Here is an 81,053-nt window from a genome sequence, read left to right as displayed (position 1 = left end):
GCTCGCGTTGGCCGGTAGAGGAACCACAGAAGCCCGTGCCTGTTTTCTATTGCGTAGTCGGGGCCGAGCTGGGCGATGAGCTCGTCGTCTCCCACTCCACGGAGGCTGGGGAAGAGGTAATCGATCGTGACCCGGAGGTAGCCTCCGTGGTCCGTCTGGAGGCGGTTCCGCAGCCTTTGCAGGTCCGATCCGTATTCATTGCCCGTCGGCTGTTGCGTCTGCGCCCCCGCCGGCCGGTGGATGTACCAGGGAGTCCGGCCTTCATCGTTTCCTATTTCGTAGTCGCGGCCGAATTGGAGAATGGGCGCGTTGTCTCCCATCTCGACATAGAAGCCGCTGGTGCGCCACTGCAGGTCTTCTCGTGCTGTCAGTGCATCCTCATCGATTGAGAGAGGTTCCCCTTCGTGTTCGGCCGGAACCTCACCGCTGCGGGCAGCGTCCCGCAACTCCTGCTCAGAAGGCCCTGCCCGCCCGGTCCCCGCCGTCGGCCGCTGCGTCTGTGCTCGCGTTGGCCGGTAGAGGAACCACAGAAGCCCGTACCTGTTTTCTATTGCGTAGTCGGGGCCGAGCTGGGCGATGAGCTCGTCGTCTCCCACTCCACGGAGGCTGGGGAAGAGGTAATCGATCGCGACCCGGAGGTAGCCTCCGTCGTCCGCCTGGAGGTCGTTCCGCAGCCTATGCAGGTCCGGTTCGTGTTCATTGCCCGCCGGCTGTTGCGTCTGCGCCCCCGCCGGCCGGTAGAGGAACCACGTATTCCCGTTCCTGTTTTCTATTGCGTAGTCGGGGCCGAGCTGGGCGATGAGCTCGTCGTCTCCCACTCCACGGAGGCTGCGGAAGAGTGCATCGATCGCGACCCGGAGGTAGCCTCTGTCGTCCGCCTGGAGGTAGCCTCTGTCGTCCGCCTGGAGGTCGTTCCGCAGCCTTTGCAGGTCCGATTCGTATTCGGTGCGAGCCTCACTAGCGCTGGGCCGGGCTGGCTGTTGACGCCTGGCTGGTGAGGCGGGGGCGCTGGGCGGCTGGAGGTTGGCCGCTTGCGTCCACCCCGACTGATTCTCTCCTCCTGCCAGCGCGTCCTCGTCGATTGCGAGGGTGAGGCCCTCCCAGTGGGTGCCGTTGCGCCATAGGTCGATGGGGGTGCCGTTGGGGTCCCCGATCTGGTAGCGGGTGTTGTGCGGGCCGTGGACGGTGATGGCGAGATGGAACACCCCGGCGGCCAGGAGCGGGGCGATGTCTCCGGCCGCGTTGTTCCATGAGCCGGGGGTCCGCAGATCGGTGATGAGGCGTCCCCAGTCCGGTTGTGGGTGGTCGGCCCGGTGGGTGTTGACCGCCTGAGTCCAGGCCCGGGTGCCCTGCTGGTGGCCCAGGCCTCTGGCGTGGTCTTCGGCGAGGGATTGCCGGGCTTGATCCCAAACGGCGGCCTGGTAGGTGGGTTCGAACAAGGCGTCGGCGAGTCGGTTGCGCATTCCTCGGACCGTGTGCGCCTCGGGGGGCAGCACGTGAAAGGCCGTGTCGTGCAGGGCGTACATCAGGCAGTCACCGGGACTGCGCTCACTGTAGTCCGGTAGTTGTTCAGGCGCGTAGTCCGGCGCTGGGGAGGCCGGCGGCTGGTAGGCCGGCGGGGGAGTTCGGCGTCCTCCGCGGTCAGCAGGGCCGGTTCGGTTGCCGGTGCGAGGTGTCCGGGTGGTCCGGTCACGGCGTCGGCGGAAGGGGTACATCCCGGTGTAGGGGTCGGTGGGGTCGGTCAGGGCCTGAACGAGTTTCGACGGTGGCGTGGCCTGGCCGAGTGGCGGGTGGATCACCTGGCCGTTGGGGTCTTGGAAGAGTACGTGGGCGTCGATCAGCGGCAGGTCGTCTCGTGTACCGAGGCGAGCTGGTGTACCGCGAAGGTTCGGTGTATCGAGGCGGTCTGGTGTGCCGTACTTACCGGTGAGCCAGTCGGTCACTTTCTGGGTGCCGACAATGATGGTGTAACCGTCTTCTGGCCGTTGAGCGGGTTGTTCGGGATTGATCACCACTAGACCCTGGTCGTGGGTGTGGTACAGGGCGATGGCGTGACCTATCCGGTTGGGGCGGCCGAGCCGGATGTAGGCGCGCGCCCCGGACCCGGTGTTCTCCAGGAATTCGATCACGTCTGCCCAGGCGGTGACCGGTGGCCACTGCTGGGCCGCGGTCATATCCGGGAGCGGTCGTGTGGGTGACCAGCGACGCGATAGGTCGGTGAGCAGCAGCCAGCAGTACTGGCTGCGCTCCGGTCCGGGCACCGGGCCCGGGCCGTCAAGCCGGTCGTTCTCGTCGTTCTTGGCTGATTCGGTGGCCGCGGTGGCATCGTTTGTGACCTGCTCCGCCGACAGCGCGCTGCCGGCCCCGGGCAGGTGAGCCACCGCGCCACCGAATGCAGCACGCGATCGACCGGATGCCGGCCCGTGAACCGCCCGACCCGCGGAAATCCCGGCCGGTACGCCGCCGGTGTGCGTGGCGGCGCGTGGCCGGCCATGGCGGCCCGCACCCGCTTCACCTCGCCAGACGTCTGATGCAGGTACCGATTCAACGGCGGTCGTGGGACCACCGGTATCGACGCCAGCGGCCGTGCCGCTGGTGGCCTGTTCCCTGGCCGGACGAGTGGCGTCCTGGGCCGGGCCGGCGGCCGCCGAGCCGGTCGCGGACCACAGAACCTTCGCTCCCGCGCGTTCGCCGGTACCCTGCGTGATCGCCCCATCCGACTTCCACCGGATCGCCGGGCTGGCCTGCACACACGCCCCCGTACTACTACTCGATGTGCGCCACCGGGCTTGCCGCATACCCAACCCCTCAAGCATCAACACCGTTCGGCGGCACCAGCACACGCCGGGCCAAGCCGTTTACGTCCCACGCCGACGCTACATGGGCCGACCGTCGCGTTCCCGAGGACGCCTCAATTGAACGAGACGTCTTGCGAGGCGCCCGGGTGCATGCACCCGTTCAGCGGCCCGCGACCGGACGCCGGGCCATCGGTTGCTCCGCTACGGCCCTTCGCTCCCGAACGTGTCCTGCCGGGACCGCCGACCGACCGTGATCATTATCAAGGCGACCTACGCGCCGCAGTGGACCAGCGTGTGGTGAGCCAGAGCCGGTTGCCTGGCGGGAGCGCGGAGAGCCGGAAATACTGCAGTGCGGCATACCGGGCGAAGGCGTATCGGGCTCGGCGCCGCGAAGCCGAACTGGGTGCCTTACCACGACCGCTGCTCGTTCCGACCGGAACGAGCAGCGGTCGGCAAGCTTCGCCAAACTCGGTGCTCATTCGCCAAACTCGGTGTTAATTCTCATTGGGGCCGCTTCGGTCACATCCGCCAGATCTTGAACTCCCTCCGGAGCGACGGGAACTCCCGGATGACCACCACGACGACACCGGCGACGGCCGCGCCGATCAGCACCTTCTTGATCATTCGTTCTTCCCTTCTCATGTCAGCCCGGCGGCAGGTTCGGCATGATCTTGAGGATCGCGTCGTGCTTCTTCGGCCGGATCCCCGTCGAGCGGCGCGCGTCGGCGGTGTGGTCCTTGTGATGGCCGATCTGCCGGCTCATGCTCCGCTTGGCGTTGCCCTCGCGGATCCCCCGTACGTGCGCGGGAGCGTCGATCTTCACGTGCGGCTTACCGACCCGGATACGGCCCATGACGCCTCCTCAGTTCGTCGAAGAATCGCTCGATCTCGGTCCACACCACCTCGCCGCCCGACATCCCCCGCCAGTGCCGGCGGACGATCGCGACCAGCCGGTGGCAGTCGTCGATGGGGACGATCCACGCCTCCGAACGCCCCCGTACGGTGTTGACGAGCAGCGCCTCCACGTCGGTCGTCAGGTCCGACAGCCCGTCGGTGTCCCGGACGGCGGCCTCCCACGTCTCCGGATCGACCTCCCACCGGGTGGCGCCCGCCGGGCTCGGGTAGTGGGCGAGGACGCGGCCGTCCGGTCGCCGTACGAAGAACGCCAGCCCGACGGGGACGCCCACCGACGCCGGGGAGAACGCCCTCAGGCGGACCCGGCGGTCGGGGATCAGCCGGTAGTGCCCCTGCCCGGCCCCGTCATGCTGGAACAGGACCGAGCAGGCGTAACAGACGCACCGCGGTTCCTGCGTCCGCAGGTCCAGCAGGTGGCGGTGGTCCGGCGGGGCCGGGCGCGCGCACAGCTCACAGAGATCCTCGGACCGCCCGTCCGCCGCCGCCCGGTGGATGGCCCGCCGCAGAGCGCCCGAGCCCTCTACGGCGTGTCCCTCCGCACCTGCGGCCCCTACGGCACGTCTCTCCTCGCCCGAGGCCTGCACCGCGCGTTCCCTCTCGCCCGAGGTCTCCACGGCGCGTCCCTCCTCGCCCGAGCCGATCATGGGGTCCGGCTCCGCGGGTGGGCGGACGCGGCCGGCCCGCGCAGCAGGGACTCGGCCGGGATCAGCGCCGGGGGCGCCGGGGCCGGGCGGACCTCGACCCGGCTCAGCTCGGGCGCCACGGTGAGCACGGACTCCACGACCGCGCGCTCGACGGCGGCCGCCGACGACGCGCAGCCACCGCCGCCCGACCAGCGCAGGTGGGCGACGCCGTCCGTGATCCCGGTCAGCTCGACCGTGCCGCCGCGCGGGCGCAGCGCCTCCCGTACGTCGTCGAGCGCCCGCGCCACGCGCTCCTCGACCGGCTGCGGGTGGAGGCCGTGCAGGACGAGCAGGTGGTGCAGCAACTCGTCGCGGATCAGCGCCGGGGCCAGTTCCGGCACTCCGCCGACCAGGCGCATCAGGCGGGCGAGGGCGGTGCCGTACACCTCGGTGAGGGCCTCGACCGCGTGGCGCGCGACCTCGGCGTCGGCCCCGCCGGCCTGTTCCAGGCGTTCGAGGAGGGCGTCGAGGCGTACGAGCCGGTCCGCGATCTCCTCCTCCGGCAGGCCGGCGGCGGGCCCGTCAGCCATGGGACGCTCCGAACGTCGGGGAGTGCAGCTTCTTCAGCACGTTCCCGTTGCCGAGGTACATGTGGACGCCGCACGGCAGGCACGGGTCGAAGCTGCGGACGGCCCGCATGATGTCCACGCCCTTGAAGTCGTCCGGGCCGTTCTCCTCGAAGATCGGCATGTCCTGGACGGCGTCCTCGTACGGGCCGGGGACGCCGTGAATGTCGCGGGGGCTGGCGTTCCAGGGCGTCGGCGGGTACGGGTGGTAGTTCGCGATCTTCTTGTCCTTGATGACGAGGTGGTGGGACAGGACGCCGCGCACCGCCTCGTGGAACCCGCAGCCGATGCCCTCGTCCGGGACCTGGAAGTCCTGGAACACCTTCATGTCCCCGGCGCGCATCCGCCCCATCGCGCGTTCGAGGAAGAACAGCGACATCGCGGCGGAGTAGGCGATGAAGTACGCGCGGGCGCGGTCCCGCTCGATGGCGTTGGACCACTTCGGGATCCGCCACTCCAGCGTCATCTCCGGGAGCTTCTCGCTGCGCGGCAGGCTGATCCGCACACTGGACCCGGTCGCCTTGACGTACGGGGTGTCGACCAGGCCGGCGAGCGCCGTGACGTACAGGCGGGCGAACGGCCCGCCTCCGGTGTCGAGCGCCAGGTGCTCACCGCTGCGCCTGTCGAACCAGCGGGGGCTCATCACCCAGCTGTACTTGTCCTCGAAGTCCCGCTTCTGCGGAACCGGGATGGTCGTCTGGTTCCACGGGTGGCGGATGTCGACGGGGTTGCCGAGCGGGTCGTGGGTGACGAACGGCTCCTCGTTCACCCAGTCCTCGTAGTAGGAGCTGCCGAGCAGGATGCGGATGCCGAGGTTGATGTCGACGAGGTCGGTCGTGACCAGCTGACCGTCCACGACGACGCCCGGCGTGACGTGCATGGCACGCCCCCAGCGCGTCATGTTCTCGTACCGGTAGTCGCAGATGTCGGGGTTCTGCCAGGCGCCCCAGCAGCCGAGGAGGACGCGCCTGCGCCCGACCTCCTCGTAGCCGGGCAGGGCCTCGTAGAAGAAGTCGAAGACGTCGTCGTTCATCGCGACGGCCCGCTTGACGAAGTCGAGGATCGAGATGAGCCGGCTCAGGTAGTCGGTGAACAGCGTCGGCTCGGGCATCGTCCCGACGCCGCCCGGATAGAGGGTCGAGGGGTGGACGTGCCGCCCCTCCATCTTGCAGAACATCTCCCGCGTGACGCGGCTGACCTGCAGGGCGTTCTTGTAGACCTCGCCCTCGAAGGGGTTGTAGGCCTCCATGATCTCGGCGATCGTGCGGTACCCGTGGATCTCCGCGTTCGGCGCCTCGGTCCGCCGCGCCCGCTGCAGCACGCTCGGGTTGGTGGCCTTGACCATCGCCTCGCAGAAGTCGACGAAGCAGAGGTTGTCCTGGTAGATCGTGTGGTCGAACATGTACTCGGCGGCCTCGCCGAGGTTGATGATGTCCTCGCCGAGCGGCGGCGTCTTGATCCCGTACGCCATGTTCTGCGCGTAGATCGAGCAGGTGGTGTGGTTGTCACCGCAGATGCCGCAGATCCGGCTCGTGATGAAACCGGCGTCCCGCGGGTCCTTGCCCTTCATGAACACCGAGTAGCCGCGGAACAGGGACGACGTGGCATGGCATTCGGCCACCCGCCGGTTCGCGAAATCGATCTTCGTGTAGATGCCGAGGTTGCCGATGATCCGGGTGATCGGATCCCACGCCATCTCGACGAGTTGCTCGCCGGCGGCCTGCCGCTCCCGCGTCCGTTCGGTCAGTGCCATGGGTCGTCGGTCTCCTTCGCTGTACGGGCCGGTCCGGTCACGGACGCCAGCGCGGGTTGTAGCCGCTGGTCAGCTCGCGTTCGTTGTGGCGCCACTTCGGTTCGGTGTTGAGCGTCTGGTTCGTGAAGCCCCGCATCCGGCGGATGAACATCCCGTACGGCTTGGCCAGCGCGGACGACAGCGACCCGCCCGGCGGCTCGTCCATGAACGGCATGAACTTGTCCGGGAAGCCGGGCATCGTGCAGCCGATGCAGATGCCGCCGACGTTGGGGCAGCCGCCGACGCCGCCCATCCAGCCGCGCTTGGGCACGTCGCAGTTGACGACCGGCCCCCAGCAGCCGATCTTCACCTGGCACTTCGGCGAGTTGTAGTCCTTGGCGAAGTCCGCCTGCTCGTAGTAGCCGGCCCGGTCACAGCCCTCGTGGACGGTCTTGCCGAACAGCCACTGCGGGCGCAGCAGCTCGTCCAGCGGAGGCGGGGGCGCGCCGCCGGCGGCGTGGTACAGCACCCAGGTGAGCGTCTCCATGAAGTTGTCGGGCTGGATCGGGCAGCCGGGGACGTTGACGATCGGCAGCCCGGCGGTCGACTTGAAATCCCAGCCGAGGTAGTCGGCCAGGCCCATGCAGCCCGTCGGGTTGCCGGCCATCGCGTGGATGCCGCCGTACGTCGCGCAGGTCCCCGCCGCGACCACCGCCCAGGCCTTCGGCGCGAGGCGGTCGATCCACCAGTTCAGCGTGAGGGGCTCACCGGTCTCCGGGTCGTTGCCGAACGACGTCCAGTACCCGTCGCCCTCGATGATGTTCTGGTTGGGGATGGAGCCCTCGATCACGAGGATGAACGGCTCCAGCTCCCCGGCGGCCGCCGCACGGAACGGCGCCAGGAACTGCTCGCCGCCCTGCGCGGGCGACAGCACCTTGTTGTGCAGGGTCACCCGTGGCAGCCCGGGGATGAGACCGAGCACCACGTCCTCGATCGGCGGCTGCCCGGCGGCGGTCATCGCGACGGTGTCGCCGTCGCAGCTCATGCCCTCGGAGATCCACAGGATGTCGATGTGCTCGAAGCCCTTCCGCTCCCCGCGGGTCGTGGGCTCCTCGGCGGCGTGCGGGAATCCGGTCTCGATGCTCATGTGCGGGGTCTCCTTTGCAGCCGGTCGCGGACGCGGTCGTACATCGCGGCGACCGGAGCGGCCATCGCGAGCGCGGGCGGCTCGTTCGGCGCGTGCGGATGAGGCCGGGTGGGCGCCGCGCGCTTGCCCTCCCGCAGCTGCTCGCCGAGGTCCTCCAGGGCCTCCCGGCCGAGGGTCTCGCGCAGCGTCGGGAAGAACCGGCCCTCCTCCTCCTGGACGTGGTGGTCGACCTCGCGTTTCAGCTCGGCGACCAGGTCGCGCTCCAGCCGGTCGCCGGCCGACAGCCGGTCCAGGGTGGCGAGGATCTTCTTCAGCCCCATGTGCTCGCCGAGGTGCTCGTCGACCTCGTCCGCCATCTCGGGGATCAGCCGTTTGGCCAGCGGGTAGACGAGCAGCTCCTCCAGCGCCGCGTGCTTGGACAGCTCGCGGATGAGGATCTCCACAACCCCTCGCCGTTGCGCGGCCGAGGCCGCCGTCTCGTAGTCGCGGAACATCTGCTCGACGATCCGGTGATCGTGTTCGAGCAGTTCGGTCGCGTCCATCATCACGAGCTCCTCTCCTGCACCGGGTCGAACGCGATGGCCTCCAGCACGACCTCCTCGGCGCCGGAGGCGTCGACGTCGACGCCGCCGCAGCGCGGGCACGCGGCGAGCAGGCGCGGGTCGACGGCCTCGAAGCGGCCGCCGCAGTCGCGGCACCGCACCGACGGCGGCCGGGCGATCACCTCGACGGTCGCCCCTTCGACGACCGTCCCGGCCGCGGCCAGCCGGAGGCCCTGTTCGAGGACGCCGGCGTCGACCGGGTGCCCGGTGATCCGGACCCGCACGCTCGACACCGGATGCCGGCCGGCCCGCCGTACGGCCGCCTCGACGATCGCGTCGCACAGTCCCATCTCATGCATCGGCGGGCCGCCTCTCCGTTCGCAGGGTCTTCGCGGCCTCTTCACGGGCCAGCGTGGTCACCAGGGACACCGCGTCGTCCACCGCGGCGCGCACCGGTTCGGACAGGTCCATCCGCTCGTCGAGGACGGCCGGGCGGCAGCCCACGACGAGGACGCGGTCGATCCGGCCGCCGAGCCCGCGGAGCAGCGCCAGAACGGCCTGCGGGGTCATGCCGTGACCGTCGAGCGCCGGCGGCGCCGTCGGCTCCTGCTCCGGATCGACCTCCAGGACGGCGAGCGTGCCCGGCGGGCCGTCGAGGGGCACCGCGTCGACCATGATCAAGGTCTCGTGGCGGCCGTCGAGGAGGTCGTACGCGAGGTGGACGCCCCGGATGCCGTAGTCGGCGACGTCCACCGTCGAAGGCAGCGCCGACGCGTCGACCCGGCGGACGACCTCGATGCCGAAGCCGTCGTCGCCCAGGAAGATGTTCCCGATGCCCGCCACGAGCACCCGGCCGCCCGGGGCGCTCACCGGGGGTCCCCGGTCTCGGTCTCGTCGAGCGGTTCGACCTCGGTGGGGGAGAAGTACCGGAACCGCCCGTACCAGCGGTCGAGCCCGGCCCCGGGATCGTCCTCCAGGGTGACGGCCAGGTGATGGGAGCCGTCGACGTCGAGGAGCACGGCCTCCACCCGGCCGGTCCTGCCCGCCAGGAACATGTCCTGCGGGTCACCGCCCCGCGCACGTGGCAGGAGGCGCACCCGCGAGCCCTTGGCGACGCGGCGGCCGGCGACGATGACGGCGTCGGCCCCGGGCGGCAGGCCGGCCTCGTCCGGCGGGCTCCACCGGGACGGCGGCGGGGCGCCCTCAGCGGCGACGGCCTCGGCGGCGGCGGCCTCGGCGGCGGCGGCTTCGGCGGCGGCGTTCTCAGCGGCGGTGGCCTCGGCGGCGGCGGCCTCGGCGGCGGCGTTCTCAGCGGCGGTGGCCTCGGCGGCGGCGGCGTTCTCGGCGGCGCCGCCCGTGTCCGTGTGCGCCTCGCCGGCGTCGGCTGCAGCGGCGGACGCCGAGGGAAGCGGCGCGAGGGAGCGGATGGCGCCGTGCAGGCGGGACAGCACCTCCGGCGGCATCGCGTCGACCCGGTCGATGATGGCGGCGGCGCGGGGATCGGTCGCGCGGGCCTCCCGTTTCTCCGCGTCCGTCAGCGTGAGCGTCCGCAGCGAGAGGATCTCGTCGATCTCGGTGGCGTCGTTCAGGTCGCCGGGGCTCTCCGGAGCGATCCGCGGGTGGTCGTAGAGGAGGATCGGCGACGACAGGAGCAGGTCCCGCTCGCCGGGCGACCCCGCGAGCACGGGGAAGGTACGGACGTTCGCGCACGCCCGGGCCTCCGCCCCGGCCCACTCCGGCGGGTCGATCAGGGAGACGAACGCCGCGTCCCGCCCCGCGGAGGACGCGTCATACCCCGCGTAGATCGTGTGGACGGCGATCAGCGATCGCCGCAGCGCCTCGGCGCGGGGGACGCCCGGCGGGGTCGTACGGTCGGCGTTCTCGACGCGGACGCGCAGCCGGACCAGCCGGGAACGGGAGGGGCAGCGGGCCGCCGAGACCGTCACCGACGCCTCCACCGGCCAGGACCGGAACACGACCCGCGCAGCCGGGCGTCCGTCCTCGTCCCGGAGCGTCTCGACGTCCGTGCCGCCCGGCGCGCGGAACGCGAACCGCCGTTCGCCGGACAGCGCATCGCCGACCACGAACCGCAGGTCGAACTCCCTGGGGATCGCCTCGTCGAAGTCGACGGGCTCCGGCCGGGTGCCGGGCCGGAGCCCGTCGACCGGGCGGTGGGCGCCCTCCGCGGCGCGTTCCTCGACGGACCTGCGCCGTAGCTGCAGGAACCGGACACGGCACCGGACGACGGACTCCTCATCCGCTTCGAGCAGGCACTCGGTCCGCTGCCACCAGCCTTCGGCGGACCCGGCCAGACCCTCGTCGTCCACGCCGCGCGCCTCGGTCCAGGCGCGCGGGGTCAGCACGCCGAACTGCCAGCGGACCTGGTTCTTCGGTGAGGAGCGGCGGTACGGGTACAGCAGGTAGCCCTCGTAGAGGATCGCGTCGGCGACCGCCAGGGCCCGATCGAAGGCGGTGCCGGCGGTGACCGGCTCAGCTGCCATGATCGCTATCCCTCCTGCGCCGGAGCGCGACCCGGAACTCACCCGCCGGAAAGGCGGGCCTTACCGGTATAAGCCACGGTCGTCACGTTCGGTAAGTGACCTGCTCCCCTAGGTGGCGCGGCCACTTAGCGGGTCCAGACCCGGCCCCGGCAGGGGTGCGACGGTGATCGCATGGGTACACGAATTGACAGGTCGTTACCCGCGGTGGTCAGGGCGAGCGGAGGTGAGGCATGCCGTCTCCACGGACGGACCCTCCCGGTCCGCGGCCCGTCGGGGAGCCGCGCAACTTCCTGCAGTGCTGCCTGCTCCTCCTGCTGCGGGAACGACCCGCGCACGGCTACGAGCTGTTCGAGCGGCTCAAGCCCTTCGGTCTCGCGGAGGGCGACCCGGGGACCCTCTACCGCAGGCTGCGCGCCCTCGAACGCCAGGGGATGCTGTGCTCGCGCTGGGAGCCGTCGGAGGCGGGGCCGCGGCGGCGTACGTACCACCTCACCGATCGCGGGGAGGAGCTCCTCGGTGCCTGGGCCGGCGTGCTGGCCGAGACCCGCTCGCTCCTCGACTACTACCTCGGGCGCCATGCGTCGGTCTCGGCACGGGAGACGGACGCGATGACGGAGCGCCGCCCGTAAGTCCGCGGCCGAGGGCGTCTCAGCAGATCCGGGGGAGCGGGTCGCCGACGAGGAGGTCGACGATCCGGGTCCCGCCGAACGCCGTGTTGAGCAGCACGAGACCCTGCGGATCCGCGGCGACCCGCCCGATCAACGCCGCCCCGGCGCCCAGGGGATGACCGCGCAGCGCGGCGAGAGCGGCCTCGGCGTCGGCGCCGTCCACGATCGCGACCATCCGTCCCTCGCAGGCGACGTAGAGCGGGTCGATGCCGAGGAGCTCGCCGGCACCGGCGACCTCCGGCCGGACCGGCACGGCCGCCTCGTCGACGACGATCGCGACCTCGGACGCCGTGGCGATCTCGGCCAGCACCGTCGCGACGCCGCCGCGTGTCGCGTCCCGCATCACCCGCGTGCCGGGGGCCGCCTCCAGCAGGAGCGCGCAGAGCTGGTGGAGAGGGGCGGTGTCGGACGTCAGATCCGCGTCGATGTCGAGCTCGCCGCGAGCGAGCATCACGGTCACGCCGTGGTCGCCGATCGGCCCGGACACCAGGACCGCGTCACCGGGGCGGGCGGCCTCCGGGGACAGGCGGACGTCCTCGGCGAGGACTCCGATACCGGCCGTGGTGATGTAGCAGCCGTCGGCCCGTCCCCGCTGCACGACCTTCGTGTCGCCGGTGACGATCTGGACGCCGGCCCGTGCCGCGGCCCGTGCCATCGACCCGGTGACGCGCCGGAGGTCCTCGACGGGCATGCCCTCCTCGAGGACGAATCCGGCGGACAGGAACAGCGGCCGCGCGCCGCAGACCGCCAGGTCGTTCACCGTGCCGTTCACCGCGAGATGTCCGATGTCGCCGCCGGGGAAGAACAACGGGGAGACCACGAAGGAGTCGGTGGTGAAGACCAGGCGGGTGCCGCCGACGGTGACGGCCGCGCCGTCCGTCAGGGCTTCGAGGAGGGGATTGCGGAACGCCTCCAGGAACACCGCGTCGATCAGCGTGCTCGTCGCCTTGCCGCCCGCCCCGTGCGCCAGCGTGACGCGCTCCTCCCGGAGCCGGGGCCTGCGGCGGCGCGCCCGCTCGATGCGGTCCAGCACCTGCCGCTCCCGGTCCGGGGCGTCCCCGTCGGACGGCGCCGTACGGACGTCCTCCGCGGCGGCCGTACGGAGGTCTTCGGCGGTGGCCGCCGTACGGACGGCCTCCTCGGCCCAGGCGGCGTACGCCTCGGGGCCGGTGTCGTCGTCGCGGCTCACGTGCGGCTCGCCTCCCGTACGCGCTCCCGGCTGAACCGGCCGAAGGCGTAGTACGCCGCGCACGCGCCCTCCGACGAGACCATGCAGGTGCCGATGGGGGTCTCCGGAGTGCAGGCGGTGCCGAACACCTTGCACTCCCACGGCCGCAGCACGCCCTTCAGCACCTCGCCGCACTGGCACGCCTTCGGGTCGGCGACGCGGACGCCCGGCAGCTCGAAGATCCGCTCGGCGTCGAACCGGGCGTACGCCTCCTTCATCCGGAGCGCGGAGTGGGAGATGAACCCCAGGCCGCGCCACTCGAAGTACGGGCGGGGCTCCATCACCTCGCCGATGACCCGCAGCGCCTTCGGGTTGCCCTCCCACGGCACGACCCGCGCGTACTGGTTCTCGACCTGCGTCCGGCCCTCGGCGAGCTGACGCAGCAGCATGTGGACCGAGCTCAGGATGTCCAGCGGCTCGAACCCCGCGCACACGAGCGGCTTTCCGTGGTCGCGGGCGATGAACTCGTACGGCCGGCAGCCGATCACCGCCGACACGTGCCCGGGACCGAGGAAGCCGTCGAGGCGCAGGTCGGGAGAGTCGAGGATCGCCTTGATGGCCGGGATGATCATCACGTGGTTGCAGAACACCGCGAAGTTGTCCACGCCCTCCTCGGCGGCGCGCAGCACGGTCATCGCGGTGGACGGCGCGGTGGTCTCGAACCCGATGGCCATGAACACCACCCGCTTGCCGGGCTCCGCACGCGCGATCTTCAGGGCGTCCAGCGGGGAGTAGACCATCCGGATGTCCGCCCCGGCCGCCTTCGCGTCGAAGAACGACCCCTGCCCGCCGGGGACGCGCATCATGTCACCGAACGACGTCATGATCACGTCAGGTTGCCGGGCGATCGTGATCGCGTCGTCGACCCGGCCCATCGGGATGACGCACACGGGGCAGCCCGGTCCGTGGACGAGCCGGATCGACTCGGGCAGGAAGTCCTCGATGCCGTGCTTGTAGATCGTGTGGGTGTGGCCCCCACAGACCTCCATGAACCGGTAGGACCGCCCGGGCTCGCACAGCGCGGCGATGCGCGCGGCCAGCGCCCGCGCCTTGCCCGCGTCCCGGAACTCGTCGACGAAGCGCATCGGATCCCCCCTACGGGTTCGACTCTCGGAAGGCGGCGATCTCGTCGTCGTACGCCTGCCCCATGTCCTCGAGGAACTCCAGGAGGGCCTGGGCCTCCGACTCGGAGATCTTGGAGAGTGCGAAGCCCACGTGGACGAGGACCCAGTCCCCGGGCCGCAGGTCCTCCCCTTCCAGCAGGCCGATGTTGACGCGCCGCCGGACTCCGCTCACGTCGACCGTCGCCAGGTCCGGAGGGTCGTCGTCGAACGCGACGAGTTCTCCAGGGATACCCAGGCACATCCGCGTACTCCCGCCCCCACCGTCGGCCCGGCGGCCCCAGGCGTGACTCGGCTTCTCCGCGCTACCTACCCGGGGTCGTCTCTCGCGCCGTCATGGGAGCCGTCATCTCCGCGGAAAGGCGGCACCCGCCGCCGGTATGGCGGACATTTGACCGTCGCGCCGGTGTCCGCCCGGGTCTCGCGGAAACAGGGGGCCTATGCCGGCCTCGGCAGGTCATCGGTTCACCGTTCCACTGCGTCAGGCCGTCGGCTGGGCGAGACGGCGGCTGCTGGAGCTCGTCGGAGGCCCGGCGCGTTTCCAGGTGATCGCGATCCTCGCCGGCGTGATGGCGCTGGACGCCGCCGACAAGGGAACGATCGGAGCGGTTGCCCCGGAGCTGAAGCAGAGCCTGGGCATCACGAACACCCAGTTGGGCGCGCTCACCTCGGTCTCATCGGGGGTCGGCGCGCTGGCCGCCGTTCCCGTCGGCGCGCTGACCGACCGGGTGAACCGCTCCCGGCTGCTGGCGGTGAGCATCGTCCTGTGGGGCGCGGCCATGGTGGTCGGCGCGCTCGCCGGTTCGTTCCTGTGGCTGCTGCTGTCGCGGCTCGCGCTCGGCGCCGTCACCGCCACCTCCGGGCCGCCGGTCGCCTCGCTGATCGGTGACTACTTCCCGCCCGGAGAGCGCGGCCGGATCTACGGGTTCGTGCTCAGCGGCGAGTTGCTCGGCGCCGGTCTCGGCCTGCTCGTCGGCGGGAACCTGGCGCCCCTGCTGACGTGGCGGGCGGCCTTCGCGTTCCTCGCCGTGCTCGGGCTGGGACTGGTGTACGTGATCGCGCGCCGGCTTCCCGAGCCGGCGCGCGGCGGCCAGAGCCGGCTACGGCCCGGTGATGTGCGCCTGGACGAGCGGGCGGGCGGGGCACAGGGAAGCGGAGAGGAGGACGCGGAGCGCGGGCCGGACCAGGACGACGTGGCGCGGTCCGCGGTGCGGGAACACGGCGTCCGCCCCGACCCCGCCCTGGTGCTGCGGCGTGATCCGGCGGGGATGTCGCTGTGGGCGGCGGCGCGCTACGTGCTGCGGATCCGCACGAACGTCGTGCTGATCGTCGCGTCCGCGCTCGGGTACTTCTTCTTCGCGGCCCTGCGGACGTTCGGCGTCGACTTCGTCATGCGGCGCTACGGTCTCGGCCACGCGGCGGTCAGCGGCCTGGCGATCCTCATCGGCGCCGGCGCGCTGGCGGGGGTGCTGACCGGGGGACGGGTCGCCGACCGGCTCACCCGCCGCGGGCTCCTCGGCGCCCGCGTGGTCGTCCCCGCGGTGGCCTACCTGCTGGCGGCCGGGCTGTTCCTTCCCGGCCTCCTGACCACGGCGGTGGTCGTCGCGCTGCCGGCCTTCCTGCTCGCTGCCGCGTCGCTGACCGCGGCGAACCCTCCGCTGGACGCCGCGCGACTGGACGTCATCCACTTCCGCCTGTGGGGGCGCGCCGAGGCCGTCCGCACCGTCCTGCGGATGGGAGCCGAGGCCGCCGCGCCCGTGACGTTCGGTCTCCTGGCCGACGTGTTCGGCGCCCGGGCCGGTAACCGCGCCCAGGGACTGATGTACGCCTTCCTGGTGATGCTCGTGCCGCTCGTGGCGAACGCCGTGATCCTCCTTCGGGCCCTGCCCGCCTATCCCCGGGACGTCGCGACGGCCGCCGAGTCCGAGCACCGGGCGACACGGTGCCGATGATCGTCCGCGTTCTTTGCGCACCGCCTTGTTTCCGCTGGTGGTCCGCTGGCAACGCGTAGCCCTATGGGCCCGGTGGAGCCGACGGCGGACGACGGGTACGGCGGGTTCGACCGTGCTCACCGCGTCCTGGCGCACGTGCGCGTCGGCATGGGGCCCGAGGCGATCGCGGTCGACGTGCGGCGGCGGCGGGCGTTCGTGGCCTGCTCGCGCAGCGACGCCGTGACCGCCGTCGACCTCGTCCGGATGACGCCCCTCTGGCGGGCGCGCGTCGGCCGGGAGCCCATACCGCTCATCTTCGACGCTCCGACCGGGCGGTTGTTCACCGCCGACGCCCGGTCGGACACCATCAGCGTCCTGGACGCCGCGACCGGAGAGCCGATCACACGGATCGCCGTCGGAGCGTACCCGGCGGGGCTGGGGTACCATCCGCGGCTGCGGCGGATCTTCAGCGGCGACACCGCCGGGTCCACGGTCACCGTGGTCGACGTCGACCGCCTCGAACCGATCGCGGCGATCCCCGCCGGGCTCGGCGCCGGCAGCATCGCGATCGACCTGCGGCGCGACCGCGGGTACTGCGCGAACTTCATGGCCGCGTCGCTCACCGTCTTCGACGCGGCCACGCTGCGCCCGCTGGACCGCATCGCCGTGGGGCGTGGGCCGTGCAAGACCGTCGCCGACCCGGCGACCGACCGGCTGTACGTCGCGAACTCGCTGGAGAACACGGTCCTGTGGCTCTCGCTCGCCGACGGGCGGATCGGCGGGCGGTTCACGGTGGAACGGGCTCCCGTGGGCGTGGCCGTCTCGCGCGACGGCCACCACGTGTACGTGTGCAACCGGGGAGCCGGCACGGTCAGCGTGCTCGACGCGCGCGCCGGCGCCGAGAGCCACCGGATCCGGGTCGGGTACGGGCCGGGGGACTGCGTCGTCGATCCTGCGACGGGCCGCCTGCTGGTGTCGAACGCGGGCAGCGGCAGCCTCACGGTCGTGGACCGGCCGTGGCTGCCCGGCCCCGAGCCGCCCGCGCGGCACCCGGCCGTCGGGCGGCCGTTGCCCGGTTTCGCGCTGCCGGACCTGCACACCGGGCGGATCCGCACCACGCGGGAGTGGGCGGAGAAGAAATACGTGATCAACTTCTTCGCCAGCTGGTGAGGCCCGTGCAACGCGGAGGCGCCGGTCCTGGAGGAGCTGCGCCGCCGTACGGCCCGGTCGGGGCTGGAGATCATTTCAATCAACGTGTGGGAGAGCCGGGACGCCGGCCGCGAGGCACGCCACTTCGCGGAGGTGTGGAACATCCGGGGGACGATCCTGCTGGACGAGACCGGCGCGTACGCGGCTCGCCTCGGCATCCGCGGGGTCCCGACGAACGTGCTCGTCGACGAGCACGGCGTCGTCCGCGCGGTGGGCGTCACCGCCCCCGCCGACCTCGACGCCGCCGTGGACCGGCTCCTCGCGGGACCACGCGGATTCGGTACCGCGCCATGACAGAGCCCGAGTACGCGAGGGCCGGGGGTCACAGCGTGATGACGACTTTGCCGAAATTCGCACGGGTGTCGAGGCGGTGCCATGCGTCGAGGGTCTGCTCGAAGGGGTAGACGCCGTCGATGACCGGTTCGAGGTTGTGCCGGGCCAGGAAGCGGAGGAGGCTTTGGGTGTCCTGGCGGCTGCCGACACGGATCCTGCGGATGGTCTCGAAGCCGCCGTTGAACAGGTCCATGAATTCCACGCCCCAGTCCTTGGGGCCGAGGAAGCCGATGGCGTCGATCTCGGCGCGGTCGCTGCCGGCGATCAGGGTCTGAGCGAAGGTGGCGGCCCCTCCGACCTCGATGATGCGGTCCACGCCGCGGCCCCCGGTCAGTTCTCGCGCGAGCCGGCCCCACTGGGGATTGCTTGTGTAGTCGATGACCTCGTCGGCCCCGAGCGCCGTGAGCCGTTCGGCTTTGGCGGGGCTGGAGGTGGTGGCGATGACACGGGCGCCGATGAGTTTTGCCAGTTGCAGGGCGAACAGCGACACCCCGCCGGTTCCCTGGGTGAGCACGGTGTCGCCAGCGGTGACCGGCAGCGGCCCGGTCAGCGCGGTCCATGCGGTGACGGCCGCGCAGGGCAGCGTGGCCGCCTGCTCGAAGGACATCCCGTGGGGCATGGCGACCAGGCTCTCTTCCGAGACGGTCTTGTACTGCGTCAGCCAGCCGTCCTGGGCCGTGCCGTACTCGTAGGCGGCGGTTCCGGGGTATGGTCCGCCGAACCAGCGGGGGTTGAAGACGTTGATGACCCGGTCGCCGATGGCGAAGCCGGTCACCCCTTCGCCGACGTCGGCGACCTCCCCGGCCGCGTCCGAGACCGGGATCAGACCGTCGGGAGCGTCGGGGAAATAGTGGCCGTAGACCATGGCCAGGTCGCGGTAGTTCAGGGAAACGGCCCGGACGCGGACCAGGACCTCTCCGCGCTGCGGCCGCGGCACGGGCTCCTCGTGAAGGCCGAGGCTGTGGATGCTGCCGCGTCGGCCGAGGCGGTAGACCTTCATGATCAAACCCTTCGTTGGAGGCAATGGACGAGAGAAAGGAGCAGATGGCGCCACTGGGGGCTGGCGCCCGGTCGCTCAGGGTGCGGTGCTGTCTGCTGCTGCCCCTGGGCGGAACGCCCGTTCTGGGCCCGGCGGTCGGATGCGAAGGCGTGTCGTTGCGGTAACCCGGTCGGGCCGCCGGGTCCGGGCGGATCAGGAGCGGCCGACCGCCAGGACGGTCTTGCCGGTAGTTGCGCCTGACTCGACCCGCCGGTGCGCCTCGACCGTCTGGTCCAGCGGCAGCACAGTGTTCACATCGACTCGGACCTCGCCGGAGACGACCAAGTGGACCGCGTGCCGCAGCGCGTCCCCCGCCGGCTCGGGATGGGCTGCACTGATCGCGCCGAGACTGAACCCGGCGACTGTCCGGCTGGTGAAGAACAAGTCGTTGGTACCGACGCTGAACTCGGCGCTGTCGGAGGCGTTGCCGATGACGACCAGGCGGCCGTCCGGGCCGAGCGCGTCCAGGCCGGCGGCACGGGCAGGTCCGCCGACGGGATCGATGACAAGGTCAGGCCGCGGCGCAGCGGCGGGATCCTGCAGCCATTGGTCGCGCAGCAGAATGGTGTCGTAGCCGAAGGCGCGGGCCGCGTCGGTCTTGTCCGGATGGCCCACCGTGCCGATGACCTGCCGCGGTTTGAGGGCGGCGGCGACCTGGCCGATCTGGCTGCCCAGGCCGCTGGCCGCGGCGTGCACGAGAATGACCTCGCCGGGGACGAGGCGTCCGGCGCGGGTGAGGGCCATCACTGCCGTGGTGGTGTTCGACGGTGTACCCGCAGCGGTCATGAGCAGGTCGTCATCCTCGCTGGGAAGAGGAGCGACGAGGCGGGCGTCGACCGCGACGACCTCGGCGTACCCGCCGGCATCGACGATCGTCAACGCTGCGACGGGCTGCCCCGGAGCGAGGTGATCCACTCCCTCGCCCACCGCACGGATCCGGCCGGAGACCTCGATCCCCGGCGTCAGCGGCAGGGCAAGCGGAACCGTTCCCCTCCGGTACATGACATCGGCGAAGTTCACGCCGGCATACGCGACATCGATCGTGACCTGCCCCGCTGCCGGACGCGGAATGTCGACATCGTCCATGATCAGGACCTCGGGTCCCCGTAACGGGGAATCGACACCACTCTCACGATCCGCCACTCCTTCCATATTTCCAAATCTTTGGAAGTATCGGAATGACGGTACCATGGGGTCATGTCTTCCTCACGCCGGCCCAAGCCGACCCCGCCAGCGCCCGAGCTGCACCTGGCGACGGTCATGCGGACCCTGGGAGATCCGGTGCGGCTGGAGATCGTGCGGCTGCTCGCGGACGGGAAGCTCCGCAGCACCGGCCAGGTCGCCGAGCACGTCGGCCTGCCCCCCTCGACCTGCTCGTACCACCTCAAGCAGCTTCTCGGCGCCGGGGTCAACGAGTGCCGCGCAGAGGGAACCTCCCGCTACCCGGTCCTGCGCAGGGAGGCACTCGACCAGCGGTTCCCCGGGCTGATCGATGCCATACTCGCCGACGGCCCCGCTCAAGCGTCTGAGGTCTAGTCGGGATCACCTCCCGGGTGGCCGAGCTTGCGGCCGGACATGTATGCCTGCGGGAACGTGGTCATTCGTTCGGTCGCGCCGTCTGCTCGCCGAAGCGGAGGGCGAGCTGCTTGGCTCCGGCGGCTTGCCGCCGCTGCGCGAGGCGGCCACCGGCGCGAGCTCTGCATCCACCAGCGCCCGCCGCGATCCGGCACGCCGGCCGGCGACGGAGACCGGGACCCGCGCGAGGAGCCAGGCCGGAGCCAGGCCGGAGCCCGGCCTGAGGACCGCCTTCCGGTGGGACGATCGGCTCGCTGGGGATAAGAGCCGGCATGTCGTGGCTCATTGGCAACTGGATGCACCTGGGGGCGACTGCGGGCAAGGCCGCGCTCATGTACGGGACGGCGCTGATCGCACTGCGCCTGGGCGAGAGGCGCACGCTGGCCCAGTGGACGATCACCGACTTCATCGCCGCGGTGGCCGTCGGCGCGATCGTGGGCCGGACGGCGATCGCTTCGACGCAGTCGTTCATCACCGGGGCCGTGGCCCTGGTCACCCTGATCGTCATGCACCGTGTGGTCGCCGCGCTGCGGTTCCACCCGCTCTTCCGCCGGCTCACCGACCACCGGATCCGGGTGCTCGTCGCGCACGGAGCCATTCGCCGGGACCAGTTGGCGATCTGCGGCCTGACGGAGGGCGATCTGCTGGCGCAGCTCCGGCAGCGAGGAGTGTTCGACCTGTCCGGCGTGCGGTTCGTCCTGTACGAGGCGAAAGGCGGCCTCACGATCGTTCCGGAGAGCCGGTCGAGCGTCGAGCGCCCCGATCTCGTCGATCAGGGGCTGCGCGAGGCGGCCGGCTTCCCGGCACGGCCGCCGACCGACGACTGACGGCGGGACTCCCCCCGTGGCGAGAAGCGGGGTGGCGATGCCGTCATGGCGCCGTCCTGCCCGGGTAGGGCCTCGTCTGACTGCTTCCTGGTGGAGATCGGGATGATCGATGTGAGCGGGCAGCGGAGCCGCCGGCGGGCCTACCTGGCCATGATGTCCGTCTGCCTGGTGCTGTTCCTGCTGTCCTGGACGGTCGTCGTACGGTTCTCGGCGACGGCGGCCGCGGCGCTCACGATCGTCGCGTTCGCGATACCGCCGGTCGCGGTGATCGTCGCCAACCGCGGGAACGATCGCGACGAACGTCGGTGACCGGTTGCCGGGGCCCGGCGCCGCCCCCGGGGCGGAGGGCGGACAGGACGGTCTGGTGGGTGATCCAGCCGACGAGGGTGGTCCGGGAGTCGTCCAGCACGGGCAGGCCCGTCCCGGGAGCGCCGACGAGGATGTGCAGGGCGTCGGCCAGGGACAGGTCGGAGGTCACGGGGGCGGGCAGTTCGGTGAGCTCGCCGATGGTCGGCGGGGCCTGGTCGCCCTCGGTGAGGGCCTCGGCGGCCGCCCGTGCGCTGACCGTGCCGCGGTAGGTCCCGTCGGGCCCGGTGACGGGCAGGACTCCGTGCTCGGACAGGACGAGCCGGCGGGCGGCCTCCGGAAGCGGCGTGTCCTGGGGCAGCGGCGCGGGCACGGGCTCGATGACGTCCGCCACCGGCTTGGCGGCCAGGGGGTTCGCGCGGGTGTGGTCGTCGATGTCGATGCCGCGCCGGCGGAGCTTGAGGGTGTAGATGGTGTCGGCGGACAGCAGCTTGCCGACGAGCGTGGCGAGGACGATCGCCAGCATGAGCGGCAGGATGATCGAGTACTCGCCGGTGAGCTCGAACATGATGACCACCGCGGTGATCGGGGCCCGGGCCGCGCCCGCGAAGACCGCGCCCATGCCGACCAGGCCGTAGGCGCCCGCCGGGCCCACCGTCCCCGGCAGGAGGTGGTGGACGACCAGTCCGAACGCGCTGCCGAACATCGCGCCCATGAACAGGCTCGGGGCGAACACGCCGCCCGACCCGCCGATCCCGATCGTGAGGCTGGTCGCCACCATCTTGCCGACGAGGAGCAGGAGCAGCATGCCGATGAGGTAGCGGCCGCCGATGGCGTTCTCCAGGACCGGATAGCCGACGCCGTACATCTGCGGCAGCGCCAGCAGCAGCCCGCCCAGGAGCAGCCCGCCGGCGGCCGGGCGCAGCCACTCGGGGCCGCGCCACGCCCAGTCGCAGAAGTCCTCGATCAGGTAAAGGATCCGGGTGAAGCCGACGCCGACGGCGCCGGCGACCACGCCGAGGAGGGCGTACAGCAGGTACTCGGCCGGGTGCCGCACGTGGAAGGACGGAAGCTGCAGGAAGGCCACGTCGCCCATCGCGGCGCGGCCGACGACGGAGGCGGTGACGCCGGACAGCACGACCGCGCCGAACGATTCGGCGGTGAAGTCGCGCAGGATCAGCTCCATCGCGAAGAAGACCCCGGCCAGGGGGGCGTTGAAGGTCGCCGCGATCCCGCCCGCCGCGCCGCAGGCGACCAGCACCCGCAGGCGGTTCTCCGAGAGCCGCATCAGCCGTCCGATGGACGAGCCGAGCGCGGAGCCGATCTGCACGATGGGGCCTTCGCGGCCGACGGAGCCGCCGGATCCGATGCAGAGCGCCGATGCCAGCGACTTGACCACCGCGACCTGGGCGCCGATCCGTCCGCCGCGCTGGGCGACGGCCAGCATCACCTCGGGCACGCCGTGGCCGCGCGCCTCGCGGGCGAAGCGCTGCACCAGCGGGCCGTACACCAGGCCGCCGATCACGGGGGCAAGGAGGAGGAACCAGGGCCCCAGCCAGGGGACGTGCGGGTTGGCGACCCGTCCGGCGGCGGAGTAGTCCGCGTGCCCGGAGAACAGGTGCGTGAACGTCTTGATCAGCCAGCGGAAGACGATGGCGCCCAGACCCGCTCCGGCGCCGACGAGGAGAGAGAGGGCGATGATGCCCCAGGGGGCCTCCCGCAGGCCCGTGAGCGCGCCACCGCGGCCTCGCTGCACACGGATGGAGTCGTCCGACCTGCCGGTTCCAGGGAGCAGCTTAGCGTCAACCACTATTGCATTATGCAATAGAGTTCGGGATGGTTCGGCATCCGGCATCCGGCGCGCGGGGCCGGCGGTGGCCGTGGTGGTGTGCCGGGCTAGCTCACGAGCGCCTGGTAGACGAGCCGGCGCAGCGCCAGCCACGTGTCATCCGGGGGCGGCATGACCTGCGTCATGAACAGCACCGTCAGGTCCTCCTCGGGATCGACCCAGAAGTTGGTGCCCGCGGCGCCTCCCCAGCCGTACTCGCCGGCGCTCGACAGCGAGTCGACCGAGCGCGGATCGAGGAGCGGTGCGACGCCGAGCCCGAAACCGCGCCCCGCGTGGATGCCGGTGGTCCGCGCCGGCGGATGGCTGAACGCCGACATGGTCGAGTCGCCGGGGAGGTGATTGGCCGCCATGAGGTCGACGGTGCGCGGCGCGAGCAATCGCTCGCCGTCCAGTTCGCCTCCGCGCGCGAGCAACTGGACGAAGCGCTGGTAGTCGCGCGCGGTCGACAGGAGACCGTGCCCGCCCGCGACGAGCGTCGGGAGATCGCCCGCGGCGACACCCGGGTCCGGCATGAGCTCAGGCCGTCCGGTGCGGGGATTGAGCCGGTACAGGGCGGCCGGCCGATCGTCGGCCGGCAGCCGGTAACCGGTGTCGGTCATCGCGAGCGGCTCGAAGATGCGCTTCGCCATGAACTCGTCGAGCCGCATTCCACTGGCGATCTCGATGATCCGGCCGAGCACGTCGGTCGCGTGCGAGTAGTTCCACGCGGAGCCCGGCTCGAACAGCAGGGGCAGCGAGGCGAGCCGCTCGCACAGCTCGTCGAGCGTATAGGGCTCCGGCTCGCCGAGAGCGGCGATCCCCGCCGCCCGGTACGCGTCGTTCACGGCGTTGTCGGCCAGCCCGGTGACGGTCAGGCCCGCCGTGTGCGTGAGCAGGTGCCGGATTCGGACGGGTTCGACCGCCGGCACCGTCGCCCCATCCGCGCCGGGCCGGGCAACGCGCATTCGCGCGAACGAGGGAAGGAACCGCTCGACCGGGTCGGAGAGCGAGAGCACCCCTTCTTCCCAGAGCATGAGGGCGGCGACCGACGTCACCGGTTTGGTCATCGAGTAGAGCCGCCAGATCGTGTCCGGCTCGACGGGGAGCCGCCCCTCGGCGTCTCTCGTGCCGTGCGACGAGACGTGTACCAGTTCCCCTCGCCGCGCGACCAGGACGATCGAGCCCCGATTGAGGCCTCTCGCGACGCACTCGTCCAGGTAGGCGGCGAGCCGCCCGAGGCGTCGCTCGTCGAAGCCGGCCGCCGCGGGTTCGAGTGTCACGCCCGGATTCGTCCCGGTCGTTCGCGGCTTGACGGCGACGGATTCTCCCATGGTGACGGCGCTTTCCGTGGTCATGTTCAACCTCCTCGAGGAACGGTCAGCCGAACCGCAGGACGAACCGCCCGCGAACGCCGCGCCGTTCGAGCGAGCGGTGCGCGTCGGCGGCCCGGGATGCGGGCAGCTCGCCGGCCACGCGGACGGTGAGCCGTCCTTCGCCGGCGAGTTCGGCGAGCCGGTCGAGCTCGGCCGCGGCCTCGACGTAGTCGCGGACGAAGATCGGGGCGACGCGGACCCGGTCGGTCCCGTCGCCCTGGTAGCCGCGGACGGTGACGACGGTGCCGCCGTCCTTGACGGCAGGGAGCACGGCGGCCTCCAGCGCGGCGGCGTCGAGAAGCCCGTCGACGCCGCCGGGGTGGTGGCGGCGTACCGCTGCGACGAAGTCGTCGCCCCGCGGCACGACCTCGTCGGCTCCGCAGTCGCGGACGAACGCCTCGTCCTGCGGGGCGGCGTCGGCGACGACGACCAGCCCGGCCTGCTTGGCGAGCTGGACGAAGTACCCGCCGACGGTGCCGGCGGCGCCGGTGACGGCGACCGTCGCGCCGGCCGGGAGCGCCAGCGTGTCGAGTGCGAGCCGGGCGGTGAGGCCGTTCATCGGGATGGTGGCGGCCTGGACGTCGGAGAGCCCGGTCGGGATCTTCGCGACCGAACGCGCCGGCACGACGAGGTCCGCGCGGTAGCCGCCGTGCTCGCCCGAGGGCACCACGATGGCCATGACGGCGTCCCCGATCGCGAACGGCCGGTCGACGGCGGGGCCGATCTCGGTGATCACACCGGCGACCTCCATGCCCGGCACCCGCACCGTGTCCGCGTCGTTCTGCCGCGGGCGCGAACGGATCATCGCGTCGGTCGGGTTCACCGTGGCGCTGCTCACCCGGATCCTGACCTGACCGGGACCGATCGCCTCGGCCGTCAGGTCGAGCTCGCCGAGAGCGTCCGGTCCGCCTGGCCGCGTCACTCCGATCGCTCGAACCATGGTCATCGGTCACTCCTCATTCGTTGCCGCGCGGGTGGTGATGGGCGCGAAGGCCCTCGGGCAGCCGAGTGTTCGCTGCTCCATACGGGGACACTAAGCGGGCGAGTAACAGATGTCAAAATTTGTCAGTTGACATGGACTGCCGGATCGGACGGACGGTGATAGCGAGGCATCAATTGGGGGAAGAGGCCAGATAACGGGGCAGATCAGGGCGCTGATGCGGCGAAGCCGGGCCGTCAAGAGCGTGCGCGGACCGGAGACCGGGGAGGCCGGCCGGGGCGCGCGGCGGCCGTCGGCGGGGCGATGACACGTTCCCTACAGGGGGCTGAATGATCTTCATCATCGGGCTGGCGGCCGCCGGCCTTCTGGGGCTGGGCTTCGTGGCCCAGCAGCACGCGGCGTACCGGGAGCCGCTCGGCCGGATGCTGCACCCGTCCTTGTTGCTGGATCTTCTCCACAAACCGCTCTGGCTCGCGGGGCTCGCCGCGATGGTGGGCGGCCAGATCCTCGGGGCGGTGGCACTGTCCGGAGCGGACGTGTCCAAGGTCGAGCCGTTGCTGGCGACCAACCTCGTGTTCGCCCTCGTCATCGGGCGCATCGTCTGCAAGGAGAACCTGAAGTGGAACGAGTGGCTCGGCGGCCTCATGGCGTCCGGAGGGATCGCGCTGTTCCTGTTGCTCGGCCGGCCGCACGGTGAGCACCCCACCGGCCCGGAGTCCGGTCGCTGGCTGGCGGCCGCCGGAATCGTGTTCATCGTGCTGATCCTCGTAGGGATCGGACGGCGCTCCTCGCTGCAGATCCGGGCGATGCTGCTGGCCGCGGCGGCCGGCATCCTGTTCGGCCTGCAGGACGCCGTCACCCGGGGAGTGCTGATCAGGATCGGGCACGGGCTCGGCGCGATCTTCACCAGCTGGCAGCCGTACGCGCTGGTCATCGTCGCGATCTGCGGGCTCCTGCTGGCCCAGTCGGCCTTCGACGCCGCGCCGCTCCGCGTCTCTCTGCCCGCGGCGACCGCGGCGGAGCCGATCACGGGAATCCTGCTGGGAGTCGTGGTCTTCACCGAGCGGCTGCGGCTGAGCACCGGACCGCTGGCCGGACAGATCGTCGGCCTGGCCATGATGGTCGCCGGGATCGTCATCCTCGGGCGGTCGCCGTACATGGCGAAACGGGACGACGACGTCGCCGGGTGCGCGGAGGCGAGACTGCCGTGATCGCCGTCCTGTTCGCATTGCTCGCCGCGGCGAGCAATGCCCTGGCCTCGGTGCTGCAGCGCCGCGCCGCACGCTCGGAGCCCGACGAGTTCGCCTTCCGCCCGGCCCTGCTCTGGGCGCTGGTCCGCCGGCCGGTGTGGCTCGGAGGCATCGGCGCCCTCATCGCGGGCTTCCTCCTGCAGGCGCTGGCGCTGTCGAACGGCGGGCTGGCACTGGTGCAGCCGCTCCTCATCGCGGAGCTGCCGCTGACCATGATCTTCCTCGCCCGGCTGTCGGGCGTTCACCTCGAACGGGGCGTCTGGGTGGCGGTCGGCGCGATGACGGCGGGGCTGGCCGCGTTCCTCGGAGCGGCGTCACCCGCACCCGGGCGGCGCGCCCCGAGCGTGCTGATCTGGGTGATCGCCGCGATCGTCACGGTCGGGGCGATCGTCGGGATCGCGCTGCTGTCGAGGTCGGCCTCCGGCGCGGCACGGGCGGCGCTGCTGGGCGTGACCGCCGGGGTCGGGTTCGCCTTCACCGCGACCTTCATGAAGGCGACCACCAACCTGGTGGACAAGGGCATGCTCGTCCTGCTGACCTCCTGGGAGCCGTACGCGATGATCGCGGCCGGCTTCGGCAGCCTGTTCCTCCTGCAGAACGCCCTGCAGAGCGGCACCCTGGTCGCCGCCCAACCGGCGCTGACGATCTCCGACCCGGTGGCCAGCATCCTGTACGGGGTCACGATGTTCGGAGAGAGGGTCCGATCGGGACCCTGGGTGATCGCCGAGGTGGCGGGTTTCGCGCTGATCTTTTACGGCACCCTCCGGCTCAGCCAGTCCCACCTCATCCAGACCCAGGCCGAGACCGCCTGAGAGCGGATCGATAGCCGGCGTGGAAATGAGATCAGTACCCCACGTAGGAGTACTGCCAGATCCGGCAGCGGCGATGTCTCTTGCAGATCGCGTTGTTCCTGCTGATCCGTGTCAGAGCGTTGGCGTCCGCGACGATCTGCACGCCGGATACGTTGGCCGGGCTCCGGATGGAGGTCGTGTTGACGTTCGCTCTTCCGTTGCCGATCCGGTTGTTGTCGTAGGCCAGGGCGTTCCGGAGGGTCGGCGCGGCCTTCGCGGCGGTGTTCATCGACGACGCGATCGCTCCGCACAGCGCGAGGCCGAGGACGGCGATGAGGCGGCCGTGGACGGTTCCTCTCATCCGAAGGCTCCTTTCTCGGGAAGAGCGTCGCGGCGCCCCGGTCGAATCCCCGCTCGATGAGCGGCGGGCTCGACGTCCGCGACACCCGGTGCCTCGACGTCCATGGCGCCCGGTGCGTCGGCTTGCATACCCGGTGGCCGTCCGCGGATCGCGTCCCTGCGCGGTACTGGTGCAGATCATTACCCGGGCTTTGGCCCGCATCCCCTGGGCGGCGTCCGCCCGCCGTCCGGATCGACGAGGTGGGTCACTCACGGGCGGGCACCGGCGCACGGGCGATCGCGATCACGGCGGTGTCGTCGTCCAATCGGCCGCCCACATGGTCGAACAGATCCCGGCGGAGCCGCTCGACGAGGGTGTCGACGTCCTCTCCGGCCCGCAGGCTCAGACGCGCCGGCAGGTCGAAGAACGCGCCGGTACGGTCCCGGGCCTCGATCACGCCGTCGGTGTACAGCAGGAGAACGTCGCCGGGCTCGAACGAGAACGTGGCCGGCTGGGGTTCGCCGGCCGTGAGAAGCCCGAGTCCCAGCGGAGGGGCGACCTGGTCCGGCTGCAGGGTCAGGACCTGGTCGCCGCGAAGGATGAGCGGCGGTGGATGACCGCAGGAGATCACCTCCGCCTTCGGCTCGGCGTCGGGGAGGTCGACGACGCACGCGGTGACGAAGGACTCCTCCGCGTACGGCTCGGTCTCCGCGTACTCCACGACGTCCTGGCAGACGCCGGCATCCAGCCGCAGCGCGAGTTTGCAGAGGTCCATGGGGTGGTGTGACGCCTCACGGAAGGCACAGAGCACGGCGGCGGCCTCACTGATCGAGGCCAGCCCCTTCCCCCGCACGTCTCCGATGAGCAGACGGGTGCCGTCGGCCGTGCGGGTGGCCCCGTACAGATCACCGCCGATCCGCGCCTCCGCGGCCGCGGCGAGGTACATCGAGGCGATGCGCAGCGGGCCCGCCTCGCGGGGCAGGGGCCGGAGCAGGACCCGCTGGGTGATCTCGGACACCGAACGGACCCGATGCAGGACTCTCTCGTGCCGCTCCCGGAGCGCGCAGAACACCACCACGAACGCGGATACGGCGAGTATCGCCAGCATCTCGAGCCACTGCTCGGGGTTGTTCAGATTGTGTTGTTCGAGACCTTCCGCGACGCCGGACACCAGGGCGAGCGCTCCGATCGCGGCGGTCCACCGCGAACCCGCGAACGACGCCGTCAGCGCGGGGGCGACCACGAGCAGCGGCCTCAGGTGGATGCTCTCGGGCGTCACGACGTCGACGACCGTGATGATGACAATGAGCGCAAGCGGGACCACCACCAGGACGTGACCGAGGTGGGCCTCCCGGCGGAGATCCCTAAGGCGTCGCCGGACGCGCACATCTTCCTGGGTATCACGCCGCGGTCACCCGGCTACGCGCGGCCTCACTGCACGCGCCTCCTGCCGCGCGCGGTGCCCTGCCGCACACGGCCTCCTGCCGCGCGGCCCTCTGCCGCGTGCGGCCTTGCTCCGTGCGGCCTCACGGCGCGCCGGCGTCACTGCGCGCGGTCTCCTGCCGCGTGCGACCTCACTGCGCCCCGGCGACGCCGATCGGCATGGACGGGTCGTCGTGGTCCTGCTGCGTGGTCTCCACGTCCTCGCTCTCCGGCGGCGGGACCGGCTCGGCCTCCACCCAGCCGTCGCGGTGCAGCGCGGTGAGGAAGGCGTCGACCAGCACGGGGTCGAACTGTGTGCCGGCATTGCGCCGGAGCGCATCGATGGCGGTCTCGGCGGGCAGGCCGGGACGGTAGGACCGGCTGGAGGTCATCGCGTCGAAGGTGTCGGCCACCGCGATGATGCGGGCGAACTCGGGGATCTCCTCACCGGCCAGGCCCATCGGATATCCCTTGCCGTCCACCCGCTCGTGGTGGTGCATGATGCCGCCCAGCGCCTCGTCGAGGAAGTCGATGTCGCGCACGATCTCCTCTCCGCGCATCGGGTGCAGCTGGATCGCGGCGAACTCCTCCTCGGTCAGGTCGCCGGGCTTCTGCAGGACCTTCGTCGGCACGCCGAGCTTGCCGACGTCGTGGAGCATGCCGGCGTACCGGAGCCGGTTGATCCGGTCGACGCGCATGCCGATCTCCCGGGCGATCATCACCGAGCCGTACGCCACGCGCTCGCTGTGGCCGCGGGTGTAGTAGTCCTTGGTCTCGACGGCCTGGCACAGTGCGGCGACGGTGGCCGCGTGCGCGCGCTGCTGGGCGACGATCTGGGTGAACGCCCAGCGGGCGATGAACACCGGCATCAGCACCAGCACGGCGGACAGGGGCCCGGCCGCCGGCCAGATGCCGGCGATGAGCAGCCCGATCATCCCGAAGCCGAGGCAACCGGGGACGACCAGGCGCCCGGTGGCCAGGACCTCTCGCCAGGTCGCCTGCCGGCTGACGAGCAGGACGACGGTCATCAGCGCGAGGTTGACGGTGACGAAGGTGACGAGGGCGCCGATGAAGGGGCCGATGACGTGGCCGGTCCAGTTGGCGTCACCCCAGCGGTACGGATGGCCGCCGAGCGTCTGGAAGACCGCCCCCGCCGCGTATCCGCTCAGGGCGTACTGCGCGGCGTTGAACAGGCGTTTGATCAGGTCGAGGTCGCGCCGGCCGGTGAGGATCGCCGTCACGCCGATCAGCGTGGCGCCGACCGGGCCGGCCAGCACCACGGCGGCCAGACCGGCCGCGAAGCTCATGGAGACGCGGGCGCGTTTGATCGTGAGGGTGGCCGCCGACGACTCGGTGACCACGAACAGGCCGGCGAGGACGGCGAGTCTCGGCCAGCACAGACCCGTTAACGAGGACGTCGCGATGACGCCGATGGCCAGTGCGATGACGCCGCCGGCATAGGCCCGTGCGGCGAGAGGCAGTCCGCGCATAACGCTCTCCCCGGGGGAACGTGAACGTAGTCACTCTGTCACAGCTGGTGATCGTTGGCGAGGCCCGCGCGGACACGATTCCCTCGACCCCGGGTCACGCGGGTACGGCGCCGGAGCCCGTACCGGCCCGCCGCCGTGCCCCTTGACCTGCCTGGAGACGAGGGGCGGCGCGGGCGCCTGAGGAGGCTGTACTACGGTCGGTCGGGTCGCCGCTCCGCTGAGCCGTCGACGGTCCGGCGGCACCGTTCAAAGGCAGTAACCCCCTCGCCGGCCCCGCCGGCCTGCCCAACCCCCCTGGAGGTCAGGCCTTGGTCCCCCTCAGCCCCCTCAGCCCCCTCACCGCTCTCACCCCTCTCGCCGACGCGGCGCCACCACCGATCGCCTCGGCGGGCCACGCTCACCTGCTGATCGCCGTCCTCGTGGGCATCGCCGTGATCGTCGTGCTCATCACCGCGTTCAAGGTGCACGCCTTCCTCTCCCTGACCCTCGGCTCGCTGGCCCTCGGCGCGGTCGCGGGCGCACCCCTGGACAAGGTGGTCGACAGCTTCACCAAGGGCCTGGGCAGCACCGTCGCCAGCGTCGGTGTGCTCATCGCCCTCGGCTCCATCCTCGGCAAGATGCTCGCCGACTCGGGCGGCGCCGACCAGATCGTCGACACGATCCTCGCCAAGGCGAGCGGCCGGGCCATGCCCTGGGCGATGGTCCTGATCGCCGGCATCGTCGGGCTGCCGCTGTTCTTCGAGGTCGGCATCGTCCTGTTGATCCCCGTGGTGCTGCTCGTCGCCAAGCGCGGGAACCACTCGCTGATGCGCATCGGGATCCCGGCCCTCGCCGGCCTCTCGGTCATGCACGGTCTGGTCCCGCCGCACCCCGGGCCGCTCGCCGCGATCGGCGCGGTCCACGCCGACCTGGGCGTCACGCTGGCCTTCGGCATCCTCGTCGCCGTCCCCACGGTGATCATCGCGGGCCCGGTCTTCTCCCGGTACGCGGCGCGGTGGGTCGACGTCTCCGCTCCCGACCGGATGGTCCCGCAGTCGAACGCCGAGGACGCCGTGCGGCGCCCCGGTTTCGGCGCGACCATGGCCACGGTCCTGCTGCCGGTCGTGCTCATGCTGATCAAGGCGCTGGTCGACATCGTGATCGACGACCCGAAGGACATGACCCAGCGTGTCGCCGACGTGATCGGCACGCCGGTGATCGCGCTGCTGGCCGCCGTCATCCTCGGGATGTTCACGCTGGGCCGTCCGGCCGGCTTCACGCGGGAGCGCCTCTCGTCCGTCGTCGACGGCTCGCTCGCCCCGATCGCGGGCGTGTTCCTGATCGTCGGCGCCGGCGGTGGTTTCAAGCAGACGCTCGTCGACGTCGGCGTGGGCCAGATGATCGTCGACCTCTCGAAGCACTGGTCGATCCCGGCGCTGGTCCTCGGGTGGCTGATCGCGGTCGCCATCCGGCTCGCGACCGGCTCGGCGACCGTCGCCACCGTCTCGGCGGCCGGCCTGGTCGCCCCGCTGACGGCCGGGATGTCCAGCACCCACGTCGCGCTGCTGGTGCTGGCGGTCGGGGCGGGCTCGCTGTTCTTCAGCCACGTCAACGACGCCGGATTCTGGCTCGTCAAGGAGTACTTCGGGCTGAACGTCGGCCAGACCGTCGCGACCTGGTCGCTGATGGAGACGATCATCTCCGTCGTCGCCTTCGTCTTCGTCCTTCTCCTGTCGGTCGTCGTCTGACTCCGGGCGCCGTCGCCCCGTGTGATCACCGGGGCGACGGCGCCTGCCCGTACGAACTGGTATGAAATTCGTCGCTTCCGGCGAATGCGGTCGTACGCTCCGCTATGGTCTGCCCGGTACCGGGATGCCCCCGACGCGGAGGAAATGTGCGCCGTTCCCTGTTGGTCGCCGGTCTGACGATGCTCGCGATCACCGCCTCGGCCTGCGGAGGCAAGGCCGATGACGCGAAGAAGAACACGGCGGCGGTCGCGCCGCGCGACGCGGCGGTGCGCCCCACGGCGACGCCCGTCAAGGTGGTCGTCCTCGTCGACCACAAGAAGCAGGCCGAGACGATGACGACGGCGTCGACCGTCCGTGACGTGCTCACCCAGGTGGGCATCCAACTGGGCAAGTACGACCTGGTCACGCCTGCCGCGGACGCCGCTCCGACGGCGACGGTCAAGGTGCTGCGGCTGCTGTCCGCGCCCAAGACCACGAAGGTCGTGATCCCGGCGCCGACGGTCGAGAAGAAGGACGCCAAGCTCCCGGCCTTCAGCCAGAAGGTGACCCGCGCGGGCCGCTCCGGCTACAAGATGGTCACGACCGCGTACGTCCGGCGGCACGGCAAGAAGGTCAAGGCCGTCATCGACGAGAAGATCAAGCGCACGCCGGTGTCGCGGATCATCGCGCTCGGCCCGCACCCGAGCGGCGCCGGCTCGGCCGCCCGCCTCAACTGGGCGGCGCTGGCCAAGTGCGAGTCGGGCGGCAACCCGCGGGCGGTGAACCCGGCCGGCTACTACGGGCTGTACCAGTTCAACCGGCAGTCCTGGGCGACGGTCGGTGGATCGGGGCTGCCCAGCGACGCGCCGGCGGCCGAGCAGACCTACCGCGCGCAGCTCCTCTACAACCGGGTGAACGGCCGCTGGCAGGGCCAGTGGCCGAACTGCGGCCACTTCCTCTTCAGCTGAGAAGTGTCATACGGGCGGGGTGCGGGGTTGTGGGGTGAGGGGAACACCCCGCCCGTATTTCGGGGGAAGGGGCAAGCGCGGGCCGCGACCGTACACGAGCATGACCGGGTGACCCGGTGGGGTCTGAAGGAGATCCCTGCCACATGTACGAGGCGGGCGTCAGGTCGGCCGGCCGAGGAGACTCCGTCGGCGTTTTCTTGACGCATGAACGACGCTATGTGGGGTATTAATGCACGTCAACGCGGATGTGTCGACATTGTCGAACAAGATCCTCCGGGTCGGCGAGGCGCCGGGACCGCGGCGGCGCACAGCAGACGGTCGAGGCCGACCAGCCTCATGAGGCGACGCAGCCGGTGACTCGGACGGACCAGCGTCAACCGGCCGCCCGCCCGGCCCGCCTCATTGGCGCACCGCACGAGGGCGCCGAGCCCGCGCGCGTCGCAGAACGTCACCCCGAACCCGTCGATCACGACGTCGGGCCCGTGACGGAGGAGCACGTCGAGCACCAGGTCCTCGAGGGCGTCCGTGCCGGCGATGTCGAGTTCGCCGCGCAGCGACACGATCGGCGCCGCCCCCGGGCGCACCCGCGTCCTCGCCGCCAGAATCGGTCCGAGGCTCTGCCGGCTCTCCCTCGCGGTCGCGGTCCGTTTCGACGTGGACGTCCGTGTGTGCGGCTTGCCTGCCATGGATTTCCCCCGCTTGCGGAATCGGCGGAGTCTGGTGCGTCCCTGCTACCGGGCGCGAACGCCGAACCGTCCCCCTCGCGGCCGGACCTCCGCCTGACTATGAGCATGCTCGCCGAGCGGCGCCCGGCGTCACTAGGGGCGAAGGTCCCACGGAGTGCGATCGGCGAAGCTTGCCCCTACGCTGACCGCTGTGCCGGAAGTGATCGATTACGGGCGGTTCGCGGAGCGGCTGCGGCGGGTGATGCCGCGCTGGGACGACCGCGACCGCATGTCCCCTGCCGCGTTCGCCGAGCATCTCGCGGACACCGGCCCGCGGTGGGAGCTGTTGCGCGTCTTCCAGGAGGAGTGGGGCTACGAGCCGCCCGGCGGCGAACCCCGCTGGCCGCGCTGGTCGGAGTCCGAGCACGAGGCGTACGTGCGCCGGCTCAAGGCCGAGGGGACCGATGAGGAGGACGGCGACGAGTGGGACCGCGTCGACCTGACGCTGCCCGTTCCGGCGGCCCTGGACGAGTGGTGGGACCTGCCGTTCAACTCCTTCACCTATCGCCCCCGGCTGTACTGGACGAATCCCGAGTGGCCGCCGACGGTGCGCCCGGATCCCACGGGATACGGGGTCTCGGACGGGTTGCCACCGGGCAACCCCTTCGTCGGACCGGACGACGACCACCGGGTCTGCGTGTTCAAGGCGGAGTACCAGTACTGCAACGAGTGGGGCTATCTCGCCGCCGAGGCCGCGCTTCCCGACCCGAAGGTGCTGGTGAGCACCGGTGACGGCTGGGTCGTGCAGGCGCGGTCGATCTCGGAGTTCTTCCTGCAGCTGGCCGTGACGCGGCTGCCCGCGCACTACGGCTGGACCGTACGGCTGTACGACCCGGAGCCCGAACTGGTGGACCGGGTCCGGCGCGACCTCCCGGAGCTCGGCCTGCTGCCCTGGCGCGAACTCGGCGCCGACACCCTCGCCTACGGCGCCCTCGACGCGATCGTCTACCTCGACGACGGAGGCCTCGTCGACTTCCCCCTCGTGGTGCACGCCCGGACCCGTACGGCCCTGGAGGACCTGGCCCGTACGCTCGGCGCCGACTGGGCCGACGAGATCGAGTCCCCGGAGGCCGACCGCCCGGACCCGAAGGACCAGGCGGAGCCCGCGGAACCCGAGCCGCTGTCCCTGCGCGTCGGCCAGACGGACGCCGACGGGCGGTGGACCGTCGAGGCCGTCTCCGACCGGCCGCTCTGCCCTCCGGAGCCCGAGCCTCCGGCGGTGCTGACCGGCGCCGCCCGGCCGGCCGGTCTCACGGTCTGGGCCGCCGACCCGGACGTCGGCGTCGTCGCGGGCGACCAGGCCGGCGGCCTGCACGTGTGGCCGCCCGCCCGCCCGGCCACCGCGGCGGGCGCGGCGGCCCCGGCGGGTGCGGACGCGTCGGTGGACGCGGTGACTCCGCCTGGCGCGGAGGTCTCGGCGGATACGGACGCGGAGGTGCCGGTGGCTCCGTTGAGCCGTACGGCGCACGACGCGCCGGTGACCGCGGTCGCCTGCCGGTACTTCGACGGACCGGGTGACGCGGTGCTGAGCGGGGACGCGGCCGGGCAGGTGTACGTGTGGCCGTCCTCCGGCGAGGGAGACCCGGTGCCGGTCGGCATCGGCCGGCGCGGCGGCAAGGTGGTCGCGCTCGGCATCGAGTCCCTGGAGACGGGGCCGGCGATGGCCGCCGTCTGGAGCACGGGCGCCGTCTGGCTGTGGGACTACGAGTCGGGCCTCGACGCGGTCATCCACCTCGGGCCCGGCATCGAGACGCTCATCCTGGAGCCGGAGGGCGTCCTGACCGTCGGCGGCCCGACGGGGACCGCCACCGTGCGCCTCGACCCCGAACGCCTGTGGCCGAAACGGGATCTGCACGGGTTCCTGCGCCGCTTCGAGTGGGAGGAGCTCGAGAGCGCGCGCGGTCCGGCCACCGACTTCCCGGAGCGGATCCTCAGGATGGCGTCCGACGACGCCGAGGTCGCCGAGGAGGCGCTGAACGGCCTGCCCGCGCTCCTGATCGAGGGTGAGAAGGTCTTCCCGGCGACCGTGGCCACCGTTCCCTTCCTCGTCCTGCTGGCCACCGAGGCGGAGAACCACGTCCGGGGCCCCCTGCTGTCCCTGGTGACCGACATCGCGCGGGCCGTCTCCGGACCGGTCGCCGCGGGAGAACAGCCTGAAGAGTGGGCGGGGAACGTTCGATTGATGATCGTGAACCTCCTTCCCGCCGTGGCCGAGCTGCTGGACGGCTCCGACCCGGGCGTGCGCGAGGCGGCCCGGCGGCTGCTGGCGGAGTTCCCCGACGAGGAGGCCCGTTCGGAACGGGAATGAGCCGTCGAATGACGATCAGGTGAACCACGGACTCGTTTCCGGCGTCTTCCTTCGCAACAGCGAAAGGACGCGAATGCGACGATTGATCGTGGGGACGGGCGCGGCGGCGCTGGCCCTCGGAATGGGCGTCGGCACGGCGCACGCCGCCACGCCGGCCTGGCGGGTCACCCAGACGACGAAACTGCCGGGCGATGACATCCTGAGCGACGTCACCGTCGCGCCGACCGGGAGCACCTGGGCCGTCGGCAAGCGGACCGTCAGCGGCAAGACGCGGCCGGTCGTCCAGCGCCTGTCCGGGACGACCTGGAAGGACGTGAAGCTGCCCGCCGGCTGGTCGATGGCGCTGAACGTCGTCGACGCCTCGTCCAGCAAGAACGTCTGGGCGTTCAGTGCCGAAGAGGGCTCGGTCGTGCACTGGAACGGCAAGAAGTGGACGTCCGCGAAGTTCACCGGCGTCTTCCGCGCCACCGACGCCGGCGTGGTCAGCGCCTCCAACGTGTGGGCGGTGAACGGCGGCACCACGGCCCGGCACTGGAACGGCAAGAAGTGGGCGAGCGTCAAGCTCCCCGCCCACGTCGTCACCCTGCAGGCGGTGTCCGCAAAGAACATCTGGGCGGCCGGCTCCATCGGGGACAAGGCCGCGGTGGTCCACTACGACGGCAGGTCGTGGAAGGTCGTCAAGACCGTCGCCCTGGCCAAGCCGGAACCCGACGCGGCCACGGTCCTCACCGGCATCGCCGTGTCGGGGAAGAACGTCTGGGCGGTCGGCGCGCAGTCGTGGTCCTGCGGTGAGGACGGCGACGACACCTGCTACACGCGGCTGGCGCTGCGGCTGACCGGCACGAAGTCCAAGTCCTTCGTCACCGAGAAGGGCCAGGCGTACACCAAGGTGGCGGCCGACGGGTCGGGCGGCGTGTGGATCCTGCAGGGGGCGTGGGACCCGGCGCTCGTCCACGTCACCGGTGACACGTTCACCTCCTCGGCCGCGCCGCGCCCGTCCGGGCACGACGTCAACCTGACCGCGCTGGTGAACCGGCCGGGCACGAAGACCGTCTGGTCGGTCGGCGGTTCGTCCCCCGAGGGCGACCCGGACGACCCGACCAGCGACGGCGTCTACCTCCGCACCGGCTGAGCCTCGGTGAGTCGCGTACGGGCCCGGGACCCACGTCCCGGGCCCGTACGCCGTTCAGTGGCCGCCCGGGCGGGCGTACGGCGGCCGGTCGGGCGGGCGTACGGCGGTCGGTCGGAGGGACGTTCGGCGGCCGCTCGTTCAGGCGTTCAGCGGTCGGCCAGCCGGGCCAGGAGGGCGACCGCGCGGGCCAGGTCCCGCTGCTCCTCGGGGTCGAGCTCGCTCGCCATCGCCTCCGCCAGCCAGTCCGCCCGCCGGATCCGCTGGCTCTGCAGCTCGGCACGGCCCGCGTCGGTGATGGTGAGCAGGGTCTTACGGGCGTCGCTGGGGTGCGACCCGGCGGAGATCAGGCCGAGGGCGGTGAGCCGCCCGACGGTACGGGCCATCGACTGGTGCCGTACTCGTTGCCGTTCGGCCAGGTCGGCGGTGGTCAGCGGGCCCTCCCGGCCGAGGTGGCCGAGCACGGCGGCCTGGGGTGTCGGCAGGTCCTCCGGACGGCGGGCCCCGCGCACCAGTCGCCCGACGACCAGCCGCAGCTCATGGGCGACCTCGTTCACGTCCACCTCGTCCATGCCGAGGACTCTACAGCCATGCTGTATATTCGGCACTGATATACAGCATGGCTGTAAAAATGGGGAAGACGAAGGGACGTCGGCGCATGCGACTGACCAAGCTGGGACACGCCTGCATCCGGATCGAGAAGGACGGCACCACACTGGTCGTCGACCCGGGCGGCCTGACCGCGCCCGGCGCGCTGGACGGCGCCGACGCGGTGTTCATCACCCACGAGCACTTCGACCACTTCGACGAGGGAGCGCTGCGCGCCGCGCTCGACGCGTCACCGAGGCTGCGGGTCTGGACCAACGGCGCCACCGCCGCCAAGCTGGAGGGCCTCGGCGGCCGGGTCACGGTGGTCGGCCACGGCGACGCCTTCGACGTGAACGGCATCGGCGTGGAGGTCCACGGCGAGTGGCACGCGGTCATCCACCCGGACATCCCCCGCATCGGCAACGTCGGATTCCTCATCGACGGGAGCGTCTTCCACCCGGGCGACGCCTTCACCGCGCCGGAGCGGCCGGTCGACGCCCTCATGGTGCCGATCAGCGGACCCTGGCAGAAGCCCGCCGAGGTCATCGACTACGTCCGCGCCGTCAAGCCGGCCCGCGCATTCTCCGTACACGACGAGGTCCTCAGCGACATCGGCAAGACGGTCGTGAACGGCCTGCTCGGCGCGAACGGCCCGGGCACCGGCACCGCCTACGAGCGGTTCTCCCCGGGCGACACCGTCGAGCTCTGACTCCCGGACGGGGGAGGCGGCGGTCCGCCGCCGTCTCGCGCCGTCACCCCGGCCCTTCGCGCCGTCGCCGTCCGCCGGCTTAGCGTCGTGGTCGCCGTCTCCCGGTTCGGGCGTTCCGCGCGGTTCACGGCGTGTTAAGCGGGTGAACCTACGGTTTCAGGGGTACGTGAGCCGCCGGACCGAAGGCGGGATCAATGGGCGACTGGTCGTTCCTCGTAGTGGCCGTGGTCATCACGGCCTTGGCATTCGACTTCACCAACGGCTTCCACGACACCGCCAACGCGATGGCGACCTCCATCGCGACCGGCGCGCTACCGCCACGGATCGCGGTGCTGATCTCTGGCGCGCTCAACCTGGTCGGCGCGTTCCTGTCCACGGAGGTGGCCAAGACCATCTCCGGCGGGATCGTCGACGACTCGCTCGTCACACCGGCGATGATCTTCGCGGGCCTGGTCGGCGCGATCGTGTGGAACCTCGTGACCTGGGTGTTCGGCCTGCCGTCGAGTTCCTCGCACGCGCTGTTCGGGGGACTGATCGGGGCCGTCTGGGTGGGCGCCGGGGTCAAGGGCGTCCACTTCTCCGTGGTCACGGAGAAGATCCTCATCCCCGCGCTCGCCTCGCCGCTGATCGCGGGCGTGGTCGCCGTCACGTCGACCTACCTCGCGTACGTGATCACGCGGCGCGGCCGCCGGGACGAGGTCGGGCGCGGCTTCCGGGCCGGGCAGATCGCCTCGGCCTCGCTGGTGTCGCTGGCGCACGGAACGAACGACGCCCAGAAGACGATGGGCGTCATCACCCTCACGCTGATCTCGGCCGGGGTGCTGTCCCACGGCTCCGGGCCGCCCTGGTGGGTCGTCACGATGGCCGGCCTGGCGATCGCGCTCGGCACGTACATCGGCGGCTGGCGGATCATCCGCACGATGGGCAAGGGGCTGGCCGACATCGAGTCCCCGCAGGGGTTCGCGGCCGAGACCTCTGCCACGACCGTGATCCTGGCCTCCTCCCACCTGGGATTCGCGCTGTCCACGACGCAGGTGTGCTCCGGCGCGATCCTCGGTGCGGGGATCGGCCGCCGGCTCGCGGAGGTGCGCTGGAGCGTCGCGGGCCGGATGGTCCTGGCATGGGTGTTCACGCTGCCCGCGGCCGCGGCGGTCGGCGGGCTCGCGGCGGCGGTGGCCGAGCAGGGCACCGCGGGCATCGTCGTCGTCCTGGTCGCGGCGATCGCCATCGCCACGGGCATCTACGCGGTGTCCCGGCGCGACCCGGTGCACGCCGCCAACGTCAACGACCAGCCGACGGCGGCGGTCATGTCGCAGGCCACCACCGCGGCGTGAGGGGAGCGCGATGAACGTCAAGTGGAGCGCCCTCGGGGAGGTCGCCGTCGTCGCCTTCGCCGTCGGCGTCGCGATCGTCGTGATCTTCGCGGTCGGCGTCCTCGCCTGGTCGGTACGGCCGGCGGCGGACACCGGCCGGGACCGGGACGGAACGCTCGCCACCGTCGCCGCCGGGCTCTGCTTCCTGGCCTGCGCGCTGATCGTCTGCTACGGCATCTACCTCGTCGTCCCCCAGTTCCACTGACGGGGAACCGCCGTCCTCACCGGGGGCGGCGGGACCGCCCCCGTCCGGCCCGGATCGCACGGAACGCCGTGGCGACGGCGCCCGCCAGGCCGATCAGGGCGAGGACGACCGCGAGATGGACGCCGTACGCCTGGGGAAGCCGTGACGGATCCCCGGCCCGGCGGCCGAGCCCGAGCACCATCGGCAGCGCCACGGCCGAGACGGACGCCGCGAGCACCAGCGACACCCGGACCGGCCGGCGGTACGACGTCGGCAGCCGCCCGGTGAGCAGGGCCACGCCGAGCACGGCCGGGACCACCAGCAGGTCGTGCACGAGCGCCGCGCCCGCGACCCAGACCAGCCAGCCGACCGGGTCGGTCTCGGCGGCGTCGCGCAGCAGCCCGGCGCCGCCGACGCCGATCAGCGCCGCGCCGAGGCCGTACGCGATGAGGCGTCCCCGCCCGACCCTCATGACCCGTGCACCACCAGCCGGGCGATCCACTTGGTCTGCAGCACGCCGGGACGGTCCGGGGCGATCAGCCGGCACGGGTACCCGTGGTCGGGTGACAGCGGCTCGCCGTTCAGGTCGAGGGCGAGGAGCGTGAGCTCGTCGCGCCAGTGCGGCGGGTCGACCTCCGAGGCGCGGTACCGCCCGCCCGCCTCCAGCGACTCCACCCGGACCCGCGCGCCCGCGTGGACGCCCGCCGCGTGGAGGACGTCGCGGAGCCGTACGCCGGCCCAGGTCCCCGCGGCGCTCCAGCCCTCGACGCACGCGATCGGCAGCCGCGCGGCGTGCTGCGGCATGGCCCGCAGGTCGGCGAGCGACAGGGACAGCTCACGTGCCACGTCACCGGTGACCGCCAGCCGCCAGGCCGGATCCGGGCGGACGCCGGCGGCGGCCGCCGTCTTGTTCACCGGCAGCCGCTGCGGTCCGACACCGGGCCGGCGCGGGGACAGCAGCGCGAGCCCGCCGAGCGGGGTGAACGTCTCCCCGACGGTCGTCAGCCCGACCAGCCCGCACGCTCCCGCGACGGTCGCGAGGAATCCCCGGCGCGAGGGCCCGGTGGGGCGCGCGTCCGCACTCCCGTGTCCGGGACGCAGCCCGCGGACCTTGGCCCACTCGTTCGCGACGTGGACGACCAGCGCGCCGTAGACGATGTAGGCGGTCCAGTAGTGCGCCGTCGTGAAGAAGAACGGGAACGGGTAGAAGTACGCGATGTTGAACAGCCCGGTCACGAGCTGGAACAGCGCCCCGCCGACGAGCGGGAACACCAGCGCCCGTTCGAGCGCGTGCCCCGCCGAGCGCACCGGCGGCCACTGCCACAGCCGCGGGTAGACGGTCCACAGCTTGGCCAGCAGCAGCGGGATCGTGGCCAGGCCCCCGATCACGTGCGCGCCCTGCGTGAGCCGGTAGAGGCCGACCGGCCGCGACGGCCAGACCGCCCACCCCGGCGGATGCTGCATGAAGTGGCTGATCAGTCCGGTCACGAACGCGACCGTGAAGCTGACGCCGAGCGCCGCGCCGAGCCACGCGGCGGTCCGCTCGTCCCGTCCGTCGCGCTCCCGCGAGGCGAACCGCCCGATCGCCGTGATCAGGCGAGCGGGGTCAGGTCGGCGAAGCATCGCCCGGCCTCCGTCCAGATCTCGGCCACCCGCAGGCCGGCCTCCTCCGCGTATCCGCCGATCGCGTCGCGGGCGACGTGCGACCAGCGGAACCAGTCGCTCACCTGCCGCGGGTCACGGAGCCGCACCCACTCCGTACGCGTCGTCGCGCCGAGTTCGGCGATCGCCCGGCCACGCCGGTGCAGCAGCGCCTCGACGCGGCGCAGCAGCGCGGCGGGGTCACCGCCGATGCCGATGTTGCCGTCGGCCAGCAGCACCGTCTCCCACCGCCCGGCCCCCGGGACGTGGCCGAACACGTCCCGCAGCAGGGCCAGCCCGCCCGCCGCCCGCGTCATCTCGACGGCGTACGGCGTGACGTCGATGCCGAGCGCGGGCAGGCCGCGTTCGGCGAGCGCGACCGTGAGCCGCCCCGGCCCGGACCCGACGTCGAGCGTCGGCCCGGCGCAGCGGTCCAGCAGGGTGTCGTCGCCGGGCCGTCCGTCGCACCACTGGTCGACCGGGAGGCGCTCCCGCCGCCCGTCGGCGTGCTCGATCTCCACCGACCCGAGCCCGGCGAGCGACCCCTCGTACAGCCCGCCGATCACCGCGCGCCTCCTCGTACGGGGACGGGCGCGGCATCCCCGGCCCGGCCGATGGCCGCGAGCGTGGCGGCGAACCGCGTGCCGGGGGCCCGGTCCGCCACCCGTGCGGCGTCGGCGGCGGTGTCCACGTCGGTCAGCGTCTCGAGGGTCGTGACGCGCAGGCCGCGCAGCCGGGCGCGCTGACACGCCCCGGTGTCCGGGCGCGACATCGGCACTCCGAGCAGCAACCGGGGATCGGGCCGCCGCAGGCCGAGCAGCCAGAACCCGCCGTCGGCGGCGGGGCCGAACACCGCGTCCCCGTCGTCGAGGCTCCAGGCCGCCCGCATGAGCTGAGCCGGGGTGACCTGGGGCGTGTCCATGCCCACGAGGACGGCGGGCCCGCCGACGTCGGCGAAGGCGTTCGCGAGCCGCTCGTCCAGTCCGCCGCCGCGTTGCGGCACCACCTCGAACCCCGCGGGCAGCCACCGGCCCGGACGCCCGGCGAGGACGAGCACCCGCCGCGCCGCCGGCGCCGCCGAGACGGCGGCGAGCGTGTCCGCCAGCGCCGCCTCCGCCAGGGCCGCCGCCTGCACGGGCGTGTACGGCGGGGTCAGCCGGGTCTTGACCCGGCCGGGCACCGGCTCCTTGGCGATCACGAGCAGCGTCACCGGACCGCCTCCGGCGGGGGCGGTCACACCGTCTCCAGGACGCGGCGCATGTCGCGGACGGCCCGGAGCGTGCCCCGTACGGTGCCGGTGACCTTGGACCGGCCCGTACGCGGGTGGTAGGCGACATCCGTCTCGGCGATCCGCCAGCCCTGGGCGCGGGCGCGCAGCACCATCTCCAGCGGGTACCCGGATCGCCGGTCGGTCAGGTGCAGGTCGAGCAGGCGGGTCCGCCGGGCCGCCCGCATCGGGCCGAGGTCGCGCAGACCCGCGCGGCGCGCGACGAGGGCATTGCCGAGCCGCGCGTGCGGCGGCCACGCCCGGAAGGAGACCGGCCGCCGCCGCCCCAGCACCAAGTCCGTGCCGAGCCGGTCCGCGGCGAGCCGGTCCGCGCCCAGCCGGTCCGCGCCGACTCCGTCCGCGCCGAGCCGGTCCACGTCGACCGCGCGGCCCGCGTCCGGATCGGCGTCCGGAGGGGCATCCGCCAGCAGGCGGACGACCTTGGGCAGGTCGGCCGGGTCGAGGGAGGCGTCGGCGTCCATGAAGCAGACGATGTCGGCGGTCGCGGCGAGCAGCCCGGCGTGGCAGGCGGCGCCGAAACCGCGGCGCGGCTCGTGCACGACGAGCGCCCCGTGGGCTTCGGCGATCTCCGCCGAGCCGTCGGTGGAGCCGTTGTCGACGACGATCGGGCGATGGCCCTCGGGCATTCGCGTCAGCACCCATGGGAGGGCGGCGGCCTCGTCGAGGCAGGGCAGTACAACGTCGATCACCTTCGTGACGCTACGCCGGGACCCGCGCCGGAAACCCTTACGGAGTGATGACGTGTACGGCGCATCCCTCCTGGTCAGTCCTAGTGTGGGGGCGTGATCAGCTTCAGCGCGCCGGTGAGGTCGCCCGGCCGGAAGAGGCGTCCGGCCGACCCGCCGGACCAGCCGGGCAGCGCTCCTGAAGAGTCCGTCGACGAGCCGGACAAGGCCGCCGGTGGGCTCGGCGAAGGGCCGGGGCAGGCCGCCGGCGAGCCGGGCCGACCGGCCACTGGACTCGGCGAGGGATCGGGGCGGCACGCCCGGACGGCCCTCGCGGCATGGGTCGGAATCATCTCGGCCGGGTTCGCGGTCGGAGCCGTCCTCCGCGCCGCCGGGTACCTGCCGGTGGACCGGTTCCCGCCGTTGCACGCCTCGCCACGGCTGCTGCTCGGCCCGCTGCTGCCCGCGGCGGCCCTGGCGCTCGTCGCGGTCGCGGTCCTGCCGGTCGCGGCGCGGCGGCTGCCCTGGGGCGCGCTGCTCGTCGTCGCGTGGCTCGGGTCGGTGCTGTGGGCGGTGGCGCTGCAGCTGCCGGACGGTCTGGCCCGGCCCCTCACCGCGCCGACCGAGTACCTGGCCGGCCTGCCCGCCGTCGGCGACGACCCGCTGCGCTGGCTGCGCGGCTTCGCGCGGGACATGCAGGCGTACCCCACGCACGTGAAGGGCCACCCGCCCCTGCCGACCCTGATCCTGTGGGCGCTCCGGTACGCGGGTCTGCGCGACGCGGGCTGGGCGGCGGCCCTCGTGATCGTGGCGGGCGGCTCGGCCTCGGCCGCGATCGCGGTCACCGTCCGGAGGCTGGCCGGCGCGGAGACGGCCCGCCGCGCGGTCCCGTTCCTCGTCCTCGCGCCCACGGCCCTGTGGGTCGCCACGAGCGTGGACGCCCTGTTCCTCGGCGTCGCGGCCTGGGCCGTGGCCCTCCTCACCGTCGCCGCCATGCCGCTCCCCGCACCGCGCGGTGCGCGGTCCGCTGAGCCACCCGCCATGCCGCTCGCCGCACGGTCCGCTGTGCCATCGTCTGCTGTGTCGTCCGCTGGGGCACTGGCCGGGCGGTGGCGGGTGGTGGCCGCGGCGTTCGCGGGCGGGCTGCTGCTGGGGTCGCTGCCGTACCTGAGTTACGGGCTGCTGCCGGTGTTCGCGCTGCCGCTCGCCGTCCTCCTCCTGACGCGACCGCCTCGTCCGGTCCTGGGCGCGCTGGCCGTGGGGTGCCTGGTCGTTCCGGTCGCCTTCACGCTGGCGGGGTTCTCGTGGTTCGCGGGCGTCGCGGGCACGCATGCCGCCTGGGCGGCGGGTGGGGGAGCCCGGGCGCGGCCGTACGCCTACTTCCTGCTCGGGGATCTGTCCGTGCTCGCGCTGCTGATCGGCCCCGCGACCGCGATGGCCCTTCCGGCGGTGCTGGGACGGGCGGTCCCCCTCGCCCGCGCGATGGTCCGCCGGGCGGCCCCGGTCGGCGGTGGACGGCTCGGCCTGCCGGTCGCCGCCGCGCTGATCGGGATGGTCGCGCTGGACCTGTCCGGCGTCACCCGGGGCGAGGTCGAGCGGATCTGGATCCCGTACGCGGCCTGGACGACGATCGCGTGCGCCGTCCACCGCCCGCCGGCCCGTACGCTGCTCCTCGCACAGGCCGTGACCGCGCTGACGGTCCAGGCGCTGGTGAGGTCGCCATGGTGAGATCCGAGACGGGGCACGTGCTGGTGGTCGACGACGATCCGACCGTCGCCGACGTCGTGTCCCGCTACCTCCTCCGCGACGGGCACGAGGTCGTCTGCGTCGCCGACGGGCACGCCGCGCTGCGCGCCGCCGAGGAGCGCCCTCCGGACCTCGTCGTCCTCGACCTCATGCTGCCCGGCATCGACGGCCTGGAGGTGTGCCGTCGGCTCCGCGAACGCTGGCCGGTGCCGATCGTCATGCTGACCGCGCTGGGTGAGGAGACCGACCGGCTCATCGGGCTGGAGACGGGCGCCGACGACTATGTCACCAAGCCGTTCAGCCCCCGTGAGCTGGCGCTGCGCGTCAAGTCGGTCCTGCGCCGGGCGCGCGGCGCGCTCACGCCGACCGGCGGGACGATCACCGACGCCGACCTCACGGTGGACGCGGCCGCGCACGAGGTACGGCTCGGCGGCGCGGAGGTCTCGCTGACGGCGCGGGAGTTCGACCTGCTGGCGTTCCTGATGCGTCATCCCCGGCAGGCGTTCACCCGCGCGGACCTGCTCCGGAACGTCTGGGGCTGGGAGTTCGGGGACTCGTCGACGGTGACGGTCCACGTCCGCCGACTGCGAGAGAAGATCGAACAGGACCCCACCGCGCCCCGGCGGATCCTCACCGTATGGGGCGTGGGCTACCGATTCGAGCCGCTCACATGATCCCTTTCAACGCGTTCGTCGAGGTGGTGGCGTACGCCGCCGGTGCCGCGCTGCTCGTGGGCGCGGCCGGGGTCTCGGCGCTGTACGCGCTGCGCGGGCGGTCCATCACCGCCCTGCTCGCCGTGGTCTCGGCCGCGACCGTCCTCGCCACCGTGGCGGGCATCGTGGCGATCACGCTGAAGATGTTGATCAGCGACCACGACCGGTCCGTCGCGCTGACCGTGACCGTGATCGGCGGCCTCGTCGGCCTCGGGGTGTCGCTCCTGCTCGGCCACCGGCTCATCGGCGGCACCCGGTCCCTGCTGGCGTCCGTACGTACGGCGGGGGAGACCGGCCGGTTCGGGCCGCCGGAGCGCCGACTGCCCGCCGAGCTCGCCGAGTTGGGGGCGGAGCTGTCCGCCGCGTACGACCGCCTCGACGCGGCCCGCACCCGTGAACGCGCCCTGGAGACCAGCCGCCGTGAGCTCGTCGCCTGGGTCAGCCACGACCTGCGCACCCCGCTGGCCGGGCTGCGGGCGATGGCGGAGGCGCTGGAGGACGAGGTCGTGGCCGACGAGGTCACCGTCCGTCAGTACCACGCGCAGATGCGGGCGGAGACGGATCGGCTCACCGCGATGGTGGACGACCTGTTCGAGCTGTCCCGGATCCACGCGGGCGCGCTCCGGCTGTCCCGGCAGCGGGTCGGCCTCGGCGACCTGGTGTCGGAGACGGTCGCCGGGACCGAGCCGCTGGCCCGGGCGAAGGGCGTACGGCTGCGCGGGCAGGCCGACGGCGTCCTGCCGGTCGAGGTGGACGCCGCCGAACTCGGCCGCGCCCTGCGCAACCTCGTCGTCAACGCGATCCGGCACACCCCGGAGGACGGCGGTGTGGAGATCGTGGCGGGGGCGGAGGAGGGCATGGCCTACGTCGCGGTGTCCGACGCCTGCGGCGGGATCCCGGACGAGGACCTGCCGCGCCTGTTCGACGTGGCGTTCCGTGGCGAGGCCGCGCGCACGCCCGGCGGCGGGGCCGGGCTCGGCCTGGCCATCGCCCGCGGCATCGTCGAGGCCCACGCGGGGGAGATCGGCGTTTCGAACGCGGGCGCCGGCTGCCGCTTCGTCGTCCGCCTCCCGCTCGGCGTCTGAGCCGGCGACGCCCTTCCGGGTGCCGCCGACGGACCAGAACGGGGATCTCAGCCCTGACGTGCGATGAAGGGTGCAGACCGCCGGAGGCGTCCGAGAAGGACCCCACGCTCCACATCCCGCCGCTGGGAAGGCTCAAGTTGTCCCGGATCCCAGTGGGCGCGCTGCGGCCGTCCCGGCAGCGGGTCGGCCTCGGCGACCTCAGCCGGCTGCGGTGTCGGGGATGCCGGTGCGGTCCAGGGTGAACCGGCTGGTGTGGGTGGCTACTCGCCGGCCGAGGTGGCGGGCGGTGGCCAGGTCGGCGGCGTGGACGGCTTCGGGGCCCTGGTCGTTCCAGGTCTGGGCGCCGGCGCCGAGGTAGAACCCGAGTCGGTTGTGGTCGTGTTCGCTGGCGGTGGTGGTGTTCCAGCCGGGCAGCAGGCCGAGGCTGATCCAGTGCATGCCGTGTTGGGCGGCGAGCATCGAGAAGTACTGCAGGGTGTGCAGTTTGTCGCCGCTCATGGAGCCGGAGTTGGTGAAACCGGCGGCGATCTTGTCCTGCCAGGCGCGGGTCGTCCATCGGCCGGAGGTGGCTTCGGCGAAGGCGTGGAAGGCACCGGAGGCGCTGCCCATGTAGGTCGGGCTGCCGAAGATGATCGCGTCGCATCGGTCGAGGGTGCGCCAGTCGTCGTCGGTGATCGCGGCGACGTCGACGTCGATCGTTTCGACGCGTGTGCCGGGTACTGATGCGGCTCCCTCGGCGACGGCGTTCGCCAGTTCGCGGGTGTGGCCGTAGCCGGAGGTGTAGGCGATGCCGACGGTGATGCTGGACATGATGGTTGTTCCGTTCTCGATGCTCGTGGTGGGTCGTGCGGTCAGTCGGTCGGTCGGCTTTCGCGGGCGTTGGACGTCTCGGTCATGTCGGGGTACCGGTCGCCGGTGACCTGGGCGGCGATGGGTTCGAGTCGCGCGAGTTCGTCGGCGGTGAGGGTGAGTCCGAGTGCGGCGAGGTTCTCGTGGAGGCGGTTCGGGTGCCGGGTGCCGGGGATCGGCACGACGGTGAGGCCGTGGACGGCGCGTCGCTGGTGCAGCCAGGCCAACGCGACCTGTGCGGGGGTGGCGCCGCGGTCGGCGGCGATCGTGGTGATGGGGTGCAGGAGCGCTGCGTTGCGCTGGGCGTTCTCACCGGTGAAGCGGGGGAACCGGGAGCGGATGTCGCCGGTGGTGAACTCGCTCGGCAGGGCGCCGGTGAGGAAGCCGCGACCGAGAGGGGAGTAGGCGACCACGCCGACGCCGAGTTCGGCGGCGGCGGGTATGAGGCCGCGTTCGATGTCGCGGGTGAACAGCGACCACTCCGATTGCACCGCGCTGATCGGGTGGTGGGCGTGGGCTTCGCGCAGTTCGTCGCCGGTGACCTCGGACAGGCCGAGGTGGCGGACCTTGCCGGCCTGGACGAGGTCGCCCATCGTTCCGATGGAGTCGGCCAGCGCGACGGCCGGGTCGCGGCGGTGGGGGTCATGAGATCTCCTAGCGATCGATGAGGCGCCGTGGTGACATCGTCAACGCTAAGCAGGTAACGACGGTAGTGTCAATGTCAACGGAAACTTGTTACCATCGGCATATGCGCAGCGACCCTGGCTCGCCCGAGACGGGCGTGGAACGACGCGACCAGCAGGAGGCGATCCTGAAGGCGGCGGCCGAGCTGTTGGCCGAGCACGGCCCGGCCGGCATCTCGACGCGGGCGGTCGCGACCGCCGCCGGGGTGCAGACGCCTGCGCTGTACCGCTTGTTCGGGGACAAGGACGGCCTGCTCGACGCCCTCGGCAGCTACGTGTTCGAGAGCTACCTGGCCGAGAAGCGGGGAATGGAGCCCGGCGAGGATGCGATCGAGGACATCCGGCGCGGCTGGAACATCCACGTCGAGTTCGGGCTGCGCAATCCCGCGTTCTACGCCCTGATGTACGGCAACCTGCGCCCGGGTCGCCGCCCGGCCGCCGCCCAGGAGAACGGCGAGATCCTGCGCCGTCTACTCGAGCGGGCTCGCGAGCAGGGCCGGCTCCGCGTGCCGGTCGAGACGGCCGCTCGGGCCATTGAGGCGTCGACGACCGGCGCCGTGCTGCTGCTGCTGGCGCAGCCCGAGGATGAGCGCGACCCGACCCCGCTCACCGGGCTGCGTGACACCGTCATCGACTCGATCGTCAGCACCGAACCGGCGGCCGACGTCCGAACGACGATCGCCGACCGGGCTCTGGCACTGCTGGCCGCCGTCGGTGATGGCCGCGGCGCCGACCCCCTCGTGGACGCCGGATTCAGGGCCACCGAAGCGGCGCTGCTGCGTGATTGGCTGAGCCTCCTGAGCCGATGACGATCCGCTGCCCCCTGCGGAGCCGCCGATGGCGCTCCGCTTTGTACCTACTGGTATGTACGATGATCGCATGACGAACCACGCCATCGAGGCGGAGGACGCCCCGCCGGTCACGCGCTCGGTCGTGCTCGACCAGTTCCTGCCGGCCCCTCGGAGCACGGGCCGGGTCCAGATCCGGCGCATCACCATCGCGCCCGGCCACGCGGCCGGGCTGCACGTGCACAACGGGCCGGTGTTCGGCAGCGTCGAGACCGGTTCGGTGGTCTATCAGGTCGAGGGCGAAGCGGCCTCCGTCCTCGGGCCCGGGGACGTGTTCTACGAGCCCGAGGGGGTCCGCATCGCCCGTTTCGACGCCCAGGACGAAGGCGTGACGTTCCTCGGGTACTTCCTTGTCGCCGCCGGCGAGACACCGCAGATCGAGTTCCCCGGCGACTGAGGACGGCTCTCAGGAGCGGGTGGCGAACTCCGCCGTGCCGTCCTCGAAGGGGATCGTGGCGCGGAAGCCGAGCTCCGTACGGGCCCGGTCGGGGGAGGCGACGACGTGGCGGACGTCGCCCAGCCGGTACCCGCCGGTGACGACCGGATCGGGCCCGCCGTACACCTTGGCGAGCGCGCCCGCCATCTCCCCGACCGTACGCGGCTCACCGCTGGCGATGTTGTACGCCCGCAGCCCACCGGGATGAGGCCCGGCCGCCTCGAGGGCCAGGAGGTTCGCGCGGGCGACGTCGCGTACGTGGACGAAGTCGCGGCGCTGCCCGCCGTCCTCGAAGACGCGCGGCGCCTCGCCGCGTTCGAGGGCCGAGCGGAAGATCGCGGCGACTCCGGCGTACGGGGTGTCGCGCGGCATCCGCGGCCCGTACACGTTGTGGTACCGCAGCGCCACCACGACGCCGCCGGTCGTCCTGGCCCACGACGCCGCCAGGTGCTCCTGCGCGAGCTTGGAGTCGGCGTAGGCGTTGCGGGGGTCGACGGGCGCGTCCTCGCCGACGGTGCCCGGCGTCAGCGCCGTCCCGCACAGCGGGCAGCGCGGCTCGAACCGTCCCGCCGCCAGGTCCTCCTCGGCGCGCGGGCCGGGCCGTACCCGGCCGTGTGCCGGGCAGTCGTAGGCGCCCTCGCCGTACACGACCATCGACGAGGCGAGCACGAGCCGCCGTACGCCCGCCCCGGCCATCCCGGCGAGCAGGACGGCCGTGCCCAGGACGTTCGTCGAGGCGTAGGCGGGCAGGTCGGAGACGTCGACGCCCAGGCCGACCTTGGCGGCCTGGTGACAGACCGCGTCCACGCCGAGGAGGCACCGCGCGACCGTGGCGGCGTCGCGGACGTCCTCGCCCGACCGCAGGTCGAGCAGGCGAACCTGGTGGCCGTGCTCCCGGAGCGTCTCGACGACGTGAGATCCGATGAACCCGGCCGAGCCGGTCACGAGTACGCGCATGCCCGCACGCTAACCGCGGCCGGGCGGCCGGAGCCGGGATGGCGGCGAGCCGTCCGCATTCCGTAAGAACCGCCGTCTCGATGGTGAAACTTTCAGTGCGGAGCCGCCCCTCACGGTCGCTCGCCGGGCCGGTGACCTGCGGGGCGGGCACGGGCCGTCCCGGCGGCGCTCGCCGCCGCTTTGACGCGGCGTGACGCGCGCCGGAACCTGCTCCTGACCGGGCCCACCCTCGCCCGGTCGGCTCTCGGGAGGCGGGAATGTCCCAGATGCGACGCGTCGGCGCTGTGGGGGTCCTCGCGTCGCTGGCGTTGACGGCGGCCGCGGCGTACGGCGGCCCGGTGTCGGCGGCCACGGTCGTGACCGTGGCCCAGGACGGCAGCGGGAACTTCACCACCGTGCAGGCCGCCGTCAACGCAGCCCCCGCGGGCGGCTCCGGCTACGAGATCGACATCAAGCCGGGCACCTACCGGGGGACGGTCTCGATCCCCTCGGCCAAGACGCACGTCACGCTTAAGGGCACCGGCTCCAGTCGCGACCAGGTCGTCATCGTCGAGAACCACGCGGCGAGCACGTACGGCACCCAGGGCAGCGCGACGGTCGCCGTGTCCGCGAACGACTTCCGCGCCGAGAACCTCACCTTCGCCAACGACTACGACGAGGCGAAGAACGGGAGCTCCCAGGCGGTGGCCCTGGACCTGAACGCGGACCGGGCCGTGCTGAACAACGTGCGCGTCCTCGGCAACCAGGACACGCTCCTGCTGTGGACGGCCGGCACGGGCACCGTCGGCCGGTCCTATATCCGCAAGTCCTACGTCGAGGGAGACGTCGACTTCATCTTCGGCCGGGGGACCGCGGTGTTCGACCGGTCGGAGATCCACTCGCTGAGCCGCGGCTCCTCGACCAACAACGGGTACGTCACGGCGGCGGCGACGACCGACACGAACCCGTACGGCTTCCTCTTCTACCGCTCGACGCTGACGAGCAACGCGCCCGCCAAGTCGGTGTACCTGGGCCGGCCCTGGCACCCGTCGAACGACGTGCACGCGGTGGGCCAGGTGCTGTTCCGCGAGTGCACGCTCGGCGCGCACATCCGGGACGACCCCTGGACCGACATGTCGGGCTTCTCGTGGAAGAGCGCGCGGTTCTCCGAGTACACGAACACGGGCGCCGGCGCGGCGGTCAACGCGAACCGGCCCCAGCTCGCCGCATCCCAGGCGCCCTCGTACACCCCCAACGCCTACCTGGCCGGCTCGGACGGCTGGAACCCGGTGTTCTGACCCCTGGAGGCCGCGATGCCCCATCGGAACCGCAGGCGGCTGCGCACGCTGCTGCCGGCGCTGAGCGCCCTGACGTTCGCCTGCGCGTCCCCGGCCGGAGCGCAGGCCCTCGCCGCCGACCGGACGCCGACCGGCGGGGCGGTCGTCTCCGCCGCCACCGGCGGGGCGGCCGTGGGCGGCTCGGCCGTCTCCGGCACCACCGGCGGGGCGGCTCCGGCGGCGGACGCCCCCTTCACCGGCAACGCGACCTGGTTCACCGGGCTCGGCTCGCCGTACGGCGGATGCGGGCTGCCGCAGGCGAACCTCGACAGCCAGGACTTCGTCGCCCTCAACGTCTTCAACACGCCGCACGACTACAACGGCTACCCGCGCCCCATCGCGCCGTCGGACGCCGCCCGGATGGGGATCTTCGACAACGGCCACAACTGCGGCCGCTACGTGCAGGTGACGATCGGCGACTACTGCACCGGCGTCAACGACGGAGCGCCGAACCAGCCCTTCTGCCGCAACGGCTCCTGGACCGCCGACGCCTACGACGGCGCGACGCTGACCATGCTGGTCGCCGACAGCTGCGCCGACGGGAACGCCTGGTGCCGCGACGACCCGTACCACCTCGACCTGTCCCAGGCGTCGCTCAACCGGTTCGTCGAGAACGGCGCCCCGGTCGGTGACATGTACCCGAACCACTGGAACAACCGGCACATCGCCTGGCAGTTCGTGCCCGCGCCCGGCTACACCGGCGACATCAAGATCGGCTTCCTGCAGAACGCCCAGGTCTGGTGGCCCGTCATCGCCGTCTCCCACCTGCCGAACGGCATCTACGGCGTGCAGTACTACGACGGGACCTCGTGGAAGAACGCCACCATGGACGGCGACATGGGCCAGGCGTACGTCATCGCCCCGACCACGACCGCTGGCCGCGACTACCGCATCCGGGTCGTCGACGCGTCGGACGCCCTGATCGGCGGCGGCCGCGTCTACTCCTTCTCGCTGCCGTGCGCGAACACCTGCGGCCCGGCGTACACGGGCGTGACCTACACGACCAGCGGCGGCTGAGTGGCCGGTGGCTTCCGGGGCGGAGTGGACCTTAACCCGTCTCCGCCCCACCTCGTACGTTCGACCGTGTGATCGTCTTCGCGCACCTCAGTGACACGCACCTGGACGGCGGTCCGCGCGCCGCCGCGCGGACGCGCGCCGTCCTGGCCCATCTCGACCGGCTGCCGTACGACCTGGACGCCGTGCTGGTCACCGGGGACATCGCCGACCACGGGCTGCCCGCCGAGTACGAGGAGGCGCGGGGTCTCCTGGCCTCCCGCCACCCGGTGCTCGTCTGCCCGGGCAACCACGACGTACGCGCGCCGTTCCGCGCGGTGCTGCTCGGCGAGCCGGGCGGCGACGGGCCGGTCAACCGGGTGCACCGCACACCGGGCGCGGTGTTCGCGCTGTGCGACTCGTCGATCCCGGGACGGGACGACGGCCGCCTCGACGAGGAGACCCTGGCCTGGCTGGAGGCGGTGCTCGCCGGGACGCCGCCGACGACGCCCGTGCTGGTCGCCTTCCACCACCCGCCCGTCGTGCTGCACGTCCCGTACGTCGACGGGATCCGGCAGTTCGGCGAGGAACGGCTCGCCGCGCTCCTCGCCCGCCACCCGAACGTCGGCGCCGTCGTCTGCGGCCACGCCCACACCCCGGCGGCGACGACGTTCGCGGGCCGGCCGCTGCTGGTCGCGCCGGGGGTCGTCTCCACGATCCGGCTGCCCTGGGAGACGGGCACGGCGGGCACGGACGGCCTCGTCGACCACGAGATCCCGCCGGCGTTCGCCTTCCACGTCCTGGACGACGAGGGGCGCCTGACGACGCACTACCGCGTCGTCGTCCCCTGATCCGGCGCCGGCGAGACCTGCCAGGCGACGCCGTACGGCACGAGGAAGTCGAGGAGGTCCGCCGGGTCGAACGCCTGGGCGGGCGTCAGCGCTCCCGCCCGCGCCCGGCCGGCAGTGTCGGCGCGCCCCTCGCCGGAGGCGAGCCGCCGCGCGCCTTCGACGGCGATGACCGCGGTGAGACCGTACGGGTCGGGGCCGGTGACCCAGCCCTCGGCGCGGCCGCCCGCGCCGTCCACGGCGCGGACCGTCATCAGCCACCGTCCGGCACGCCGGGTCTCGTCGTCCAGGACCTCCGGGACGCTCTCCACGAGGTCCGGCGTCAGGCTCTGGAAGAGCGCCGCCACGTCGGCCCGGATGACGCTCCGGACCCGGCGTGCGCGCACGTGACGCGGCACGGTGGCCACCCCCGGCAGCGGGAACGGCGCGACCGGCACCTCCTCGTCCGAGCCGGGCACGCCGAGCGACGCGGGGCCCTGGCCGTCGGCGGGGACGAGCGCGCCGTCCACGTGGTCGAGGGGTCCTTCGGCGAACGCCGTCGCCATGGTCCGGGCCGTACCGCGCGTGGCCCCGCCGGGCAGCCGCAGGTCCGCGACGACCAGCTCCTCCACCTCCGGCAGCCGCCGCGCGGTCAGGTGCGCGATGAGGTCGCCGGGCCCGCCGTCGTCGGCCAGGCCCGGAACGACCGCCACGCCCGCACGCGCGGCCTCGGCGTCGTAGGTGTCCAGGATCCGCCTGATGTAGCGCTGTTCGCCGGAGGTGTCGACATAGGGCCGGCCCGCCGCGATGGCGGCGCGCAGGACCGGCTCGCCCCACGACGTGAACGGCCCGGCGCAGTTGACCACGGCGTCGCAGCCGGCGAACGCGCCGACGAGGGCATCCGGTGCGTCCAGGAACGCGAGGCGGATCTCGGCGTCCGCCGCCCCGGCCTCCACGGCCGCCGCGTGCAGCCGGTCCTCGTTCCGGCCGACCAGGACCGGGGTCATCCCACGGCGGCGCACCTCGGCCACGCTGAGCCGGCCGGTGAATCCGCTCGCCCCGTACACGGCGATCCTCATCGCGTCCTCCCCGAGATCCACGGCGGGTCACGGCACGTCCGCGACCTCCGCCGGAAATCGACGCTAGGACTCGCGAGAAGGCCGTCCCATGCCCGTACGTCCGGCATCCATATCCGATCGTCTCGCCGGAGCCGACTGGGGGTACGGTCGGTGCATGGACGTGCTGAGCGACGCCGTGGCGGTGATGCGCACCGGGCGGCCGCACTCGTCGCGTACGTGCCTGCGCCCGCCCTGGGGGATCCGGTTCCGCCCGCAGGAGGGCGCCGGGTTCCACGTCATCCTCAAGGGCTCCTGCTGGCTGATCCCCGCGCGCGGTGAGCCGATGCTCCTGGGCGTCGGCGACGTCGTCCTCCTGCCGCGCGAGCTCGGTCACGGGATCGCCGACACACCGTCGCGGACGCTGACCGACGTCCGCCTCACCTACGACGACCTGGCGACCGGCCGTGTCGCCCTGCCCGTCGAAGCGGACGGCACGGGCGCGCAGACCGAGATGCTGTGCGGGGCCTACCGTCTGGACCAGTCGCGTCCCCACCCGCTGCTGACCGAGCTCCCCGACGTCGTCCACCTGCCGGCCCGCGTCGGCGCGCACCCCGCGCTGCGCGGCGCGATCGAGCTGCTCGGCCACGAGCTCAGCGCCCGGCCGCGGCCCGGCCGGGACGCCGCCCTCACCGGCCTGCTCGGCCGGGACGCCGCCCTCACCGGCCTGCTCGATCTGCTCCTGCTGTACCTGCTGCGCGCGTTCTACGAGGACCGGTCCGACGACGCCGGCACCGGCTGGGCCGCCGCGCTCCGCGACCCCGCCGTCGCGGCCGCGCTGCGGGCCGTCCACGACGACCCGGCCCGGCCGTGGACGGTCGGGTCGCTCGCCGCCGAGGGCGGGCTGTCCAGGGCGGCCTTCGCCCGGCGTTTCACGGGCATGGTCGGCTCGCCGCCGCTGGCCTACCTCACGTGGTGGCGCATGACGGTCGCGGCGATGCTGCTGCGCGACACCGATCTTCCGCTGCGCGCGATCGCGCAGCGCACCGGCTACACCTCGGAGTTCGCCTTCGCGCGGGCGTTCAAGCGCGAGTTCGCGACCGCGCCCGGGCGGTACCGCGCGGGCACGCCGGACACCTGTCCCACGCTCACGGTGTGAGCGTGCTCCGGCGCTTGCGGGAGACCTCCTGGCCGATCGCGAACAGCAGCCAGGTGAACGCCGTCGCGTCGTCGACGATGCCGATGGGCAGGAACACGTCCGGGATGAGGTCGATGGGGGAGAGGATGTAGACGACGACGGCGATCATCGCGATGATCTTGCCTTTGCTCGTCCGGTACACCCGGTCCTGCACCCGCGCCTGCACGCCGTTCCGGACGACGCGGGCGGGAGCGCGCCGCCCGGCGACCCGGGGGCGTCGGCGCAGCCGCAGGATCCCGGCGACGAGCAGGACGCCGCCGACCGCCATCCCGACGACGCCGAGCGTGCGGACGTCGAGTGCCCCGATGTCACCCCCGACGGCGAAGGTCAGAATCGCGCCGGCGAAGAGGACGAGGGCGCCGAACCAGGCCATTGCTCCTCCGATGGGTCGGGGACACCAGCGAGTATGTCCCGCTTTCGCCCGCCTATTCGGGCCGCCTCACGCGAGGCTCGGCGGGCGTCGTACGGGAGCCGGACGTCGTACGAGAGTCAGACGTCGTAGGGGCGTCAGCGGACCCCTCGCGGACGGAACTGGATGCTGATGCGGGGGCCGCAGGGCCGGGCGGTCTTCGGCACGGCGTGCTCCCAGGTGCGCTGGCAGCTGCCGCCCATCACGATGAGGTCGCCGTGGCCGAGCTCGAACCGCAGGGTCCCGCCGCCACCGCCGCGCGGGCGCAGCGTGAGCGCGCGCGGCGCGCCGACCGACACGATCGCCACCATCGTGTCCTGCGTGCTGCCGCGCCCGATGGTGTCGCCGTGCCAGGCGACGCTGTCGCGGCCGTCGCGGTAGAAGCACAGGCCGGCCGTGCGGAACGGCTCGCCGAGCTCGGCGGCGTAGTGCACGTTGAGTGCCCTTCGGGCGTTGTCGAGCGCCGGATCGGGCAGCGTCTCGTCCTCGTCGTAGAACTTCAGCAGCCGGGGCACGTCGACCACCCGGTCGTACATGTGCCGCCGCTCGGCGTGCCAGGGCACGGTGTCCCGGAGCCGCTCGAAGAGCGTGTCGGCGCCGGTGACCCAGCTCCGGCGCACGTCGATCCAGGCTCCGCGGTCGAGCGTCGTCCGGCGCACCGACGGGCCGAGCGGGCGGAACGCGATCTCGTCCTCGGAGTCCAGCAGCGACGCCTGGAAAGCGCTGGTCATACCAGGAGTCTACGCGCCGGATTCAAACGCATGTTCGATCATGGCCTCGGCTCACGGTGCCGGCGTCAAAGCTCCAGCCGCCAGTCGTTGCAGCGCATCGGGCGCCCCGGCGGGTACTCGAAGTCGCAGGGCCCCAGCAGCGTGAAGCCGAGCTTCCGGCAGATCGCGTTGGACGCGGGGTGGTCGACGGACGGGTACGCGTGCAGGAATCGATGCCGGCGCTGCGCGCGGGCCCGCTCGACGACGAGCCGCCCCGCGGCGGTCGCCACGCCCCGCCCGCCGAACTCCGGCAGGATGCACCAGCCCGTCTCGTAGACGGTCTCACCCCGCCACTCGCGCTCCCAGTAGCCGATGTTGCCCGCGGCCTCCCGCCCGGGCGGCACGACGACGCGGAACATCGCCTCGGGGCCCCCTTCCCGCGCCTCGAGGTAGCGCCGGTGCCGGTCGAGCACCTTCTCCTCACTCTCCGGCCCGCCGAGGTGCTCCATCATCTCCGGCGCGTTGATGCGCCGGAGCAGATCGAGATCCCCCTCGCCCCACGGCTCGATCACGACGCCCGATGCGTTGCCGCCCGCCATGCCCACCCCTTTCACCGACCGGCGCCCACCGTAGCGGCGGCCACCGACATCAGGAGTCGAAGTCGGTGCCGCGCGAGACCGGCTCCCACTCCGCCCACTCCCGCCGGATGCCGTCGGCGTGCGCGACGAGCGCGTCGACGGCGTCGTTGCCCAGGGGCAGCCGCAGCGGCGTCTGCTCCGCGTCCAGCGCGGTGAGGATGGCGGCGGCGGCCTTGGCCGGGTCGCCGGGCTGACCACCGTGGGCCCCCTCCGCCATGGCGCGGGTGTTACCCACCGTCTCGGCGTAGGCGTCCATCGCCGCCGACTGATGCAGCGCGCCGCCGAACAGGCCCGTACGGAACGCGCCCGGCTCGACGATCAGCACTTTGATCCCGTACGGAGCGACCTCCTCGGCCAGCGCCTCGGACATGCCCTCCAGGGCGAACTTGGTCGCCGAGTACGCCCCGAACCCGGCGAACGACAACTGGCCGCCCATCGAGCTCATCTGCACGATCGCGCCGGAACGCCGCTCGCGCATGTGCGGCAGCACCGCGCGGGCCAGCGCCGCCGGGCCGAAGAAGTGCACGTCCATCAGGTCGCGGAACTCCCGGTCGGTCGTCTCCTCGACCGCGCCGATCTGACTGTGCCCGGCGTTGTTGACCAGGACGTCGATCCGGCCGTACCAGAGCATCACCTCCGCGACGACGGCGGACACCCGCGCCGTGTCGGTGACGTCCAACGGGACGGCGCTCACCCGGTCCGGGTGGGCGGCGACCAGGTCGTCGAGCGACTCCGGCTTGCGGGCGGTGGCCACCACGGTGTCGCCGGCGGCCAGCGCGGCCTCCGCGATCGCCCGGCCGAAGCCGGAGGACGCCCCCGTGATCAGCCAGACCCTGCCGCTCGCCGTACGCGTGCTCTCAGTGCTCATCTCACGAACTCCCGTCGAAGTGGAATGCCTCCATTCACGCAGCGGATGGCGTCCGGCGTCCAAGACAGAAGATCACTTAAGCCATAAAGGGGGCTTATGATCCCAGCGTGGAGCTGCGCCAGTTGCGGTACCTGGTCGTGATCGACGACGAGGGGAACCTCGGCCGAGCCGCCGAGCGGCTGTACGTGAGCCAGCCCGCGCTCTCCTACGCCCTCAAGAACCTGGAGGCGGAGTTCGGCGTGCGGCTGTTCGACCGGCACGCCGGAGGCGTCACCGCGACCGCCGCCGGACGCGACGTCCTCGCCGAGGCCCGGCGTACGCTCCAGCAGGCCGACCGCGTCACCGCCGCCGCCGATCGCCACCGCCGGAGCGCCACGGGCGTGCTGCGGGTCGGGTTCGAGGCCAGCGGCGCGGGCGAGCTGACGACGCGCGCCCGCGCGGAGTTCGCCCGCCGCCACCCGGGCGTACGGGTCGAGCCCAAGCGGTTCGACTGGGGCGAGGAGGCGGCGGCGTTGCGCGACGGCCGCGTCGACGTGGCCTTCGTGTGGCTGCCCGCGGACCTGGCGGGAATGCGGAGCGAGGTCGTGCACACCGAGCCGAGGATCGTCGGCCTGCCCGCCGGTCACCCGCTGGCGGGCCGTACGGGACTGTCGATCCTCGACGTCAAGGACGAGCCCCTGATGTGGACCGAACGCGCGCCCCGCGCGTGGGTCGACTGGTGGGCGGTCAACCCCCGGCCGGACGGCTCGCCCCCACGGTGGGGCCCGACCAACGACAACGTCGAGGAGATGCTGGAACAGGTCGCGGAGGGGGCGGCGATCTGCTTCGCGCCCGCGAGCATGGCGCGGTACTACGCGCGCCCCGACCTGGCCTGGGTTCCGCTCACCGACGTGGAGCCGCTCCGGGTCGCCCTGGCCTGGCCCGAGGGTACGGAGAGCCCTCTGGTCCACGGCTTCGCCGGCGTCGTACGGGAGCTGGCCGCCCCGGGTTTGCGTTAGAGCGCGCTCCAACTCCTACCGTCATGGACATGCCGGACGGAACCGGCCGACCACGACCGAAGACCAGGGAGTCGCCATGACCCGCGAAGAGAAGTACGAGCACGGCCTGAACGTCCTGCGCCAGATCGACGGCGAGGCCGGGCAGAAGGTCGTCGACTCCCTCGCCGACATCTCGCCGGAGCTCGGCCACCAGATCGTCGCCTGGGGATTCGGCGAGATCTACGCCCGCCCAGGCCTCGCCCCGCGCGACCGGCAATTGGTGACGCTCGGCATGCTCACCGCGCTCGGCGGGGCCGAACCGCAGCTCGAAGTGCACATCAACGCCGCGCTCAACGTCGGCCTGACTCCGCAGGAGATCGTCGAGGCCCTGCTCCACTCGGCCGGCTACTGCGGCTTCCCGCGAGCCCTGAACGCGACGTTCGTCGCCAAGAAGGTCTTCGCCGAACGCGGCCTGCTCCCCGTGGAGATGTGAGGCCGAGTCCGGGCGTCCTCCGGCTCAGCGGTGGCGCAGCCACTGAGCGGGATGGACCACCGGTCGCACGCCCACGCGATGCGAGCCCGCCTCGGCGGCCTTCGCCGCCGAGGCGGTCGTCGGGCGGGCGGGAGCGAACGCGGTCGCGATCGCCGCGGCGATGCCCACGATGCCCATCGCTGCGATCAGCACCGGAAACCTGCGGCGGTTCTTGGTCCTCACCGGCTCTCTCCCCGAGTTCGAAGCGCACCGAGCGCTCCTGATCCTTCACCTGACAGTGATGATGCTTGACGAGCCCTCGAAGTTCTCCCGAATCGGGGATTTTCGGGGATTCGTCGTCAGAGGACGCCGGCGCCCGTATCGGCCGGCCAAGCGACGCCCGCCCCGAAGACGCAAGGGGCGACCAGCCCGAGCATAAGGACGGATCGGGTCCAGGTATCATTCGCGCGATCATCGGCGACGTCCGCGGCAAGGGACTGCAGGCGGTGTCCACCGTCTGCCTGGTCGTCGGCGCCTTCCGTCACGAAGCCGGGCAGGCGGCGACGCTGGCGGAACTCGCCGACCGGCTGAACGACGCCATCACCCGGGAAAAGGACCCCGGCAACCCGGACCACGTCGAGAGCTTCGTTACCGCTCTGCTCGTCGAGATTCGGCCGGGAGCGACCGAGGCGTCCCTGCTCAGTCGGGGCCATACCGCTCCGTACCTCCTGAACGACGGCCATGTGGCCATGGTCGAGCCGAAGACGCCCGGCCTTCCCCTCGGTATGGACCTGCCGACGGTGGACGGCACGACCAGGCCCGACACCGTCGCCCTGCCGCTGGACGCCACGCTGCTGCTGGTGACCGACGGGATCACCGAGGCCCGTGACCGGAACGGAACCTTCTACGACCCCAGAGCGGCGCTCGCCCGCATCCGGCCCTCCACTCCCCGCGAACTGGTCGACGCGCTGACACGCAGTGTCACGTACTGGACCGGCGGACGACGTCAGGACGACATCGCGGTGCTCGCGCTGAAGCCCGTACCTCGGGCTCCGGAGCTCCTCGGCCGCGCGTGAACTCGCATGGTCGATCCGCCCCAGTAGGGGGCGACGTCCGCGACGTCACTCGGGGTGAGGTCAGTACCGGACGCTGCCGAGCGGGCTGTTGAAGCTGAAGTGACGCCCCGCCCAGCGGGCCTCCGCCTCGATCCGTCCGTGCGCGAGCGCGGGCACCGCCTTCGTGGAGAGGGCACCGCCGGTGGCGACGTCCACATCGTTCTCGGCCACCTTCCAGCGGTCGGTGGGCGTGTCGGCGTAGGTGGCGACCCGGACATCGGTGCCGTACGCCCCTCGGTGCCTCCCGTCCTTCGTCACCTCGGCCCACACGGTGCCGCAGACGGCGGACCGCAGGACGATGAGGGTGCCTCCTCGTTCCCCCTTCGGCGTACCCATGTCACCGACGACGGGGAACCGTCGCAGCACCGTGCCGTGGTACTTCCCGTGCTCTGCCGCGCAGCGCCCCGCGTTCCCGGCGGATGGCGGCGGCGTGGCGGTCGGCGCGGAGGGGAGCTCCTCGACGGCCGCCGAGGGGATCGGCGCCTGCGCGGTCATCCTGGCGGCGGCGTGGATCGTGGCGGCCGGTGCCGAGGCGGAAGGCCCGGGGGCGGCACCGACGGCGGCGACACCTCCCACGACGCCGACCGCGGTGATCAGCACACGCGACCTCCGTCGGAACCTGCTCTGCATCGGCCTCTCCCCGGGTTCGGCTGAGCGCGGCGAGCACTCGTGATCATCGACTTCATGAGAAGAGATGCTCGCCGGGCCGCCGAAGTTGCCCGGAACCGGGGGGTCATCGGAACGACGCCCCCCGGCCGGCCGGTCAGGAGCCGGGTCGGGCACCGATCTTGTCGACCCAGCCCTGATGTTCGAAGGACCGGTACATGCCGCCACCGTCCGCAGGGCCGCCCGGCCTCGCGGGCTGCACCTCCTGGTAGTCGAGGAGTTCGGCGGTCCTCGGGTCGACGGTCAGCCGGACATCGGCGCGGTCCGTGGCGATGACGACGCCCGGCCGGCCCTCCCGGTCCGTGACGCGGCCGGTGATGTGAACGGACGGGCTGTCCGCGAGGACCTGGTACAGCGCCGCGCGCGTCCCCGGGGTCGTCGGCGCCATGAACAGGTCCCACGCGCTGACGAAGACGTACTCGCCGAAGTCGGCGGGGGCGGTGTAACCGTGCGCGCCGTGACTCCGGTCCTCCTTCCAGAGCCTCCGCAGGTAGGTCTCCAGACCGCTCTTCGTCGCGGGCAGCCGGGGTATGGTCCGCCACTCGATCTCATGCGAGCCGATGTCGGGATTGACCAGGTGAGAGCCCTTCTCGTACGTGACGGTGGAGGGTTTCGTCCGCGTCGTTCCGCCGTTGATCTCCAGGGCCGGTGAGCCCGCCGCCCTCCACGCCGCCTCGTCCTTCTTCGATGGGAACGTGACGCGGACGTCGAGCGGCCACCGCGTACGGAACCGCATGGTCGCCGTGCCCGGCTGGACACACTTCCAGTCCTCCATCGTGCTCGCCGTCTGAGCCCGGTAGACGGGCCCGGTGTAAGGCTTGATGGATCGCGGGAGGTGGCTCGGCTGGGGCTTGGCCCCGGCCGGATCGCCGCGTTCGACGTCGAGCCACATGCGGGTCCGGCTGTACCAGCAGGTACCGCGCGTGGCGGGCTGCTTGGCGGCCGTCTCCGCGCTGGCCAGCAGGAACGTGCGTGCGTCGAGGGTCCCGTGGTACGGCTTCGGGCCGTTCCCCGTGGCCTCGCCGGAGCGGTCCTTCCCGGGCAGCGACGAGGAGGCCACCACGAGCGCTGCCGCCGCCACCGCCGCTCCGGCGACGACGGCCAGCCGGCGTCTCGGTCGTGCCGGGGTCAGACGCGCCGTACGGACGTCCTCGCCGTCGGCGCGGACGAGGAGAGGGTCGCGGCGTCGTTCGTACGCGGCGCCGGCGAGCCGGTCGACCGCCACCGGCCGCAGCGCCGTGATGGTGCGGTCGAGATCGTCGTTGTTCACAGCTTCTCCCGGATGGGTCGAGGGCGCGGTGCCGGGCCGGGCGTCTCCGTCCCGGTCTCCTGGGACGGGCCGAGCGCCCTGGCCAGACGGCGGCGGCCCCGGTACAGCCGTACGGTGAAGGCGGCACGCGTGCAGCCGACGGCGCGAGCGGCCTCGGCGGGGGTGAGGCCGTGCCAGGCGATCAGCGTGATGGCCTCGGCCTCCTTGGGGGACAGGTCGCGCAGGGCGGCCAGCGCCTGGTCCCGCGCCACCACGTGGTCGGCGACGTCCCAGGCCGGCAGGTCGGCGTCGGTGGTCAGGCCGGTGAGCCGGTCGACGAGACCGCGATCCTTGCCCGCCGCCCCGTACGAGCGGCGGGCGAGGTTCCGGGCCACGCCGAGCAGCCACGGCAGCGCCCGTTCGGGAACGTCATCGATCTTGCGCCACGCGACGGCGAAGACCTCGCCGGTGACGTCCTCCGCCGCGTCGGGTGAGACCCGCAGCACGACGTAGCCGAAGACATTGCGGTAATACGCCTCGTAGAGGCGGGTGAATCGTGCTTCCCGCTCGTCCACGCCACCTCCTCTCTTTCGCGTTCGTTCGAGCCGGTACGGCTAGAAGTCGCAGAAGAGGCCGCCGGATAACGCGCGGGCGCAAGATCCGCGTCAACGCGGTCAGCCCCGGGGCGACGACCAGCCCCGCTCGGCCGTGTCGTGGGCAACTCGGTCAACGCCGAGCGTGCTGCGTCGCCAACACGGCGAAGCGCCCACGCTCAGCGACTGTCGGGGCCCGTTCCCCGAGAGTCAGGTCGGCCCCGGTGCCACCACGAGATCATGGCTCCGAGCGCCATTGCTGCATTGCCGCCGCCGTTGACACCTCGCAGTCGAGGTTGACAGTTCGTCGTCGGTATTGCCGGTCCGAAGTCCCAGAAAGTCGGATTGATGCGTCACATACGGCGGCAAGGTCCGTCGTTGCTCGGCTCCGCGAGTGCTCCTCGGGGATGAGAGCACCGAACGCTCAGGTCGTCAGTCCCACCACAGGACGACCGCCGGCCCCCGATCGGCCGCGTCACGGTAGAAGGAGAGCAGTGCGCTGAAATGCGGCTCCAGATAGCGGTGGGGGTCGACCGTGAGGAACTCGAGGCTCCGCCCCATCCGCGTCCTCGCCTCGTCCGGGTCGGCGGGAAGCGCGCCGAGCACGGCCTGCGGGTCGATCCGCCGCAGCAGGCCGGCGATCTCCGCGACGGCGCCCGGCGCGAGCGCGGTCACCGGATGACCCCAGATGGAGTCAGGAGCGTCGCGGTACGCCGGATTGACCTCATCGTCCCCGTCGAGCGCTCGGCGGAGTGCTACGACCGCCGATGCGTCGACCCTCGCCGGCTCGCAGCACCGCACGAGACCCTCAGGGGCCCAGTCGAGGTCGAGGTGGTCGGACTCCGGGCGCAGGTCGAACGAGCACAGCAGGTCCAGCGTCTCGACCGATGCCCGGCAGGCATCGAGTTCCGCCCCGGAGACCCGGGCGAGCTGTTGCGTCACAGCCACACCCGGCAGTCTCCCCGGCATCGAACCCGACCGCGAACGAATTCCGCATGCGGATGCCCGGCACGGACGCGGCCGCCGACCGGGGTTCCGGGACCGGGTACCCGTGAACGAGGACCTGGTACGAGCGTCGCAAGGCGCGGTCGGAGCCGGTCACATCACCGTGTCGGTCTCCAGCGGCCCGGCGGTGATGCGGATCGTACGAATGCGGGCCGGTCGGGTGTCGTCGAGGTAGTAGATGTGCATGAAGGGGGCGCGCACCTCGCGGTCCGGCTCGGTTTTCTTGGCCATGGTCGCCTCGCCGCGCAGGAACACGACGCCGTCGGCGCTCCAGCATTCGAGCACGTCGTGGGTGATGTTCAGCGGTTCGTCGATCTTGACGAAGAACGCCTTGATGGCCTCGGCGCCGCGGACACGGGCGGTGCCGAAGAACATCTCGGTGTCCTCGGTCATGCGCGCGAACCCTTCCCCGAACTGCAGGGTGTCGATCTCGCGCATGATCTGCAGGATCCACTCCGGGGTCGCGTCGCGGGTCATGGCGGGCTCCATCAGACGGCCGCGGGCAGGGCGGCGAGGAAGGCGTCGATCTCGGCGTTGACGGCGTCGGGGTTCTCCCGCGCGGCCAGGTGGCCGGTGTGCAGCAGCACGCGAAACGTGCTGTTCTCGATCGCGTCGGCCATCTTGCGCACGGCATGCACCGGGAACTGGCTGTCCTCTTCACCGGCGATGATCAGGACGGGAATGTTCCTGATGGTGGCCAGCCTGCGGTGCTCGTCCTTGCGGCCGATGAGGATGCTGCGCAGTGCCCATGCCACGGACTTGGGGTCGTCACGAAGGACGAAGTCGGTGAACTCCAGGAATTCGGGGTTGGTGGCTTCGGCGGTCGGACCGGCGAACGCCGCGCGCGCGGCCTTGGCTGCCAGTGGCGGCATCTTGGCGTGCAGCGAGAGGTAGGTCGCCAAGGCGGTGGCCCAGATGCTCTCGAACATCGTGGGCAGTGAGGCGGTGCAGTTGATGCCGATCGCCGCCGCGGTGCGCTCGGGGTGGTAGGCGGGGAAGACCCCGGCGAGCATGCCGCCCCAACTGTTGCCCACCAGTACGCACGTGTCGATGGCGAGGGCGTCGAGGATCTCGACGAGGACGTCCGAGCAGTCCTTCAGATCGATGATCTTGCGGAGGGCGTCGGACTTCCCGTGCCCGGGGCTGTCGATGAGCACCATGCGGTGGGTGGGCGCGAAGTGCTCGTACTGGTAGCGCCACATGGTGCCGTCCATCATCAGGCTCGGCCAGCACACCATGGCCGGGCCGTCGAGCCGCCCTCCCTCACGCACGTTGATCAGCCCGAGAGAGGTGGGGACCAGCTTCTCGGTGGCCTCTTCGAGTCGGCTCGTCGTCATGAGCAGTCGTCCTTCCACGCGAAAGCGTTCATTGCTAGTACGATATTGCTACTAGTTCTGAGATGCAACTACTGCTTCACTGTGACGACTCCGCGGCCGGTCTCCCCTCCTGTGCGTCCAGCGGAACGAGGGTCGAGGCGACGATCGGCTGGTGGCAGGCGCTGCAGGCGAGGTAGGGGTCGGTCTCGCTGCCGCAGGTGGTGTGCACCAAGGGGCGGCGTGCCTCGCCTTCTCCGGTCGCGTGGCCCTCCGCCCACCGGGTGATCGTCACGATGGCCGGGACGACCAACTCGCGGGCGGCCTCGGTGAGCTCGTACTCGTACCACGGCTTGTCGGACCGGTAGGCGCGCCTGGACAGCAGCCCCAGCTCGGTCAGGTCGTTCAGCCGCGAGGTGAGGATGTTCGCCGAGATGCCGAGGGCGCGCTTGAGCTCGCCGAACCGGCGGACGCCGAAGAACACCTCCCGCAGGATCTGGTAGTTCCACCGCTCGGAGATCGTGGCGAGGAACGCCTGGCCATGCTGAAACGTGACGTGCCCGGTACGGTCGGCCACAACGCCTCCAGTAGTCTCGAAACACAACTAGTTAGCGAAGCCTACTACCAGGTGTCCCGCGACCTGCATGGATCAGGCGATGCGGCACCTCACCTTCCGCCACCACGGACGCCGCTAGGAGACGACAGGCCACCCGGTCGTTCGATTTGTGGAGGTTGTCCGAGCTCCCGGTACCAGCGTCGCCAAGCCGATGTTCGGTGGATCACGTGACTACTAGGCTGCGACGATGGACCGCGTTGACGTGCCTGAAGGCCTCGCCCAGTCCGCAGACCGGGACCGGGTGAATGACTACGACGGTTTCGCCGAGGCGTACTCGGCGGTTAACGAGAACAACCTCGTGAACGCGTACTACGAGCGGCCCGCGATGCTGGCCCTCGCCGGAGACGTGGCCGGCCGCCGGGTCCTGGACGCCGGTTGCGGCTCGGGCCCCCTGTCCGCCGCACTGCGCGACCGCGGTGCGGTCGTCACCGGCATCGACGCCAGCGCCGGGATGCTGGCGCTGGCCAGGCGGCGGCTCGGTGACGACGCGGACCTGCACGTGGTCGACCTGAGGGACGGCCTGCCGTTCGCCGACGGCGCGTTCGACGACGTGGTCGCCTCACTGGTGCTGCACTACCTGGAGGACTGGGGGCCGACGCTGGCCGAGGTGCGGCGAGTGCTCAGGCCCGGCGGCCGGCTGATCGCGTCGGTGGACCACCCTTTCGTGGCCTACACGTTCCAGGACCCTCGGCCCGACTACTTCGCGACCACCAGCTATACCTTCGACTGGACGTTCAACGGGCAGTCCGTCCCGATGAGGTTCTGGCGCAAGTCATTGCACGCGATGATCGATGCCCTCACCACCGCCGGTTTCCGTCTTTCCGCCATCAGCGAGCCGCAGCCCGACCCGGCCGCCCGGGAACTGTTCCCCGACGACTTTCAGGACCTTTCGACCAAACCCTGCTTCCTGTTCTTCGTCGTCGAGGTGCCGCCACCGGCTACCGGGTCGGACGACTAGACGCGGTCGGCGGGTGCGGTGGTGCTGCCGGTGACCGGCAGCACCGCGACTTCGACGCAGGCCCCGCCGTTGTCGCCGCTGCGGGTGGACGTGCGCCACTCGGGCGTAGTGGTCGGATCCATGGTGCTCGCCGTCCTGGTGACGGAAGGTCGCTACGCGCGGTCGGCGGGGACCGGGTCGCCGCCGGTGACGGACAGCAGCGCAACCTCGACGCAGTTGCCGCCGTCGTCGCCGCTGCGGCTGGCCTTGCGCCAGAGGGTGACCTGGACGCAGTGGCCGCCGTTGTCGCCGCTGCGGGTGGAGGTGCGCCATTCGGGGGTGGTGGTCAGCTCCATCGTTCCTTCACCGTCCTCGTGATCAGGTTGAGGGACTGGTCGACCGGCAGCGCCCGCGACCGGATCGACTCGAACCGTTTGGTCAGCCTCGCCAGGTCGGCCGGCTCGCCGGTCGTGATCCCGTGCGCCGCCGTTTCAACGTACGCGACTTCCCGCCGATCGTCGACGGTCGCGAGCACGAACGACCCGTTGACGCCGCGGTGCGCTCCGCAGGGGAGGATCTGCACGCTGACTTTGTCGGAGACGACCGCGACCAGGTGCTGGAGCTGCTCGCGCATCACCTCCGGACCGCCGACCTTGCGCCAGAGCACACTCTCGTCGAGCACGCAGGAGAGGTAGGGCGGCTCCGGCTCGGTGCGCCGGAGGACCTCCTGACGCGCCAACCGGGCGCACACCTTCTGCTCGTCGCCCTGCAGCAGCACCCGCGCGTACGCCTCGGTCTGAAGGAGGCCGTACACCAGGGCGAGCTCGAAGCTGCGCAGCAGGTCGGCGGCGGACTCGTGGACGGGCCAGTCGAACCAGGGTGGGTGGACGCTGCGCTTGAGGAGGCCGTCCCAGAGGCGGAGCAGGACGCCGTTTCCGTCGAGGACGTCGTCCATCCGCTCGGCGAACTTCCGGAGCGGCATGTCCTCGGCGCGTTCGACCGCGCCGATGTGGGAGCCGCTGTAGTTGGCCTTCGTTCCGGCCTGGTCCTGGGTGAGGCCGGCGCGCTCGCGCAGGAAGCGCAGCTCCGCGCCGAAGAGGGCGAGGGGGGACGAGGACGGGTCCAGAGGGTTCGGGTGACGCGGCATGGGGGGCTCCTCCGTTGGCCGGTGTTCGCAACCGGCGGGGGCCGGTTGGCCGAGATGTAACGGAGTGTAGAGCGAGTCATTACTGGAAGTGAGGTCCGTTGGCGAGGCTGTGGAAAGGAATTTCGACAGCGGACGGCGAGGTGAGCCATGGAGACAGCGATCGGCGGCATCGATCCGAAGGTCGTACCGGCCGGCGGGTGCGCCGCCTGGCCTCTTCCGCCGGACCCCACGGGGGCCCGGTTCGCGCGGAGCGTGCTGAAGGCGGTGTTCGGCGAGCTGCGGATGCCCGCCGTCACGACGTACGACGCCGCCGTCGCCCTCTCCGAGCTTGCGACCAACGTCCACGTGCACGCGTACGGCGGTGTCGTCCCGGCGTGCCCGCCGATCGCCGGGCTGCCCGAGCTGTGGGCGTACCTGCGGTGGCGGGCGCGGCCGGAGGTCGTGTTCGCGGTCTACGACTCGGCGCCGTGGCGCGGGCCGGTCCCGGACGGACGGCTGCGGCCGCCGCCGGACGCCGAGGGCGGGCGCGGCTTCGAGGTGGTGGACGCGCTGACGACGGAGTACGGCGGCGAGTGGGGCATGTACCGGACGCGGTCGCGGCTGGGCGCCGGGCCGGTGCTCGGGAAGGCGGTCTACTTCACGGTGCCCGTGCCCGCCGGCCTGGTCACGCCGGGCGCGTGCACCGCGCGGCGGACGGCGGAGGAGATCCACGCTCTGCTCGCCGCCCGGGGCCTCGGCCCGCTGCAACTGGCCATCGGCTACGGCATGGCCGTGATCTGCGTCCGCGCCGGAATGCACGTCTGGGTGCGCGACGGCTCGATCTCCTACCGTGCGCCCGGTCTCGGCGTCGTCCGCCACTCGCCGTACGACCGCGTCGAGGTGGTGGAACGGATCGTCCGCCACTGCGCCGACCTCGACGCCGTGGACGAGAGCGACCGTTGTTGACTCGTTGCCGCCGGTGTCGTCGGCCGGCCGTCCGAATGGCCGGGTTCGCCCGTGTACAACGGCGGCAAGGCATCGCTCCGCACGGCGTTCGCCGCTCGGTGCCGGCGGTGGGCGAGCATCCGGTTCGTTGAACGCGACATCGCAGACGGGGCAAAGGGTGGGGAAGCGGGCAGCGGACGCTGCGCTTGCCGAGACTTCTGTATGCCGCGGCCGACCGATCCGGGCGTCGGTGTCGCGATCGGCCTGTCGGGGCGGCGTGGGCGGGTGAGAAGCGGGGCGTGGGCTCGGGGGCCTCAGGGGGTCGGGTGAGGGTCGTCGAGGCGGTCGAGGACCGGGTTGCCGACCTGCTGGAAGACCACCGACGTACGGAATCCGGCGACCTCCCGGCGCTTGCTCAGCCGGTCGATGAGGAACGCGTGCAGGCGGTCCAGGTCCTGCACCGCCACGTGCAGGACGAAGTCGTCGTCGCCGGAGATGACGAACACGCTCAGCACTTCGGGGAGCCGGGACGCGAACTCCTGGAAGGCGTCGATGAACGGCCGGCTCGACACGCGCAGCTTCACGGCGACCAGGCCCTGTACGCCACGGTTGAGGGCGGCCAGGCTGATGTCGGCGTGGTAGCCGCGGATGACCCCGCGGCGGGTCAACGTCCGGACCCGCTCCAGGCAGGTCGAGGGGGCGATGCCGAGCCTGCGGGCCAGCTCCCGGTTGGACTGCCGAGCATCCGTTTGGAGCAGGCGCACGATTTCGACGTCTAGTTCGTCCATGGCCATGATTCTGGTCCTGATTTCGGACGAATGTTCGGTGAACCCCGGTTTAGGCCGGTCGAATGGCTAGCGTCTTGGCGTTTCGTTCGATCAGGGGGGAGACGACGTGGCGCTGTCGACGCGGAACGGACCGGCGGGGGCGGCCGCTCCGGCGCGCGAGCACCGGCTGGGTACGGCGCAGGGGACGGCGCTGTTCGTCGGGGCCGTGCTGGGGCCCGGCGTGCTGGCGCTGCCGCACCTGGCCGCGGCGGCGGCCGGGCCGGCCTCGATCCTGGCCTGGGCGGCCCTGCTGATCCTGAGCGCGCCGGTGGCGCTGACGTTCGCGGCGCTCGGAGCGCGGTACCCCGACGGCGGCGGGGTGGCGACGTTCGCCGGGCGGGCGTTCGGGCCGAGGGTCGCGGCGATCGTCGGCTGGTGGTTCTTCGGCATCGTTCCGGTGGGCACCCTGGCCGGGGCGCGCATCGGCGGGGACTACGTCACCTCCGCCGTCGGTCTCGATCACTCCTGGGCGGTGGTGGTGGCGGTCGGGCTGCTGGCCGCCGCGTTCGCGACCAACCACGGCGGGCTGCGCATGTCCGGCCGGGTTCAGCTGGTGCTGGTGAGCGGGCTGGCCGCGCTGCTGGCCACCGCCATCGTCACGGCGGGACCGCGACTGTCGTGGGGGAACTTCACGCCGTTCGCCCCGCACGGCGCGCTCGGCGTGGTGCACGCGGCCGGAGTGCTGTTCTTCGCGTTCGCGGGGTGGGAGGCGGCAAGCCACCTGTCCGGGGAGTTCGCCGACCCGCGCCGGTCGATGCTCCGCGCGACGGCGCTGACCCTGCTCATCGTGGGCGTGCTGTACCTCGGGCTGGTGGTCACCGTGCTCGGCGTCCTCGGCGGGCGGGCCGCCACCTCACCGGTCCCGCTCGCCCTGGTTCTGCAGGAGGGCATCGGGAGCGGGGCCCGGACGGCCACCGGCGTCGTCGCCGTCATCCTCGGCTTCATCGCCGTCAACACCTACATCGCGGGCGGGGCCAGGCTCGGCGCGGCCCTCGCCCGCGACGGTGCCCTGCCCGCGCCGCTGGCCAAGGGGGCGGCGGCCGGGCGGGTGCCGCACCGCAGCCTGGGACTGCTGGCCGCGCTCACCGGCCTGGTCACCGCCGTCGCCGTTCCGTACGGGATCGGGCTCGACACGCTGATGCGGGCCACCGCCGCCTGCCTGGCCGCCGTCACGGTCGTCGGAACGGCCGCGGCCGTCCGCCTCCTGCCCCGCGAGGACCGCCGCGGCCGTGCGCTCGCCGCGCGGCCACCGTCTTCACCGGCCTGGTGCTGCTGTCGTGCGGTGCCTACCTCGTCCTGCCCGCGGCGCTGGCGGTGGGCGCCGCCCTGACCGTCCGCCGGCGGACCCGGAGGTAGCCCGGAGAAGACGAACGGCCCTGCCGGGAATCCCGGCAGGGCCGTCGCAGCATGTGTACCGATGTGCGGGTCGCCTCTCGGCGAAAGGCACAACGCGGCTCCAGCCGAACGGTATTCCGCGAAGGCGATAGATGAGGCCCGGGGACACCAGGCACATCGGCCACGAGAGGTGTAACGGAGCGGACGACGCCCTTGTTCCCGGTCCCCCGAGATTTCTGGGGCGCGCTCCGGGGAGCGGTGATCCGGCGGCCCGGAAACGTGTGGGGCCGCCCTTCGGGGGAAGCCCTGACCTATCATCGGCAGCACGCCCGCCCTAGGAAAGAGGTGTCCGATGGTGAAGGATCTGGACGTTGACGTCACCGACGTCAGCGGGCCCATCGCTGTCCTCACCGTCAAGGGTGAGCTGAACCTCTACACCAGCGGCGGGTTCCGCACCGCCGTGCGCGGTGCGGGCGGCGACGGCCATCCGCACCTGATCCTCGACGTGTCCGGCGTCCCCTTCTGCGACTCCAGCGGCCTCAGCGCCCTGATCATGCTGCACCGCTGGGCGGGTGAGGCCGGTGGGTCGTTCACGCTGGCGGCCGTTCCCGACCGCATGGCGCGGCTGCTGCAGATGTCGGGCGTCGACCAGACGATCCCGATCCAGCCGACGGTCCGCGAAGCGCTCGAACGCCACCCGCACCGCGGCGACCGCACGTCCGCGCCGCAGGGCTGACCGTTAGGGGGAGCGTCACTCCCGTGGGATGTTGGCGTCATCGGAGGAGATCGCGACGACGCCCTCGATCTCCGAGAGCAGCGCGGCCAGCTCGTTGACCGGCCCGGTGCCGTGCACCGACAGCCAGACCGAGACGACGCGGGGATCCTCGTCCTCGCCCCGGTCCTCGATCGACAGCTCGCTGACGGTGAAACCGCGGCCGGTGCACCGGGCGAGAGCCTCACGCAGCGCGCCGCGCCCGCTGCGGTAGGCCAGGCGCAGGCGCGACTGCGCGTACTTCGACCGTGGTAGCCGGGCGGCCAGCGGGGTCAGGCCGAACACCACCAGGAAGTGCCCCGCCGTGACCAGGATGGCGAGCAGCCAGAGGCCCGCTCCCGCCGCCATGCCCACGGCGGCGGTCAGCCAGACGATGGCGGCGGTGGTCAGGCCGCGGACCACGTCGCGCCGTACGAAGATCAGGCCACCGCCGATGAACCCGATCCCGGTGACGATCTGCGCGGCGACCCGGGACGGGTCCAGCGTGACGTGCGGGCCCAGGATGTCGGTGAAACCGTACTTCGAGACCAGCACGATCAGGGCGGCGGCGAAGCCCACCAGGGTGTGAGTGCGCAATCCGGCGCTCTTGTGCCGGATCTCGCGTTCGATCCCGATCGCCGCCGACAGGGCCAGGGCAAGGGCCAGCGCGCCGACCTGCGCCCATCCCTGGCCCGCCGGCTCACCGATCTCGAAGGCCGCCGTCACCGTCCCAGGCTAGAACGCGCAGCTCAAGGCGCCTCGTCATCCTTGATTGTCCGGGTGTCGCGCAGCTCGACGTACGGCTCCTCCCGCGGGGGGAGACCGGCCTCGATGGCGCGGCTGCGTTCGAGCTCGGCGTTGAACTCCGCGCCGAACAGGATCGCGAGGTTGGACATCCACAGCCAGATGAGCGCGACGACGACGCCCGCCAGGCTGCCGTACGTCTTGTTGTACGAGCCGAAGTTCGCGACGTAGACGGCGAATCCGGCCGAGACGACCAGCCAGAGGACCACGGCGAGGACGCCGCCGGGGCTGACCCACCGGAAGCCCTGCTTGGCGTTGGGGGAGGCCCAGTACAGCAGCGCGAACATGAAGCTCACGATCAGCAGGAGCACCGGCCACTTGGCGATGTCCCAGACGGTGACGGTCGCGGACTGTGCTCCGATCAGGTCGCCGACGCGGCGGGCGATGCCGCCCGTGACGACCACGGTCACCGCCGTCACGGTCAGGCAGACCAGCATGACGATCGTGATGCCCAGGCGGATCGGCAGCGTCTTCCACAGCGGCCTGCCCTCGGGAACGTCGTAGACGACGTTCGATGCCCGCATGAAGGCGGCGATGTAGCCCGAGGACGACCAGAGCGCCACGAAGAGGCTGATCAGCCCGGCGACACCGGCGATGCCGGCGCCGTTCTGCAGCTGGGTCAGGGCGTTGATCGCCAGCTGGCGTACGGGCCCCGGGGCGGCCTTGCCGACCTCGTCGATGAGCTGCTGCAGCGTGTTCTTGCCGGCCAGGCCGAGCAGCGACACCAGCACGAGCAGCGCCGGGAACACCGACAGGACGCCGTAGTAGGTCAGGGACGCCGCCCGATCGACGAGTTCGTCGCGCTGCACCTCGCCGACGGTGCGGCGCAGCGCCGACCACCACCAGCGAACGCCGAGGTCGGTGGGTTCGGGAGCCTCCTCCTCGGGAGTGCCCTTCTCAGTGTTCTCTGGAGCTTCGGTTTCGGAGGTCTCGGCCGTTGAACGGCCGGCCTCGGGGGTGTCGGTCTCGGGGGTGCCGGCGGATTCGCCGACGGCCGACTTCTTCATCGAATAGGTCTTCCTCACGCGATCGGCTGAAGCTGTCCGGTCGCCGCATCATTCCCGTCTGACGGAACCTATTCCCGGACGTCAAGCCGAAAACCGACGGGATGAAATCTCGTTGCGAACCTTTTCGGCGGGCCCCGGCCTCTGGATGAGTACGAACCACCGAAAGCTGGAGGCAATGAGTCGCCCCGAAGAGGAGTACCGGGAGTTCGTCGCCGGCCGCGCGGCTTCACTCCATCGCACCGCGTATCTGCTGTGCGGCGACTGGCACCTGGCCGACGACCTGGTACAGGAGACGTTCGTCAAGGCCTTCCGCCACTGGCGGCGGGTACAACGAGCCGACAACCGGAACGCTTACGTCAAGCGCATCCTGATCAACGAGTTCAACCGACACTGGCAACGCTATGGCGGACTGCCCGTACGTGCCGGCACCGACCATCCCGAGGTCGCCGTCCCCGACGTCTCTGACGAGGTCGTCAACCGCGCCGATCTGCTACGCGCCCTGTTGACCCTCCCGGCCCGGCAGCGGGCCACCGTCGTCCTTCGCTACCTGGAGGGGATGAGCGAGCGGGAGACCGCTGCCGTCATGCGGTGTCGCGAGGGCACCGTGAAGAGCCAGACCGCCCGGGCGCTGAACACGCTCGGAGGCTGCCTGAAGCACAAGGAGTCGCCCCTATGAATTCCCCGACCGAAGAGCGCCTGGGCTCGGCGCTTCGCGACCTGGTCGCAGAACAGCCCTTCACCCCGGACGTGCCGGCCATTGAGCATCGCGCCCACCGGGCCTGCCGCCGCGACCGAATCGTCCGGGGCGGCATCGGGGCCGGCGTCGTCGCGGTCGCGGCGGTGACGGCCATCGGCGTGGCCGGCATCGGTCCGTCCAAGCCGGCCGGAACGGCTCAGGCCGGCCGCGCGCACCCGGCGAATCCCGGATCGGCCGTCGTCCAGCAGCCACTGGTGAAGCTGGCCGCCGATGTCGCCGCCGAGCCGCGGCCCGCCGGCGACGCCACGCTGGTGCAACGCAAGACGGCGACGTCGGACCACACGAGCGTCACGGTCTGGGACCTGTTCACCGACGACGGCCGGTACTTCTTCTCGCGGACGAAGGCCGGCCTGCCGGCCGAGGTCAAGAAGAACAACGACCAGGGAGACGGCATGTTCCGGCGGGAGGTCGCCGCGGCGACCTACGCGGTGAAGGGCGACCTGGACACCGCCTTGCTGAAGATGGCCTGGCCCGAGGCAACCCCGGTCCCGGCCTGGCTCTCGGCGCAGGTCAAGAACAGGTCGGCCGGGGGGCTGCACATCGACAACTACGTCTGGGAGAACTGTCAGGACGCGCTGATCGCGGGCTCCGGCAACCCCCAGGCACGGGCCGGGGTGCTGCGCCTGGTGTCCGCGCTGCCCGGCATCACCGTCACCCGTGGCACCGCCGGCGGCCGGCCCACGCTCACCCTCACCGCCGGCGCGGCCGAAGTGGGGTACGAGGGGGGCGGCCGCAAGGCCAAGATCGATCCCAAGGCCGATAAGGGGCCGGCCCGCCACGAGGCGATCACCATCAACGCCAAGACCGGCATCCCGCTGGGGGCAGCAGCCACCGGCCCGGCCGGCAAGATCACCCCTGCCGCCACTTACGCGGTGACCCGGGTCAGCCTGGCCGACATCACCGCCGGCAAGCTCTGACCTGCCCTGTCGACCGGCGATCCCGGCCAGGCCACCCCTGGCCGGGATCGCCGCCGCCGAGATGCCCTTGCGGGCCCGGTGCCGGCGGCGGGTGCGGTGGTCAGCGTTCGGCGGGGACCGCTTCGGCCGGTTCGCTCGTACGGGGGAGGCCGTGGCGGATGAAGGCGGCGATGACGATGACGGCCGCCACCACGACCGACCAGAGCACCTGCGGCCGACCGCTCTTGTCGAACAGCATCGTCACGAGAATGGCGACGATGCCGGCGATGGTGGCCACGGTCAGATACGGGAAGAGCCACATGCGCACGGGCAGGCGGTCGGGCGCCTCCTGCTCCAGGCGGCGGCGCATCCGCAGCTGGGAGACGGCGATCACGGTCCAGACGAACAGCGCGACCGCGCCGGAGCCGTTCAGCAGGAAGAGGAAGACGGTGTCGGGGCTGGTGTAGTTGAAGATGACCGCGACGAACCCGAAGGCCACCGACACCCAGATCGCGACGTGCGGGACGCCGCGGGCCGTGGTGGCCCCGAACACCTTGGGGGCGTCGCCGCGCTCGGCCAGCGAGAACGCCATCCGCGAGGCCGTGTAGAGGCCGGAGTTCAGGCAGGACAGCACGGCGGTGAGGACGATGACGTCCATGATGGTGCCGGCTCCGGAGATGCCGATCCGGTCGAGGACCGCGACGTAGGGGCTCTTGGCCACGTTGCTCGCGTTCCAGGGCAGCAGCGTGATGACGACGGCGATGGAGCCGAGGTAGAAGACCAGGATCCGCCAGATCACGCTGTTGACGGCGCGGGTCACGGCGCGGCCCGGGTCCCGGGACTCGCCGGCCGCGATCGTGACGATCTCACTGCCCATGAACGCGAAGACCACGGTGAGCAGGCCGGTGACGACCGCGCCGTACCCGTGCGGGAAGAAGCCGCCGTGCCCGGTCAGGTTGCTCATGCCGACGGCGTGCGTGCCGGGCAGCACCCCGAAGATCGCGAGGAGGCCGAGCACGATGAACACCGCGATCGCGGCGACCTTGATGCAGCTGAACCAGAACTCGAACTCGCCATAGCTGCCCACCGAGACCAGGTTGGTGGCGGTGAGCAGGATCATCAGGGCGAGGGCCAGGAGCCACTGCGGCAGGGCCGGGATCCAGCCGTGCACGATCTTGGCGCCGGCCGTCGCCTCGACGGCCAGGACGACCGCCCAGAACCACCAGTACAGCCAGCCGATCGTGAAGCCGGCCCAGCGGCCGATCGCGCGGTCGGCGTAGGCCGAGAAGGAGCCGGTGTCGGGGGAGGCGGCGGACATCTCGCCGAGCATCCGCATGACGAGGACGACGAGCAGCCCGGCGATGGCGTACGAGACGAGGATCGCCGGGCCGGTGGTATGGATGCCCGCTCCCGACCCGACGAACAGGCCCGCGCCGATGACGCCACCGATGGCGATCATGCCGACGTGCCGGTTCTTCAACCCCGGCTGGAGGCTCTTGTCGGCCATCTACCCCTCCTGTCGCAAACACACCTGGACCGTTCCACCGCAGGCTCAGAGGAGCTTATGAGGTGATTCCGGGTTGTCTGTCCAGCTCGAAGGGGTTTGAAACCCGTCAGGTCTCGGGCTGCTCGGTGAGCGGCAGGAACACCTGGAAGCGGGTGTCGCCCGGCTCGGACGTGACCCGCAGGTCGCCGTGATGACTGGTCACGACGATCCGCCAGGAGATGTCCAGCCCCAGCCCGGTGCCCTCACCGACCGGCTTGGTCGTGAAGAACGGCTCGAAGATCCGCTCCCGCAGGTCGGGCGGGACGCCCGGCCCGGTGTCGCCGATCTCCACCAGCACGCGGTCGTTGTCCCGGCCGGTGCGGATCGTCAGCGTGCCCTCGCCGCCCATCGCGCCGAGCGCGTTCTCGATCAGGTTCGTCCACACCTGGTTGAGCTCGCCGGCGTACGCCGGGATCTGCGGGAGCGACAGGTCGAAGTCCTTGACGACCCGGACCCCGTGCCCGATCTTCCCGGAGAGCATGACCAGCGTGGACGTCAGGCCGTCGTGCACGTCGACCCACTGGAACGGGGCCCGGTCCATCTGGGAGTACTGCTTGGCCTTGCCGACGAGGGCGGAGATCCGGGTCGTGGCGTCCTCGATCTCGCCCATCAGCGTCTCGGTCTCCACGGCGTAACCGAGCCAGCGCAGCGCGGTGTTCAGGTCGTTCGGGCCGACGGCCGTGCGCACCTCCTCCAGGCGCTCCACCGTGATGCCCGCCGGCACGAAGATCGCGGCGAGGTTCCAGCCGTCGCCGATGTCGTGCTCGTCGAACCAGTCCGCCAGCTCGTCCTCCCGGTCCGCGGTCTGCATCGCGGACAGCCGCGGCGCGTCACCGACCTGCTTGACCAGGAGCTCCTGGATGTCGATGAGGCGCTCGAGCAGGTCGGGGTCGATGTCGTTGCGGGCCAGCAGCGCCAGCTTCTGCCGCATCCCGGCGACGCGCTCGCGCAGCGCGGACGTCGCCCGCACGGCCGCGGCGGCGGGGTTGTTCAGCTCGTGGGTCAGCCCGGCCGACAGCTGGCCGAGCGCGACCAGCCGTTCGCGCCGGCCCACGATCGCGTCGGTGTTGCGCCGGCCGAGGAACATCCCCTCCAGCAGGTGCGCGGCCATCGGGAACCACGCGACGAACCGCTCGCCGAGCTCCGCCGCCGGCAGCGTGAGGAACGTCAGGTCGGTGACGGCGTACACCGACGCGGAGTAGCGCTGGTCGCCCCGCTGTCCCATGAGGAACTCGGTCGCGCCGCAGTACACGCCGCGCTGCTCGGTGCGGATCAGCTCCACCTCGTCGCCGTGGACCGTACGGCACATGCGCAGCGTGCCGGACAGCAGCACGTAGAAGCAGGTGGCGGGGTCGCCCTCGGCGATGACCCGCTCCCGCGCCGGGTGGTGCTCGACGCCTGCGTGCGCGGCCACCCAGGCCAGCTGCTCGTCGGAGAGCCCCTCGAACAGGAACAGGGTGCGGAGTTCGTCCGGGGTGAGGGTTTCGGTGCTCAACGCTCCTCCAGGTACCGGTGCACGAGCGCGACCGCCATCGCGCCCTCGCCGACGGCGGAGGCGACCCGCTTGACCGACTGCGAGCGTACGTCACCGGCGACGAAGACCCCCGGGACGGACGACTCGAGGTACAGCGGATCGCGGTCCAGGGTCCAGCCCGCCGGGCGGCGCCCCTCGTGCAGCAGGTCGGGACCGGTGCACACGAAGCCGTGCGAATCCCGGAAGACGGTCTCCCCGAGCCACTCCGTACGCGGCGCCGCGCCGATGAACACGAACAGGTGGTTCGTCGGCAGCGTCTCGGTCTGCCCGGTGTCGGCGTCGCGGAGCGTCACCCGCTCCAGGTGCTCGTCACCGTCGACCGCCTCGACGGTCGTGCGCACCCGGACGTGGACGTTGGGGATGTCCCGGAGCTGCTCGATCAGGTAGTGCGACATGGAGCGCTCGAGGTTCGGCCCGCGTACGAGGAGGGTGACCGAACGGGCGTGGTGGGAGAAGAACACCGCGGCCTGACCGGCGGAGTTCGCGCCGCCGACGATGTAGACGTCCTTGCCCTGACAGGCCGGGGCCTCGGTGGACGCCGAGCCGTAGTACACGCCCTGCCCGGTGAGCCGCTCCACGCCCTCGGCCTCCAGGGCGCGGTAGTACACGCCGGTGGCCAGGACGACCGCCCGCGCGGCGATCTCCGTGCCGTCGCCGAAGGTGATCACCCGGGCGGGACCCCGGGCGGTCAACCCCACGACGTCCCGCGCGGTGAGCACCTCGGCGCCGAACTTCGCGGCCTGGCGGCGCGCGCGGTCGGTGAGCTGCGCGCCGGAGACGCCGTCGGGGAAGCCGAGGTAGTTCTCGATCCGGGAGCTCTGCCCGGCCTGCCCGCCGGTGGCCTTCTTCTCCACCAGGACGGTGTGCAGGCCCTCCGACGCGCCGTACACCGCGGCGCCCAGCCCGGCCGGGCCACCGCCGATCACGACGAGGTCGTAGAACTCGGCGGCCGGCACGGTCGACAGCCCGACGGCGGAGGCGATCTCCGAGCCGGTCGGCGTCCGCAGCGCCTTGCCGTCCGGGGTGATGACCACCGGGATCTCGTCGGCGGTCGCACCCGCGGCCTCGAGCAGCCGGGCGGCCTCGGGCTCGTCCACGGAGTACCAGCGGTAGGGGACCGAGTTGCGGGCCAGGAACTGACGGAGCTCGTACGACGGGCGCGACCAGCGGTGCCCGATGAGCTTGGTCTCCTCGACCGGCCGGTCGCCGACGGCGCACCAGGTCTCCACCAGCGCGTCCACCACCGGATAGAGCTTCTCCTCCGGCGGGTCCCAGGGCTTGAGGAGGTAGTGGTCGACGTCCACGACGTTGATCGCCTGGATCGCCGCGTCCGTGTCGGCGTACGCGGTCAGCAGCGCGCGCCGGGCGTGCGGGAACAGGTCCATCGCCTGCTCGAGGAAGGCGATGCCGTT

Annotated in this window: 87 protein-coding genes and 1 pseudogene (1 of these 88 only partly in view); 34 read left to right on the top strand and 54 right to left on the bottom strand. The window is 71.9% G+C overall.

Features of this window, described 5'->3' with window-relative positions:
- The 11 genes from NDW01_RS31865 to NDW01_RS31820 form a co-directional block, all read right to left on the bottom strand.
- A partial coding sequence (locus tag NDW01_RS31865) for an OTU domain-containing protein (RefSeq protein ID WP_252828054.1) occupies positions 1-2,381 on the bottom strand: 2,381 nt, incomplete at its 3' end.
- A gap of 936 nt (positions 2,382-3,317) precedes the next feature.
- Complete coding sequence (locus NDW01_RS44495; protein ID WP_406567775.1) at positions 3,318-3,422, bottom strand: DUF6893 family small protein; 105 nt, start codon at positions 3,420-3,422, stop codon at positions 3,318-3,320.
- Positions 3,423-3,441: 19 nt separating this feature from the next.
- Positions 3,442-3,651 carry a hypothetical protein gene (locus NDW01_RS31860; RefSeq protein ID WP_252828053.1) on the bottom strand — a complete coding sequence of 70 codons (210 nt, stop codon included), beginning with the start codon at positions 3,649-3,651 and terminating at the stop codon, positions 3,442-3,444.
- Positions 3,629-4,357, bottom strand: a complete 729-nt coding sequence (locus NDW01_RS31855; RefSeq protein ID WP_252828052.1) for a DUF5947 family protein — start codon at positions 4,355-4,357, stop codon at positions 3,629-3,631. Before NDW01_RS31855 ends, NDW01_RS31860 begins: the two co-directional genes overlap by 23 nt.
- Complete coding sequence (locus NDW01_RS31850; protein WP_252828051.1) at positions 4,354-4,926, bottom strand: NifU family protein; 573 nt, start codon at positions 4,924-4,926, stop codon at positions 4,354-4,356. Before NDW01_RS31850 ends, NDW01_RS31855 begins: the two co-directional genes overlap by 4 nt.
- A complete protein-coding gene (locus NDW01_RS31845) occupies positions 4,919-6,715 on the bottom strand; it encodes a nickel-dependent hydrogenase large subunit (RefSeq protein ID WP_252828050.1) in 1,797 nt (598 codons plus the stop codon). Before NDW01_RS31845 ends, NDW01_RS31850 begins: the two co-directional genes overlap by 8 nt.
- Before the next feature lie 37 nt (positions 6,716-6,752).
- On the bottom strand, positions 6,753-7,841 hold the full coding sequence (locus NDW01_RS31840; RefSeq protein WP_252828049.1) for an NADH-quinone oxidoreductase subunit B family protein: 1,089 nt from the start codon (positions 7,839-7,841) through the stop codon (positions 6,753-6,755).
- On the bottom strand, positions 7,838-8,386 hold the full coding sequence (locus NDW01_RS31835; protein ID WP_252828048.1) for a hemerythrin domain-containing protein: 549 nt from the start codon (positions 8,384-8,386) through the stop codon (positions 7,838-7,840). Before NDW01_RS31835 ends, NDW01_RS31840 begins: the two co-directional genes overlap by 4 nt.
- Positions 8,386-8,742, bottom strand: coding sequence for a hydrogenase maturation nickel metallochaperone HypA/HybF (locus NDW01_RS31830; RefSeq protein WP_252828047.1), 357 nt, complete (start codon positions 8,740-8,742; stop codon positions 8,386-8,388). Before NDW01_RS31830 ends, NDW01_RS31835 begins: the two co-directional genes overlap by 1 nt.
- Complete coding sequence (locus tag NDW01_RS31825; protein ID WP_252828046.1) at positions 8,735-9,253, bottom strand: hydrogenase maturation protease; 519 nt, start codon at positions 9,251-9,253, stop codon at positions 8,735-8,737. Before NDW01_RS31825 ends, NDW01_RS31830 begins: the two co-directional genes overlap by 8 nt.
- Positions 9,250-10,884: a hypothetical protein gene (locus NDW01_RS31820; protein WP_252828045.1), complete on the bottom strand. Its 1,635-nt coding sequence runs from the start codon at positions 10,882-10,884 to the stop codon at positions 9,250-9,252. The genes NDW01_RS31825 and NDW01_RS31820 overlap by 4 nt, the downstream gene beginning before the upstream one ends.
- A 230-nt stretch (positions 10,885-11,114) precedes the next feature.
- On the opposite strand from NDW01_RS31820, the gene NDW01_RS31815 reads away from it, so the two are divergent.
- A complete protein-coding gene (locus tag NDW01_RS31815; RefSeq protein ID WP_252828044.1) occupies positions 11,115-11,513 on the top strand; it encodes a PadR family transcriptional regulator in 399 nt (132 codons plus the stop codon).
- A 19-nt stretch (positions 11,514-11,532) separates the two neighbouring features.
- Here the strand turns inward: NDW01_RS31815 and hypE are convergent, their stop codons facing one another.
- The 3 genes from hypE to NDW01_RS31800 are packed head-to-tail and all read right to left on the bottom strand — an operon-like array spanning position 11,533 to position 14,145.
- The gene (gene hypE, locus NDW01_RS31810; protein ID WP_308211827.1) at positions 11,533-12,741 is read right to left on the bottom strand and encodes a hydrogenase expression/formation protein HypE; all 1,209 of its coding nucleotides are present in this window, start codon (positions 12,739-12,741) and stop codon (positions 11,533-11,535) included.
- On the bottom strand, positions 12,738-13,865 hold the full coding sequence (hypD, locus tag NDW01_RS31805) for a hydrogenase formation protein HypD (RefSeq protein WP_252828043.1): 1,128 nt from the start codon (positions 13,863-13,865) through the stop codon (positions 12,738-12,740). The genes hypE and hypD overlap by 4 nt, the downstream gene beginning before the upstream one ends.
- A 10-nt stretch (positions 13,866-13,875) precedes the next feature.
- Positions 13,876-14,145: a HypC/HybG/HupF family hydrogenase formation chaperone gene (locus tag NDW01_RS31800; protein WP_252828042.1), complete on the bottom strand. Its 270-nt coding sequence runs from the start codon at positions 14,143-14,145 to the stop codon at positions 13,876-13,878.
- Between the two features lie 196 nt (positions 14,146-14,341).
- Between NDW01_RS31800 and NDW01_RS31795 the strand changes: the two genes are divergently transcribed.
- The 3 genes and pseudogenes from NDW01_RS31795 to NDW01_RS31785 form a co-directional block, all read left to right on the top strand.
- Entirely contained in the window at positions 14,342-15,853 is a 1,512-nt protein-coding gene (locus NDW01_RS31795) for an MFS transporter (RefSeq protein WP_252828041.1), read from the top strand.
- 72 nt (positions 15,854-15,925) lie between these two features.
- Positions 15,926-17,002, top strand: a complete 1,077-nt coding sequence (locus NDW01_RS31790) for a YVTN family beta-propeller repeat protein (RefSeq protein ID WP_252828040.1) — start codon at positions 15,926-15,928, stop codon at positions 17,000-17,002.
- Between the two features lie 12 nt (positions 17,003-17,014).
- Positions 17,015-17,335, top strand: a pseudogene (locus NDW01_RS31785) (TlpA family protein disulfide reductase); the annotation flags it as partial.
- Positions 17,336-17,363: 28 nt separating this feature from the next.
- On the opposite strand, the gene NDW01_RS31780 reads toward NDW01_RS31785, so the two are convergent.
- Together NDW01_RS31780 and NDW01_RS31775 are read right to left on the bottom strand one after the other, a co-directional pair.
- Positions 17,364-18,374 carry a zinc-dependent alcohol dehydrogenase family protein gene (locus tag NDW01_RS31780; RefSeq protein WP_252828039.1) on the bottom strand — a complete coding sequence of 337 codons (1,011 nt, stop codon included), beginning with the start codon at positions 18,372-18,374 and terminating at the stop codon, positions 17,364-17,366.
- Positions 18,375-18,566: 192 nt separating this feature from the next.
- Complete coding sequence (locus tag NDW01_RS31775) at positions 18,567-19,499, bottom strand: quinone oxidoreductase family protein (protein WP_252828038.1); 933 nt, start codon at positions 19,497-19,499, stop codon at positions 18,567-18,569.
- A gap of 111 nt (positions 19,500-19,610) precedes the next feature.
- Here NDW01_RS31775 and NDW01_RS31770 point away from each other — a divergent pair, with 111 nt between their 5' ends.
- The 3 genes from NDW01_RS31770 (at position 19,611) to NDW01_RS31760 (ending at position 21,124) form a co-directional block, all read left to right on the top strand.
- The gene (locus NDW01_RS31770; RefSeq protein WP_252777891.1) at positions 19,611-19,949 is read left to right on the top strand and encodes an ArsR/SmtB family transcription factor; all 339 of its coding nucleotides are present in this window, start codon (positions 19,611-19,613) and stop codon (positions 19,947-19,949) included.
- 311 nt (positions 19,950-20,260) lie between these two features.
- Entirely contained in the window at positions 20,261-20,815 is a 555-nt protein-coding gene (locus NDW01_RS31765) for a DUF421 domain-containing protein (protein WP_252828037.1), read from the top strand.
- Between the two features lie 102 nt (positions 20,816-20,917).
- Positions 20,918-21,124, top strand: a complete 207-nt coding sequence (locus NDW01_RS31760; protein ID WP_252777889.1) for a DUF3099 domain-containing protein — start codon at positions 20,918-20,920, stop codon at positions 21,122-21,124.
- Here the strand turns inward: NDW01_RS31760 and NDW01_RS31755 are convergent.
- The 3 genes from NDW01_RS31755 to NDW01_RS31745 form a co-directional block, all read right to left on the bottom strand.
- Entirely contained in the window at positions 21,045-22,931 is a 1,887-nt protein-coding gene (locus tag NDW01_RS31755; RefSeq protein ID WP_252828036.1) for a chloride channel protein, read from the bottom strand. The two genes, NDW01_RS31760 and NDW01_RS31755, sit on opposite strands and share 80 nt — an antisense overlap.
- Positions 22,932-23,017: 86 nt before the next feature.
- Positions 23,018-24,304: a serine hydrolase domain-containing protein gene (locus NDW01_RS31750; RefSeq protein WP_252828035.1), complete on the bottom strand. Its 1,287-nt coding sequence runs from the start codon at positions 24,302-24,304 to the stop codon at positions 23,018-23,020.
- A 22-nt stretch (positions 24,305-24,326) separates the two neighbouring features.
- A complete protein-coding gene (locus NDW01_RS31745) occupies positions 24,327-25,268 on the bottom strand; it encodes an NADP-dependent oxidoreductase (protein ID WP_252828034.1) in 942 nt (313 codons plus the stop codon).
- 323 nt (positions 25,269-25,591) lie between these two features.
- Here NDW01_RS31745 and NDW01_RS31740 point away from each other — a divergent pair, with 323 nt between their 5' ends.
- A complete protein-coding gene (locus tag NDW01_RS31740; protein ID WP_252828033.1) occupies positions 25,592-26,473 on the top strand; it encodes a DMT family transporter in 882 nt (293 codons plus the stop codon).
- The gene (locus NDW01_RS31735; protein ID WP_252828032.1) at positions 26,470-27,324 is read left to right on the top strand and encodes a DMT family transporter; all 855 of its coding nucleotides are present in this window, start codon (positions 26,470-26,472) and stop codon (positions 27,322-27,324) included. The genes NDW01_RS31740 and NDW01_RS31735 overlap by 4 nt, the downstream gene beginning before the upstream one ends.
- A 31-nt stretch (positions 27,325-27,355) precedes the next feature.
- On the opposite strand, the gene NDW01_RS31730 is transcribed toward NDW01_RS31735, so the two are convergent.
- The 3 genes from NDW01_RS31730 to NDW01_RS31720 form a co-directional block, all read right to left on the bottom strand.
- Positions 27,356-27,664, bottom strand: a complete 309-nt coding sequence (locus NDW01_RS31730; RefSeq protein ID WP_252828031.1) for a hypothetical protein — start codon at positions 27,662-27,664, stop codon at positions 27,356-27,358.
- 244 nt (positions 27,665-27,908) lie between these two features.
- Positions 27,909-28,967: a PP2C family protein-serine/threonine phosphatase gene (locus NDW01_RS44045; RefSeq protein WP_252828030.1), complete on the bottom strand. Its 1,059-nt coding sequence runs from the start codon at positions 28,965-28,967 to the stop codon at positions 27,909-27,911.
- Between the two features lie 250 nt (positions 28,968-29,217).
- Entirely contained in the window at positions 29,218-30,555 is a 1,338-nt protein-coding gene (locus NDW01_RS31720; RefSeq protein WP_252828029.1) for an HD-GYP domain-containing protein, read from the bottom strand.
- Between the two features lie 308 nt (positions 30,556-30,863).
- Here NDW01_RS31720 and NDW01_RS31715 point away from each other — a divergent pair, with 308 nt between their 5' ends.
- Positions 30,864-32,282: a GntP family permease gene (locus NDW01_RS31715; RefSeq protein WP_252828028.1), complete on the top strand. Its 1,419-nt coding sequence runs from the start codon at positions 30,864-30,866 to the stop codon at positions 32,280-32,282.
- Between the two features lie 146 nt (positions 32,283-32,428).
- Positions 32,429-33,229, top strand: coding sequence for a transglycosylase family protein (locus NDW01_RS31710; RefSeq protein WP_252828027.1), 801 nt, complete (start codon positions 32,429-32,431; stop codon positions 33,227-33,229).
- 236 nt (positions 33,230-33,465) lie between these two features.
- Here NDW01_RS31710 and NDW01_RS31705 read toward each other — a convergent pair whose 3' ends face one another.
- Positions 33,466-33,813, bottom strand: a complete 348-nt coding sequence (locus tag NDW01_RS31705) for an STAS domain-containing protein (protein WP_252828026.1) — start codon at positions 33,811-33,813, stop codon at positions 33,466-33,468.
- A 292-nt stretch (positions 33,814-34,105) separates the two neighbouring features.
- Here NDW01_RS31705 and NDW01_RS31700 point away from each other — a divergent pair, with 292 nt between their 5' ends.
- Both NDW01_RS31700 and NDW01_RS31695 read left to right on the top strand, forming a co-directional pair.
- Complete coding sequence (locus NDW01_RS31700) at positions 34,106-36,262, top strand: hypothetical protein (RefSeq protein ID WP_252828025.1); 2,157 nt, start codon at positions 34,106-34,108, stop codon at positions 36,260-36,262.
- A gap of 73 nt (positions 36,263-36,335) precedes the next feature.
- Positions 36,336-37,394 (top strand): hypothetical protein, encoded by a 1,059-nt coding sequence (locus NDW01_RS31695; RefSeq protein ID WP_252828024.1) that lies wholly within the window; start codon positions 36,336-36,338, stop codon positions 37,392-37,394.
- A gap of 146 nt (positions 37,395-37,540) precedes the next feature.
- Here the strand turns inward: NDW01_RS31695 and NDW01_RS31690 are convergent, their stop codons facing one another.
- Complete coding sequence (locus NDW01_RS31690) at positions 37,541-37,963, bottom strand: MarR family winged helix-turn-helix transcriptional regulator (protein WP_252828023.1); 423 nt, start codon at positions 37,961-37,963, stop codon at positions 37,541-37,543.
- 86 nt (positions 37,964-38,049) lie between these two features.
- Between NDW01_RS31690 and NDW01_RS31685 the strand changes: the two genes are divergently transcribed.
- The 3 genes from NDW01_RS31685 to NDW01_RS31675 all read left to right on the top strand — a co-directional run bounded on the left by NDW01_RS31685 (position 38,050) and on the right by NDW01_RS31675 (position 40,266).
- Positions 38,050-38,688 carry an MBL fold metallo-hydrolase gene (locus NDW01_RS31685; protein ID WP_252828022.1) on the top strand — a complete coding sequence of 213 codons (639 nt, stop codon included), beginning with the start codon at positions 38,050-38,052 and terminating at the stop codon, positions 38,686-38,688.
- 194 nt (positions 38,689-38,882) lie between these two features.
- Complete coding sequence (locus tag NDW01_RS31680; RefSeq protein WP_305883834.1) at positions 38,883-40,022, top strand: inorganic phosphate transporter; 1,140 nt, start codon at positions 38,883-38,885, stop codon at positions 40,020-40,022.
- Between the two features lie 10 nt (positions 40,023-40,032).
- The gene (locus tag NDW01_RS31675; protein WP_252828021.1) at positions 40,033-40,266 is read left to right on the top strand and encodes a hypothetical protein; all 234 of its coding nucleotides are present in this window, start codon (positions 40,033-40,035) and stop codon (positions 40,264-40,266) included.
- Between the two features lie 16 nt (positions 40,267-40,282).
- Here the strand turns inward: NDW01_RS31675 and NDW01_RS31670 are convergent, their stop codons facing one another.
- From NDW01_RS31670 to NDW01_RS31650, 5 genes are read right to left on the bottom strand one after another with little or no spacing between them, the layout of a single operon-like run.
- Positions 40,283-40,717 (bottom strand): hypothetical protein, encoded by a 435-nt coding sequence (locus NDW01_RS31670; RefSeq protein WP_252828020.1) that lies wholly within the window; start codon positions 40,715-40,717, stop codon positions 40,283-40,285.
- The gene (locus NDW01_RS31665; protein WP_252828019.1) at positions 40,714-41,868 is read right to left on the bottom strand and encodes a molybdopterin-dependent oxidoreductase; all 1,155 of its coding nucleotides are present in this window, start codon (positions 41,866-41,868) and stop codon (positions 40,714-40,716) included. The genes NDW01_RS31670 and NDW01_RS31665 overlap by 4 nt, the downstream gene beginning before the upstream one ends.
- On the bottom strand, positions 41,838-42,452 hold the full coding sequence (locus tag NDW01_RS31660) for a methyltransferase domain-containing protein (protein WP_252828018.1): 615 nt from the start codon (positions 42,450-42,452) through the stop codon (positions 41,838-41,840). Before NDW01_RS31660 ends, NDW01_RS31665 begins: the two co-directional genes overlap by 31 nt.
- Positions 42,449-43,096, bottom strand: a complete 648-nt coding sequence (locus NDW01_RS31655; protein ID WP_252828017.1) for a TIGR04282 family arsenosugar biosynthesis glycosyltransferase — start codon at positions 43,094-43,096, stop codon at positions 42,449-42,451. Before NDW01_RS31655 ends, NDW01_RS31660 begins: the two co-directional genes overlap by 4 nt.
- 23 nt (positions 43,097-43,119) lie before the next feature.
- Positions 43,120-43,863: a glycosyltransferase family 2 protein gene (locus NDW01_RS31650; protein WP_252828016.1), complete on the bottom strand. Its 744-nt coding sequence runs from the start codon at positions 43,861-43,863 to the stop codon at positions 43,120-43,122.
- A gap of 93 nt (positions 43,864-43,956) precedes the next feature.
- On the opposite strand from NDW01_RS31650, the gene NDW01_RS31645 reads away from it, so the two are divergent.
- From NDW01_RS31645 to NDW01_RS31635, 3 genes are read left to right on the top strand one after another with little or no spacing between them, the layout of a single operon-like run.
- On the top strand, positions 43,957-45,567 hold the full coding sequence (locus NDW01_RS31645; RefSeq protein WP_252828015.1) for a hypothetical protein: 1,611 nt from the start codon (positions 43,957-43,959) through the stop codon (positions 45,565-45,567).
- Positions 45,561-46,259 carry a response regulator transcription factor gene (locus NDW01_RS31640; protein WP_252828014.1) on the top strand — a complete coding sequence of 233 codons (699 nt, stop codon included), beginning with the start codon at positions 45,561-45,563 and terminating at the stop codon, positions 46,257-46,259. The genes NDW01_RS31645 and NDW01_RS31640 overlap by 7 nt, the downstream gene beginning before the upstream one ends.
- Positions 46,256-47,383, top strand: a complete 1,128-nt coding sequence (locus NDW01_RS31635) for a sensor histidine kinase (RefSeq protein WP_252828013.1) — start codon at positions 46,256-46,258, stop codon at positions 47,381-47,383. The genes NDW01_RS31640 and NDW01_RS31635 overlap by 4 nt, the downstream gene beginning before the upstream one ends.
- A 198-nt stretch (positions 47,384-47,581) precedes the next feature.
- On the opposite strand, the gene NDW01_RS31630 is transcribed toward NDW01_RS31635, so the two are convergent.
- Together NDW01_RS31630 and NDW01_RS31625 are read right to left on the bottom strand one after the other, a co-directional pair.
- Complete coding sequence (locus tag NDW01_RS31630) at positions 47,582-48,193, bottom strand: flavodoxin family protein (RefSeq protein ID WP_252828012.1); 612 nt, start codon at positions 48,191-48,193, stop codon at positions 47,582-47,584.
- 41 nt (positions 48,194-48,234) lie between these two features.
- Positions 48,235-48,894, bottom strand: coding sequence for an aldo/keto reductase (locus tag NDW01_RS31625; protein WP_308211828.1), 660 nt, complete (start codon positions 48,892-48,894; stop codon positions 48,235-48,237).
- An 86-nt stretch (positions 48,895-48,980) separates the two neighbouring features.
- Here NDW01_RS31625 and NDW01_RS31620 point away from each other — a divergent pair, with 86 nt between their 5' ends.
- Together NDW01_RS31620 and NDW01_RS31615 are read left to right on the top strand one after the other, a co-directional pair.
- Positions 48,981-49,724 carry a TetR/AcrR family transcriptional regulator gene (locus tag NDW01_RS31620; RefSeq protein WP_252828010.1) on the top strand — a complete coding sequence of 248 codons (744 nt, stop codon included), beginning with the start codon at positions 48,981-48,983 and terminating at the stop codon, positions 49,722-49,724.
- 70 nt (positions 49,725-49,794) lie between these two features.
- Positions 49,795-50,160 (top strand): cupin domain-containing protein, encoded by a 366-nt coding sequence (locus tag NDW01_RS31615; RefSeq protein WP_252828009.1) that lies wholly within the window; start codon positions 49,795-49,797, stop codon positions 50,158-50,160.
- Positions 50,161-50,169: 9 nt separating this feature from the next.
- Here the strand turns inward: NDW01_RS31615 and NDW01_RS31610 are convergent, their stop codons facing one another.
- A complete protein-coding gene (locus NDW01_RS31610) occupies positions 50,170-51,156 on the bottom strand; it encodes an NAD-dependent epimerase/dehydratase family protein (protein ID WP_252828008.1) in 987 nt (328 codons plus the stop codon).
- Positions 51,157-51,413: 257 nt separating this feature from the next.
- Between NDW01_RS31610 and NDW01_RS31605 the strand changes: the two genes are divergently transcribed.
- The 3 genes from NDW01_RS31605 to NDW01_RS31595 all read left to right on the top strand — a co-directional run bounded on the left by NDW01_RS31605 (position 51,414) and on the right by NDW01_RS31595 (position 54,316).
- Positions 51,414-52,433 (top strand): pectinesterase family protein, encoded by a 1,020-nt coding sequence (locus NDW01_RS31605; RefSeq protein ID WP_252828007.1) that lies wholly within the window; start codon positions 51,414-51,416, stop codon positions 52,431-52,433.
- A gap of 15 nt (positions 52,434-52,448) precedes the next feature.
- Positions 52,449-53,489, top strand: coding sequence for an expansin-like protein (locus NDW01_RS31600; RefSeq protein ID WP_252828006.1), 1,041 nt, complete (start codon positions 52,449-52,451; stop codon positions 53,487-53,489).
- A 68-nt stretch (positions 53,490-53,557) separates the two neighbouring features.
- A complete protein-coding gene (locus NDW01_RS31595; RefSeq protein ID WP_252828005.1) occupies positions 53,558-54,316 on the top strand; it encodes a metallophosphoesterase in 759 nt (252 codons plus the stop codon).
- On the opposite strand, the gene NDW01_RS31590 is transcribed toward NDW01_RS31595, so the two are convergent.
- Positions 54,295-55,371, bottom strand: coding sequence for a saccharopine dehydrogenase family protein (locus NDW01_RS31590; protein WP_252828004.1), 1,077 nt, complete (start codon positions 55,369-55,371; stop codon positions 54,295-54,297). The two genes, NDW01_RS31595 and NDW01_RS31590, sit on opposite strands and share 22 nt — an antisense overlap.
- 154 nt (positions 55,372-55,525) lie before the next feature.
- On the opposite strand from NDW01_RS31590, the gene NDW01_RS31585 reads away from it, so the two are divergent.
- Positions 55,526-56,506, top strand: a complete 981-nt coding sequence (locus NDW01_RS31585) for an AraC family transcriptional regulator (RefSeq protein WP_252828003.1) — start codon at positions 55,526-55,528, stop codon at positions 56,504-56,506.
- Here NDW01_RS31585 and NDW01_RS31580 read toward each other — a convergent pair.
- From NDW01_RS31580 to NDW01_RS31565, 4 genes are all read right to left on the bottom strand, one after another.
- Positions 56,496-56,918: a YkvA family protein gene (locus tag NDW01_RS31580; protein ID WP_252828002.1), complete on the bottom strand. Its 423-nt coding sequence runs from the start codon at positions 56,916-56,918 to the stop codon at positions 56,496-56,498. The genes NDW01_RS31585 and NDW01_RS31580 overlap by 11 nt on opposite strands.
- 134 nt (positions 56,919-57,052) lie before the next feature.
- Entirely contained in the window at positions 57,053-57,685 is a 633-nt protein-coding gene (locus tag NDW01_RS31575) for an alpha-ketoglutarate-dependent dioxygenase AlkB (protein ID WP_252828001.1), read from the bottom strand.
- Positions 57,686-57,750: 65 nt separating this feature from the next.
- Entirely contained in the window at positions 57,751-58,263 is a 513-nt protein-coding gene (locus tag NDW01_RS31570; protein ID WP_252828000.1) for a GNAT family N-acetyltransferase, read from the bottom strand.
- Between the two features lie 49 nt (positions 58,264-58,312).
- Positions 58,313-59,170, bottom strand: coding sequence for an oxidoreductase (locus NDW01_RS31565; RefSeq protein ID WP_252827999.1), 858 nt, complete (start codon positions 59,168-59,170; stop codon positions 58,313-58,315).
- 107 nt (positions 59,171-59,277) lie between these two features.
- Here NDW01_RS31565 and NDW01_RS31560 point away from each other — a divergent pair, with 107 nt between their 5' ends.
- Both NDW01_RS31560 and NDW01_RS31555 read left to right on the top strand, forming a co-directional pair.
- Entirely contained in the window at positions 59,278-60,168 is an 891-nt protein-coding gene (locus NDW01_RS31560; RefSeq protein ID WP_252827998.1) for a LysR family transcriptional regulator, read from the top strand.
- A 76-nt stretch (positions 60,169-60,244) separates the two neighbouring features.
- A complete protein-coding gene (locus NDW01_RS31555; RefSeq protein WP_252827997.1) occupies positions 60,245-60,640 on the top strand; it encodes a carboxymuconolactone decarboxylase family protein in 396 nt (131 codons plus the stop codon).
- Positions 60,641-60,664: 24 nt separating this feature from the next.
- Here NDW01_RS31555 and NDW01_RS31550 read toward each other — a convergent pair whose 3' ends face one another.
- Entirely contained in the window at positions 60,665-60,862 is a 198-nt protein-coding gene (locus NDW01_RS31550; protein WP_252827996.1) for a hypothetical protein, read from the bottom strand.
- 65 nt (positions 60,863-60,927) lie between these two features.
- On the opposite strand from NDW01_RS31550, the gene NDW01_RS31545 reads away from it, so the two are divergent.
- Positions 60,928-61,695, top strand: a complete 768-nt coding sequence (locus NDW01_RS31545) for a PP2C family protein-serine/threonine phosphatase (RefSeq protein WP_256513502.1) — start codon at positions 60,928-60,930, stop codon at positions 61,693-61,695.
- A gap of 60 nt (positions 61,696-61,755) precedes the next feature.
- Here NDW01_RS31545 and NDW01_RS31540 read toward each other — a convergent pair whose 3' ends face one another.
- From NDW01_RS31540 to NDW01_RS31510, 7 genes are all read right to left on the bottom strand, one after another.
- Complete coding sequence (locus tag NDW01_RS31540) at positions 61,756-62,334, bottom strand: hypothetical protein (protein WP_252827994.1); 579 nt, start codon at positions 62,332-62,334, stop codon at positions 61,756-61,758.
- Between the two features lie 163 nt (positions 62,335-62,497).
- Positions 62,498-63,670 (bottom strand): hypothetical protein, encoded by a 1,173-nt coding sequence (locus NDW01_RS31535; RefSeq protein WP_252827993.1) that lies wholly within the window; start codon positions 63,668-63,670, stop codon positions 62,498-62,500.
- The gene (locus tag NDW01_RS44040) at positions 63,667-64,224 is read right to left on the bottom strand and encodes an RNA polymerase sigma factor (protein ID WP_252827992.1); all 558 of its coding nucleotides are present in this window, start codon (positions 64,222-64,224) and stop codon (positions 63,667-63,669) included. Before NDW01_RS44040 ends, NDW01_RS31535 begins: the two co-directional genes overlap by 4 nt.
- A 450-nt stretch (positions 64,225-64,674) precedes the next feature.
- Positions 64,675-65,190 (bottom strand): DUF1877 family protein, encoded by a 516-nt coding sequence (locus NDW01_RS31525; protein WP_252827991.1) that lies wholly within the window; start codon positions 65,188-65,190, stop codon positions 64,675-64,677.
- 150 nt (positions 65,191-65,340) lie between these two features.
- A complete protein-coding gene (locus tag NDW01_RS31520; RefSeq protein WP_252827990.1) occupies positions 65,341-65,724 on the bottom strand; it encodes a nuclear transport factor 2 family protein in 384 nt (127 codons plus the stop codon).
- A gap of 11 nt (positions 65,725-65,735) precedes the next feature.
- Positions 65,736-66,584, bottom strand: a complete 849-nt coding sequence (locus tag NDW01_RS31515; RefSeq protein ID WP_252827989.1) for an alpha/beta fold hydrolase — start codon at positions 66,582-66,584, stop codon at positions 65,736-65,738.
- Between the two features lie 76 nt (positions 66,585-66,660).
- Positions 66,661-67,137, bottom strand: coding sequence for a winged helix-turn-helix transcriptional regulator (locus NDW01_RS31510; protein ID WP_252827988.1), 477 nt, complete (start codon positions 67,135-67,137; stop codon positions 66,661-66,663).
- Positions 67,138-67,363: 226 nt separating this feature from the next.
- On the opposite strand from NDW01_RS31510, the gene NDW01_RS31505 reads away from it, so the two are divergent.
- Complete coding sequence (locus NDW01_RS31505; RefSeq protein WP_252827987.1) at positions 67,364-68,134, top strand: class I SAM-dependent methyltransferase; 771 nt, start codon at positions 67,364-67,366, stop codon at positions 68,132-68,134.
- Here NDW01_RS31505 and NDW01_RS31500 read toward each other — a convergent pair.
- From NDW01_RS31500 to NDW01_RS31490, 3 genes are read right to left on the bottom strand one after another with little or no spacing between them, the layout of a single operon-like run.
- The gene (locus tag NDW01_RS31500) at positions 68,131-68,256 is read right to left on the bottom strand and encodes a DUF397 domain-containing protein (RefSeq protein WP_252827986.1); all 126 of its coding nucleotides are present in this window, start codon (positions 68,254-68,256) and stop codon (positions 68,131-68,133) included. The two genes, NDW01_RS31505 and NDW01_RS31500, sit on opposite strands and share 4 nt — an antisense overlap.
- Positions 68,257-68,286: 30 nt before the next feature.
- Positions 68,287-68,469 carry a DUF397 domain-containing protein gene (locus NDW01_RS31495; RefSeq protein WP_252827985.1) on the bottom strand — a complete coding sequence of 61 codons (183 nt, stop codon included), beginning with the start codon at positions 68,467-68,469 and terminating at the stop codon, positions 68,287-68,289.
- Positions 68,460-69,260 carry a helix-turn-helix domain-containing protein gene (locus tag NDW01_RS31490; RefSeq protein WP_252827984.1) on the bottom strand — a complete coding sequence of 267 codons (801 nt, stop codon included), beginning with the start codon at positions 69,258-69,260 and terminating at the stop codon, positions 68,460-68,462. Before NDW01_RS31490 ends, NDW01_RS31495 begins: the two co-directional genes overlap by 10 nt.
- A gap of 147 nt (positions 69,261-69,407) precedes the next feature.
- On the opposite strand from NDW01_RS31490, the gene NDW01_RS31485 reads away from it, so the two are divergent.
- A complete protein-coding gene (locus NDW01_RS31485) occupies positions 69,408-70,205 on the top strand; it encodes an ATP-binding protein (RefSeq protein WP_252827983.1) in 798 nt (265 codons plus the stop codon).
- Positions 70,206-70,498: 293 nt separating this feature from the next.
- On the opposite strand, the gene NDW01_RS31480 is transcribed toward NDW01_RS31485, so the two are convergent.
- Positions 70,499-70,972 carry an Lrp/AsnC family transcriptional regulator gene (locus NDW01_RS31480; protein ID WP_252827982.1) on the bottom strand — a complete coding sequence of 158 codons (474 nt, stop codon included), beginning with the start codon at positions 70,970-70,972 and terminating at the stop codon, positions 70,499-70,501.
- 106 nt (positions 70,973-71,078) lie between these two features.
- On the opposite strand from NDW01_RS31480, the gene NDW01_RS31475 reads away from it, so the two are divergent.
- Positions 71,079-72,341, top strand: coding sequence for an APC family permease (locus NDW01_RS31475; protein WP_252827981.1), 1,263 nt, complete (start codon positions 71,079-71,081; stop codon positions 72,339-72,341).
- 357 nt (positions 72,342-72,698) lie between these two features.
- Complete coding sequence (locus tag NDW01_RS31470; protein ID WP_252827980.1) at positions 72,699-73,082, top strand: STAS domain-containing protein; 384 nt, start codon at positions 72,699-72,701, stop codon at positions 73,080-73,082.
- A 15-nt stretch (positions 73,083-73,097) separates the two neighbouring features.
- Here the strand turns inward: NDW01_RS31470 and NDW01_RS31465 are convergent, their stop codons facing one another.
- Together NDW01_RS31465 and NDW01_RS31460 are read right to left on the bottom strand one after the other, a co-directional pair.
- The gene (locus NDW01_RS31465) at positions 73,098-73,823 is read right to left on the bottom strand and encodes an MgtC/SapB family protein (protein ID WP_252827979.1); all 726 of its coding nucleotides are present in this window, start codon (positions 73,821-73,823) and stop codon (positions 73,098-73,100) included.
- A 23-nt stretch (positions 73,824-73,846) separates the two neighbouring features.
- Complete coding sequence (locus NDW01_RS31460; RefSeq protein WP_252827978.1) at positions 73,847-74,908, bottom strand: YihY/virulence factor BrkB family protein; 1,062 nt, start codon at positions 74,906-74,908, stop codon at positions 73,847-73,849.
- Between the two features lie 175 nt (positions 74,909-75,083).
- Between NDW01_RS31460 and NDW01_RS31455 the strand changes: the two genes are divergently transcribed.
- Both NDW01_RS31455 and NDW01_RS31450 read left to right on the top strand, forming a co-directional pair.
- Positions 75,084-75,584: a SigE family RNA polymerase sigma factor gene (locus tag NDW01_RS31455; protein ID WP_252827977.1), complete on the top strand. Its 501-nt coding sequence runs from the start codon at positions 75,084-75,086 to the stop codon at positions 75,582-75,584.
- Positions 75,581-76,582: a hypothetical protein gene (locus NDW01_RS31450; protein WP_252827976.1), complete on the top strand. Its 1,002-nt coding sequence runs from the start codon at positions 75,581-75,583 to the stop codon at positions 76,580-76,582. Before NDW01_RS31455 ends, NDW01_RS31450 begins: the two co-directional genes overlap by 4 nt.
- 100 nt (positions 76,583-76,682) lie before the next feature.
- On the opposite strand, the gene NDW01_RS31445 is transcribed toward NDW01_RS31450, so the two are convergent.
- The 3 genes from NDW01_RS31445 to NDW01_RS31435 all read right to left on the bottom strand — a co-directional run.
- Positions 76,683-78,068 (bottom strand): amino acid permease, encoded by a 1,386-nt coding sequence (locus NDW01_RS31445; RefSeq protein WP_252827975.1) that lies wholly within the window; start codon positions 78,066-78,068, stop codon positions 76,683-76,685.
- Between the two features lie 106 nt (positions 78,069-78,174).
- Positions 78,175-79,602 (bottom strand): ATP-binding protein, encoded by a 1,428-nt coding sequence (locus NDW01_RS31440; protein ID WP_252827974.1) that lies wholly within the window; start codon positions 79,600-79,602, stop codon positions 78,175-78,177.
- A protein-coding gene (locus tag NDW01_RS31435) for an FAD-dependent oxidoreductase (protein ID WP_252827973.1) crosses the window boundary here: on the bottom strand, positions 79,599-81,053 show its 3' portion. 204 nt of this gene lie beyond the right edge of the window; 1,455 of the gene's 1,659 nt are visible here — the last part of the coding sequence; the start codon falls outside the window, past its right edge; its stop codon occupies positions 79,599-79,601. Before NDW01_RS31435 ends, NDW01_RS31440 begins: the two co-directional genes overlap by 4 nt.

Origin of the sequence: Actinoallomurus soli, from assembly GCF_024055715.1 — a bacterium.
In the GTDB taxonomy this organism is placed as follows: domain Bacteria; phylum Actinomycetota; class Actinomycetes; order Streptosporangiales; family Streptosporangiaceae; genus Actinoallomurus; species Actinoallomurus soli.
Note: the sequence above shows the minus strand (reverse complement) of the source record. Positions and strands in the feature narration are given on the sequence as shown.

Excerpts from the sequence above, each read along its gene's own strand:
- NDW01_RS31620 (WP_252828010.1), top strand. The coding sequence starts at position 48,981 with ATGCGCAGCGACCCTGGCTCGCCCGAGACGGGCGTGGAACGACGCGAC.
- NDW01_RS31800 (WP_252828042.1), bottom strand. The coding sequence starts at position 14,145 with ATGTGCCTGGGTATCCCTGGAGAACTCGTCGCGTTCGACGACGACCCT.
- NDW01_RS31575 (WP_252828001.1), bottom strand. The coding sequence starts at position 57,685 with ATGACCAGCGCTTTCCAGGCGTCGCTGCTGGACTCCGAGGACGAGATC.
- NDW01_RS31460 (WP_252827978.1), bottom strand. The coding sequence starts at position 74,908 with ATGAAGAAGTCGGCCGTCGGCGAATCCGCCGGCACCCCCGAGACCGAC.
- NDW01_RS31600 (WP_252828006.1), top strand. The coding sequence starts at position 52,449 with ATGCCCCATCGGAACCGCAGGCGGCTGCGCACGCTGCTGCCGGCGCTG.
- NDW01_RS31690 (WP_252828023.1), bottom strand. The coding sequence starts at position 37,963 with ATGGACGAGGTGGACGTGAACGAGGTCGCCCATGAGCTGCGGCTGGTC.
- NDW01_RS31740 (WP_252828033.1), top strand. The coding sequence starts at position 25,592 with ATGATCTTCATCATCGGGCTGGCGGCCGCCGGCCTTCTGGGGCTGGGC.
- NDW01_RS31835 (WP_252828048.1), bottom strand. The coding sequence starts at position 8,386 with ATGATGGACGCGACCGAACTGCTCGAACACGATCACCGGATCGTCGAG.
- NDW01_RS31680 (WP_305883834.1), top strand. The coding sequence starts at position 38,883 with ATGGGCGACTGGTCGTTCCTCGTAGTGGCCGTGGTCATCACGGCCTTG.
- NDW01_RS31630 (WP_252828012.1), bottom strand. The coding sequence starts at position 48,193 with ATGTCCAGCATCACCGTCGGCATCGCCTACACCTCCGGCTACGGCCAC.
- NDW01_RS31770 (WP_252777891.1), top strand. The coding sequence starts at position 19,611 with ATGTCTTCCTCACGCCGGCCCAAGCCGACCCCGCCAGCGCCCGAGCTG.
- NDW01_RS31780 (WP_252828039.1), bottom strand. The coding sequence starts at position 18,374 with ATGAAGGTCTACCGCCTCGGCCGACGCGGCAGCATCCACAGCCTCGGC.
- NDW01_RS31845 (WP_252828050.1), bottom strand. The coding sequence starts at position 6,715 with ATGGCACTGACCGAACGGACGCGGGAGCGGCAGGCCGCCGGCGAGCAA.
- NDW01_RS31565 (WP_252827999.1), bottom strand. The coding sequence starts at position 59,170 with ATGAGCACTGAGAGCACGCGTACGGCGAGCGGCAGGGTCTGGCTGATC.
- NDW01_RS31485 (WP_252827983.1), top strand. The coding sequence starts at position 69,408 with ATGGAGACAGCGATCGGCGGCATCGATCCGAAGGTCGTACCGGCCGGC.
- NDW01_RS44495 (WP_406567775.1), bottom strand. The coding sequence starts at position 3,422 with ATGATCAAGAAGGTGCTGATCGGCGCGGCCGTCGCCGGTGTCGTCGTG.
- NDW01_RS31615 (WP_252828009.1), top strand. The coding sequence starts at position 49,795 with ATGACGAACCACGCCATCGAGGCGGAGGACGCCCCGCCGGTCACGCGC.
- NDW01_RS31670 (WP_252828020.1), bottom strand. The coding sequence starts at position 40,717 with ATGAGGGTCGGGCGGGGACGCCTCATCGCGTACGGCCTCGGCGCGGCG.
- NDW01_RS31815 (WP_252828044.1), top strand. The coding sequence starts at position 11,115 with ATGCCGTCTCCACGGACGGACCCTCCCGGTCCGCGGCCCGTCGGGGAG.
- NDW01_RS31665 (WP_252828019.1), bottom strand. The coding sequence starts at position 41,868 with ATGCTTCGCCGACCTGACCCCGCTCGCCTGATCACGGCGATCGGGCGG.
- NDW01_RS31850 (WP_252828051.1), bottom strand. The coding sequence starts at position 4,926 with ATGGCTGACGGGCCCGCCGCCGGCCTGCCGGAGGAGGAGATCGCGGAC.
- NDW01_RS31555 (WP_252827997.1), top strand. The coding sequence starts at position 60,245 with ATGACCCGCGAAGAGAAGTACGAGCACGGCCTGAACGTCCTGCGCCAG.
- NDW01_RS31505 (WP_252827987.1), top strand. The coding sequence starts at position 67,364 with ATGGACCGCGTTGACGTGCCTGAAGGCCTCGCCCAGTCCGCAGACCGG.
- NDW01_RS31455 (WP_252827977.1), top strand. The coding sequence starts at position 75,084 with ATGAGTCGCCCCGAAGAGGAGTACCGGGAGTTCGTCGCCGGCCGCGCG.
- NDW01_RS31640 (WP_252828014.1), top strand. The coding sequence starts at position 45,561 with ATGGTGAGATCCGAGACGGGGCACGTGCTGGTGGTCGACGACGATCCG.
- NDW01_RS31730 (WP_252828031.1), bottom strand. The coding sequence starts at position 27,664 with ATGAGAGGAACCGTCCACGGCCGCCTCATCGCCGTCCTCGGCCTCGCG.
- NDW01_RS31675 (WP_252828021.1), top strand. The coding sequence starts at position 40,033 with ATGAACGTCAAGTGGAGCGCCCTCGGGGAGGTCGCCGTCGTCGCCTTC.
- NDW01_RS31695 (WP_252828024.1), top strand. The coding sequence starts at position 36,336 with ATGCGACGATTGATCGTGGGGACGGGCGCGGCGGCGCTGGCCCTCGGA.
- NDW01_RS31830 (WP_252828047.1), bottom strand. The coding sequence starts at position 8,742 with ATGCATGAGATGGGACTGTGCGACGCGATCGTCGAGGCGGCCGTACGG.
- NDW01_RS31720 (WP_252828029.1), bottom strand. The coding sequence starts at position 30,555 with ATGCGCGGACTGCCTCTCGCCGCACGGGCCTATGCCGGCGGCGTCATC.
- NDW01_RS31765 (WP_252828037.1), top strand. The coding sequence starts at position 20,261 with ATGTCGTGGCTCATTGGCAACTGGATGCACCTGGGGGCGACTGCGGGC.
- NDW01_RS31450 (WP_252827976.1), top strand. The coding sequence starts at position 75,581 with ATGAATTCCCCGACCGAAGAGCGCCTGGGCTCGGCGCTTCGCGACCTG.
- NDW01_RS31795 (WP_252828041.1), top strand. The coding sequence starts at position 14,342 with ATGCCGGCCTCGGCAGGTCATCGGTTCACCGTTCCACTGCGTCAGGCC.
- NDW01_RS31580 (WP_252828002.1), bottom strand. The coding sequence starts at position 56,918 with ATGGCCTGGTTCGGCGCCCTCGTCCTCTTCGCCGGCGCGATTCTGACC.
- NDW01_RS31855 (WP_252828052.1), bottom strand. The coding sequence starts at position 4,357 with ATGATCGGCTCGGGCGAGGAGGGACGCGCCGTGGAGACCTCGGGCGAG.
- NDW01_RS31605 (WP_252828007.1), top strand. The coding sequence starts at position 51,414 with ATGTCCCAGATGCGACGCGTCGGCGCTGTGGGGGTCCTCGCGTCGCTG.
- NDW01_RS31590 (WP_252828004.1), bottom strand. The coding sequence starts at position 55,371 with ATGAGGATCGCCGTGTACGGGGCGAGCGGATTCACCGGCCGGCTCAGC.
- NDW01_RS31840 (WP_252828049.1), bottom strand. The coding sequence starts at position 7,841 with ATGAGCATCGAGACCGGATTCCCGCACGCCGCCGAGGAGCCCACGACC.
- NDW01_RS31585 (WP_252828003.1), top strand. The coding sequence starts at position 55,526 with ATGGACGTGCTGAGCGACGCCGTGGCGGTGATGCGCACCGGGCGGCCG.
- NDW01_RS31760 (WP_252777889.1), top strand. The coding sequence starts at position 20,918 with ATGATCGATGTGAGCGGGCAGCGGAGCCGCCGGCGGGCCTACCTGGCC.
- NDW01_RS31610 (WP_252828008.1), bottom strand. The coding sequence starts at position 51,156 with ATGCGCGTACTCGTGACCGGCTCGGCCGGGTTCATCGGATCTCACGTC.
- hypD (WP_252828043.1), bottom strand. The coding sequence starts at position 13,865 with ATGCGCTTCGTCGACGAGTTCCGGGACGCGGGCAAGGCGCGGGCGCTG.
- NDW01_RS31520 (WP_252827990.1), bottom strand. The coding sequence starts at position 65,724 with ATGACCCGCGACGCGACCCCGGAGTGGATCCTGCAGATCATGCGCGAG.
- NDW01_RS31570 (WP_252828000.1), bottom strand. The coding sequence starts at position 58,263 with ATGGCGGGCGGCAACGCATCGGGCGTCGTGATCGAGCCGTGGGGCGAG.
- NDW01_RS31470 (WP_252827980.1), top strand. The coding sequence starts at position 72,699 with ATGGTGAAGGATCTGGACGTTGACGTCACCGACGTCAGCGGGCCCATC.
- NDW01_RS31515 (WP_252827989.1), bottom strand. The coding sequence starts at position 66,584 with ATGACGACGAGCCGACTCGAAGAGGCCACCGAGAAGCTGGTCCCCACC.
- NDW01_RS31685 (WP_252828022.1), top strand. The coding sequence starts at position 38,050 with ATGCGACTGACCAAGCTGGGACACGCCTGCATCCGGATCGAGAAGGAC.
- NDW01_RS31775 (WP_252828038.1), bottom strand. The coding sequence starts at position 19,499 with ATGGACGATGTCGACATTCCGCGTCCGGCAGCGGGGCAGGTCACGATC.
- NDW01_RS31745 (WP_252828034.1), bottom strand. The coding sequence starts at position 25,268 with ATGACCATGGTTCGAGCGATCGGAGTGACGCGGCCAGGCGGACCGGAC.
- NDW01_RS31495 (WP_252827985.1), bottom strand. The coding sequence starts at position 68,469 with ATGGAGCTGACCACCACCCCCGAATGGCGCACCTCCACCCGCAGCGGC.
- NDW01_RS31860 (WP_252828053.1), bottom strand. The coding sequence starts at position 3,651 with ATGGGCCGTATCCGGGTCGGTAAGCCGCACGTGAAGATCGACGCTCCC.
- NDW01_RS31480 (WP_252827982.1), bottom strand. The coding sequence starts at position 70,972 with ATGGACGAACTAGACGTCGAAATCGTGCGCCTGCTCCAAACGGATGCT.
- NDW01_RS31635 (WP_252828013.1), top strand. The coding sequence starts at position 46,256 with ATGATCCCTTTCAACGCGTTCGTCGAGGTGGTGGCGTACGCCGCCGGT.
- NDW01_RS31445 (WP_252827975.1), bottom strand. The coding sequence starts at position 78,068 with ATGGCCGACAAGAGCCTCCAGCCGGGGTTGAAGAACCGGCACGTCGGC.
- NDW01_RS31490 (WP_252827984.1), bottom strand. The coding sequence starts at position 69,260 with ATGCCGCGTCACCCGAACCCTCTGGACCCGTCCTCGTCCCCCCTCGCC.
- NDW01_RS31820 (WP_252828045.1), bottom strand. The coding sequence starts at position 10,884 with ATGGCAGCTGAGCCGGTCACCGCCGGCACCGCCTTCGATCGGGCCCTG.
- NDW01_RS31750 (WP_252828035.1), bottom strand. The coding sequence starts at position 24,304 with ATGACCACGGAAAGCGCCGTCACCATGGGAGAATCCGTCGCCGTCAAG.
- NDW01_RS31500 (WP_252827986.1), bottom strand. The coding sequence starts at position 68,256 with ATGGATCCGACCACTACGCCCGAGTGGCGCACGTCCACCCGCAGCGGC.